The organism is Nonomuraea sp. NPDC049400, assembly GCF_044466425.1.
Classification (GTDB): Bacteria; Actinomycetota; Actinomycetes; order Streptosporangiales; family Streptosporangiaceae; genus Nonomuraea.
In genome coordinates, this window is record NZ_JBITMP010000012.1 from 168,683 (window position 1) to 281,003 (window position 112,321).

105 protein-coding genes, 1 tRNA gene and 1 pseudogene (1 of these 107 only partly in view) are annotated in these 112,321 nt (G+C 69.3%); 46 read left to right on the forward strand and 61 right to left on the reverse strand.

Annotated features, from left to right (window positions below):
- The 8 genes from cysD to ACIBVN_RS21010 all read right to left on the reverse strand — a co-directional run.
- A protein-coding gene (cysD, locus tag ACIBVN_RS20975) for a sulfate adenylyltransferase subunit CysD (protein ID WP_397138697.1) crosses the window boundary here: on the reverse strand, window positions 1–830 show its 5' portion. Its footprint begins 85 nt before the window's first position; the window shows 830 of its 915 coding nt (coding positions 1–830); the start codon lies at window positions 828–830; the stop codon falls past the left edge of the window.
- 19 nt (window positions 831–849) lie between these two features.
- On the reverse strand, window positions 850–1,614 hold the full coding sequence (locus ACIBVN_RS20980; RefSeq protein WP_397138699.1) for a 3'(2'),5'-bisphosphate nucleotidase CysQ: 765 nt from the start codon (window positions 1,612–1,614) through the stop codon (window positions 850–852).
- Complete coding sequence (locus ACIBVN_RS20985; protein WP_397138701.1) at window positions 1,614–3,053, reverse strand: sugar transferase; 1,440 nt, start codon at window positions 3,051–3,053, stop codon at window positions 1,614–1,616. Before ACIBVN_RS20985 ends, ACIBVN_RS20980 begins: the two co-directional genes overlap by 1 nt.
- A 264-nt stretch (window positions 3,054–3,317) precedes the next feature.
- A complete protein-coding gene (pth, locus tag ACIBVN_RS20990; protein WP_397138703.1) occupies window positions 3,318–3,902 on the reverse strand; it encodes an aminoacyl-tRNA hydrolase in 585 nt (194 codons plus the stop codon).
- Between the two features lie 64 nt (window positions 3,903–3,966).
- Complete coding sequence (locus ACIBVN_RS20995) at window positions 3,967–4,581, reverse strand: 50S ribosomal protein L25/general stress protein Ctc (RefSeq protein ID WP_397138705.1); 615 nt, start codon at window positions 4,579–4,581, stop codon at window positions 3,967–3,969.
- A gap of 166 nt (window positions 4,582–4,747) precedes the next feature.
- The gene (locus ACIBVN_RS21000; protein WP_397138707.1) at window positions 4,748–5,725 is read right to left on the reverse strand and encodes a ribose-phosphate diphosphokinase; all 978 of its coding nucleotides are present in this window, start codon (window positions 5,723–5,725) and stop codon (window positions 4,748–4,750) included.
- 64 nt (window positions 5,726–5,789) lie between these two features.
- On the reverse strand, window positions 5,790–7,241 hold the full coding sequence (glmU, locus tag ACIBVN_RS21005; RefSeq protein WP_397138709.1) for a bifunctional UDP-N-acetylglucosamine diphosphorylase/glucosamine-1-phosphate N-acetyltransferase GlmU: 1,452 nt from the start codon (window positions 7,239–7,241) through the stop codon (window positions 5,790–5,792).
- A gap of 125 nt (window positions 7,242–7,366) precedes the next feature.
- Window positions 7,367–7,438 (reverse strand) — tRNA-Gln (locus tag ACIBVN_RS21010).
- A gap of 301 nt (window positions 7,439–7,739) precedes the next feature.
- On the opposite strand from ACIBVN_RS21010, the gene ACIBVN_RS21015 reads away from it, so the two are divergent.
- The 4 genes from ACIBVN_RS21015 (at window position 7,740) to ACIBVN_RS21030 (ending at window position 12,819) form a co-directional block, all read left to right on the forward strand.
- Window positions 7,740–8,678 (forward strand): acyl-CoA desaturase, encoded by a 939-nt coding sequence (locus tag ACIBVN_RS21015; RefSeq protein WP_397138711.1) that lies wholly within the window; start codon window positions 7,740–7,742, stop codon window positions 8,676–8,678.
- Between the two features lie 43 nt (window positions 8,679–8,721).
- Window positions 8,722–9,630: a TetR family transcriptional regulator gene (locus ACIBVN_RS21020; RefSeq protein ID WP_397138920.1), complete on the forward strand. Its 909-nt coding sequence runs from the start codon at window positions 8,722–8,724 to the stop codon at window positions 9,628–9,630.
- A gap of 293 nt (window positions 9,631–9,923) precedes the next feature.
- Window positions 9,924–11,984 (forward strand): RNA degradosome polyphosphate kinase, encoded by a 2,061-nt coding sequence (locus ACIBVN_RS21025; protein ID WP_397138713.1) that lies wholly within the window; start codon window positions 9,924–9,926, stop codon window positions 11,982–11,984.
- On the forward strand, window positions 11,977–12,819 hold the full coding sequence (locus ACIBVN_RS21030; protein ID WP_397138715.1) for an NUDIX domain-containing protein: 843 nt from the start codon (window positions 11,977–11,979) through the stop codon (window positions 12,817–12,819). Before ACIBVN_RS21025 ends, ACIBVN_RS21030 begins: the two co-directional genes overlap by 8 nt.
- Here the strand turns inward: ACIBVN_RS21030 and ACIBVN_RS21035 are convergent, their stop codons facing one another.
- Genes ACIBVN_RS21035 through ACIBVN_RS21050 form a run of 4 tightly spaced genes read right to left on the reverse strand, consistent with a single transcriptional unit; the run spans window position 12,820 to window position 16,628 of the window.
- Window positions 12,820–13,995 (reverse strand): cytochrome P450, encoded by a 1,176-nt coding sequence (locus ACIBVN_RS21035; RefSeq protein ID WP_397138717.1) that lies wholly within the window; start codon window positions 13,993–13,995, stop codon window positions 12,820–12,822.
- Window positions 13,992–15,482, reverse strand: a complete 1,491-nt coding sequence (locus ACIBVN_RS21040) for a CHAD domain-containing protein (protein ID WP_397138719.1) — start codon at window positions 15,480–15,482, stop codon at window positions 13,992–13,994. Before ACIBVN_RS21040 ends, ACIBVN_RS21035 begins: the two co-directional genes overlap by 4 nt.
- A gap of 40 nt (window positions 15,483–15,522) precedes the next feature.
- Window positions 15,523–15,861 (reverse strand): glyoxalase, encoded by a 339-nt coding sequence (locus tag ACIBVN_RS21045; RefSeq protein WP_397138721.1) that lies wholly within the window; start codon window positions 15,859–15,861, stop codon window positions 15,523–15,525.
- Window positions 15,858–16,628, reverse strand: coding sequence for a trans-aconitate 2-methyltransferase (locus tag ACIBVN_RS21050; RefSeq protein WP_397138723.1), 771 nt, complete (start codon window positions 16,626–16,628; stop codon window positions 15,858–15,860). The genes ACIBVN_RS21045 and ACIBVN_RS21050 overlap by 4 nt, the downstream gene beginning before the upstream one ends.
- Before the next feature lie 57 nt (window positions 16,629–16,685).
- Here ACIBVN_RS21050 and ACIBVN_RS21055 point away from each other — a divergent pair, with 57 nt between their 5' ends.
- Window positions 16,686–17,189, forward strand: coding sequence for a MarR family winged helix-turn-helix transcriptional regulator (locus ACIBVN_RS21055; protein WP_397138725.1), 504 nt, complete (start codon window positions 16,686–16,688; stop codon window positions 17,187–17,189).
- Between the two features lie 16 nt (window positions 17,190–17,205).
- Here ACIBVN_RS21055 and ACIBVN_RS21060 read toward each other — a convergent pair whose 3' ends face one another.
- The 4 genes from ACIBVN_RS21060 to rsmA all read right to left on the reverse strand — a co-directional run bounded on the left by ACIBVN_RS21060 (window position 17,206) and on the right by rsmA (window position 22,330).
- Window positions 17,206–19,053, reverse strand: coding sequence for an ABC-F family ATP-binding cassette domain-containing protein (locus ACIBVN_RS21060; protein WP_397138727.1), 1,848 nt, complete (start codon window positions 19,051–19,053; stop codon window positions 17,206–17,208).
- Window positions 19,054–19,373: 320 nt separating this feature from the next.
- A complete protein-coding gene (locus ACIBVN_RS21065) occupies window positions 19,374–20,276 on the reverse strand; it encodes a 4-(cytidine 5'-diphospho)-2-C-methyl-D-erythritol kinase (RefSeq protein ID WP_397138729.1) in 903 nt (300 codons plus the stop codon).
- A 453-nt stretch (window positions 20,277–20,729) separates the two neighbouring features.
- The gene (locus tag ACIBVN_RS21070) at window positions 20,730–21,326 is read right to left on the reverse strand and encodes an NlpC/P60 family protein (protein WP_397138731.1); all 597 of its coding nucleotides are present in this window, start codon (window positions 21,324–21,326) and stop codon (window positions 20,730–20,732) included.
- A gap of 164 nt (window positions 21,327–21,490) precedes the next feature.
- On the reverse strand, window positions 21,491–22,330 hold the full coding sequence (gene rsmA / locus ACIBVN_RS21075) for a 16S rRNA (adenine(1518)-N(6)/adenine(1519)-N(6))-dimethyltransferase RsmA (RefSeq protein ID WP_397138922.1): 840 nt from the start codon (window positions 22,328–22,330) through the stop codon (window positions 21,491–21,493).
- A gap of 67 nt (window positions 22,331–22,397) precedes the next feature.
- On the opposite strand from rsmA, the gene ACIBVN_RS21080 reads away from it, so the two are divergent.
- Both ACIBVN_RS21080 and ACIBVN_RS21085 read left to right on the forward strand, forming a co-directional pair.
- The gene (locus ACIBVN_RS21080; RefSeq protein ID WP_397138733.1) at window positions 22,398–24,362 is read left to right on the forward strand and encodes a serine/threonine-protein kinase; all 1,965 of its coding nucleotides are present in this window, start codon (window positions 22,398–22,400) and stop codon (window positions 24,360–24,362) included.
- A complete protein-coding gene (locus tag ACIBVN_RS21085; RefSeq protein WP_397138735.1) occupies window positions 24,362–25,567 on the forward strand; it encodes a hypothetical protein in 1,206 nt (401 codons plus the stop codon). Before ACIBVN_RS21080 ends, ACIBVN_RS21085 begins: the two co-directional genes overlap by 1 nt.
- A gap of 52 nt (window positions 25,568–25,619) precedes the next feature.
- On the opposite strand, the gene ACIBVN_RS21090 is transcribed toward ACIBVN_RS21085, so the two are convergent.
- The 4 genes from ACIBVN_RS21090 to ACIBVN_RS21105 form a co-directional block, all read right to left on the reverse strand.
- Window positions 25,620–26,528 carry a ubiquitin-like domain-containing protein gene (locus ACIBVN_RS21090; protein WP_397138737.1) on the reverse strand — a complete coding sequence of 303 codons (909 nt, stop codon included), beginning with the start codon at window positions 26,526–26,528 and terminating at the stop codon, window positions 25,620–25,622.
- Between the two features lie 81 nt (window positions 26,529–26,609).
- Window positions 26,610–27,464 (reverse strand): TatD family hydrolase, encoded by an 855-nt coding sequence (locus ACIBVN_RS21095; RefSeq protein WP_397138739.1) that lies wholly within the window; start codon window positions 27,462–27,464, stop codon window positions 26,610–26,612.
- Between the two features lie 65 nt (window positions 27,465–27,529).
- The gene (metG, locus tag ACIBVN_RS21100; RefSeq protein WP_397138741.1) at window positions 27,530–29,311 is read right to left on the reverse strand and encodes a methionine--tRNA ligase; all 1,782 of its coding nucleotides are present in this window, start codon (window positions 29,309–29,311) and stop codon (window positions 27,530–27,532) included.
- Window positions 29,312–29,449: 138 nt separating this feature from the next.
- Window positions 29,450–30,670, reverse strand: a complete 1,221-nt coding sequence (locus ACIBVN_RS21105) for a glycosyltransferase family 2 protein (RefSeq protein WP_397138743.1) — start codon at window positions 30,668–30,670, stop codon at window positions 29,450–29,452.
- 99 nt (window positions 30,671–30,769) lie between these two features.
- Between ACIBVN_RS21105 and ACIBVN_RS21110 the strand changes: the two genes are divergently transcribed.
- Complete coding sequence (locus tag ACIBVN_RS21110; RefSeq protein ID WP_397138745.1) at window positions 30,770–32,317, forward strand: hypothetical protein; 1,548 nt, start codon at window positions 30,770–30,772, stop codon at window positions 32,315–32,317.
- On the opposite strand, the gene ACIBVN_RS21115 is transcribed toward ACIBVN_RS21110, so the two are convergent.
- Together ACIBVN_RS21115 and rsmI are read right to left on the reverse strand one after the other, a co-directional pair.
- Complete coding sequence (locus tag ACIBVN_RS21115) at window positions 32,253–33,797, reverse strand: dolichyl-phosphate-mannose--protein mannosyltransferase (RefSeq protein ID WP_397138747.1); 1,545 nt, start codon at window positions 33,795–33,797, stop codon at window positions 32,253–32,255. The two genes, ACIBVN_RS21110 and ACIBVN_RS21115, sit on opposite strands and share 65 nt — an antisense overlap.
- Before the next feature lie 52 nt (window positions 33,798–33,849).
- Window positions 33,850–34,719, reverse strand: coding sequence for a 16S rRNA (cytidine(1402)-2'-O)-methyltransferase (rsmI, locus tag ACIBVN_RS21120; protein ID WP_397138749.1), 870 nt, complete (start codon window positions 34,717–34,719; stop codon window positions 33,850–33,852).
- A 67-nt stretch (window positions 34,720–34,786) separates the two neighbouring features.
- Between rsmI and ACIBVN_RS21125 the strand changes: the two genes are divergently transcribed.
- Entirely contained in the window at window positions 34,787–36,418 is a 1,632-nt protein-coding gene (locus tag ACIBVN_RS21125) for a dolichyl-phosphate-mannose--protein mannosyltransferase (RefSeq protein ID WP_397138751.1), read from the forward strand.
- 113 nt (window positions 36,419–36,531) lie between these two features.
- Window positions 36,532–37,716, forward strand: a complete 1,185-nt coding sequence (locus ACIBVN_RS21130; protein ID WP_397138753.1) for a hypothetical protein — start codon at window positions 36,532–36,534, stop codon at window positions 37,714–37,716.
- Here ACIBVN_RS21130 and ACIBVN_RS21135 read toward each other — a convergent pair.
- Window positions 37,708–38,103: a MerR family transcriptional regulator gene (locus ACIBVN_RS21135; protein WP_397138755.1), complete on the reverse strand. Its 396-nt coding sequence runs from the start codon at window positions 38,101–38,103 to the stop codon at window positions 37,708–37,710. The two genes, ACIBVN_RS21130 and ACIBVN_RS21135, sit on opposite strands and share 9 nt — an antisense overlap.
- A gap of 49 nt (window positions 38,104–38,152) precedes the next feature.
- Here ACIBVN_RS21135 and ACIBVN_RS21140 point away from each other — a divergent pair, with 49 nt between their 5' ends.
- The 3 genes from ACIBVN_RS21140 to ACIBVN_RS21150 all read left to right on the forward strand — a co-directional run bounded on the left by ACIBVN_RS21140 (window position 38,153) and on the right by ACIBVN_RS21150 (window position 40,728).
- On the forward strand, window positions 38,153–38,944 hold the full coding sequence (locus ACIBVN_RS21140; protein ID WP_397138757.1) for an MBL fold metallo-hydrolase: 792 nt from the start codon (window positions 38,153–38,155) through the stop codon (window positions 38,942–38,944).
- A 436-nt stretch (window positions 38,945–39,380) separates the two neighbouring features.
- Entirely contained in the window at window positions 39,381–40,013 is a 633-nt protein-coding gene (locus ACIBVN_RS21145) for a class I SAM-dependent methyltransferase (RefSeq protein ID WP_397138759.1), read from the forward strand.
- A complete protein-coding gene (locus tag ACIBVN_RS21150) occupies window positions 39,976–40,728 on the forward strand; it encodes a PIG-L deacetylase family protein (protein WP_397138761.1) in 753 nt (250 codons plus the stop codon). The genes ACIBVN_RS21145 and ACIBVN_RS21150 overlap by 38 nt, the downstream gene beginning before the upstream one ends.
- A 9-nt stretch (window positions 40,729–40,737) precedes the next feature.
- Here ACIBVN_RS21150 and ACIBVN_RS21155 read toward each other — a convergent pair whose 3' ends face one another.
- Both ACIBVN_RS21155 and ACIBVN_RS21160 read right to left on the reverse strand, forming a co-directional pair.
- Complete coding sequence (locus ACIBVN_RS21155) at window positions 40,738–42,006, reverse strand: RNA polymerase sigma factor (protein ID WP_397138924.1); 1,269 nt, start codon at window positions 42,004–42,006, stop codon at window positions 40,738–40,740.
- Between the two features lie 8 nt (window positions 42,007–42,014).
- The gene (locus ACIBVN_RS21160) at window positions 42,015–42,422 is read right to left on the reverse strand and encodes a YciI family protein (protein WP_397138763.1); all 408 of its coding nucleotides are present in this window, start codon (window positions 42,420–42,422) and stop codon (window positions 42,015–42,017) included.
- 91 nt (window positions 42,423–42,513) lie between these two features.
- Here ACIBVN_RS21160 and ACIBVN_RS21165 point away from each other — a divergent pair, with 91 nt between their 5' ends.
- Window positions 42,514–43,293 carry an alpha/beta fold hydrolase gene (locus ACIBVN_RS21165; RefSeq protein WP_397138765.1) on the forward strand — a complete coding sequence of 260 codons (780 nt, stop codon included), beginning with the start codon at window positions 42,514–42,516 and terminating at the stop codon, window positions 43,291–43,293.
- On the opposite strand, the gene ACIBVN_RS21170 is transcribed toward ACIBVN_RS21165, so the two are convergent.
- Window positions 43,244–44,212, reverse strand: a complete 969-nt coding sequence (locus ACIBVN_RS21170; RefSeq protein ID WP_397138767.1) for a helix-turn-helix transcriptional regulator — start codon at window positions 44,210–44,212, stop codon at window positions 43,244–43,246. The genes ACIBVN_RS21165 and ACIBVN_RS21170 overlap by 50 nt on opposite strands.
- 63 nt (window positions 44,213–44,275) lie before the next feature.
- Between ACIBVN_RS21170 and ACIBVN_RS21175 the strand changes: the two genes are divergently transcribed.
- The 5 genes from ACIBVN_RS21175 to ACIBVN_RS21195 all read left to right on the forward strand — a co-directional run bounded on the left by ACIBVN_RS21175 (window position 44,276) and on the right by ACIBVN_RS21195 (window position 48,533).
- On the forward strand, window positions 44,276–44,749 hold the full coding sequence (locus ACIBVN_RS21175; RefSeq protein ID WP_397138769.1) for a VOC family protein: 474 nt from the start codon (window positions 44,276–44,278) through the stop codon (window positions 44,747–44,749).
- Between the two features lie 243 nt (window positions 44,750–44,992).
- Window positions 44,993–46,279 carry an MFS transporter gene (locus ACIBVN_RS21180; RefSeq protein WP_397138771.1) on the forward strand — a complete coding sequence of 429 codons (1,287 nt, stop codon included), beginning with the start codon at window positions 44,993–44,995 and terminating at the stop codon, window positions 46,277–46,279.
- A 5-nt stretch (window positions 46,280–46,284) separates the two neighbouring features.
- The gene (locus tag ACIBVN_RS21185) at window positions 46,285–47,085 is read left to right on the forward strand and encodes a maleylpyruvate isomerase family mycothiol-dependent enzyme (RefSeq protein WP_397138773.1); all 801 of its coding nucleotides are present in this window, start codon (window positions 46,285–46,287) and stop codon (window positions 47,083–47,085) included.
- Window positions 47,086–47,100: 15 nt separating this feature from the next.
- Window positions 47,101–47,883: a helix-turn-helix domain-containing protein gene (locus ACIBVN_RS21190; RefSeq protein ID WP_397138775.1), complete on the forward strand. Its 783-nt coding sequence runs from the start codon at window positions 47,101–47,103 to the stop codon at window positions 47,881–47,883.
- A gap of 38 nt (window positions 47,884–47,921) precedes the next feature.
- Window positions 47,922–48,533 carry a LysE family transporter gene (locus ACIBVN_RS21195; protein ID WP_397138777.1) on the forward strand — a complete coding sequence of 204 codons (612 nt, stop codon included), beginning with the start codon at window positions 47,922–47,924 and terminating at the stop codon, window positions 48,531–48,533.
- A gap of 247 nt (window positions 48,534–48,780) precedes the next feature.
- On the opposite strand, the gene pip is transcribed toward ACIBVN_RS21195, so the two are convergent.
- Both pip and ACIBVN_RS21205 read right to left on the reverse strand, forming a co-directional pair.
- On the reverse strand, window positions 48,781–49,740 hold the full coding sequence (gene pip, locus ACIBVN_RS21200; RefSeq protein ID WP_397138779.1) for a prolyl aminopeptidase: 960 nt from the start codon (window positions 49,738–49,740) through the stop codon (window positions 48,781–48,783).
- Between the two features lie 58 nt (window positions 49,741–49,798).
- Entirely contained in the window at window positions 49,799–50,542 is a 744-nt protein-coding gene (locus ACIBVN_RS21205; RefSeq protein ID WP_397138781.1) for a neutral zinc metallopeptidase, read from the reverse strand.
- A 138-nt stretch (window positions 50,543–50,680) separates the two neighbouring features.
- Between ACIBVN_RS21205 and ACIBVN_RS21210 the strand changes: the two genes are divergently transcribed.
- Window positions 50,681–51,154, forward strand: a complete 474-nt coding sequence (locus ACIBVN_RS21210) for a hypothetical protein (protein WP_397138783.1) — start codon at window positions 50,681–50,683, stop codon at window positions 51,152–51,154.
- Here the strand turns inward: ACIBVN_RS21210 and ACIBVN_RS21215 are convergent.
- The 3 genes from ACIBVN_RS21215 to ACIBVN_RS21225 form a co-directional block, all read right to left on the reverse strand.
- Window positions 51,139–52,107 (reverse strand): hypothetical protein, encoded by a 969-nt coding sequence (locus tag ACIBVN_RS21215; protein WP_397138785.1) that lies wholly within the window; start codon window positions 52,105–52,107, stop codon window positions 51,139–51,141. The two genes, ACIBVN_RS21210 and ACIBVN_RS21215, sit on opposite strands and share 16 nt — an antisense overlap.
- Window positions 52,104–53,336 carry a cytochrome P450 gene (locus ACIBVN_RS21220; RefSeq protein ID WP_397138787.1) on the reverse strand — a complete coding sequence of 411 codons (1,233 nt, stop codon included), beginning with the start codon at window positions 53,334–53,336 and terminating at the stop codon, window positions 52,104–52,106. The genes ACIBVN_RS21215 and ACIBVN_RS21220 overlap by 4 nt, the downstream gene beginning before the upstream one ends.
- Window positions 53,337–53,453: 117 nt before the next feature.
- Complete coding sequence (locus ACIBVN_RS21225) at window positions 53,454–54,293, reverse strand: NAD(P)H-binding protein (RefSeq protein WP_397138789.1); 840 nt, start codon at window positions 54,291–54,293, stop codon at window positions 53,454–53,456.
- Between the two features lie 95 nt (window positions 54,294–54,388).
- Here ACIBVN_RS21225 and ACIBVN_RS21230 point away from each other — a divergent pair, with 95 nt between their 5' ends.
- Window positions 54,389–54,865, forward strand: a complete 477-nt coding sequence (locus ACIBVN_RS21230) for a GNAT family N-acetyltransferase (RefSeq protein WP_397138791.1) — start codon at window positions 54,389–54,391, stop codon at window positions 54,863–54,865.
- A 316-nt stretch (window positions 54,866–55,181) separates the two neighbouring features.
- On the opposite strand, the gene ACIBVN_RS21235 is transcribed toward ACIBVN_RS21230, so the two are convergent.
- Both ACIBVN_RS21235 and ACIBVN_RS21240 read right to left on the reverse strand, forming a co-directional pair.
- Window positions 55,182–56,408, reverse strand: coding sequence for an RNA-guided endonuclease InsQ/TnpB family protein (locus ACIBVN_RS21235; RefSeq protein ID WP_397138793.1), 1,227 nt, complete (start codon window positions 56,406–56,408; stop codon window positions 55,182–55,184).
- A 313-nt stretch (window positions 56,409–56,721) separates the two neighbouring features.
- Window positions 56,722–57,252: a GlxA family transcriptional regulator gene (locus tag ACIBVN_RS21240; protein WP_397138926.1), complete on the reverse strand. Its 531-nt coding sequence runs from the start codon at window positions 57,250–57,252 to the stop codon at window positions 56,722–56,724.
- A 47-nt stretch (window positions 57,253–57,299) separates the two neighbouring features.
- Between ACIBVN_RS21240 and ACIBVN_RS21245 the strand changes: the two genes are divergently transcribed.
- A complete protein-coding gene (locus ACIBVN_RS21245) occupies window positions 57,300–57,476 on the forward strand; it encodes a hypothetical protein (RefSeq protein ID WP_397138795.1) in 177 nt (58 codons plus the stop codon).
- A gap of 35 nt (window positions 57,477–57,511) precedes the next feature.
- Here ACIBVN_RS21245 and ACIBVN_RS21250 read toward each other — a convergent pair whose 3' ends face one another.
- Entirely contained in the window at window positions 57,512–58,021 is a 510-nt protein-coding gene (locus ACIBVN_RS21250; protein ID WP_397138797.1) for an NUDIX hydrolase, read from the reverse strand.
- Between the two features lie 488 nt (window positions 58,022–58,509).
- Window positions 58,510–59,685, reverse strand: a complete 1,176-nt coding sequence (locus tag ACIBVN_RS21255) for an MFS transporter (protein ID WP_397138799.1) — start codon at window positions 59,683–59,685, stop codon at window positions 58,510–58,512.
- A gap of 134 nt (window positions 59,686–59,819) precedes the next feature.
- On the opposite strand from ACIBVN_RS21255, the gene ACIBVN_RS21260 reads away from it, so the two are divergent.
- Entirely contained in the window at window positions 59,820–60,500 is a 681-nt protein-coding gene (locus ACIBVN_RS21260) for a Pr6Pr family membrane protein (RefSeq protein WP_397138801.1), read from the forward strand.
- Window positions 60,501–60,516: 16 nt separating this feature from the next.
- Here ACIBVN_RS21260 and ACIBVN_RS21265 read toward each other — a convergent pair whose 3' ends face one another.
- From ACIBVN_RS21265 to ACIBVN_RS21295, 7 genes and pseudogenes are all read right to left on the reverse strand, one after another.
- Entirely contained in the window at window positions 60,517–61,701 is a 1,185-nt protein-coding gene (locus tag ACIBVN_RS21265) for a S8 family serine peptidase (RefSeq protein WP_397138803.1), read from the reverse strand.
- A complete protein-coding gene (locus tag ACIBVN_RS21270) occupies window positions 61,698–62,603 on the reverse strand; it encodes a hypothetical protein (RefSeq protein WP_397138805.1) in 906 nt (301 codons plus the stop codon). Before ACIBVN_RS21270 ends, ACIBVN_RS21265 begins: the two co-directional genes overlap by 4 nt.
- A 139-nt stretch (window positions 62,604–62,742) precedes the next feature.
- Window positions 62,743–63,219 carry an iron chaperone gene (locus ACIBVN_RS21275; protein WP_397138807.1) on the reverse strand — a complete coding sequence of 159 codons (477 nt, stop codon included), beginning with the start codon at window positions 63,217–63,219 and terminating at the stop codon, window positions 62,743–62,745.
- 54 nt (window positions 63,220–63,273) lie between these two features.
- Complete coding sequence (locus ACIBVN_RS21280) at window positions 63,274–63,897, reverse strand: glyoxalase (RefSeq protein WP_397138809.1); 624 nt, start codon at window positions 63,895–63,897, stop codon at window positions 63,274–63,276.
- Window positions 63,894–64,366: pseudogene (locus tag ACIBVN_RS21285) on the reverse strand (helix-turn-helix transcriptional regulator). The gene ACIBVN_RS21280 and the pseudogene ACIBVN_RS21285 overlap by 4 nt, the downstream one beginning before the upstream one ends.
- A gap of 29 nt (window positions 64,367–64,395) precedes the next feature.
- Complete coding sequence (locus ACIBVN_RS21290) at window positions 64,396–64,806, reverse strand: VOC family protein (RefSeq protein WP_397138811.1); 411 nt, start codon at window positions 64,804–64,806, stop codon at window positions 64,396–64,398.
- Between the two features lie 36 nt (window positions 64,807–64,842).
- Complete coding sequence (locus ACIBVN_RS21295) at window positions 64,843–65,988, reverse strand: serine hydrolase domain-containing protein (protein WP_397138813.1); 1,146 nt, start codon at window positions 65,986–65,988, stop codon at window positions 64,843–64,845.
- A gap of 109 nt (window positions 65,989–66,097) precedes the next feature.
- Between ACIBVN_RS21295 and ACIBVN_RS21300 the strand changes: the two genes are divergently transcribed.
- Both ACIBVN_RS21300 and ACIBVN_RS21305 read left to right on the forward strand, forming a co-directional pair.
- Window positions 66,098–67,240, forward strand: coding sequence for a DUF5937 family protein (locus ACIBVN_RS21300; RefSeq protein ID WP_397138815.1), 1,143 nt, complete (start codon window positions 66,098–66,100; stop codon window positions 67,238–67,240).
- 107 nt (window positions 67,241–67,347) lie between these two features.
- Entirely contained in the window at window positions 67,348–69,924 is a 2,577-nt protein-coding gene (locus ACIBVN_RS21305) for a hypothetical protein (RefSeq protein ID WP_397138817.1), read from the forward strand.
- Between the two features lie 187 nt (window positions 69,925–70,111).
- Here ACIBVN_RS21305 and ACIBVN_RS21310 read toward each other — a convergent pair whose 3' ends face one another.
- The 3 genes from ACIBVN_RS21310 to ACIBVN_RS21320 are packed head-to-tail and all read right to left on the reverse strand — an operon-like array spanning window position 70,112 to window position 73,713.
- Window positions 70,112–71,119, reverse strand: coding sequence for an ABC transporter permease (locus ACIBVN_RS21310; protein WP_397138819.1), 1,008 nt, complete (start codon window positions 71,117–71,119; stop codon window positions 70,112–70,114).
- A gap of 3 nt (window positions 71,120–71,122) precedes the next feature.
- Window positions 71,123–72,604 carry a sugar ABC transporter ATP-binding protein gene (locus tag ACIBVN_RS21315; RefSeq protein ID WP_397138821.1) on the reverse strand — a complete coding sequence of 494 codons (1,482 nt, stop codon included), beginning with the start codon at window positions 72,602–72,604 and terminating at the stop codon, window positions 71,123–71,125.
- Window positions 72,601–73,713, reverse strand: a complete 1,113-nt coding sequence (locus tag ACIBVN_RS21320) for a sugar ABC transporter substrate-binding protein (protein ID WP_397138823.1) — start codon at window positions 73,711–73,713, stop codon at window positions 72,601–72,603. The genes ACIBVN_RS21315 and ACIBVN_RS21320 overlap by 4 nt, the downstream gene beginning before the upstream one ends.
- Window positions 73,714–74,025: 312 nt before the next feature.
- On the opposite strand from ACIBVN_RS21320, the gene ACIBVN_RS21325 reads away from it, so the two are divergent.
- From ACIBVN_RS21325 to ACIBVN_RS21340, 4 genes are all read left to right on the forward strand, one after another.
- Window positions 74,026–74,955, forward strand: coding sequence for an alpha/beta hydrolase (locus ACIBVN_RS21325; protein WP_397138825.1), 930 nt, complete (start codon window positions 74,026–74,028; stop codon window positions 74,953–74,955).
- A 62-nt stretch (window positions 74,956–75,017) separates the two neighbouring features.
- Window positions 75,018–75,794: a DeoR/GlpR family DNA-binding transcription regulator gene (locus tag ACIBVN_RS21330; RefSeq protein ID WP_397138827.1), complete on the forward strand. Its 777-nt coding sequence runs from the start codon at window positions 75,018–75,020 to the stop codon at window positions 75,792–75,794.
- A gap of 55 nt (window positions 75,795–75,849) precedes the next feature.
- On the forward strand, window positions 75,850–77,583 hold the full coding sequence (locus ACIBVN_RS21335) for an ABC transporter ATP-binding protein (RefSeq protein ID WP_397138830.1): 1,734 nt from the start codon (window positions 75,850–75,852) through the stop codon (window positions 77,581–77,583).
- Window positions 77,580–79,337: an ABC transporter ATP-binding protein gene (locus ACIBVN_RS21340; RefSeq protein WP_397138832.1), complete on the forward strand. Its 1,758-nt coding sequence runs from the start codon at window positions 77,580–77,582 to the stop codon at window positions 79,335–79,337. Before ACIBVN_RS21335 ends, ACIBVN_RS21340 begins: the two co-directional genes overlap by 4 nt.
- Before the next feature lie 22 nt (window positions 79,338–79,359).
- On the opposite strand, the gene ACIBVN_RS21345 is transcribed toward ACIBVN_RS21340, so the two are convergent.
- From ACIBVN_RS21345 to ACIBVN_RS21360, 4 genes are all read right to left on the reverse strand, one after another.
- Window positions 79,360–81,552, reverse strand: coding sequence for a polyprenyl synthetase family protein (locus ACIBVN_RS21345; protein ID WP_397138834.1), 2,193 nt, complete (start codon window positions 81,550–81,552; stop codon window positions 79,360–79,362).
- 9 nt (window positions 81,553–81,561) lie between these two features.
- Window positions 81,562–82,449, reverse strand: a complete 888-nt coding sequence (locus ACIBVN_RS21350; protein WP_397138836.1) for a DUF6114 domain-containing protein — start codon at window positions 82,447–82,449, stop codon at window positions 81,562–81,564.
- Window positions 82,446–83,042, reverse strand: coding sequence for a DUF6230 family protein (locus ACIBVN_RS21355; RefSeq protein WP_397138838.1), 597 nt, complete (start codon window positions 83,040–83,042; stop codon window positions 82,446–82,448). Before ACIBVN_RS21355 ends, ACIBVN_RS21350 begins: the two co-directional genes overlap by 4 nt.
- A 158-nt stretch (window positions 83,043–83,200) precedes the next feature.
- Window positions 83,201–84,412: an MFS transporter gene (locus ACIBVN_RS21360; RefSeq protein ID WP_397138840.1), complete on the reverse strand. Its 1,212-nt coding sequence runs from the start codon at window positions 84,410–84,412 to the stop codon at window positions 83,201–83,203.
- 290 nt (window positions 84,413–84,702) lie between these two features.
- Here ACIBVN_RS21360 and ACIBVN_RS21365 point away from each other — a divergent pair, with 290 nt between their 5' ends.
- Window positions 84,703–85,797, forward strand: a complete 1,095-nt coding sequence (locus tag ACIBVN_RS21365; protein WP_397138842.1) for a DUF6348 family protein — start codon at window positions 84,703–84,705, stop codon at window positions 85,795–85,797.
- A gap of 40 nt (window positions 85,798–85,837) precedes the next feature.
- On the opposite strand, the gene ACIBVN_RS21370 is transcribed toward ACIBVN_RS21365, so the two are convergent.
- Window positions 85,838–86,410: a TetR/AcrR family transcriptional regulator gene (locus tag ACIBVN_RS21370; protein ID WP_397138844.1), complete on the reverse strand. Its 573-nt coding sequence runs from the start codon at window positions 86,408–86,410 to the stop codon at window positions 85,838–85,840.
- Between the two features lie 73 nt (window positions 86,411–86,483).
- Between ACIBVN_RS21370 and ACIBVN_RS21375 the strand changes: the two genes are divergently transcribed.
- Entirely contained in the window at window positions 86,484–87,056 is a 573-nt protein-coding gene (locus tag ACIBVN_RS21375; RefSeq protein WP_397138846.1) for a dihydrofolate reductase family protein, read from the forward strand.
- 10 nt (window positions 87,057–87,066) lie between these two features.
- A complete protein-coding gene (locus ACIBVN_RS21380) occupies window positions 87,067–87,225 on the forward strand; it encodes a hypothetical protein (RefSeq protein ID WP_397138848.1) in 159 nt (52 codons plus the stop codon).
- Window positions 87,226–87,516: 291 nt separating this feature from the next.
- Here ACIBVN_RS21380 and ACIBVN_RS21385 read toward each other — a convergent pair whose 3' ends face one another.
- Both ACIBVN_RS21385 and ACIBVN_RS21390 read right to left on the reverse strand, forming a co-directional pair.
- Complete coding sequence (locus ACIBVN_RS21385) at window positions 87,517–87,663, reverse strand: hypothetical protein (RefSeq protein WP_397138850.1); 147 nt, start codon at window positions 87,661–87,663, stop codon at window positions 87,517–87,519.
- Between the two features lie 94 nt (window positions 87,664–87,757).
- On the reverse strand, window positions 87,758–89,272 hold the full coding sequence (locus tag ACIBVN_RS21390; protein WP_397138852.1) for an MFS transporter: 1,515 nt from the start codon (window positions 89,270–89,272) through the stop codon (window positions 87,758–87,760).
- A 317-nt stretch (window positions 89,273–89,589) separates the two neighbouring features.
- On the opposite strand from ACIBVN_RS21390, the gene ACIBVN_RS21395 reads away from it, so the two are divergent.
- Window positions 89,590–89,946, forward strand: coding sequence for a response regulator (locus ACIBVN_RS21395; RefSeq protein WP_397138854.1), 357 nt, complete (start codon window positions 89,590–89,592; stop codon window positions 89,944–89,946).
- Here ACIBVN_RS21395 and ACIBVN_RS21400 read toward each other — a convergent pair.
- Complete coding sequence (locus ACIBVN_RS21400; RefSeq protein WP_397138856.1) at window positions 89,924–90,577, reverse strand: response regulator; 654 nt, start codon at window positions 90,575–90,577, stop codon at window positions 89,924–89,926. The two genes, ACIBVN_RS21395 and ACIBVN_RS21400, sit on opposite strands and share 23 nt — an antisense overlap.
- 45 nt (window positions 90,578–90,622) lie before the next feature.
- Between ACIBVN_RS21400 and ACIBVN_RS21405 the strand changes: the two genes are divergently transcribed.
- The 6 genes from ACIBVN_RS21405 to ACIBVN_RS21430 all read left to right on the forward strand — a co-directional run bounded on the left by ACIBVN_RS21405 (window position 90,623) and on the right by ACIBVN_RS21430 (window position 97,413).
- Window positions 90,623–92,053 (forward strand): CHASE3 domain-containing protein, encoded by a 1,431-nt coding sequence (locus ACIBVN_RS21405; protein ID WP_397138858.1) that lies wholly within the window; start codon window positions 90,623–90,625, stop codon window positions 92,051–92,053.
- 154 nt (window positions 92,054–92,207) lie between these two features.
- On the forward strand, window positions 92,208–93,173 hold the full coding sequence (locus ACIBVN_RS21410) for a PrsW family intramembrane metalloprotease (protein ID WP_397138860.1): 966 nt from the start codon (window positions 92,208–92,210) through the stop codon (window positions 93,171–93,173).
- 130 nt (window positions 93,174–93,303) lie between these two features.
- The gene (locus ACIBVN_RS21415) at window positions 93,304–93,636 is read left to right on the forward strand and encodes a hypothetical protein (protein WP_397138862.1); all 333 of its coding nucleotides are present in this window, start codon (window positions 93,304–93,306) and stop codon (window positions 93,634–93,636) included.
- Window positions 93,636–93,974 carry a hypothetical protein gene (locus ACIBVN_RS21420; RefSeq protein WP_397138864.1) on the forward strand — a complete coding sequence of 113 codons (339 nt, stop codon included), beginning with the start codon at window positions 93,636–93,638 and terminating at the stop codon, window positions 93,972–93,974. The genes ACIBVN_RS21415 and ACIBVN_RS21420 overlap by 1 nt, the downstream gene beginning before the upstream one ends.
- A gap of 58 nt (window positions 93,975–94,032) precedes the next feature.
- The gene (locus tag ACIBVN_RS21425) at window positions 94,033–94,191 is read left to right on the forward strand and encodes a hypothetical protein (protein ID WP_397138866.1); all 159 of its coding nucleotides are present in this window, start codon (window positions 94,033–94,035) and stop codon (window positions 94,189–94,191) included.
- A 360-nt stretch (window positions 94,192–94,551) separates the two neighbouring features.
- Entirely contained in the window at window positions 94,552–97,413 is a 2,862-nt protein-coding gene (locus ACIBVN_RS21430) for a BTAD domain-containing putative transcriptional regulator (protein ID WP_397138928.1), read from the forward strand.
- Window positions 97,414–97,489: 76 nt separating this feature from the next.
- On the opposite strand, the gene ACIBVN_RS21435 is transcribed toward ACIBVN_RS21430, so the two are convergent.
- From ACIBVN_RS21435 to ACIBVN_RS21455, 5 genes are all read right to left on the reverse strand, one after another.
- Window positions 97,490–98,794, reverse strand: coding sequence for an MFS transporter (locus ACIBVN_RS21435; protein ID WP_397138868.1), 1,305 nt, complete (start codon window positions 98,792–98,794; stop codon window positions 97,490–97,492).
- A complete protein-coding gene (locus tag ACIBVN_RS21440) occupies window positions 98,791–99,942 on the reverse strand; it encodes an FxsB family cyclophane-forming radical SAM/SPASM peptide maturase (protein WP_397138870.1) in 1,152 nt (383 codons plus the stop codon). Before ACIBVN_RS21440 ends, ACIBVN_RS21435 begins: the two co-directional genes overlap by 4 nt.
- 100 nt (window positions 99,943–100,042) lie before the next feature.
- Window positions 100,043–100,165 (reverse strand): hypothetical protein, encoded by a 123-nt coding sequence (locus ACIBVN_RS21445; protein ID WP_397138872.1) that lies wholly within the window; start codon window positions 100,163–100,165, stop codon window positions 100,043–100,045.
- 960 nt (window positions 100,166–101,125) lie between these two features.
- Entirely contained in the window at window positions 101,126–101,659 is a 534-nt protein-coding gene (locus ACIBVN_RS21450) for a hypothetical protein (protein ID WP_397138874.1), read from the reverse strand.
- A 437-nt stretch (window positions 101,660–102,096) separates the two neighbouring features.
- The gene (locus tag ACIBVN_RS21455; protein ID WP_397138876.1) at window positions 102,097–103,977 is read right to left on the reverse strand and encodes an alginate lyase family protein; all 1,881 of its coding nucleotides are present in this window, start codon (window positions 103,975–103,977) and stop codon (window positions 102,097–102,099) included.
- Between the two features lie 286 nt (window positions 103,978–104,263).
- Here ACIBVN_RS21455 and ACIBVN_RS21460 point away from each other — a divergent pair, with 286 nt between their 5' ends.
- From ACIBVN_RS21460 to ACIBVN_RS21470, 3 genes are all read left to right on the forward strand, one after another.
- Window positions 104,264–104,479 carry a hypothetical protein gene (locus tag ACIBVN_RS21460; RefSeq protein WP_397138878.1) on the forward strand — a complete coding sequence of 72 codons (216 nt, stop codon included), beginning with the start codon at window positions 104,264–104,266 and terminating at the stop codon, window positions 104,477–104,479.
- Window positions 104,480–104,533: 54 nt separating this feature from the next.
- Window positions 104,534–104,959, forward strand: coding sequence for a transposase (locus ACIBVN_RS21465; RefSeq protein WP_397138880.1), 426 nt, complete (start codon window positions 104,534–104,536; stop codon window positions 104,957–104,959).
- A 170-nt stretch (window positions 104,960–105,129) separates the two neighbouring features.
- On the forward strand, window positions 105,130–105,426 hold the full coding sequence (locus ACIBVN_RS21470) for a hypothetical protein (RefSeq protein ID WP_397138882.1): 297 nt from the start codon (window positions 105,130–105,132) through the stop codon (window positions 105,424–105,426).
- A 30-nt stretch (window positions 105,427–105,456) separates the two neighbouring features.
- On the opposite strand, the gene ACIBVN_RS21475 is transcribed toward ACIBVN_RS21470, so the two are convergent.
- Entirely contained in the window at window positions 105,457–106,143 is a 687-nt protein-coding gene (locus ACIBVN_RS21475) for a DUF4097 family beta strand repeat-containing protein (protein WP_397138884.1), read from the reverse strand.
- Window positions 106,144–106,247: 104 nt separating this feature from the next.
- Window positions 106,248–107,441: a lipase family protein gene (locus tag ACIBVN_RS21480; RefSeq protein WP_397138886.1), complete on the reverse strand. Its 1,194-nt coding sequence runs from the start codon at window positions 107,439–107,441 to the stop codon at window positions 106,248–106,250.
- A gap of 477 nt (window positions 107,442–107,918) precedes the next feature.
- On the opposite strand from ACIBVN_RS21480, the gene ACIBVN_RS21485 reads away from it, so the two are divergent.
- The 3 genes from ACIBVN_RS21485 (at window position 107,919) to ACIBVN_RS21495 (ending at window position 109,656) form a co-directional block, all read left to right on the forward strand.
- Entirely contained in the window at window positions 107,919–108,086 is a 168-nt protein-coding gene (locus ACIBVN_RS21485; RefSeq protein WP_397138888.1) for an NUDIX domain-containing protein, read from the forward strand.
- A 433-nt stretch (window positions 108,087–108,519) separates the two neighbouring features.
- Window positions 108,520–109,020, forward strand: a complete 501-nt coding sequence (locus ACIBVN_RS21490) for a hypothetical protein (RefSeq protein ID WP_397138890.1) — start codon at window positions 108,520–108,522, stop codon at window positions 109,018–109,020.
- A gap of 108 nt (window positions 109,021–109,128) precedes the next feature.
- Entirely contained in the window at window positions 109,129–109,656 is a 528-nt protein-coding gene (locus tag ACIBVN_RS21495; protein ID WP_397138892.1) for a GNAT family N-acetyltransferase, read from the forward strand.
- Between the two features lie 693 nt (window positions 109,657–110,349).
- Here the strand turns inward: ACIBVN_RS21495 and ACIBVN_RS21500 are convergent.
- Complete coding sequence (locus ACIBVN_RS21500) at window positions 110,350–111,174, reverse strand: dienelactone hydrolase family protein (RefSeq protein ID WP_397138894.1); 825 nt, start codon at window positions 111,172–111,174, stop codon at window positions 110,350–110,352.
- Window positions 111,175–111,300: 126 nt separating this feature from the next.
- On the opposite strand from ACIBVN_RS21500, the gene ACIBVN_RS21505 reads away from it, so the two are divergent.
- Window positions 111,301–112,269: a GlxA family transcriptional regulator gene (locus ACIBVN_RS21505; RefSeq protein WP_397138896.1), complete on the forward strand. Its 969-nt coding sequence runs from the start codon at window positions 111,301–111,303 to the stop codon at window positions 112,267–112,269.
- The last annotated feature ends 52 nt before the right edge of the window (window positions 112,270–112,321 follow it).

Here is a 112,321-nt window from a genome sequence, read left to right on the forward strand (position 1 = left end):
CGGGTGGCCGCGATCTCCTCGATGATCTCCTCGACCGTGGCGGCCGTGGACTGCACGGCGCCCGTGCAGGTCATGTCGCCCACCGTGCGGTAACGCACCACGGCCTCGAACAGCGGCTCGTCGTCGCCGCGCGACACGACGTCGGAGTCGGGCAGCAGCATGCCGTCGCGCTCGAACACCTTGCGGGTGTGGGCGAAGTAGATGGAGGGGATCTCGATGCCCTCACGCCTGATGTAGTCCCAGACGTCGAGCTCGGTCCAGTTGGACAGCGGGAAGACGCGGATGTGCTCGCCCTTGCGGATGCGCGAGTTGTAGAGGTTCCACAGCTCGGGGCGCTGGTTCTTCGGGTCCCACTGGCCGAAGTCGTCGCGGAAGGAGAAGACCCGCTCCTTGGCGCGGGCCTTCTCCTCGTCGCGGCGCGCGCCGCCGAAGACCGCGTCGAACTCGTGCTCCTCGATCGCGTCGAGCAGCGTGGTGGTCTGCAGGCGGTTACGCGAGGCGCGCCGCCCGGTCTCCTCCACCACGCGTCCGGCGTCGATCGACTCCTGCACGCTGGCCACGATCAGCCGCGCGCCCAGCTCGGCGGAGCGGCGGTCGCGGAAGTCGATGACCTCGTCGAAGTTGTGGCCCGTGTCCACATGCATGAGCGGAAAGGGGATCGGCGCCGGCCAGAACGCCTTCTCCGCGATGCGGAGCATGACGATCGAGTCCTTGCCCCCGGAGAAGAGCAGACAGGGACGCTCGAACTCGGCCGCCACTTCGCGCATGATGTGAATGGCCTCGGCCTCGAGCACGTCGAGCTGCGACGTCGTGTAGTCGCGCTGGAGCATGGGAGCTTCCTCCGGCGGTTTAGCGGTGCAGGTCCCGGATCCCGGCCAGCAGCGATGCCGCTAGCTCAGGTAGGGAAACCAGGATATCCGGTAGTGACGGGTCGGCTTGGTTGTAGGTCAGCTCTGAGCCGTCGATGCGGCTCGCGTGAGCCCCGGCGGCCAGGGCCACGGCGACAGGTGCGGCGGAATCCCACTCGTACTGACCCCCGGCGTGTACGTACGCCTCGACGTCGCCGGTGAGCACCGCCGAGATCTTCGCCCCGGCGGACCCGATGGGGACCAGGTCGGCGCCGACGAGGTAGGCCAGCTTCTGCACGAACTCAGGCGGCCGCGTACGGCTCACCGCGATACGGAACCGCCCCCCGTCATAGGAGGGCGGCTTGGGCGCGTCGGCAGTGGTCAACGTACGGCCTTGGGCGGGCAGCGCCACCGCGCCCGCGGTCAGCCTGCCGCCTTCCCACAGCGCCACGTGGACGGCCCAGTCGGACCTGCCCTCCTCCGAGAACTCCCGAGTGCCGTCGAGGGGATCGACGATCCAGACCCGGGACGCGCCGAGCCTGCGCGGGTCGAGCCGCTCCTCGCGCGTGGCCTCCTCCGACAGCACGCTGTCACTCGGCCGGAGCCTGGCCAGCGACTCCATGAGGAAGACGTGGGAGGACCGGTCGCCTTCGGCCCGCAGTGCGGACGGGTCGGCGAAGCCGGTGCGCTCGCGAACCCGCAGCAGCCGCTCGCCCGCCTCGGACGCCAGATCAGCGGCGAGTGCGTGGTCGTCGCGAATCGTCATCAATATGCTCCTTGCCCACGGGCGACGGCCGACCAGGTTTTCCACAGGATCTGGAGGTCGAGCGTGAGGGACCAGTTCTCCACGTAACGCAGGTCGAGACGTACGGATTCCTCCCAAGATAGGTCAGATCTACCACTGACCTGCCACAGTCCGGTCAGCCCGGGCCGCACGAGGAGCCGTCTGCGCACGTCATCACCGTAACGGGCCACCTCGTCGGGCAGTGGAGGACGGGGGCCGACAAGCGACATGTGACCGAGCACGACGTTGATGAGCTGAGGCAGCTCGTCGAGCGAGTGGCGGCGCATGAGCGTGCCCAACGGCGTGACCCGTGGATCGTTCCTGATCTTGAAGAGCACGCCCTCGCGGTCGCTGACCAGAGTGATCTTCTGCTGCTCCGAGCCGCGCCGCATGGTGCGGAACTTCAGGATCGTGAACAGCCTGCCGTCCCTGCCCACCCGGGTCTGCCTGAACAGCGCGGGCCCCGGACTCGTCATGCGTACGGCCACCGCCAGCCCCGCCAGCACGGGCGCGAGCAGCACCAGGAGCACGGCCGCGACGAGCCGGTCGAAGACGTTCTTGACCAGTTGCCTGGCTCCGGCCAGCTCGGGATGCTCCACGTGGAGCAGCGGGAGCCCGGCGACCGGTCTGATCATGGTGCGCGGACCGGCCACGTCCATCAGCGCGGGCGCCACCACCAGCTCGGTGTGGGTGCGCTCCAGCCGCCAGGCCAGCCGCCGCAGCGCGCGGCCGTCCATTTCGGGACAGGCCAGCACGGCCACGGTGTCGGCGGCGAGCTGCTCGACCACGATCGGCACGTCGCTGAGGTCGCCGGCGACGGGCACCCCGCCCACGCGGTCGCCCGGCGTGCCGCCGGGCAGGCAGGCGGCCACGACGTCCATGCCGTGGTGGCGCTCCTTCCGAAAGAGCCGCACCAGCTCCTCGATCGAGGCCGCGTGGCCGACCGCGACGACCTTGCGCATGCACTCCCCTGCCGCCCTGCGGCGGTGCAGGAAGCGGCGCAGGGCGTATCTGAGGGCCAGCGTGAGCAAGGTGACCAGCGGCAGCGCGAGCACGACGTAGCCCCGGGCGACGTCGGTCTTGGTGACATAGGAGCCGATGGCGGTGCCAGCGGTCAGGGCCACACCCGCCTGCACGACCCTCCGGAACTCCTCGGAGCCGACGCCGAGCATGCGCGGCTCGTAGGCCCGGTTGAGCGCCACCGCGCACCCCCACACCACCGGCAGGGCCAGGCTGACCAGCAGGTACGGCAGCACGTACGGCGTGAACCCGCCGAAGCGCACATAGAAGGCGATCCCGGCCCCCGCTCCCGCGCCGCAGAGGTCGGCCAGCACTGCGCGCAACCGGTAGGAGCGGACCCAGGACGGCGTGCGCGGGCCGACCCGCCAGGAGGCCCCATGGCCAGGTCTGACGACGGTCATGAGTCCCTCATCCCGCACACGTGCCTCCAGGTGACCGTTCGTCAACGACGCGGGCCCGACGGCCGGAAGACGGCAGCCCCGACATGGCGAACCACGCCTGATGCGGTTCCGATGACAGACCACGTAGCCGCACCCCGGCCAGGCCGGGTGCGTCGATCCCCGCAACGGTGTCACCGAGCGTAACATACCCGCCACGAAGAGGTATGTGATTCCTCTCGAGTCAGAGACCGTGGCCGCGGAGCGGGTGGAGAGCCGGTGCGGCGATCAGCGCGGAGGGCCAGAAATGTGCAGATCAGCCCGGTGGAAGTCGTTCTGGGTGGCCTCCAGGCCGCGGGTCATCAGCGACTCCACGACGTCGGCCGCCCGGTCCACGAGAAAGGGCAGGTCCTTGCGCTCCATGGTGGCGAAGTCCCTGAGCACGAAGGAGGCGGCGTCCATGCGCCCGGGCGGCCGTCCGATGCCGAAGCGGACGCGCAGGTAGTCGCGGGTGCCGAGGACCTTGGTGATCGACTTGAGCCCGTTGTGGCCGTTGTCGCCGCCGCCGAGCTTGGCCCTGAGGGCGCCGTACGGGACGTCGAGCTCGTCGTGGACGACGATCAGCCGGTCAGGGCCGATCTTGTAGAAGTCGGAGAGCGCCTTGACGGGCCCGCCGGAGAGGTTCATGTAGGTGAGGGGCTTGGCCAGGATGGCGGTGCTGGTCTCGCACACGTCGGCCCTGCTCTTGTGCGCCTTGAACCGCCCGCTTGCCCGGGCGGCGAGCTCGTCGAGCACCATGAAGCCCGCGTTGTGCCTGTTGCCCGCGTATTCGGGCCCGGGATTGCCCAGTCCGGCGATCAGCCAGCGATCCATTTGCACCCCTCACAGCGGAACGGGGCGGCTCGAATCCGGCCACCCCGTTCACGAATCGGACCCGTTACTCGGCGGCCGGGGCCTCTGCGGTCTCGCCCTCGGCGGCGGCCTCGGCGGCCTCCTCGGCCTCCTCCGGCGCCTCGACCGGCTTGGCGCTCACCTGGAGCACGACGGCCTCGGGGTCGGCGGCCAGCGTGGCGCCCTTCGGCAGCGCGAGCTGCGCGGCGGTGATGGCGGTGCCGACCTCCAGGCCCTCGACGTCCACCTCGACGCCGGTCGGGATGTGGGTGGCCTCGGCCTCGACGGCGATGGAGACGAGCTGCTGGTCGAGCAGGCCGTCGGAGTGGACGTCGCCGACCGTGGTGACCGGGATCTCGACGGTGACCTTCTCGCCGCGCTTGACCAGGAGCAGGTCGACGTGCTCGACGAAGCCCTTGATCGGGTCGCGCTGCACGCCCTTGGGCAGCGCCAGTTCGTCGACGCCCTCACCCTTGAGGTGGATCAGCACGTTGGGCGTGCGGAGCGCGAGCAGGACCTCGTGGCCGGGCAGGGTCAGGTGCTTGGGGTCGATGCCGTGCCCGTAGAGAACGGCGGGCACCTTGTCGGCGCGGCGGATCTTGCGAGCGGCGCCCTTGCCGAACGTGGTGCGCGGCTCGGCGGCGATACGTACTTCAGACACGACATCTCCTAGGGATGCTCTGGGGATCGGTGTGTCGGCGCTCTCCCTCACCCGCCCTAGCGGAAGGCGTTACGAGCGCAACCGTGCCAGTCTACAGCGCTGTCTGCCGAGCTCCGCTCGGAAGGCTGTGCTGGATGTCCTCGCTTCGCTGCGGATCCATCACAGCTTAAGACTCCCCCTCGAACAAGCTCGTGACGGAGCCGTCCTGGAAGATCTCGGTGATCGCGCGGGCGATGAGCGGCGCGATCGACAGGACCGTCAGCTTGTCGAACCTGTTGGCCTCCGCCAGCGGCAGCGTGTTGGTGACGATGACCTCGGAGATCCGGGAGTTCTTCAGCCGGTCCACGGCGGGGTCGGAGAAGACCGCGTGGGTCGCGGCGACGATCACGTTGGTGGCGCCCTGATCGTAGAGGGCGTCGGCGGCCTTGCAGATGGTGCCGGCAGTGTCGATCATGTCGTCGATCAGCACACAGGTGCGGCCGCGTACCTTTCCGACGACCTCGCTGACCTTCACCTGGTTGGCCACGTCGAGGTCGCGGCGCTTGTGGATGAACGCCAGCGGCGTGCCGAGCGTGTCGGCCCAGCGCTCCGACAGGCGCACGCGCCCGGTGTCGGGTGAGACGACGGTCGTGTTCTCCAGGTCGAGCTTGTTCTTGAGGTAGCTCTCCAGCACCGGCATGGCGAACAGGTGGTCGACCGGGCCGTCGAAGAAGCCCTGGATCTGCGAGGTGTGCAGGTCGATCGACATGAGCCGGTCGGCGCCCGCGGTCTTGAACAGGTCGGCCATCAGCCTGGCCGTGATCGGCTCGCGGCCGCGGCCCTTCTTGTCCTGACGGGCGTAGCCGAAGAACGGCATGACCACGGTGATGCGCTTGGCGGAGGCCCGCTTCAGCGCGTCGACCATGATGAGCTGTTCCATGATCCACTGGTTGATGGGGGCGGTGTGGCTCTGGATGACGAAGGCGTCACAGCCGCGTACGGACTCCAGATAACGGGCGTAGATCTCGCCGTTGGCGAAGTCGATCAGCTTGGTGGGGGTCAGGGAGACGCCGACGTGCTCGGCGACCTCCTCGGCCAGCTCAGGATAGGCCCGGCCGGAGAAGAGCATGAGGTTCTTCTCGCCCGGTTGTTTGATGCTGGTCACGAGCCCTCCTTCGTCGGTCTCATGACCGGGCTGCTGTGCTTGTTGATGACCTCGGCAAGCTCGGTCATTTCCCACTCTCCTGCTGCTCTTGCTCGGCCAGCGCCCGCTCGGCGGCCGCGGCCGACTTCGTGCCCGCGCGCCTGCGCAAGACCCATTTCTCGATGTTGCGCTGCCTCGCTCGGGCCACCCCGATGGCGCCAGGGGGCACATCGCTGTCGATGACGGAGCCGGCGGCCGTGTAGGCGCCGTCTCCGACGGTCACGGGAGCGACGATCATCGAGTCGCATCCCACGAACGCGCCGTCGCGCACGGTGGAGCGATGCTTGTTGACCCCGTCGTAGTTGACGAACACCACGGCGGCGCCGATGTTGACGTCGTCGCCGATCGTGGCGTCTCCCGCGTAGGACAGGTGCGGCACCTTGGAGCGCTCGCCGACCTTGGTGTTCTTCATCTCGACGAACGTGCCGGCCTTGGACTTGCGGCCGAGCACCGTGCCGGGGCGCAGGTAGGCGTAGGGGCCGACGTTGGCCTCCGGGCCGATCTCCGCGCTGTCACAGACGGCGTTGCGGACTGTCGCCCCCTCGCCGACGCGGGTGTCGGTCAGCGTGGTGGCGGGGCCGACCTCGGCACCGGTCTCGATGACGGTCTCACCGTGGAGCTGGGAGCCGGGGTGGATGACGGTGTCGGGCCCGATCCGCACGCCGACGTCGATCCAGGTGCTGCCGGGGTCGACGATCGTCACCCCGGCGCGCATGTGCTTTTCGAGCAGGCGCTGGTTGAGCACCTTACGGGCGAAGGCGAGCTGCACCCGGTCGTTGACGCCCTCGACCTCGACGAAGTCGCCGGCCACGCAGGCGCCGACCCGGTGGCCGTCGCCACGCAGGATGGCCAGGACGTCGGTGAGGTACTCCTCGCCCTGGGCGTTGTCGCTGGACACGCGCTTGACGGCGTCGGCGAGCAACGAGCCGTCGAAGGCGTAGATGCCGGAGTTCATCTCCTTGATGGCGCGCTGCTCCGGGCTGGCGTCCTTCTCCTCGACGATCTCCAGCACGGCGCCGCTCTCGTCGCGGATGATCCGCCCGTAGCCGGTCGGATCGGGCACATGGGCCGTCAGCACGGTGACCGCGTTGCCGTCGGTCTCGTGCCGTTCGAGCAACTCGGCGAGGGTCTGGGTGCGAAGAAGCGGCACGTCCCCGTACGTGACCAGCACCGTGCCGGAGATCTCGCCGACCTCCTCGAGCACGGTGCGGACCGCGTGGCCGGTGCCACGCTGCTCCCGCTGGACGACGGCGCGCGCGTCGGGACTGGTGGCGGCCAGGTGGCCGCCGACCCGCTCGAGCGCGTGGCCGATGACGACGATCAGCTGCTCGGGACCGAGGTCGCGGGCGGCTGCGAGCATGTGGTCGACCAGCGCACGGCCGCATAGCTCGTGCAGGACCTTGGGGGTCTGGCTCTTCATCCGGGTGCCCTCGCCGGCGGCGAGGACGATGACGGCTGCCGGGCGCGGCACACTCACGGACTGAGGCTCCCTGTGACTGGACGGATCAGGGTGTTTGGTACGGCTACCGCACCGCAACCCTCCCGACACCGTGAGGATACCTGGCCGCGCACCGAACGTTCGCGCCGGGGAGCAGGTCACAGCTCCCGGAAGAGGACTCGAACCCCTACAAAGTGGACCAAAACCACTTGTCCTGCCGATTAGACGATCCGGGATGGATCGGACACATGGTGTCCGACGCATCCCCTACGATACCGAGCCCGCACCCCGGCGCGCGCCCGTAATTACCGCCACGCGGGATGCGAGGGCGAAGTCTCCTGGTGACAGCGGCGCACGGCGCGTCAACCCATATAACAGACCGCCCTAAACGGAGCAAGGTACGAACCCCACCTACCTTGCACCCCAGAGAGTCACCTTCCCCACATTCACGGCTTAGGGCTTCCTTACTTACGCTGGCGTAGGTTACGGTGGCGTAGCCCGGACATACATCCTCATTCATGCCGTTGGAGGTCGTCCATGACCGTTATCGCCGAGCGCTCAGCGCCAGCCCCGAAGCCGGATTTCGAGCCCGAGCCGAAGTCCAAGGCAGAGCTGTTCACGTTCGGGCTCGTCGTCGGGCTGCCGCTGATCGCGATCGCGGGCGCGGTGCCGTTCGCATGGGGATGGGGTCTCGGCTGGACGGACATCGCCATCTCCTTCGTTTTCTACGTGGTCTCCGGGCTCGGCGTGACCGTCGGGCTGCACCGCTACTTCACCCACGGCTCGTTCAAGGCCAAGCGGCCACTGAAGATCGCGATGGGCATCGCGGGCAGCCTGTCGCTGGAGATGTCGGTGCTCGACTGGGTGGCCACGCACCGCAAGCACCACAAGTTCTCCGACAAGGAGGGCGACCCGCACTCGCCGTGGCGCTTCGGACCCGGCTTCAAGTCCATGTCCAAGGGCCTGCTCTACGCGCACATGGGCTGGTTGTTCGAGAGCGAGCGGACCAACAGGGAGAAGTACGCTCCCGACCTGTGCAAGGACCCGGACGTGCTCAAGCTGCACAAGTGGTTCGGCACGATCGCCGTCACCTCCATCGTGCTCCCCGGCGTGATCGGCGGGCTCGTCACCTGGTCCTGGCAGGGCGCGGTGACCGCGCTGTTCTGGGGCTCGATCGTCCGCATCGGGCTGCTGCACCACGTGACCTGGTCGATCAACTCGATCTGCCACGTGTTCGGCGAGGAGGACTTCCAGGTACGCGACAAGTCCCGCAACGTCTGGTGGCTGGCCATCCCGTCCTTCGGCGAGTCGTGGCACAACCTGCACCACTCCGACCCGACCTGCGCCCGGCACGGCGCGCTCAAGGGCCAGATCGACCTGAGCGCCGGGCTCATCCGGATCTTCGAGAGGCTCGGCTGGGTGTACGACGTCCGCTGGCCGACGCCCGAGCGGCTGGCGGCGAAGCGCATTGCCTGACGCCGATCAGCCGATGAACGGCCACGCATCCGTGGCCGTCATTATGGAAACCGTGACCGAACCCCGATCTCGCAGGCGTATGTCCGGCAGCGAGCGCAGAGAGCAGCTGATCAGCATCAGCCGCACCCTCTTCGCGGAGAAGGGGTTCGACGGGACCTCTATCGAGGAAATCGCAGCTACCGCACAGGTGTCGAAACCCGTGGTATACGAGCATTTCGGCGGTAAGGAAGGCGTCTACGCGGTCGTGGTCGACCGCGAGATGCAGAAGTTGCTCGGCATGATCACCGAGGCTCTGGCCGCCTCCCATTCACTGGTCAAGCTGGAGCGGGCCGCGCTGGCACTGCTCCAGTACATCGAGGAGAGCAGCGAGGGCTTCCGCATCCTCGTACGCGACTCGCACGCCGCCTCGGGCACCGGCACGTTCGCGAGCCTGATCAGCGAGATCGCCAGCCAGGTCGAGGACGTCCTGGCCGACGAGTTCGCGGCGCGCGGCTACGACCCCAAGCTCGCGCCCATGTACGCCCAGATGCTGGTCGGCATGGTGGCGCTGACCGGGCAGTGGTGGCTCGACGTGCGCAAACCCGGGCGTGAGGAGGTCGCCGCCCACCTGGTCAACCTGGCATGGAACGGCCTCACTGGGCTCAACCCCAACCCGTCGATCACCGCCATGACCCGCGAGCAGTCCGCCGCCGCGCCCAAGCCGCGCACCACCAGTGAGAAGGAGCTGCGCGAGCTGGAGAAGGCACGCGAGAAGGAGCTCAAGGAGGCCGAGAAGGCTCGTCAGAAAGAGCTGAAGGAGGCGGAGAAGGCGCGGGTGCGGGAGCTCAAGGAGCGGGAGCGGCTGCTCAAGGAGGCGGAGAAGGCGCGCGAGCGCGAGGAGAAGATCCGCCAGCGCGAGGCCCGCCTGGCCGAACGCGCCGCCCGCCTCGAACAGGTGGACCACCCGGAGTAACGGTCTCCGGGGTGAGGGCGGCGATCCGGCGCCGCCGCCCACCGCAGCGAGACGACACCACCGACCATGACTGAGGTCCTTTGAGGAAGGGGAGGAGCGCCTTTCCCTGAAGGACGTCAGCGCACATCGGCGGGACAGCCGGGCGCGGTGGGACAGAGCCGCGGGCCGGGCCGCGGGCTTGAACAGCGGGGATGGCTTGGGTGACGATTGTGTAGAGCGTGGCTGACCATCCGGGATGAGCCGTTGCGGCCCTGTTAACGTTCTGTTCAACCAATCGGGGCAATATAGGTCATATGTCCGCGGAACCGTTCCAACCCGCCAACGACCTTCCCCTCCCACAGGAGCGTTTTCTCAATCGCGAAGAGAGCTGGCTCCAGTTCAACGAGCGCGTACTCGAACTGGCCGAGGATCCGTCGATCCCGCTGCTGGAGCGGGTGCGTTTTCTGGCGATCTTCGCGAGCAACCTCGACGAGTTCTTCCGCGTACGGGTGGCGGGCCTGAAACGGCGCATGGCCACGGGCCTGCTGCTGCGTACCAAGAGCGGGTTGAAGCCGCGCGAGGAGCTGGCCAGGATCGGCACGATCGCGGACGAGCTGGCCAGGCGGCACGCGGCGACCTTCCACCAGCAGATCTGCCCGCAGCTCGCGGCTGAGGGCATCGAGATCGCCAGGTGGGACAATCTGGGGCGCGAGGAGCGCACGGAGCTGCGCAAGCTCTTCAGGGAGCGCATCCGGCCGGTGCTGACGCCGCTGGCCGTGGACCCCGCGCATCCGTTTCCCTATATTTCGGGGCTCAGCCTGAATCTTGCGGTTCTGGTGCGTAATCCGGCGACCGATCACACGGTCTTCGCGAGGGTCAAGGTTCCGTCGCAGCTGCCCCGATTCGTACCTGTCTCCCAAAACAGATTCGTCCCGCTCGAGGATGTCATCGCGGCGCATCTGGGACAGCTCTTCAAGGGCATGGAGGTCCTCCAGCACCACGTCTTCCGCGTCACCAGGAACGAGGATCTCGACGTGGACGAGGACGTCACCGAGAACCTCATGCAGGCCCTCGAGAAGGAGCTGCTCAAGCGGCGCTTCGGCCCGCCGGTGCGGCTGGAGGTCGAGGACACGATCACCCCGGAGGTGCTGGCGCCGCTGGTGGAGGAGCTGGAGCTGGCGCCACACGAGATCTACCGCGTGCAGGGCCCGCTCGACCTGTCGGGCCTGCACGCCATCGCCGACCTGGAGCGGGGCGAGCTGAGCTACCGGCCGTTCGTGCCCGCCGAGGTGATCAACGCCGAGGACGACCTCTTCTCGATCCTGCGCGAGCGGGACGTGCTCCTGCACCACCCGTACGACTCGTTCGCCACCAGCGTGCAGCGCTTCATCGAGGTGGCCGCGGCCGACCCCAAGGTGCTGGCGATCAAGCAGACCCTCTACCGCACCAGCGGCGAGTCCCCCATCGTGGACGCGCTGATCGACGCGGCCGAGGCAGGCAAGCAGGTCGTGGTGGTCGTGGAGATCAAGGCCCGCTTCGACGAGCACGCGAACATCTCCTGGGCCCGCAAGCTGGAGAAGGCCGGCTGCCACGTCGTCTACGGCGTGGTCGGGCTGAAGACCCACTGCAAGCTCGCGCTCGTGGTCCGCCAGGAGCCCTCGGGCGAGCTGCGCCGCTACTGCCACATCGGCACCGGCAACTACAACCCCAAGACCGCCAGGCAGTACGAGGACTTCGGCCTGCTCACGGCGGACCCGCTGGTCGGGGAGGATGTGACGGACCTGTTCATCCACCTGACCGGCTACTCCAACCACTCCGCCTACCGCCGGCTGCTGGTCGCGCCCCACTCCATGCGCAGCGGGCTGCTGGCCAGGATCGAGCGGGAGATCGCCCACGCGCAGGCGGGGCGGCCCGCGCGGATCAGGATCAAGACGAACTCGCTGGTGGACGAGCCGATCATCGACGCGCTCTACCGGGCGTCCAGGGCCGGTGTCCCGGTGGACCTGTGGGTGCGGGGCATCTGCAGCCTGCGCCCAGGAATTCCAGATTTGTCCGAAAATATCCGCGTAAGGTCGGTCTTGGGGCGCTTTCTTGAGCACTCCCGGGTGTACGAGTTCGGCCTGGGCCGCCGGCCCGAGCTGTGGATCGGCAGCGCCGACCTGATGCGCAGGAACCTCGATCGCCGCGTCGAAGCCCTGGTCAAGGTGACCTCGCCGCAGCACAAGGCCTATCTCATCGAGCTGATGGACCTGGCCATGGCCGACACCACGAACGCGTGGTGGCTGAACTCCGACGGCACGTGGGCCCGCCATCCGGGCGAGGACCCGCAGAGCCATCTCATCGGTACGCGCCGCTGGAGGACCGTTGATGACTGACCTGCTCCGCGCCGCCGGAGCCGTGGTCTGGAGGGGCGAGGAGAGCCGCCCGGAGGTTGCCGTCATCCACCGCCCGGACTACGACGACTGGACCTTCCCCAAGGGCAAGCTGAAGTCCGGTGAGCACGAGATCGCCGCCGCCCTGCGCGAGGTACGCGAGGAGACCGGCCTGACCGTGCGGCTCGGCCGCGCGCTGCCGCCCGTCCACTACCTCAGCACCGGCCGGCTCAAGCGGGTCGACTACTGGGTGGCGCGGGCGGCCGGCGACGACGGGTTCTCCCCCGGCGACGAGGTGGACGAGCTGCGCTGGTTGCCGGTGGAGGAGGCCAGGCGGCTGCTGACGTACGAATGGGACGTGGGGCTGCTGCGCGCGCTGCGGGCCGCGCCGCTCGAGACCGTGCCCCTCGTGCTCGTACGGCACGGCTCGGCCGGCGCCAGGAACGAGTGGCAGGGCGACGACGCGCTGCGCCCGCTCGACGCCGAGGGCTGGGCCCAAGCGGCGAACCTGGCCACCGCGCTGCCCGCCTACCGGCCCGAGCTGCTGATCAGCTCCCCCAGCGCCCGGTCCGTCCAGACCCTGGAGCCGTACGGCGCCGAGACCGGGGCGGAGATCAAGCTCGAGCCGCTGCTCAGCGAGGAGAGCTACGACCCGCAGAAGACGGCCGCCCTGGTCGGGGAGATCGCGGTGCCCGCGGCCGTGTGCAGCCACCGCAAGGTGCTCCCCGGCCTGGTCAAGGCGTTGAGCGGCAACGGCGTGCACCTGCGCAAGGGCGCGTTCGCCGTGCTGCACAGGGTGGGCGAGGACGTCGTCAGCGTCGAGCGTTACACGGCCTGATCACCAGGTCACCGGAAGCCGGGCGAAGCCGTCCGCGATCCTCCCCTCGCTGCGCGGCAGCTCCTCCATGGGCACAGCCAGCCGCAGGGCCGGGAAGCGCTGGAACAACCTGCTGAAGACGGCCTCCAGCTCGACCCTGGCCAGGCTGGCGCCGATGCAGAAGCGCGGGCCGTACCCGAAGCTCAGATGCGGGTCGGTTTGCGGACGGCGGATGTCGAACACATCCGGATCCGGATAGACCCGCTCGTCCCGGTTGGCCACCCCCGGCAGCAGCACGACCGCCTCGCCCTTGCGGATCGTGCGGCCGCCGATCTCGATGTCCTCGTGGGCGTACCTGGGCAGGCCGTGCAGGCTGGTCACCACCATGCGCAGGATCTCCTCGACCGCGCCAGGGGCAAGGGCCGGGTCGGCTATGAGCAGATCGCGCTGGCCGGGGTTGGCCAGCAGGAGCAGGACGCCGAAGTCGATGCGGTTGACCGTGGTCTCGTGCCCGGCGAACAGCAGCGCGCCGGCCAGTTCGGCGATCCGCCCGTCGTCATCCAGCTCGTTCGCCAGGTCCGACAGCACGTCCTCGCCCGGCTCGCGCCGCTTGCGCTCGATCAGGCCCGCCATGTACGCGCCCAGCTCCTCGCGAGCGGCCCGGCTGCGCTCCATGTCCAGCATGTCGCCCATGCGGGACGACACGCCGCCGAAGTACTCCCTGTCCTCGTACGGCACGCCCAGGAGCCGGCAGATGACCAGCACGGGCAGCGGGAACGACAGCTCGGCGTGCAGGTCCACCGGCGGCGTCAGCTTGGCCAGGTGGTCGAGCCGCTCATCGACCAGGGAACCGACGTGGTCCCTGAGCGCCTTCATCCTGCGCGCGGAGAAGGACGGCATGAACAGCTTGCGCATGCGGTCACGCTCGGCCTTCTCCGTGGCCACGTCGCCCTGGGGGCCGCCGAGCAGCGCCGAGCCCGACAGCCGCGCGGCCTTGTCCGGCTCCGGATGCGAGCGGCCGAGCCTCGGGTCGTTGAACAGGCTGCGCGCGTCCTCGTAGCCGCTGACCAGCCAGACCTCGTCGCCCATCCGGGTACGTACCTTCGCGATGCCCTCTTCGACCCGCAGGTCCCGATACGCCTCGGGGACGTCGAGCAGGCTGCCGCGTTCGAAGGGAATGGTGGGAAGGTTCCTCATAGAACCTTCTTAACCGCCTTGAGGGTCTTGGCCCAGACTCTGGGGAAATCGGCATGTGCCCGCTCGGCGGTGTTCCGCTCGATTCCGATGAGCAGCCCGTACGTGAACGTGTCCTCGCCTGCCTGGCGCGCGTTCTCGGCCTCCTTCGCCAGCGTCTCCTGCGCGACGACGCCGTCCTGGTGCGCACCCAGGACTTCCTGGATGTCCTCGGCGAGCTTGGCCAGCTTGCCCATGTTCGCACCGAGGGTGGGCTGGAGCGCTTCGGCGGTGTAACGAGCGCGTTTGGCGGCCTTGCGCACGTCGTGCATGGCTATTTCGCGACGTTCCGGGTCTTCGATGGCCTGAGCGGTGTCGTAGGCCTTCGTCACCCTCGCCCAGTTGGCCGCGGCAACGGCGGAGAGCTTGTCCTGGGCCGGTTTGGCCGCCGCCTTGCCAAGCTGCGGGGCCGATACGAGCTGGTCGAGTGCGTTGAGCAGGGTGTAGTAGCGGTCGCTGCTGAGCGTGTCCTTGATGCGGACGTACGCCTCTTGCTCGCGTTTGTACAGATCCGCGCCGAGCCGGGTCTGGATGGGCCCGGTGACCAGCTCGGGCTGCAGATCGGCCAGCTCCCTGCCGAACCTGGCCCTGATCACCTCGAGGTCGCGGGCCTCGCCGAGCACCGTGCCGAGCCAGCGCAGCTCGTCCTGGATCGGGCCGGTGTCGGTCACGATGCTCTTGAACGCCTTGAGCGCGCTGCGCAGCCTGCGTGCGGCCACGCGCATCTGGTGCACGGCGTCGTCCTCGGCCCTGCGTACCCGGGGATCCTGGGAGAGGAGGGCGGCTACCTGGCCGGCCAGGTAGGCGACGACGGTCTCACCCGCCGTGCCCGGTTCGGTGGGGGCCTTGGGGAGCGGGGTGGGTTCGAGCAGTTTGACGAGCTTGCTGGCGGACGCGGAGGGCGTCGCGCCGGCCTTCCTGAGACGCTTGCCGACCTTGGCGAGGAATGCCCGGCGATCCGCGGCGAGCAGCTCCGCCTCGACCTCGCGCCACCGCACGACCTTGGGCTCGTCCTGGAACACCGTGCCCTTGACGTGGTCGTCGGCGATCTCGACCAGTCCGGTGTCGCCGTCAAGCAGGACGGTGACGCTCCTGCGGGTGTCCAGCTCGGCGACCGGCTGGAGCTCCGCGCCGCGGGTGAAGGCGCGGACGAGTTCGGCCAGCTCGGGTGGCACGATCTTGGTGCTGCGGGTGAGCGGGTGCGTGATCTCCTGGCGCACGCCCTTGGCCTTGGGCAGCTTCAGATGCCAGCCGGGATCGGAGCCGCCTCGTCGCCGCCTGAGCGTGACGCCCCGGGTGGCCAGTCGAAGGTCAAGGGTGTCGTAGTAGAGGGCCACGAGCTGATAGCTCTTCGGGCCCACGACGTCGGCCAGACCGCTCAGATCCGGGATAGCGTAATCGGGAGGAACGTCGAACTTGTCCTCGATCTCGATGCCCACTACACCTCGCAAGAGTCCGATTTCGGAACATCATGCCACTTGGAGGTGAACATCACATGGCCTGCAGAAGCTCAATCCTGTTGCCCACGGGGTCCGAGACGTAGATCCGCCGATAGCCGGGGAACAGATCGTCGATTTCCACGCCGGAGGCGTAGGCGTCGAGGTCGTCCACCAGGAACGCGGGGTGGGCCTTTCGCGCGGGCCTGAAGTCGTCCTCGATGCCGAGGTGGACCTCCACCCCCTCGCCCCTGAACCACACGCCGCCGCGCTTGGCCAGCTCCGGCGGCTTGGGCACCTCCCGGAGCCCCAGCACGCCCTCATAGAAGCGCCTCAGCTCGGGCTCACTGCCCCTGGGCGCGGCGAGCTGGACATGATGAATCTGTCTGATCACTTCTGCACCACCACAAAGATTCTCCGGAACGGGAAGGGCGTGCCGTAGCTCCTGGCCGGATACGCCTCGGCGAGCGCCTTGCCGAGGTCCTGCCTGAACCGGCGCTGCTCGTCAGGGGCGAGCCGGTCGAAGACGGGACGCAGGGCGGTGCCGGAGACCCAGTCGAGCACCGGGCTCTCGCCCTGGAGCAGGTGCATGTAGGTCGTCTCCCACGCGTCCACCTGGGAGCCGCCGTGGTTGAGCAGGTCCAGGTACTCGATGGCGTCGTCGACCGGATGCGCCCTGACGACGTCGCTGAGCTTGTCGGACCAGACGCGGGAGGCGCACAACTCGCGGATCGCCACGTGGCTGGGCGCGTCGAAGTTGCCGGGCACCTGGAACGCCAGCCAGCCGCCCGATGCCAGTTCCTCGACCCAGTGCTCCAGCACGGCGCGGTGCTCGGGGACCCACTGCAGGACGGCGTTCGAGACGATCACGTCCATCGGCCGGTCGGGACGCCACGTGGCCACATCCGCCACCGCGAACCTGACACTCGACTGCAACTGGCGGGCCTTGGTGATCATCGCGGGCGAGGAGTCGAAACCTTCGACGGTCGCGCGGGGCCAGCGTCGAGCCAGCTCAACGGTGAGTTCTCCACTGCCGCAGCCCGCGTCCACGACATAATCGGGATCGACCGCCCCCACCCTGGAGACCAACTCGACGAACGGCCGCGACCGCTCGTCCGCGTAGACCGCGTAGGTCACCGGGTCCCAGATATCTCTTGACATGAAGATAATTGATATCGAGAGAGATATCTCGATGTCAAGACAGTACACTCTTGTGTCATGACGGAGGATGCTAGGGACGAGGTGGACCGCCTCGTCGCGGCTTGGCGCACGGAGCGTCCCGACCTCGACGTCGAGCCGCTCCAGGTGCTCTCTAGGGTGTCACGACTGGCCAAGCATCTCGACCGGGCCAGGCGGGCGGCGTTCGCCGAGCACGACTTGGAGCCGTGGGAGTTCGACGTGCTGACGGCGCTGCGGCGGGCCGGCAAGCCGTACGAGCTCAGCCCCGGGGCCCTGCTGCGGGCCACGCTCGTCACGTCCGGGACCATGACCAACCGCATCGACCGGCTCGCGGAGGCCGGCCTGGTGCGGCGCCGCCCGGATCCGGAGGACCGCCGCGGCGTGCTGGTGTCCCTCACGGACACCGGCCAGGCCCGGGTCGATGCCGCCTTCGCGGACCTGCTGCGGCGCGAGCGCGACCTGCTCTCCGGCCTGGGCGCCGACGATCAGCGGCTCCTTTCCTCCCTCCTCCGCACGCTCCTCGCCCCCTTCGACGCGTCTTGAGGCCCTCAGCCCTTCGTCAGTCACCCAGGCGGTCGGCGAGTTCGAGCCACTCGGCTTCGATCGTGTCCTTCTGGGTGGAGATCTCGCGTAGCTGGGCATCGAGGGAGCCGAGCTTGGCGTAGTCGCTGGCCGCTTCCGCCATGGCCGCGTGGAGGCGGGACTCCTGGTCGCTCAGCTTGTCTAGCTGGCGTTCCAGGCGGTTGAGCTCCTTGCGCAGCTCGCGTTCCTCCTTGGCCGACAGCCCGGCGCCAGGCTGGCCCGGCGCGGACGTGGCTCCGGAGTGGTCCGCACCACCGGATACCGCGCCGTCGACATCCGGTGCGGGAGGCGGTCCGGCAGGAGTGCTCAGGCGGGCGGTCACGGCCGTGCCGGCGGCGCGTCGTTCGAGGTATTCGTCCACCCCGCCGGGCAGCAGCGAGAGCTTGCCGTCACCCAGCAGCGCCACGCACCGATCGGTCACCCGCTCCAGGAAGTAGCGGTCGTGGCTCACCAGGATCAGCGTGCCGGGCCAGCCGTCCAGCAGGTCCTCAAGCTCGTTGAGGGTCTCGATGTCGAGGTCGTTGGTGGGCTCGTCGAGCAGCAGGACGTTCGGGTCGTCCATGAGCAGCCTGAGCAGCTGCAGCCGCCGGCGCTCGCCACCCGACAGGTCGCCGACGACCTTCCACTGCGCCTCGCCCCTGAACCCGAGGCGTTCAAGCAGCTGGGAGGCCGTCCACTCCCTCTTGCCGACCTGGAGGTACTTTCGTACTTCCTCGACCGACTCCAGCACCCGTCGCGTCGGGTCGACTTCGGCGAGCTCCTGGGACAGGTGCGCGAGGCGTACCGTCTTGCCCCTGATCACGCGCCCGGAGTCGGGCGTCACCGTGCCGGCGAGCAGGCGCAGCACGGACGACTTGCCGGAGCCGTTCACCCCGATCAGCCCGATCCGCTCTCCCGGGCCGAACTGCCACGTGAGATCCCCGAGCACCAGCGGCCCGTTGCCCGGCCCTCCGGCGTGCAGCGTGACGTCCTCGAGGTCGTAAACGGTCTTGCCGAGGCGGGCCGCGGCGAACCGCATCAGCTCGACGGTCTCGCGCGCCGGGGGCTCGTTCGCGATCAGCGCCTGGGCGGCCTCGATGCGGAACTTCGGCTTGGACGTACGGGCGGGCGGACCGCGCCGCAGCCAGGCGATCTCCTTGCGCATGAGGTTTTGCCGGCGTTCTTCCGCGGCCTGCGCGATCCGCGCCCGCTCGGCCTTGGCGAGCACGTAAGCGGCATATCCCCCCTCGTAGCGCTCGACCCGCCCGTCCACGACCTCCCACGTGCGGGTGGACACGGCGTCGAGAAACCACCGGTCGTGCGTCACGACCACCAGCGCGCTCTTCCTGCCCGCCAGATGGCCGGCGAGCCAGGCGATGGCCTCGATGTCGAGGTGGTTCGTGGGCTCGTCCAACATGATCAGGTCATGGTCGTCGATGAGCAGCTGCGCCAGCGCCGTACGCCTGCGCTCCCCACCCGACAGGTCGGCGGCCCTGGCGCCGAGGTCGAGGTCGCCGACCAGGTTGGCGAGGATCTCGCGTACCTGCTGGTCCCCCGCCCACTCGTGCTCGGCCAGCCCGCCGAGGACAATCTCCCCTACGGTGGCGCTCGGGTCCAGCGCGTCGTGCTGCGACAGGAATCCGACGCGCAGGCTCCGGTTATGCGTGACCCGTCCCTTGTCCGGCCGCACCGCTCCCGCGATCACGGACAGGAGGGTCGTCTTCCCGCCTCCGTTACGCCCGACGACGCCGATGCGCTCGCCTGCCTCGACGCCGAGGGATACGTCGGTGAGGAGCGGCTTGGGCCCATAGGCATGGGAGACCGACTCAAGATTGACCAGATTCATGACCTCCTCAGGGTATCGGCTCCCCATCCATCTCCCGCCCGCCGAAGTTGTCGGTAGTGCCGAACTCAGAGGTGCCGAAGTAGTCGGTATGCCGAACTCAGAGGTGCCGAGGTTGGCGGTATGCCGAACTCAGAGGTGCCGAGGTTGTCGGTCATACCGAACTCGGGGGTGCCGAGGTTGGCGCTGCGCCGAAGTCGGTGGTGCTGGGGGCGTCACCGCACGCATACGGTGAGCCCGCGCGTCACCTCCGCCTCGGCACCCCCCGGGCACGGCGAGTTGCGCACTCGGCGCCTTGGACCCGCCGTGGGCGGATGCCGTGGTCAGGCCAGCGTTGCACCCTGGACCGGGCCGTGGGCGGCTACGGCGGTGTGGGCGGCTCCCGTGCTGGTCAGGCTGAGGGCCAGGTCGCGGGCGTGGAGCGCGTCGATGGCCAGGAAGGCGCACGTCGGGCCCGACCCCGAGACGATCGCCCCCAATGCCCCGTGCTGGCGGCCCGCCTCCAGGGTGGGGCCGAGCTCCGGTCTCAGGCTGAGCGAGGCCGCCTGGAGGTCGTTGCTCAGGTGGGCGCCGAGGGAGTATGCGTCACCTGTGCCCAGCGCCTCCATCAGGGAGTCGTCCAGCTGGGGCCAGGGGACCTCGGCGCCTGAGGCCGCTCTGAGGCGGTCGCATTCGGCGTAGACGCTGGCCGTGGAGAGGCCGCCGTCCGCCAGTGCGAACACCCAGTGGAATGTGCCCCCAGTGGGCAGCTCGCTCAGCTGCTCACCCCGGCCGGTGCCGACCGCCGTGCCCCCGAGCAGGGAGAACGGCACGTCGCTGCCGAGATCGCCCGCGATCTCCATGAGGTCCTCGAACGGCAGCCCCAGCCCCCACAGCTCGTTGCAGGCCACCAGCGCCCCGGCGGCGTCGGCGCTGCCGCCCGCCATGCCGCCCGCCACAGGGATGTCCTTCTGGATGATCAGGTCGGCGCCGTAAGTGCGGCCCGCGTGTTTGGCGAGCGCTCGGGCGGCCCGGATCGCCAGGTTGCTGTCATCGGTCGGCACCTGGTCGGACCACTTGCCGTTCACCACCACGGTGATCGACTCGGACTCCTTCGCCACCACCTCGTCGAAGATCGATACCGCGTGGAAGACGTTCACCAGGTCGTGGTAGCCGTCTTCCCTGAGCGGGCCGACAGAAAGCTGTACGTTGACCTTCGCAGGCACACGTACGGTCACCGAACTCATCGATCTTGTGCCACTCTCATCACTTGCCGGGGTCAAGGACACTAGATGCTATCGGGGCCCGGAGCCCTGACATGCGGTTCTCGCAATATGACCTCCAGAACCACCGACTCTGCAACACGCAGAGTCAAGTTAATGCGCCTTTGCCCTGAACGTCATAGGCGACAAAGAGTGATCTGGGTTGCTGGGAATGCCCCCTGCCCTCCGAACGTGGGCGCGCCCCGGTGCAGACGCCCGCGGGCGGCCCATGACGACGTGATCGCAGGATGGCGACACATGATCGCAGTATGGCGACAGGTGATCGCAGGATTGCGACGCGGACCGAGAGCGCGTGATCGAACGACCGCACGGCGTGCACCCGCGCGACGAGGAACGAGCGCATGGCGTGCACGCATGCGGCGAGGAGCGAGCGCACCCTGCGCCGGTGTGCCGGCGGTGGCGAGGGCGGTGAGCGGCTCAGCCGGGGCGTGTCATGCCGCGGAAGACGGCACGGTAGTAGGGCGAGCCGAGGAAGTCGGTCGTCTTCACGACGTCGCCGGTCTTTGGGGCGTGGATCATCAGTCCACCCCCTAGATACAGCGCCACGTGGGTGGGGTCGCCTGTGCCGCCGCCGAAGAAGAGCAGGTCGCCTGTGCGGCGCGCGCTGAGCGGAACGCGGCGACCCTGGCGGAACTGTGCGCCCGTGTAGTGGCCGAGGGCCACGCCCGCCCGGGCCCAGGCGTACAGGGTCAGGCCGCTGCAGTCGAAGCCTCGCGTTCTCGCTCCCCTGCCTATGCCGAAGGTGGGGCCGCCCGCTGAGCCTCCGCCCCAGGAGAACGGCACGCCCAGCTGGGCGAGGGCCGCGGCGGCGGCGATCTCGCCGCGAGTGCGCCTGCTCTGCTTCGGGGGCGTCAGCGGCCGCCAAGGTTGTCGGATGCAGAGGTCGCCCGGGCCCGGTCCGGGGAGCGCTCGTGAGCATGGATCCGGCGGGAGGGAGGCTGCTCGAGCAGGGTGCGCGGACAGGGCGAGGGCTGCGACGAGCGCTCCGGCGATGGCCGCCCTTAGCTTGATCATTTTGGCCTCCTGTTGGGGATGGGAGGCCAGGATCACGTGCCGGAGCGGGGCGGTTTGAGGCCGAACGTGGTTCTGTGGATGGACGGAGGACAGGACCGCGAGGTTGTGGAGAACCGGTGGAAAGGCTCAGCTCAGGATCGAGCCGGCCCCTCCCGCCTCGACGGTCACGGCCTGGACTCGGCGATGCGGGCGAAGGCGTGGATGTCCAGTTGCTCGCCCCGGGCGGACGGGTCCACTCCGGCCGCGCGGAGCGCCTGCTCCGCCTGTGCCGCGCTGCCCGCCCACGAGGAAAGGGCCGCGCGCAGGGTCTTCCTCCGCTGCGCGAAGGCGGCGTCCACCACCGCGAACACCTCCTCGCGCGAGGCCGTCGTGGCGGGCGGCTCCCGTCGTGCCAACGAGACGAGGCCGGAATCGACGTTGGGGACGGGCCAGAAGACGGTACGGCCAACCGGGCCCGCCCGGCGAACGTCCGCATACCAGGCGGCCTTGACCGACGGCACCCCGTACACCTTCGAACCGGGGCCGGCGGCGAGGCGGTCGGCCACCTCCGACTGGACCATGACCAGGCCCTTGCGCAGCGACGGCAGGACCTCCAGGAGGTGGAGCACCACCGGGACGGCCACGTTGTAGGGGAGGTTGGCGACCAGGGCCGTGGGGGTGAAACCGGACAGGTCGTCGAGCGTGATCTTCATGGCGTCCGCGTTCACGACCGTGAGCCTCTCGGACGCCCCGCGCTCGGCGACGGTGATGGGGAGCTGGCGGGCGAGCACGGGGTCGATCTCGACGGCCACCACGTGCGCGGCCGACGGCAGGAGCGCGAGCGTGAGCGAGCCGAGACCCGGCCCGACCTCGATGACCACGTCGTTCTCCGACAGATCGGCCACGCGGACGATGCGCCGGACGGTCCCTGCGTCGATCACAAAGTTCTGGCCGAGCTTTTTTGTCGGACGAAGATCTAGCTTGTCCGCCAAAATACGTATTTCTGCTGGGCCCAACAGCCTCATCATCCAATCAGTCTCTCGCATCGAAGAACCATCGATGGCGCTTGGGGAGACCAAAGGAGAGGATGGCGTGGAACAGGAAGGGACGTCCCTCATGGAGCCAACGGGCGCCGCGCCGCTCCGCCCGACGGACTTGCGGGAAATCGGGCCGTACCGGCTGCTGGGCCGGCTCGGCGAGGGCGGTATGGGGACCGTCTTCCTCGCTCGTGCGCCGACGGGGCGATTTGTCGCGCTCAAGGTCGTCAAGGCGGAGTTCGCCAACCAGGAGGGGTTCGCGGCCAGGTTCCACGCGGAGGTCGAGAACGCCCGCCGGGTGGCGTCCTTCTGCACGGCCCAGGTGCTGGACAACGGCAACACCGGGGACGGGCGCCCGTACATGGTGACCGAGTACATCGCGGGCGCCCCCCTCTCCGATCAGATCGCGAAATACGGGGCGCTGGAGCCGGGGGCACTGCACGGCGTCGCGCTGGGCGTCGCAGCCGCGCTGGCGGCCATCCACGTCGCCGGGCTGGTGCACAGAGACCTGAAACCGGCGAACGTGATCCTCTCGCTGTCAGGACCCAGGGTGATCGACTTCGGCATCGCCAGGGCGCTCGACAGGGAGACCGGATTCACGCTTTCCGGCGAACTGTTAGGGAGTCCTGGATGGTGGGCTCCGGAGCAGGTACGCGGTGAGGTCGTCACCCCGGCGGCGGACATCTTCGCCTGGGGCTGCCTGGTGGCGTACGCGGGCAACGGGCGGCATCCGTTCGGGCGCGGCGACCCCATCACGCTGGCCACGCGCGTGCTGAACACCCCGCCCGAGCTGGGCGCGCTGCCCGCGCCCCTCAACGAGCTGGTACGGCGGGCCACCTCGATGGACCCGGCCCTGCGACCGACGGCACAGGATCTGCTGATCGCCCTGGTGGGAGGCAGCACGCCGGCACGGGCCGCCGATCCGCCCACCTTGGTCGCGACCGAGATGCTCAACGACTGGCGGCCACCGCAGAACGTCGTGGACGAGCCGGACATCACGGCCACGTTCACGACTCCCCCACCGAGTGACACCACCGGCAGGGCGCCCGCCGTTCCGGGCGCTCCGGCTGGACCGCCGGGCGCGTTCGGCGGGCAAGCCGGTACGGCAGGCACGCCGCCCCCTCAGCAGAGTCAGGCGTCGCTCGAGGAGCTGGCACGGAGAGAGGAGGAGGCGGCCAAGGAGGAGTTCGCGCGCTGGGAGGCGCAGGCTCGGCAGCAGGAGCAGGCCCAGTCGGAGGCTCTGGCGAGGAAGAAGGAGGAGGAGGCCCGGTCGCGCGGCCAGGAGGCGCAGCTGCGGCAGGCCAGCCTCCCCGGCGCCGAGAAGACCCGGCCGGGCCAGGGCCGCACGGTGGCTCTGCCAGGCCAGCGCCACACGACGGCACCGTCGGGCCAGGGCCACACGACGGCGCTGCCGGGCGAGAGTCGCGCGGCGGCGCTGCCAGGAGAGAGCAGCACGGCGGCCCTGCCGGGTGACGAGCCCGACACTCTCGGCGGTTCGAGGACAAAGGGCACGCGGTGGCTCATCGCCGCGGCGGCGGCCGTGCTGGCCATCGTCGTGACGACGGCCGTCCTGATCGTCACCTCCGGCCGCAACACGACCGTCACCACGACCCCCGGCACCCCCTCCCAGGCGGCCGCCACCGCGGCGCCCAACGACGTGGGCCGCCGCTTCGCGCTGGGCGCAAACTTCGACGACCCCATCGCGATCGTCGCGTCGGCGCCGGAGTGCGGGCTGAAGGAGTACGAGGGCAAGACCGCGACCCAGGGCCAGCTCTGCGTGATCCGCTGGACGATGATCAACCCGGGCGGCGAGCGCAGGCAGCTGATCCAGCCCGTCGTCACCATGATCGACGACCGGGGCGGCGAGCACGACCCGGCGGCCGTCACGCTGCCCCCGGCCATCCTGCCGGGCGGCCGGGTGGACAGCGCGTTCGTGTTCGACCTGGCCATGTACCGCAAACCCGTGAAGATGACGGCGACCATGCTCGAGAACGGCAAGCAGATCGAGGTCGGGCTGTGATGATGATCCGATCTGCGTTGATCGCACTCATGCTGGCCACCGGAGCACCCCTGACGTCCACGGACACGGCCACGGCCACGGCGGTGGCCTGCGCCGGAGCCGCCGACTTCGACGGCGACGGCGTGGACGACGTGGCCGTGGGCGACCCGTTCGCCGACGACCAGAAGGGCTCGGTGAACGTGCTCTCCGGCGACAAGGTCGTCCCCGTCACCGTCCCGAACCTGGCCAGAGGCGACGCCTTCGGCTGGTCCGTACGGCTGGCCAAGGTCAACGCCGACGCCTGCGCCGACCTGGTGATCGGCGCGCCGTACGCGGACGTGGACGGCGCCGAGGACGCCGGGGCGGCGTACGTCGTCTTCGGCGGCGGCGTCGCGCCGCCGCAGCGCCTGACCGCGTCCCAGCCGCAGCGGTTCGCGCACTTCGGCTGGTCGCTGGCCGCGCGCGGCGACCTGGTGGCGATCAGCGCGCCGTACGAGGACGAGGCCCAGCTGCTGGACGTGGGCGCCGTCTATGTACGCAAGGGCCCGGGCGGGTTGCGCAGGATCGGCCAGGAGTCCGACGACGTGCGGGGCAACAGCGAGGTCGGCGACCAGTTCGGCTGGTCCATGGCCTTCGGGGCGAGGAATGAGCTGGTCGTCGGCGTCCCGTACGAGAACAATGACGGCGCGGGCCGCCAGGTGGAGGCCGGCAAGGTCGACTCGGGCTCCGTCGTCTTCATCGAGGACGTGCTGGCGCCCAGGCTCTCGACGTTGAAGCTGGATTCGTCGACCGACGCCTCCGGAGACCGGTACGGCTACGCGGTGGCGTACGCCGAGGGCTACGGGTACGCGGTGAGTGCGCCGGGGCCCGGGTACGTGGAGCTGCTCGACACTGGCCGGAAGCGCACGAGAAGGCTGACGGAGGCGGGCAAGCAGGCTTTCGGGTTCTCGCTGGCCGCCTCGGGGGACGGCAGGCTGGCCATCGGCGCGCCCTACGGGGGCGGCGTCCGCGTGATCTCCTGGAAGAACACCGCCGAGGACAGGCGGCTGCCTGCCGGTGACGGGCTGTTCGGCTGGTCGGTGGCCTTCAGCGGCAACAAGCTCTTCGTGGGGCAGCCGGATGCGCGGCCGTACGGGAACGTCTCGGTGGCCGGGCGCAACGCCGACACCCTGCAGCCGGTCCAGCCCACCAAGGGCGCCGACTTCGGCGCGTCGGTGTCCGGCTGAAAGCCTGCAATGTCAGCCGAACTGCACTGTCGGCCGAGCAAAGCCTGCGCCGTCAGCCGAGCAGGCGGTCGCCGCAGGTCGGCCACTGGCTCTGCCATCGGTCGCCCATCTGCTGGTAGAGGACCTGTGCCCGGTACGTCTGCTCCTCCACCGGCCAGTCGCTGGGCAGCCCCATGCCGCCCACGGCCTGCCACACGGGCAGGCTGAACTGGTACATCCCGTAGTAGGGCCCGTCCGGGTTGTACGCCCGGGGGTCGCCGTTGGCCATGCACTGGGCCAGCGCCGGCCAGTCGAGTGCCATGACGTCCGGCCGGATCGGGATGGTGTGCGGTGGCGCGACCGTGATGACCGTTCCGTCCTTGGGGAAGCTGTCGAGCGGCGGCGTCACCAGGTAGTCGCGGCGCAGCGGGACCCGGTTCTGCCTGAGCACCTCGCGTACGGTCCTGGCAGTGGTGCGCGAGGTGATCCGGGTGGTGCCCGCGACCACGTACACCTTGCGCCGGGTGTAGAAGGTGAGCCGCATCCCCGAAAGCGGCACCGCGTCGTCCGGTGGCGCGGACACCCTGCCCGCCGCCGGGGTGAGGTCGAGCTCTGCCAGGGCGTCGCCGACGTTCGTGGCGGTGACCAGGCGCCTGCTGGTGCGGCCGTCCAGGGTCAGGGTGATGGGGCGCGCGTGGCGTACCTCGATGGTGGACCCGTCGGTGACGTCCTCCTGCGCGCCCGGGCGTACGACGTCGCCGTACCCCACCGAGACACCGGCCTCGGCGAGCACCTCCCGCACGGTCCCCGCGTACGCGCGGATCTCCATCGGCCGGCCGTCGACGATCACGACGACCTCTTTGACCAGGAACGACACCGCCACGAGTGCCCCGAGTGCCGCGGCGCCCGCCAGGCACACGACCGGCGTCCACGGTGAACGCCAGGGGATCGGCGGACGCGGCGCACGCCTTTTTCCTCGCACGAACCACCTCCGGTACGGTCAGGACCGCCCGAACGTTAGTGGCGCGTTACTCTCGGCATCCACGGGTTCACCAAAAGATGGTCACCACTCGCCGAAGACTGTGACTCCGTTGACGCTGATCGCCTCACACAACCGATCCGGATGGATCCCTTTGACCTCCGCCAGGCAGCGCAGGGTGAGCGGGATGAGGTAGGGGGCGTTGGGTTTGCCCCGGTGCGGCACCGGCGGCAGGTAGGGGGCGTCGGTCTCGACCAGCATGAGCTCCTGGGGCGCGGTGTGGGCGGCCTCGCGGAGGTATCCGGCGTTCTTGTACGTGACAGGACCGGAGAAGGACATGAAATATCCAGCTTCGGCGCACTTTTTCGCCATTTCGGCGTCGCCCGAGAAGCTGTGAAAGACGACCTTGTCCGGCGCGCCCTCGTCACTCAGCACCTTGAACACGTCGTCGTGCGCGTCGCGGTCGTGGATGACCAGGGCCTTGCCGGTGCGCTTGGCGATCTCGATGTGCGCGCGGAAGCTCGCGTGCTGGTCCTCCTTGCTCGCCCAGTCGCGGTAGTAGTCGAGCCCCGTCTCCCCCACCGCGCGCACGCCGGGCTGCCGCGCCAGCCGCTCGATCTCGGCCAGGACCTCCGGGGTGGCCTCGTGAGCCTCGTTCGGGTGGATGGCCACCCCGGCGTACACGCCCTCCTGCTCGGCCGCCACCTCGGCGTTCCACCTGGACGACTTCAGGTCGTAGCCGATCGTGACCAGCCGCGTCACGCCGACCGCCCTGGCGTCCTCGAGGATGCCGCGCACGCTGGCCTCCGCCGCCTGCGCGGCCTGCGCCACCGGGTCGCCGGACGACGCCTGCCTGTTGCCGACCATGATGTCGAGGTGGCAGTGGCTGTCGAACACAGGGGCGGAGAGCGGCTCAGGCGCGGCGGGAAGCTTGGTCACGGCATCCAAGGTAGCCGCCGCACCCGGTCACTCGCCCAGCCGGGCCAGTCGCGGCCGGTCCCGTCTCACTGGCCCAGCCGGGCCAGCTCCTCGTCCACGACCTTCGGGTCGAGCTTCTTGAACAGCGGCACGGGCGGCGCGAGCGGCGTGCCCGGCTTGATCGGCCGGTGCTCCCAGCGGGCCGCCCCGTTGTAGTCGCCGGTGATCACCGGGTATGCGGTGCCGCCGTCCTCGTCGACCTCGCGCATCTCCGGCATGCCCGACCACACGCCCTCGCCGCCGAGCATGGCGAAGACCTTGTTGGACGAGCCGGGCAGGAACGGCGTGAGCATCGTCTTGGCGTCGTCGACGACCTGGAGCGCGACGTGCAGGATCGACTTCTGCCGCTCCGGGTCCTCCTTGAGCTTCCACGGCTCCTGCTCGGCCAGGTATTTGTTGGCCTCGCGGACCACGTCGAACGCCTCGGTGATCGCGTTCTTGAAGCGCGACCTGCTCAGCTCCGCGCCCACCGGGGCGAACGCGTTGCGCGAGCGCTCCAGCAGCGCCCGGTCGGCGTCGGTCAGGTCGCCCGGCTCGGGCACGACCCCGAAGTTCTTCGCCGCCATCGAGATCGACCGGTTGACCAGATTGCCCCAGGCTGCCACCAACTCGCCGTTATTGCGGTTGACGAACTCCTGCCAGGTGAAGTCGGTGTCCTGATTTTCCGGGCCTGCCACCGCGATGTAGTAGCGCAGCGCGTCCGCGTCGTAACGCGCCAGGAAATCTCGTACGTAAATAACTACTTGCCGCGACGAGGAGAACTTCTTGCCCTCCATGGTCAGGAACTCGCTCGAGACCACCTCGGACGGCACGTTGAGCGCCCCGAGCGGGCCCGGCGAGCCGTCGCGGGCGCCCTGCCCGCTGTAGCCGAACAGCATCGCCGGCCAGATCTCGGCGTGGAAGACGATGTTGTCCTTGCCCATGAAGTAGTAGCCGCGGGCGTCAGGGTTTTGCCACCACTCGCGCCACGCGTCGGGGTCGCCCGAGCGCCTGGCCCACTCGATGGAGGCCGACAGGTAGCCGATCACCGCGTCGAACCAGACGTACAGCCGCTTGTTGGGCTGGTCGCGCCAGCCGTCGAGCGGGATCGGCACGCCCCAGTCGAGGTCGCGGCTGATCGCGCGCGGCTGCAGGTCGCCGAGCAGGTTGAGGGCGAACTTCAGCACGTTGGGCCGCCACTCGCCCTGCTTGGACTGCAGGTAGGTGCCGAGCACCCCGGCGAAGGCGGGCAGGTCGAGCATGAAGTGCTCGGTCTCGACGAACGTGGGCGTCTCGCCGTTGATGCGGCTCTTGGGGTTGATCAGCTGGATCGGGTCGAGCTGGTTGCCGCAGTTGTCGCACTGGTCGCCGCGCGCGCCGTCGTAGCCGCAGATGGGGCAGGTGCCCTCGATGTAGCGGTCGGGCAGCGTGCGACCGGTCGACGGCGAGATCGCCCCCATCGTGGTCCTGGGGAAGATATAGCCGTTGTCGTAGAGGCCCTTGAAGATGGCCTGGGTGACGGCGTAGTGGTTTTTCGTCGTGGTCCTGGTGAACAGGTCGTAGGAGAGCCCGAGCCCGGTGAGGTCCTCGGCGATGACGCGGTTGTAGCGGTCGGCCAGCTCCCTGGCGCTCACGCCCTCCTTGTCGGCCTGCACCTGGATGGGCGTGCCGTGCTCGTCGGTGCCTGACACCATCAGCACCTTGTTACCCGCCATCCGCTGGTAGCGGCTGAAGACGTCGGACGGCACGCCGAACCCGGAGACGTGCCCGATGTGGCGGGGGCCGTTAGCGTACGGCCACGCGACGGCGGTCAAGATGTGCTGGGACATAATCCTAAGCCTACGGGTCTCCCATCCCGCCTCGAACCCACTTCCCCCACACGGCACGCCGCTCTCCTGCGGGCCTGCGGCGCAACGAAAACGGCGCCCACTCGGTGGGCGCCGCAACGGTCGATGGGGGTAGGAGGATCAGCGCTTGGACTTCTCGAGGGAGACCGCTTCCGCGGCCTCCTCCGCGGCCTTGGCGGCGACGTCGATGGAGCTCTCCCGGGTGCGCCGGATGCCCAGGATGCTGACGAACAGCGAGGCGAAGATCGTCTGGAAGCTCATGATCAGCGCGGTGGCGGAGGGCACCACGATACGCAGCGACTCCCGCGGGTCCAGCTCACCGAAGCTGCGCACCTGCCAGTGCACCAGCGACATCACCAGGCCGACCAGACCGGCCAGCGCCAGCAGCCCACCGACCACGAGCCCCTTCTCCAGGCTCACGACGTCGATCAGCTTGCGGATGCGCGGCGACTCCGGCAGGAAGCCCTCCTCGGCCGCGTACACCTTCGTGAACACCGCGAACAGCGCCGCCTGGAAGCCGATCACCACCAGCGCCGACGACCCGACCAGGGTGTCGACGTCGAAGGCGAGCTCGCCGATCTCCACCGGCCCGAACGTCAGCGCCGTCCCGGCCACCAGGCCGAGGATCATCATCAGGACGCCGGGGTAGAAGAACAGCCACTTCGGGCTGTAGAGGAGCAGGAAACGCAGGTGGCGCCAGCCGTCGCGCCAGGAGCGCAGGTGCGGCGGGCGGGAGCGGCCGTCGGGCGAGAGCGTCGTGGGGACCTCGCGCACGTCGAGCCCCGACAGCGTGGAGCGCACCACCATCTCGGAGGCGAACTCCATGCCGCCCGTCTGCAGCTGCAGCCGCAGGATCGAGTCGCGCCGGAAGCCGCGCAGCCCGCAGTGGAAGTCGCCGATCTTCGAAGGGAAGAACAGCCGGCCGACGAACGACAGCACCGGGTTGCCGAGGTAGCGGTGCAGCGGAGGCATGGCGCCTGGTGCGATGCCGCCCTTGAAGCGGTTTCCCATCACCAGGTCGGCGCCGTCGCGTAGCTGCTCGACGAACGGCAGCAGCGAGGTGAAGTCATAGGAGTCGTCGGCATCGCCCATGATGACGTATTTGCCGCGCGCCGCCCTGATCCCGCCCATGAGGGCGTTGCCATAGCCCTTCTCGTCGACGTGGACCACGCGGGCACCGGCCTCGCGGGCGAGCTGTTGTGAGCCGTCCGTGCTGCCGTTGTCGGCGATCAGCACTTCGCCCTCGATGCCGTGCTCCGCCATGCACGCCAGTGCTTTGCGTACACAGACTTCCACGGTCTCCGCCTCGTTGAGGCAGGGCATGACCACCGTCAGTTCCACGTGTCTACCCTTCAGTTAAGGCTGTTCCAGTGAACCATCATGCCCTGTGCCCGAGCCTGTTCGGGTCAAGACCCAAAAACGACTGGCATTCTTTACAGCATGGTGAGCGTCGCGGAGATTACCCGTGTGGACCACTCCGCCCCTGGCCGGGCAGCTCGCGCGCTGTCCATGTTGCGCCGGCATCGAGTGTTCGCCGCGGCTTTCGGCGTGGGCGCCGTGCTGCGGCTCATCGCCATGCTCGGCTACGGCCCGGCCATGTGGTTCAACGACTCGTACGAGTACGTCTCGGTGGCGCTGCACCCGAGGCCGCACCCGATCAGGCCCGACGGCTACAGCTTCTGGCTGCTGCTGCTCAAGCCGTTCCACAGCTTCACGCTGGCCATCTTCACCCAGCACCTGATGGGCCTGGCCACGGCCTGCCTGATCTACGCGCTGCTGCGGATCAAGTTCAGGCTGCCGAAGTGGGGCGCCACGCTGGCGGCGGCTCCGGTGCTGTTCGACGCGTACCAGATCCAGCTCGAGCAGATGGTGATGTCCGACACCATGTTCACGCTGCTCGTGGTGGGTGTGATCACGCTGGTGCTGTGGAAGCGGCGGCTGTCGTGGCAGGCGGGGGCGGTGGTCGGCCTGCTGCTGGCGCTGACCTGGCTGACGCGCTCGATCGGCCTGCCGGTCCTGGCGCTGGTCGTGCTCTACCTGCTGGTCAAGCGGACCGGCTGGCGCCCGATCACCGCGGTCATCACCGCCGCCATGATCCCGGTGCTCGCCTACATGGGCTGGTTCGCCTCCGCGTACGGGAAGTTCGCGATGACCAACAGCGACGGCCTCATCCTCTACATGCGCACGGCCATCTTCGCCGACTGCAACAAGATGCACATCGACAAGTACAAGGAGGTCCAGCTCCTGCTGCTGTGCATCAACGACCCGGTCAGCCAGCGCAAGGACTACGCGCAGTGGTACCTGTGGGGTCAGGGCAACGGCGACGGCACGGGCACCGGCGAGGTGCTGCACCGGTGGGGCATCAACAAGAAGTTCAGCGAGATCACCAACGACGCGGCCAGCGCGTTCGCCACCCGGGCGATCCTGTCGCAGCCCGGCGACTACCTGAAGGTGGTCACCCGTGACTTCTTCCGCTCGTTCCACTGGTCGCGGCCGCGCTTCCCCGACGAGTCGACGTACAACATGTACCAGTTCAAGCCCTACTACGACATCGACGAGAACGGCCAGCCCAAGCGGCTGCCGAAGTGGTCGTCGTACGCGGGTGGCCGGACCGACACCGACGCGTTCAGCTACGAGCAGGGCCCGCCGGAGACGCGGATCGTGCACCCGTGGGCCGACATCATGAGCGCCTACCAGAAGGTGTTCTACCTGCGCGGCATCATGCTCGGCGGGATCCTGCTGATCGGCCTGTACGGCGTCGTGGTCAGGTGGCGCAAGTTCGGCGGCCCGGTGGTGCTGCCGTGGCTGGGCTCGGTCGGGCTGCTGCTCGCCCCGGCGGCGACGGCGGAGTTCGACTACCGGTACGTGCTTCCCGCGGTCCCCCTGGCCTGCGTCGCCGCGGCGATCACGCTGCGCAAGGGCGTCACCTGGCCGCGGTGGTCACCCAGGAGCGCATCAGCATCCGAGCCCACCACTCTGCGTGTGTGATCGTCTCGGCGGTCAGCACCGGATAGAGCCACCAGAAGTTGACCAGCACGATGAGCGCGAACGCCCCCACCGCCGCCGCCCCGGCCGCCCGCCGGGCGGCCGGGGCGTCCTGTCTGCCCAGCACCAGCCCCGCCACCAGCACGAGCGCCAGCACCATGAACGGCACGACGGGGATCATGTAGAACAGGTACATCGTCCGGTTGTCGGCGATGGCGTAGTAGAACCACGGCAGCCAGCCCACCGCGAACCCCAGCAGCGTCGCCCCCGCCCGCCAGTCGCGCGTGGCCACGTACCAGGCGATGAGGCCGATCAGCGCCAGGATGGCGGCGTACCACAGGGCCGGGGTGCCGACGCCGTGCACCGCCTGTGAGCACGCGCTGGCCCCGCACGCCGACGGCGGCACGTTCGCCGGGTAGTAGAAGGAGACCGGCCGGATCAGCAGCGGCCACGACCAGGGCTCCGACATGTACGGGTGGTATTCGTGCAGGTTGCTGTGGTAGCCGAGCACGTCCAGCTGGTACTGCAGCCACGACCGCACCGAGTCGAAGATGAAGAACGCCGGCCCGGACGAGGTGGCCTGGTCCCAGTTGCGCCCCCAGCCGCCCGCGGTGGCGAACCATCCGGTCCACGACACCGTGAACGTCACCGCGGGCACGATCGCCATCGCCCCGAACGCGCCCGGCAGGTCGTACGAGAAGGCGCCGCGGTAGGACCCGCGCACGCCCAGCGCCCGCCTGGCCCCCATGTCCCACATCAGGCTCATGATCGCGAACGCGATCAGGAAGAAGATCCCCGACCACTTCACCGCGCACGCGGCCCCCAGGCAGAAACCGGCGGCCAGCCGCCACGGCCTGAGCCCCAGCCGGGGCCCCAGCTCGGTGACCGGTCCGCTGTCGTACAGGCCGGCCAGCCGTTCTCGCGCCCAGTCGCGGTCGGCCACCAGGCAGGCGAACCCGGCCAGCACCCAGAACATCAGGAAGATGTCCAGCAGCGCCGTGCGCGACAGCACCAGGTGGAGCCCGTCGAGGGAGAGCAGCAGCCCGCCGAGGCACCCCAGCAGCGTCGAACGGGTCATCCTGCGCGCCACCCTGGCCATGATCAGGATGGACAACGTTCCGGCCAGGGCCGCGACGAAGCGCCAGCCGAACGGGTTCATCCCGAACAGCCACTCCCCCACGGCGATCATCCACTTGCCCAGCGGCGGATGCGCCACGAACGAGGCGCAGTCGTCCGGCTGCGGGCACTGCTTGAAGATGTCCAGGTTGCCGGCCATGAGGCGCCGGTCGGCGATCGGGTCCTTGGCGTCGCCGAGCATGGTCCGCTCGACGCCGTGCGTGAGCAGCGAGTACGCGTCCTTGGCGTAGAACGTCTCGTCGAAGACGACGGCGTTGGGCTCGCCGAGCCTGATGAAGCGCAGGAGGCCGCCGAAGAGCGCGACCAGGAGCGGCCCCGCCCACCCCAGCAGGGTGCTCCCCTGCATCGGCGGAACCAGTCGTTGCGCGGAAACCCCCCAGTTCCTCACCATGCGCACCCTATGGCGTATGGGATCTCCTGTGAACCAGGTCGTACAGCTCCCGTTTGGGGATCCCCGCCTCCTTGGCCACCTCTGCGACGGCGAGCTTGCGCTGCGTGCCCTCGGCGACCCTGCGGTCCACCTCGGCGACCAGCTCGTCGAGGTCCGGCTCGCCCGCACCCGGCACGTGCCCGGCGACCACGATCGTGATCTCGCCCTTGACGCCCTTGGCGGCCCACTCGGCCAGCTCGCCGAGCCCGCCCCGGCGCACCTCCTCGTACGTCTTGGTCAGCTCGCGGCACACGGCGGCCTCCCGGTCGGGGCCGAACGCCTCGGCCATGGCCTCCAGGGAGCTCGCCAGCCGGTGCGGCGCCTCGAAGAAGACCATCGTGCGCTCCTCGCCCGCCAGCGCGGACAGGCGGCGGGTCCGGTCGCCCGGCTTGCGCGGCGGGAAGCCCTCGAAGCAGAACCGGTCGCTGGCCAGCCCCGACACGGCCAGCGCGGTCGTGACCGCGCTCGGCCCCGGCAGCGCGGTCACCGTGATGCCCTCGTCGACCGCGAGGCGCGTCAGCCGGTAACCGGGGTCGGACACGCCCGGCATGCCCGCGTCCGTGATGACGACGACCGTGCGGCCCTCCTTGAGGGTCTCGATGAGCTCGCGGGCTCTGCCCGCCTCGTTCTGGTCGTAGTAGGACACCACCCGGCCGGTGATCTCCACGCCCAGCTCGGTCGCGAGCCTGCGCAGGCGCCTGGTGTCCTCGGCGGCCACCACGTCGGCGCTCTGGAGCACCTCCCGCAGCCGCGGCGAGACGTCGCCCGCCTGGCCGATGGGGGCTCCTGCCAGCACCAACTTGCCGTCTACAGTCACCTGACCATTGTGACAGGGCATCCCAATTACGCGCGTTTCTACGACGTTCCTGCAATTGCTATCGGCTTGAGGCCCGTACGATGTCCGAATGGCGGTGACCGATTCCCCGTACCAGGCCTACGAAAGTTCGGAGGTCGGCGAAAGCCTCCCTCAGACGCGGTCCGTACGCGATCGGGTCGTGCCTCCCATGCGCGGGAGCGTCCTTTGGGGATGGGTGGGCCCGTTGGTGGTCACCCTCTTCGGCGCCGTCCTGCGCTTCATGAACCTGAGCCATCCCAAGGCCGTGGTGTTCGACGAGACGTACTACATGAAGGACGCGTTCTCGCTGATCACCTGGGGCGTCGAGCGGACCACGATCAAGGACGCCGACAAGACGATCATGGCCGGCAAGACCGGCATCTGGCAGGCGTGCGCGCCCGAGCAGCTCGACAAGTGCGCCTCCTACGTCGTGCACCCGCCGCTGGGCAAGTGGATGATCGGCGTCGGCGAGTGGCTGTTCGGGCTCAACCCGTTCGGCTGGCGCTTCGCCGCGGCGCTGATCGGGTCGCTCTCGATCCTCATCCTGGCCAGGGTGGCCCGCAGGATGACGCGTTCGACGCTGCTCGGCTGCTTCGCGGGCCTGCTGCTGGCCCTCGACGGCCTGCACTACGTGCTGTCGCGCACGGCGCTGCTGGACATCTTCCTGATGTTCTGGGTGGTGGCCGCGTTCGCCTGCCTGGTGGCCGACCGCGACCAGGCCAGGGAGCGGCTCGTGACCTGGTACGAGACCTCGCCGGTGTCCCAGTACGGGCCGTCGCTGGGGATCAGGTGGTGGCGCATCGCGGCCGGGGTCTGCCTGGCCTTCGCGATGTCGGTCAAGTGGTCGGGGCTGGCGTTCGCGGTGGCGTTCGCGATCATGTCCGTGCTGTGGGACTTCGGCGCGCGCCGTGCCGTGGGGCTGCGGCATCCCTACGTGGGCGCGTTCAACAAGGACCTGCCGCAGGGGGTCCTGGCGTTCGCGGTGGTGCCCTTCGTGACGTACATGGCCACGTGGACGGGCTGGTTCGTCAACGCGACCGGCTACGGGCGCAACTGGGCCCAGGCGACCTCGTCGGGGCCGGGGTTCTTCATCTTCGACTCGTTGCGGTCGTGGATCAAGTACCAGTGGCAGGTCTACACGTTCCACAGCGGGCTGGAGTCCTCCCACCCGTACATGTCCGAGCCCTGGCAGTGGCCGCTGCTGCTGCGTCCCGTCGCCTTCTACTACGAGGGCAGGCAGAACACCTGCGGCGTCAAGGACTGCTCCGAGGCGGTGCTGGGCGTGGGCACGCCGGTGATCTGGTTCGGGGCGGTGGCCGCGCTGGTGACCCTGATCGGCTGGTACGTCTCCTCGCGCGACTGGCGGGCGGGAGCCGTGCTGCTGTCGTACGCGATGGGGCTGGTGCCCTGGATCTACTTCGCGATCGCCGACAACCGTACGATGTTCCTGTTCTACGCCATCCCGATGGTGCCGTTCATGGTGCTGGCCATCACGTTGTGCGCCGGGCTGCTGATAGGGACGTCGAAACCGACGGCCACGGGTGTGACGCCGACACGGCGTACCATCGGGGCCGCCGCCGTCGGCGCCTTCGCGCTGATCGCACTGATCAACTTCTGGTGGTTGCACCCAATTCTGTCCGCCGAGCTCATTCCGTACACCGAATGGAAGGCCCGCATGTTGTTTGAAAAACGGTGGATATGACCGACTTACCGTCCGCTCATTAGTGCTTTCTTAGGGTAGTCGCCGTGCAAGACCCAATACGCACCGGATTCGGTCATCGTCAGGCCAGGGGTAGATACGGCAAACTTCGGGGCATGAGTGCACCGGATGTCGCCGCCCTCCTCGCGGAGTTGGAGCGATCACAGCCGGAGCTGGCCGAGGAGGCCAGGACCGCCGTCGAATGGCTGACGGGCGGGGAGCCGTTGGAGACGGTGACCCAGCTCGACGTCTGCGAGTTCCTCTGGTACACGTTGCCGCTCAAGGTGGGCGGCGACCACGAGCGCCTGGCACGTTCGCTCGGGCGGCTGCTCCAGCTCGGTGGTTTGGAGCGTTACGCCGCCATGTGCGTGTCACCCACGACCGTCCACATCCTGAGCACGTACGCCCGAGAGGGCGAGGACGCGGGCACCAGCGCCTACCAGCAGGCGCTCGACGCCACGGGCGTGCTCCCGCCCGACGTGCCCGAGCTGCAGTGGAGCATGATCATGGGGCCCGAGGAGCTGGGCGCGCACCTCGCCTGCTCCGCCGCCCTGGAGCTGGCGATCGTCTCCGGCGAGAGCGTCGAGCGCACCGCGCTGACCCGCCGCTGGCTCACCGAGCCCCGTGCCGACCTGGGCGGCGACAGCTGGCTCAACCGGGTGCACGGCGAGCGGCTCAACCGCTGGGTGCTGGGGCGCGGTCCGGCCAGGCGGGAGCTGGCCCAGCCGTTCGAGGTCCGCCTGCACGCGCCCGTGACCCCGCAGCCCCTGCCCGCCCTGCACCGCCTGCTCGCGCTGGCCGCCTCGGGGGAGAGCCTGCCGCTGCGGCTGGCGCCCTCGCCAGAGGCGCTCAGGCTGCGCGAGCTGGCCGAACGCGAGCTGGGCGCGATCAGCCGCGACGGCGCGCGGCTGGCCATCACCGACTACGGCAGGCGGCTGCTCAAGTCACCCGCGGCCATGTGGTCGGCGGTGACCAGGCTGCTGCTGGCCCGGGGCGAGCAGGAGTTCGAGGTGTCGGCGCGCGAGGCCGCGCTGATGCTGCTCGCCGACGGCACGCTGATGTCGCCCGCCAAGCTGCGCGAACGGGTGGCGGAGGTGGTCGGCGGCGAGGGCTGGCATCCCACCACGAGCATGAAGGACGTGGCCGCGCCGGTGGCCGACCTGATCTCGCAGCTCACCGCTCTGGAGCTGGCGTTCAGCGACGATCTGGCGGTACGGATGGACCGCTCCGGGCAGCTCGCGGCCCTGGCGGCGCTTCGCGCCCACGCCCTGCGGCCGAGGAAGTACGTCAGCTCAGGCTGACACCCGGCGCACCGCCTGCTTGAACTCGGGACACTCGATGAGCGGGTCGTGGTCGCAGGTCACCGCGTGGCGCAGGCTGTCACGCAGCCGGGTGAGCTGTGCGACCCGCTCGGAGACCTCGCGCTCCTTGGCGGCCATGCGCTCGCGCAGCCTCGCGTCGGACGGCTTGGCCCGCAGGAACTCGGCGATCTCCGCCAGCGTGAACCCCGCGTCGCGGGCGCACGTGATCAGCGCCAGGCGCTGCAGCGTCTCCGGGCGGTACGCGCGGCGCAGGCCGTTGCGCCCCTCGGCCTGGATGAGCCCCTTGCGCTCGTAGAACCGCAGCGCCGACGCGGCCAGCCCGCTCTGCCTGGCCACCTCGCCTATGTCGATCAACGTGTCGTCCACGACCTGGCTCCTTGACTTGAACCGCACTTCAAGTAGCAGCCTAGCCCGCATGCGAATTCACCATTTGAACCTCGGCTCCATGCGCGAGATCGAATCCCTCGACGGCCGGTCGGCGGCACGCGCGGTGTGCCACGCGCTGCTGATCGAGACGCCCGCCTCCGGGCTCGTCCTGGTCGAGGCCGGGCTGGGGCTCGACGACGTGGCCAGGCCCGGCGAGCTGCTGGAGCGTGAGTGGACGGAGCTCGTCCAGCCGCTGCTCTCCCCCGACGAGACGGCCGTGCGGCAGGTCGCCGCGCTCGGGCACGACCCGCGCGACGTGCGGCACATCGTGCTGACCCACCTGGACGTCGACCACAGCGGTGGCCTGCCCGACTTCCCCGACGCCCAGGTGCACGTCATGGAGGCGGAGCTGGAGGACGCCATCGGCCAGGCCCCGAACCGCCGCTACCGCCCTGGCCACTGGGCGCACTCGCCGAAATGGGTGACCTATCCGGGCACAGGCACGCGGTGGCTCGGCGTGGAGGGCGTGCGGCCGCTGACGGGGCTGCCGGAGGACCTCCTGCTCGTGCCGCTCGACGGGCACACGCGCGGGCACGCGGGGGTGGCGGTCAACGACGGAGACCGCTGGCTGCTGCACGCCGGGGACGCCTACTTCTACCACGGCGAGCTGAACCGCCGGCCCCAGCCACACCCGCTGATGGACGTTGTGCAGGTCAGCGCCCAGGTCGATCCGGAGCGCCGGGTCTCGAGCCAGGACCGCCTGCGCTCGCTCGCACACGACCACGGGGTCGCCGTCTTCTCCGCCCACGACCCCTGGGAGCTCGCCGATCACCTGGGGTAAAACACTGAGCGCCCGCCCTCCGAGGAGGACGGGCGCTCAACGCGTGAGCACCGGTGTGCAGGTCGCCTCTCGGCGAAAGGCACAACGCGGCTCCAGCCGAACGGTAGTCCGCGAAGGCAATAAGTGAGGCCCGGGGACACTGGACACACCGGCCACGATCTATGTAACCACACCCGCCCGCCGAACATTCCCCGGCGCGACGCGAATTCAGCCAGATCGGGTGGGGCCCACGACGGCGACGTCCCGGGGGCGAGGAAGAGGGCGCCGCCCTTCACCGCGCAGGCAGGAAGGGATCCACCAGCTGGGCCGGGGTGAACGGGGACGGCCCCCGACCGGCGGGCGCCTTCGGAGGCGGCGGCAAGTCCCCCGCCACCGGTGTCCGCACCTTCGGAGGCGGCGCATTGTTTGACTTCCCCCAGGCGGATACGTGGATGGCATGGGAATCACGTCCTGGGTCAGGGGCGGACCCGTCAAATCGCCCTTCGCCCTGCCCACCGGCCTGCTCGGCCACCTGGCAGGCCTGTTCATGCTGTGGACCAACCGCCAGGCCGAGCTCCTGCCCTGCCTCGGCATAAAGCCCGGCGAGCACGTGCTGGAGGTCGGCTACGGCCCGGGCGGCCTGGTGAAGCTGCTCGGCAGGACGGGCGCCGCGCGGGTGTGCGGCGTGGACCCGTCGCCCGAGATGCGCTCGCAGGCCGCGCGCCGGGCGAAGGGGGCCGACCTGCGGCTGGGGACCGCGGAGGACACCGGGTTCGCCGGGGACAGCTTCGACTGCGTGGTCGCGGTGAACAACGTGGCGCTCTGGCCCGACCTGGAGGCCGGCCTGCGGGAGCTGCGCCGGGTGACCCGCCCCGGCGGCCGGGTGGTCCTCGGTTGGCACGGCGGCACGTCTCCTTCCATGATCGCCCGCCATCTGCTTCTGTCGGAGGCCGAGCTGGACCGGATCCGGCGCGCGCTGGAAGAGACGTTCGACGAGGTCGATCGGACAGAGCTGAAGAGCCTGACGGTGTTCCGGGCTAGGGTGATCGCCCATGGCGACAGTCCTGGCGTTCCACGCGCATCCGGATGACGAGGTGTTCCTGACCGGCGGCACGCTGGCCCGCGCCGCCGCCGAGGGCCATCGCGCGATCATCGTGGTCGCGACGGACGGCGTCATGAAGTCCGTGGCCGAAGGCGGCACGACCCGCATGGAGGAGCTGCGGGCCGGCGCCGCCGAGCTGGGCGTGGCCCGCGTCGTGCACCTGGGCTACGCCGACAGCGGCCACGGCAAGGAGCTCTACCCGGACCCGCCGGACCGGGCGCGTTTCGTACGCGCCGGCACCGAGGAGGCCGCGGCCAGGCTCGCCGAGATCCTCCGCGAGGAGAACGTGGACCTCCTGCTCAGCTACGACCCCAACGGCGGCTACGGCCACCGCGACCACGTCAAGGTGCACGAGGTGGGCAGGCGGGCCGCCGAGCTGGCCGGAGTGCCTAGGGTGCTGGAGGCGACCATCCCGCGCGACGTCGTCGTCCGGCTGGTACGCCTGGTGCGCCTGCTGCGGATCCCGTTCCGCTTCGACGACCGGGCGCTGGCGAAGGCCTACAGCCCGAGCGCGGCCATCACCCACCGGATCGACGTGCGCCGCTACGCCAGGCAGAAGCAGCGGGCGCTGGCCGCCCACCGCTCCGAGGTGGCAGGGAACGGCCGGATGGCCCACGTCATGAGGATCCTCGTACGGCTCCCTGCGCCCGTGTTCGGTCTGCTGCTCGGCCGCGAATGGTACGTCGAGTCGAAGCCGGGGTGACGGGGCCGGCTAGGCCATTGGCTGCGGCGGATCCGGATCGGCGGGGACGTCAGGTTCGGCTGAGAGCCGCGCGGCCTTGGCGTGCAGGTAGCGCTGCTGCGGGAAGCTGGTCGTGCGCCTGGCGGCCTCCTCGTAGGAGTCGCGGGCGGCCGCGTGGTCGCCGGCCATCTCCAGCAGGTGCCCGCGCACCGCGTGCAGCCGGTGGTCGCCCATGAGGGGCTCCTGGAGCCGTTCCAGCAGGTGGAGCCCGGCGAGGGGGCCGCGCGCCATGGCCACAGCGACGGCGTGGTTGAGCGCCACCATGGGGTTGCCCGAGATGCGCATCAGCAGCTCGTACAGGGCCACGATCTGGGGCCAGTCGGTCTCCTCCGCGCTCGGCGCCTCGTCGTGCACCGCCGCGATGGCCGCCTGGAGCTGGTAGGGGCCGGGCGAGCCCCGCTGGAGCGCGTCGGTGACGAGTTCGATGCCCTCTTTGACGGAGTCGGCGTGCCACAGGCCGCGGTCCTGCTCGGCCATCGGGATCAGCGCGCCGTCCGGGCCCGTACGCGCCGGTCGCCGCGCGTCGGTGAGCAGCATGAGCGCGAGCAGCCCCGCCACCTCGGGATCGTCGGGGAGCAGCCGGTGCACCACGCGGGCCAGCCTGATCGCCTCCGCCGCCAGCTCAGCGCGCTGCAGGTCGGGCCCCGACGTGCTGGCGTACCCCTCGTTGAAGATCAGGTACAGCACGTGCAGCACCGCCCCGAGCCGTTCCGCGCGCTCCTCGGCCCTGGGCAGGCTGAAGGGCAGCCCGCTGTCCTTGACGCGCTGCTTGGCCCGGGTGATGCGGCGCGTCATGGTGCCCTCGGGCACCAGGAACGCGCGGGCGATCTCGGCGGTGGTCAGGCCGCCGACCGCGCGCAGGGTGAGCGCGATCTGCGAGGCCGGCGACAGCGACGGGTGGCAGCACATGAACAGCAGGATGAGCGTGTCGTCCGCGCCGGAGACCGGCTGGTCGGCGGCCGGGGCCAGCCATTGCTCCGGCAGCGTCCAGGCCGCCACGGCGTCCTCGCGGCGCCGGCGCGCCTGCTCGGCCCGGAGCAGGTCGGTCAACCGGCGCGAGGCCACGGTGATCAGCCAGGCCCGCGGATTGTCCGGTACGCCCTCCTCCGGCCACTGCAGGGCGGCCGCCAGCAGCGCTTCCTGGGTGGCGTCCTCGGCCGTGGCGAAATGCCCGTAACGCCGGACAACCGCGCCGAGGACCTGCGGCGCCAGCTCGCGCAGCAGGTCCTCGGCCTCGATGCCGTCGATCAGAACCCCAGGTCCGCGCTGGAGTCCACGATGGGCCGGACGTCGGCATAGACGGTGTCGGCGGGATCGCCGGGGTACGGGCACTGCCCCAGACGGGCGGCGATCGCGGTGGCCCGGTCGAAGCTCTCGCACTCCACGATCCAGTAGCCGGCCAGCACCTCCTGCGTCTCGGCGTACGGCCCGTCGGTCACGAACGCCTCGCCGCCGCGCGAGCCGAGCCTGCGGGTGTGCACGGGAGCGGCGAGTCCGCGCGTCTCCACCAGCTCGCCCGACTCCTCCAGCTCCTTGTTGAACGCCTCCATGAACTGGTGCATGGCTGCCACGGCCTCCCCGGACCAGCCGGACCGGCCGGTGTCCTTGCCGGCCATGGCGTCGTAGTCCTGCTGGGACCCGTACGAAAGGATCATGTACTTCATGGTGATCGCGTCCTCTCTCGTGTGCTCTCACCGGGTACGTCGGAGCCATGGCCGTTCACCGGACACCTCTACGATGCCAAACATGCCTTTTGCGACAGCCGTGGACGGCGTCAAGCTGTCCTACCAGGTCCGCGGCGGCGGGCTACCCCTCGTGCTCCTGCAGGGACAGGCCAACAACCACCACTGGTGGGATCCCGTGCGCGCCGACTTCGAGGACTCCTTCCGCACCATCACCTTCGACTACCGCGGCACGGGCGACAGCGACAAGCCAGACGAGCCGTATGCCACGCGCGGCTTCGCCGCCGACGTGCTCGCGGTGCTCGACGAGCTGGGCGTGGAGCGGGCGCACGTGTACGGGACGTCGATGGGCGGCCGGGTGGCCCAGTGGCTGGCGGCCGACCATCCCTCGCGGGTCGGGTCGCTGGTGCTCGGCTGCAGCTCGCCGGGCGGCGCCCACGGGATCGAGCGGGACAACGACGTACGCAGGTCGCTGGCCCAGCGGGACCGGGCAGCCGCCGAGCGCGCGCTGCTGGAGCTCATGTACACGCCTGCCTGGCTGGCCACCCATCCCGGCCCGCACCAAACGGTCGGCGACCCCGACATGCCCGCGTACGCCCGCCGCCGCCACCTGGCGGCCAGCGGCGGCCACGACAGCTGGGACGCGCTGCCCTCCATCGCCGCGCCCACGCTGGTCGTGCACGGCACCGACGACGTGTTCAACCCGGCGGCCAACGCCCCGCTGCTGGCCGGGCGCATTCCGGGGGCGGAGCTGCGGATGATCGAGGGGGCGCGGCACGCGTACTTCGAGGAGTTCAGAGAGGTCGCGAGCCCTCTGGTGCTGGAGTTCCTGCTGCGCGGGTGAGGCGGGCGGCCAGCGCGTGCAGGTGCGCGGCGAGCTCGGGCGGCTCGTGCACCTCGAACTCGCAGCCCAGCCCCAGCAGGTGGAAGGCGAGCCAGTCCAGGGTGTCGCCGTGCATGTGCAGCCGGCAGCGCTCCCCGTCGGCCGGGGTGACCTCGCCCAGCGCCCTGACCGCCTCCGTGGGCCGGGTGTGCAGCGTGACGACGGCCTCGTACGTGGGGGCGAGCGAGTAGAGCTGCTCGGTGACGTACGCGGCGGCGTCCCCGGCGGGCGGCTCGCGCGGCGTGCTCCTCGCGCCCGTCGCCCGCAGCTCGGCGATGCGGTCGATGCGGAAGATCCGCCAGTCGTCGCGGTCGCGGTCGTGCCCGAGCAGATACCAGCGCCGCCCGGTCGCGACGAGGCGGTGCGGGTCGACCAGCCGCTCGCTGCTCGTGCCGTCGTTCTTCCGGTACCCGAACCGCACCTGCTCACGGTTCGCCACGGCCGCCGCCAGCGTGGTGAGCTGCCCGGGATCGACCGGCTGCCCGTACTCCGCGGGCAGCGGGACGGTGGCGCCGCCCAGTGACCTGACCCGGTAGCGCAGGCGGGACGGCAGCACCTGCTCCAGCTTGGCCAGTGCGCGCACCGACGCCTCCTCGATGCCCTGGACGGGGTGCCTGGCAGCGGTGGACAGGCCGACCGCGATGGCCACCGCCTCCTCGTCGTCCAGCAGCAGCGGCGGCATGGCCGCGCCCGCGACCAGCCGGTATCCGCCGGCGGCGCCCATGCTGGCCTCGACCGGGTAGCCGAGGTCGCGCAGGCGCTCGACGTCGCGCCGCACCGTACGGCGGCTGACCCCCAGTCGCTCGGCCAGCTCACTGCCCGGCCACTCGCGCGGGCTCTGAAGCAGCGACAGCAGCGCCAGCAGGCGGGACTCGGTCATGGATCCCAGCGTATGTGGGCATGTGGGACAGGATCTGACCTACATGCGAAATAGCCTCCAGGCATGACCATTCCAGAGGGCTACACCACCGTCACACCGTGGATCATCGGCCACGACACCGCAGGGCTCATCGACTACCTCAAGACCGCGTTCGACGCCGTCGAGCTGGCCAGGGTGACCGACGACGAGGGACGCATCGGGCACGCGGAGGTGCGGATCGGGGACGCGGTGGTGATGATGTTCGACGCGCCACCCCACTGGCCGTCCACCCCGGCCTTCCTGCGCCTGTACGTCCCCGACGCCGACGCCGCCCACCGCCGCGCCGTCGAGGTGGGTGGGGCGTCGGTGACCGAGGTCACGCACCTGTTCTGGGGCGACCGGGTGGGACGGGTACGCGACCCGTTCGGCAACCTGTGGTGGATCCAGTCCCGCGTCGAGGAGGTCTCGCCGGAGGAGATGGAGCGCCGCATGAGCGACCCCGTGTTCACGAAGGCGATGGAGTACGTCCAGAGCGCGGATTTCTTCCCTGACCGGTGATACGCCTCGCGCGACGAAATGAATTGGACAGCGATCGTACGGGCTTGCTACGTTCGCGGCTATGTCCAGCCCCGAGGCGTCAAGACGCTAGCCACCGGTCATCCGGTGGCTGTCTCGCGTTGACGCCGGGCTCTCCGCGAGCCGTGCGGATCATCGTGATGCGGCCGGTTCCCCAGGGGGCAGGACCTTCAGTCGGCCTGCCCGCTTCCTTGTCGATCCTCGATGCGGTCGCGGAGTTCTTTCATGCCTTTCGCTGTTTACCTGCTCGGACTGGCGGTTTTCGCCCAAGGGACGTCCGAGTTCATGCTGTCCGGGCTGATCCCGGGCATCGCGCGGGACCTGCAGGTGTCCATCCCCGCCGCGGGGCTGCTCACCTCGGCGTTCGCCGTCGGGATGGTGGTGGGGGCGCCGCTCATGGCGGTGCTCAGCCTGCGCTGGTCCCGGCGGTTCGCGCTGCTGGCCTTCCTGGTCGCGTTCCTGGTCGTGCACGTGGTGGGCGCGGTCACCACCAGCTACGCCGTGCTGCTCGGCACGCGGGTGATCGCGGCGCTGGCCAACGCCGGGTTCCTGGCGGTGGCCATGGCGACCGCCGTCGCGCTCGCGCCCCCTGATGCCAAGGGGCGCGCCACCTCCGTCCTCCTCGGCGGCGTCACGATCGCCTGCGTCGCGGGCGTGCCGGGCGGCGCGCTGCTGGGCGAGGTGTGGGGGTGGCGCTCGGCGTTCTGGGCGGTGGCCGTCGCGCTGGTCCCGGCCATCTTCGCCGTGCTCCGGTCCGTGCCGTCCGGCACCCCCGGCTCGGCCGATGCGCGGGTGCTCCGGTCCGTGCCGTCCGGCACCCCCCGCTCGGCCGGTCCGCGGGTGCTCCCGTCCGTGCCCTCCGGCGCCCCTGGTCCGGCCGGTCCGCGTGCCCGCGGGGAGCTGCGGGCGCTGCGCCGGCCGCGGCTGCTGGTCCTCCTTGTGCTGGCCGGTCTGGTGAACGGCGGCACCTTCTGCACGTTCACGTACCTCGCGCCCCTCCTCACCGGGGACACCGGGATCGGGTCCTCCTGGATGCCCCTGATGCTGGCCCTGTTCGGGCTGGGCTCGTTCGCCGGGGTGACCGTCAGCGGGCGGGTGGCCGACCGGCGGCCGGTCCGGCTGCTGGTGATCTGCGGGCCGGCGCTGGCCGCCGGCTGGGCCGTCTTCGCGTTGACGGCGGGGGCGCCGGTGCCCGCGGTCGTGCTCGTCTTCGTCCAGGGGACGCTCTCGTTCGCCGTGGGGTCCACGCTGATCTCGCAGGTGCTGTACGCGGCCATCGGCGCGCCCACCCTGGCCGCCGGGTTCGCCACGGCCGCGCTCAACGTGGGCGCGACGCTCGGGCCGTGGCTGGGCGGCGTGACCATCGGGGCCGGGCTCGGGCTGCGGTCGCCTCTGTGGGTGAGCGCCCTGCTGGTGGCCGCCGCCCTGGCCACCGCCGCCGTCGCCCACGCCGTCGGGCGTCCGTCATCCGCGAAGCCGGTGGAGCAGGACCATCCGGCTGAGGCACAGTGAGTGTCATGGAACCCGCTACACGCTTCCGCCGGGAGATCCGGGCATTCCTGGACGCCGCCCGGCAGGCGGCCGGGACCGGAGCCGCGCCGGCCGTGCCGTCCTGTCCCGGCTGGTCGGTCGCCGATCTGGTGATCCACCTGGGCTCCGTGCACCGGGGCGTGTTCAGCATCATCAAGGACCGGCGCGACGGGCCGCCGGACGCCTCCGACCTCTCCTTCGCCGGGCTGCCGCCGGACCTCACGGGGTGGCCCGACCCGCAGCACGCGCCCAACCTCGGGCCGATCCCGGACGGGGTGCTCGACTGGTTCGAGGAGGGGGCGGCCCGGCTGGAGGGGCTCTTCAACGAGCGCGAGGCGGGCGATCCCGCGTGGACGTGGTCGAAGGAGCAGACCGTCGGGTTCTGGGTGCGGGTGCAGACCATCGAGGCCGCCGTGCACCGCTGGGACGCCGAGAACGCCGTCGGCGTCCCGCGCCCGATCCACGAGGACGTGGCGGCCGACGCGGTCACGCAGACGTTCGAGGTCATGGTGCCCGCGCGGCGGGAGTGGACGCGGGCGCCCGCCGGAGCGGGCGAGCGGTTCCGCTTCCGGCGCACGGACGGCGAGGGCGACTGGGCGGTCCACTTCGACGGCCCGGACGTGCGGCTCTCCTTCGAGGCGGACGGCGGCCCATTCGACGTCGAGCTGGCCGGGAGCGCGTCGGACCTGATGCTGTTCCTCTGGCATCGCATCCCGGCCGACGGTCTCGACGTGCGCGGCGACAAGAGCAGGCTCGACCGATACTTTGCCCTTGTGCCTCCCGTATGACCTAATCTGACCGTTATGCAGGTCAGGGACTTGAACGGCACGCAACTGGCGGTGATCAGGCCGGCGGCCGGCGGGTTCCCCCGGCACAGCCACGACGAGTACGTCATCAGCGTCAACCTGTGCGGGCGCGAGCGCGTACGGCTGGACCGCTCGTCGTTCGAGGTGGACCTGGACGAGGTGACCGTCTACAACCCCGACCAGGTCCAGTCCTGCACCACGCGGACACCGGACGAGACGGCCTTCGCCTGCGTGAGCTGGTACGTCCCGCCCACCGCGCTGGCCTCGCTGACCGGGGACGCCCCGGTGGACTTCGAGCGCCCGGTCGTCCGCGCCGCACACCTGCGTTCCGAGCTGCTCCGGGCGGCGCGCGACCTGCCCGGGAGCGATCCCGGGCTGGTGGAGGAGCGGCTGACGCTCCTGCTCCTGAACCTCCTGGACCTCGCGGCCGGTCGGCGCCGCCAGGCGCGTCGCCGGACCCTCGCCGACGCGCGGATCGCCGCCGTGCTGGACCGGCTGCGCGGCGACCTGACCGCCGCACCGCGCCTGGCCGACCTCGCCGCCGAGGCCGGGATGTCCCGCGAGCACCTCGTACGGTCGTTCGCCAGGGCCACCGGTTGCCCGCCCTACGCCTGGCACCTGCAGGCCCGGCTCGCCGAAGGGCGGCGGAGGCTGCGGCGGGGCGAACCGGTCGCGGGCGTGGCGCACGACCTGGGGTTCGCCGACCAGGCCCACTTCCATCGGCACTTCACCGCCGCGTACGCCATCACCCCGGGCCGCTTCCGGGCCGTCAACATCTGACAAGACCACGGGTATCTCCGGCCACCAGAGTGAGCGCCATGTCCGAGGTCTTCATGCTGGCCCTGTGGGTGGGGCTGCTGTTCAACGCAGCGCCGGGTGCGGTGTTCAGCGAGTCGTTGCGGCGGGGTGTGCGGGGCGGGTTCGGCCCGGCGTTCGCGGTGCAGGTCGGGTCGCTGGCAGGCGACGCCGTGTGGGCGCTGCTCGGACTGGCCGGGGTCGGCGCACTGTTCACCCTGCCGGCCCTGCGCGTGCCGCTGACGATCGCCGGCTGCCTCCTCCTCGCCTGGCTCGGGCTGACGGGGCTGCGTGACGCGGTCTCCCCGCGTCCCGCCGCTCCCGGCGGCGTTTCGGGGCGAAGCGGCGTCGCGGTCGGGGCCGCCATGTCGCTCGGCAACCCGTGGAACGTCGTCTACTGGTCTGGCGCGGCCGGCGCCGTCAGCTCCGTGCTGGGCGAGGACGCGGGCTTCGCGAGCCTGGCCGCCTTCTTCACCGGCTTCATGACCTCCTCGCTGGCCTGGTGCTTCATCTGCGCCGGGCTCATCTCGCTCCTGCGCAGGGCCCTGCCGCCACTCGCCGTACGCCTCCTGGAGGCGGGGTGCGGGGCGGCGCTGCTGGTGTTCGCGGCCCTGCTCGCCGCCCGTCTGCTGTGAGCTGCGGGCGAGGAGCCGCCGCGCCCGCAGGTACCGCCAGGTGAAGATTGTCTGACACGACCGATAATTCGGTGGTGTCCCGATGCCTGCAGAAGCTACCGTTACTGCAGGTCAGCGGCTGGGCAAGCGCGCTGTCCCCCGCGGACCCGCGGCTCAACCGTACGGAATCGACCGACGGCGAGGCGATGGTCACCACTGGCGCCGTCCTAACGCCCCAGACGATCGCGAGCCGCGGGTCCCTTGCCTCTCAGCGGCCGGCGAAGCCGTCGAGGGCCGCGAAGATCTCGTTCTTGAACGTCTCGCTCCCGGTGTGCCCGGAGTCGTCCACGACGACCAGCTTGGCGTCCGGCCAGGCCTTGGCCAGCTCCCACGCCGTCTCGAGCGGACAGCCCATGTCGAGGCGGCCGTGGATCAGCACGCCGGGGATCCCGGCCAGTCTCCCGGCCTCGCGCAGCAGCACGCCTTCCTCCAGCCACGCGGCGTTGGAGAAGTAGTGGGCGCAGATGCGGACGAACGCGTGCAGGGCCTCGGTCGGGCGGTTGCTGTAGGCGTTCTTCTTTCCGTTGGGCTCCGCGGAGATCACCGCGTCCTCCCAGGCCATCCAGTCGTGGGCCGCCTTCGCGCGGACCTCCGGGCCGGGGTCGGCCATGAGCCGCGAGTACGCCGCCAGCAGCGCGAAGGTGTCGCCGTCGCGGTCGGCCTCGGGCACCCCCTGCCTGAACCGCTCCCACTCCTCCGGGAAGAACCGGCCGGCGCCGCGGTAGAGCCAGTCGATCTCGGAGCGGCGCGTGGCCATGACCGCCAGGATGACCATCTCCGACACCCGCTCCGGATGGGCCTCCGCGTAGGCCAGCATCAGCGTCGCACCCCACGAACCGCCGTACAGCAGCCACTTGTCGATGCCGAGGTGCTCGCGCAACTGCTCCATGTCGGCGATCAGGTGCTGGGTGGTGTTGGTGCTGAGGTCGGTGGCGGGGTCGGCGGCGTGCGGCAGGCTGCGGCCGCAGTTTCGCTGATCGAACAGGACGATCCGGTAGCGCTCCGGGTCGAACGTCTTGCGCACCGAAGTCGAGCACCCCGCCCCGGGCCCGCCGTGGACGATGAGCGCGGGCTTCCCCTCCGGGTTGCCGCAGACCTCCCAGTAGACGAGGTTGCCGTCGCCGGTGTCGAGCATGCCGTGGTCGTAGGGCTCGATGGGGGGATACATAGAGACGATCTTATCGAGACGGCCGCGGTGGTCCGGCGGACCATCGCGGCCGCTGTACTTACGCCACCTTGGACGAGGGGGCCGTCCAGGTGTTGCACGATCCGGGGTCGCCGGTGGCGAAACCGCGCTTGGCCCAGGCGCGTACGGTGGCCGTCTTGCCGTACTCGCGGCTCCCGCCGCTCATCAGGCTCACATAGTAATTCCAGTCCTCCGTGGTCCGCCCCTCCATCGGCCAGACGCTCTTCAGGAAGGCGCCGGCGAGGCAATCCTTCTGGAGCCGGTAGCGGCGTTCCTGCTCGTAATATTCGGCGTCGTTGCGGTACCGCACGGCGTCATAGGCGCCCTCGATGCCGGTCAAACTCTGAACGTGATAGCCGTACATATAGGCGGTCAGCTGGAACAGCCAGAGGTCCTCGGGATCGGCGAGCCAGCTTTTGCCGATCTGGAAGAACAGTGTGCGGTTCTTCACGCAATACCACGCCTGCGAGTTGTCTTTGTCCGGCTTGAAGCCGCAGGTCTTGGGGATTTTGGCGACGTGCCGCACCTTGATCTTGGAGTAGGGCAGGCCGGCGCCGGTGAGGTGCTGTTCCCAGGTGGTTTCCAGGCAGGCGATGACCGCGTCGACGTAGGCGCGGGCCAGCTTGCGGTCGCCCGTCTTGACCTTCGGCTCCGCGCAGGTCGTCGTGGGCAGCGGCCCCGCTTCGTAAAGCGGGTTGGCGATGAGCTTGGGGTGCTTGACGGGGTAGGCGGCGGCCGTACCGGATAAAGGCACCATGAGGGCGGCCGTCAGCGCCGCGGTCATGAGAAGTTTCACGAGGCGTGAGAATAGGACCTTGCGCTGACGAGGGCCAGTTCCGGAAGAAAAGTAATTCAACCGCCACCTAGCGTGCGGCCGGCCCGCCGGTAGTCTCGTCGTGAGAACGCCGGAAAGGACTCCGACATGGACGGCAGGCATCCCGCACTCGCCCGGCTCGACCGCCTCGTCGGCCGGTGGACGGTGCAGCCGAAGGTGGACGGCCTAGGCAGCGCGTGGACCGAGTTCGCCTGGCAGGACGACGGCCTGTTCCTCCGCCAGTTCACCGACGCCGAGCCGCCGCCGTCCACCGCCCCGCAGGCGTGGCGGGACCACGCGCCGTTCCCCACCGTCTCCCTGATCGGGCTCGACGACGCCACCGAGGAGTTCACCATGTTGTACGCCGACGCGCGCGGCGTGCACCGGGTCTACCGGATGACGCTGGCGGACGGCGAGTGGCGGATCTGGCGGCACGCGCCGGGCTTCAACCAGCGTTTCCACGGCACGTTCAGCGCCGACGGCGACACCGTGAACGCGCGGTGGGAGACGTCGGAGGACGGCCAGACCTGGGACCTCGACTTCGAGATCACGTACGTGCGGGCGGTTCAGGCAAGCAGGTAGTCGAGCAGGCGGAGGTGCTCGTCCAAGTCCGGGTCGGGGCTGGCGGTCCAGGCGCCCGCCAGGTCGGGCCGGTGGTGGGCGACGTGCAGGCAGAACGCGGCTATCTGGTCACGGGCGTTCTGCTGGGGAGTGACTGGTTCGTCCAGGGCCTGGCGGGCCGCCCAGCTCAGATCGATCCTCTCGCGCAGCCAGTTCGGCGCCAGCCGTTCGCGTTCGGCGACATCCGCCACGGACGCGCCCGCCAGGAGCGCGATCCGCTCGGCCAGCTCGGACTCGCCGCGAGCCGCCGCCATGCGCTCGAACCGGGTCCACTCCCTGCCCATCGACCCGAGGCGCTCGCCCCATCGCTCGAGCACGACGTGCCGCACGGCCCGGGCCGCCTCCCTGAGGTGGTACGTCGCCGCGTCCAGTCGCAGCGCCGCCCGCTCCTGATGCGCCCGGTCACGGGCGTCGGCCGCACTCTGCCGCCACCACCCGATCCTGGCCTCGACCACGGCGGAGTGGAAGCGCATCTCGGTCAGCCAGCCCACGAAGCGGCTCGTGAGCCGGTCCTCCGGGTCGGCCGCGCGGCCCTGGAATGCCTTGTCCATGCCGTGGAACCAGCGCAGGTCTCGCGTCAGCCGCTCCACGGCCCAGTCCGCGTCCATGGACACGGCCTCTTGTGCTTCCTTCACCGTGAACGCGAGCCAGCCGACGTCAAGGTTCTGCGCCCTGCCGCTGGCGGCCCACCAGTCCACGAGCTGCGCCTGCTCGCGCTCGACATGCCCGGCTGTCGCCTCCGGATCGCCGTCGTACACGGGAAGGAGATCGATGTCCGACATCGGCCAGGGACCACCCCGCCCGACGCTGCCTCCGACGATCAACCCATGCACGCCCGGAACGGCGGCCAGCCTGCGTGTGGCCTCCTCCAGACGATCCAACAGCAACTCCCGCCAGCGGCCCGAGATCGTCATCCCCCGATCTTGGCGGGTCCCAGTGCCACGGGCAATGCGACGGGTCCCTCGGTGATGAGCGACGAGGAGTAGACGATCTCGTCCTCCGCGACCGCCAGCCGCAGCCCGGGGAACCTGCCGAACAGCGAGCTCAGCGCGATGCGGGCCTCAAGCCGGGCCAGCGGCGCACCCAGGCAGAAGTGCGGCCCGCGACCGAACGCGAAATGCGTCTCCTGGCCGCGCGAGATGTCGAACCGCGCCGCGTCCCCGCCGAACTTGGCCGGATCCGTCCCCGCGCCCGCCACCCCGACCAGGACCGGGACCCCGGCCGGGATCGTCACCCCACCGAGCCGCACGTCCGCCACCGGATAGCGGAACATGATGCTGACCACCGAGCTCCGGGTGCGCAACGACTGCTCGACCACCTGGTCCCAGGCGTCGTCCCGAAGGGCGAGGGCGAGTTGCCCGGGGTGGGTGCACAGGGCGAGGACCGCGTTGGCGATCAGGTGCAGGGTGCTCTCGTGGCCGGCGATCAGCACCAGCCACAGGATCCACAACATCTCCTCGTCCGACAGCCGGTCGCCGTCGTCCTCCTGCGCCCGGATGAGCCCGGTGGTGAGGTCGTCCCCCGGTTCGCCGCGTTTGCGCTGGATGAACGCGCTGAGATAGCCGAGGATGCCGTCCCCGGCGGCGACGGCCTCCGCCGGGGTGGCGGTGTGCGAGAGGATCACGTTGCTCCACTCGCGGAGCTGCTGCCGTTCCTGCTCGGGCACGCCGAACAGCTCGCAGATCACGTTGACCGGCAGCGGCTCGGTGAAATAGCGGACCAGGTCCACCACGTCCCCCTCGGCCGCCAGCCGGTCGAGCAGCTCGTCCGTCATCTCCTTGATCCGGGAGGCGAGGGCCCGGACGTGTCCTGGGGTGAAGGCGCGGTTGATGAGGCCGCGTAGCCGCCGGTGATCCGCGCCGTCCTTGGTCAGCAGGTGGTCGCCCCCGATGAGCTGGCGCAGGGGCCAGTCAGGGGGGATGGTGCCGTCGTTCAGTGCGGTGAAGTTCCGCGGGTTCTTGCTGTAGAGCGTGCCGTCGTTGGCGAGGACCTCGTTCACCATGTCGTACGAGGTCACGATCCAGGCGTCGACCTTGCCTGGAAGCTCGATGGGCACCACCGGCCCGTTCTCGTCGCGGTATCGGCGGATCGTCTCGGATGTCCGCTCGCCGGGGACCGGGATCTGCAGGGGAGGGATGGCCATTGAAGACCTCCGATGCATGAGTTTCTTTCTCAACTGTCCGCGATGCGTCGCTTTCCAGCCAAGACAGGTCAGGTGTCACCCGAAGCCGTCAATCCCTGGCCACCACGCCACCCCGTGTCATCGGAAGTCGTCGACGTGATCGGCGGCCCATTGGCGGAACGTACGCGCCGGCGTCCCGGTGATCTCCTCCACCGCGGAGGTGATCAACCCAGCGTGCGGCCGCTGCTCCGCGCTGGCCAGCAGGGCTTCCACCAGGGCAGGCGGCATCCCGTCCGCGAGCATCTGCTCGCGTGCGGTCTCCACGGGCACCTCCTCGAAGCGCAGCGGGCGCCCGACGGCCTCCCCGATCGCGCGTACCTGCTGGGCCCTGCTCACCACCTCCGGCCCGGTCAGCACGTACGTCGCCCCCACGTGCCCGTCATCGGCCAGCACGCGCGCCGCCACGGCTGCGACATCGCGCGGGTCGACCACGGCGGTGGCCGCGATGTCCGGCCCCCGTACGACGCCGGTGCCGCGGATCTGCGCGGCCCACCCGCGGGTGTTGGAGGCGATGGTGTCCGCCCGCAGGAAGGTCCATTCCAGACCCGACTTCTTGATCAGGCTCTCCATGTCGGCATGGAGCTGGTTGATCGGATCGGTCTGCCGCCCGGCCTCGTCGTTCACTCCTGACGACGAGAGGTAGACGACCCGGCGGGCATGGCCCCGGATCACGTCCAGGACTGCGGGGGCGCCTTCGGTGGTGAGAAAGGGCCAGACCAGGAACACCGTCTCGACGTCCGCCAGGGCCTGGGCCAGCGTGTCCGGCCTGGACAGGTCCCCTTCCGCCGCCTCCACCCCCGCGTCAAGCCGGCGAGCTGTCCTCACAAGCGCGCGCACGGGGCCGCCGACGGACACAAGCTGGGTCAATACCTCCCGGCCGACGTTACCCGTCGCACCAGTCACAAGAATCCTGTTCATGCCCCATGTCAGCCTCGGGTGCCGGCGGCGATATTCCCTGCGAACGCGGGGGGCGGTCGCTTGGGCGCAGAACGACCGCTGCGATACTCCAGCGCATGAGCACGACCGAGCGGCCAGGCACCCCGACGCGGTGGACGCTGCGCGCCGCCGAGCCGGGAGACGTCGAGATGATCGCGGAGTTGCGGGCCACGGTGCTACGTGCCGACCTGCGGCGGCTTGGCCGTTTCGACGAGCACCGGGTCCGGCAGCGCCTGAGGGATTCCTTCTCCGCCGAATACACGTCGATCATCGCGGCCGACGGCGATTTCGCGGGTTGCGTGACGTTGCGGCCCGGCGAGGACGGACGGTGGCTGGAGCACTTCTACATCGCCCCGAAACTCCAGGGCCAAGGCCTCGGCTCGGCCGTCCTGCGGGCCCTGCTGGACCGGACCGACGCCGAGGACGTGGCCGTCCGCCTGAACGTCCTGCAAGGCAGCGCCGCACGGCGCCTGTACGAACGCCACGGGTTCGTCGTGGAAACTGAGGACCCGGTCGACGTCTTCATGGTGCGGCAGCCGGCTTTCACGTCGTGAACATCGGCGGATGCGCCGATCGAGCTCCCACAACGCCGTCCTGTCGTCGTCGTGGCGCAGCGACTCATACGTGCCTTCGTACCGCAGCCACCGGACGACCCGATGCTCCCGGGAAAGCACTATCTCGGCCTCGCCCGGCCCGAAGACCGCATGCCGTACGACTTCAGCTTCCCCTCGCCCTCGCCGCCCAGCACTACCTACTGGGACAAGATCGCCCATGACGGCGGGCGTCGACCACGTCCATCTGATTGACTGCTCCCCCGCCTCAGAACCCCTTTGCGCCGCAACGGGGTCCTGAAGGCGGGGGATTCCTGGCTCACGCTGCCTGACGGTCCTGCGGACTGTCGGGTCTTACGCGATCGGCACCAGCCGGGTTCAGACCAGCCCGGACCAGCATCACATGGGCGGAGTTCTTGTCCCGGGGCCGGGATGTTCCGCACGCGGTGCAGGTGTAGGTACGTTCGGAAAGAGGTAGTGCGTGCTTGGTTCTCGCTCCGCACGGTGCGCATTCGGTGGTGGTGTGCGCCGGGTGCACGAGCCGGACGTCCCGGCCGTGTTTGCGGCCCATCTCGATGAGGGCGCGCTTGGTGGCGCCGATGGCCGCGTCGGCGGCCTTGCGCGCCATGGTCGACTTGGCCAGGAACGTGGGTTTGAAGTCTTCCACCGCGAGCGTGTCATGGTCGCGCACGACGCGTTTGGCCCACTTGCGGCCGGTGTCTTCCCGCTGGCGGGCGACCTTCTTGTACTGCTTGGCGCGCAGCTTCTTCGCCTTGCGGTAGCCCTTGGAGCCGGGCTGCCCTTTGGCGGGCTTGCGGCGGGCCATCATCTTGTCGTACCGGCCCAGCCTGGCCTGGGCCTTCTTGCCGTACTCGGGGTGCGGCAGGTCATGGTCGTCGCTGGTGGTGGTCGCAGTCTCTGTCACGCCCCAGTCGATGCCGATCACCCGTCCCGTCTCCGGCAGCGGCTGCACCCGGGCGGGTACGACGAACGAGCAGTACCAGTGGCCCAGGCTGTCGCGGTACACCCGCACCGACGACGGCTCGCCGGGCAGGTCGCGCGACCACACCACGCTCAGCACAATCCCGCCCGCCAACTGCAGGCGACCGTCCTTGATACCGAACCCGCGCCGGGTGTAGTTCAGGCTCGGGTCGGCCAGGTCCTTCTTCTTCAAGCGCGGCATCCCGGCCCGCTGCCGCATCGGCAGACGTTCGGCGATGTCCTTCAACGCCTTGGCACGGGACCTGCCGAAATCCCGGATGATCTGCTGCTGAGGAACGCTGGAGCCCGCACGCAGCCACGGCGTGATCCGGCGGGCCTCGGTCAGCATCTTGTCGAGCTGGGCCGGGCCGCACGTCCGCCTGTCGCCCGGGTGGGCCCGGTTGTGCAGGTACACCTGCTTGGATTTGGCGACGCACTCGTTCCAGATCCACCGGCACCGGTCCCACTCGGCCAGCAGGGCGGCGCGGGCGCTGGACGACACCCGAAGCCGGTAGGTGTACCGGGCATGCCCGGCATCCTCGGCTACCCGCGGTGGCATCGTCATGATCGGCCAATCTATCGGGGAGGTACGACAAAATTGAGCGTTCATCGCGAGGTTGAAGCCCGATCGCCTTGGCGGCGATCCGGCTGTCCCTGTCTCGCTTCGCAGGAAGTCCCGATTCCTCCCGCCCCGAAGCTAAAGGACCGGGCTTCCTCCGGAGGTTTCGGTGACCGGGGCGGCGCGATCGTCGCGGACCTCGTCAGCCAGTGGCTCACCTCACGCCTCGACGACGCCGTTCGCGATCGGACAGCCCGGCTCGCCCCACCGGACTGAGGCGCGGTGACGTCCCGGGGGTCTGCGGTCACAGCGCCAGACGTCAGGGAGCGAAGGCTCGACGGTAGGCGGTGGGAGTGGTGGCGAAGGCTCGGTGGAAGTGCGCTCGCAGATTGGTGGCGGTGCCCAGCCCGGTACGCCGGGCGACTTCGTCGACGGTGATGTCGCCGTCCTCCAGCAGGGTGCAGGCGACGCGCAGACGCTGCTGGATCAACCAGGCTCGCGGACTCATGCCGAACCTGGTCTGGAAGTTGCGGTGCAGGGTGCGGGTGGACTGCATGCCCCTGCGGGCGAGATCGGTGACGGTGAGGGGCAGGTGCAGGTTGGCGCTCGCCCACGCGGTGACGTCGGCCAGCTCCGCGTCTTCGACGGACTCGCCGGACGGGATGAACTGCGCCTGACCGCCGGCCCGGTGCAGTGGTGTGACCATGTGACGGGCCCTCTGGACGGCCGCGGACTGACCGTGGTCACGGCCGACCATGTAGGGGCACAGGTCCAGACCGGCGGCCAGTCCCGCGCTGGTCAGCACCTGTCCCTCGTCGATGTACAGGGCATTCGCGTCGACGGCGACCACCAACCACGCGCGCGTACGACGAGATTCGGTCCTACGGTGTGGATGTCGTGGAGGAACGTGTCGTCGACGCCGGTGACCGCATCACTGCCGGCGCCCTCAGTGCCGGGCTGGATCTGGGCCTGTGGATCACTGAACGAGAGTTGGGTACGGCAACCGCCGACCGCGTTGCCACCGCCATCGGATACACGCGCACGGCCCGGGTCTTTCACTCACGAGGACGGTGACGAACCGCGGCAAGACGTACGAACGCGCATAGGACCTACGCGTACAGGGCTCGCGGTTCAGCCGGCAGACGTTCTCCCGCGGCCAGCAGATCGGCCAGCAGCCTCGGGAGCCCGAGAGGTCGCAGCGTCTCCGTGGCCTCGGCTGCGACAAGCTCCGCCAGGGACCACCATCGATGCTCGATGATCCCCTGCCGCTCCCCCGGCTCCAGGTGAGCGCGGCTGATGACCTCCGTGCCCCGAAACCGCGCCAGAAAGTGGCGCTCATGCACGTGCACCGGCTCGCCGCCCCACTGGACGTCCCCGTCGAGAGTCCACACACACGGCCCCCACTCGACGTCCGTCAGTCCGGTCTCCTCCAGCAGCTCCCGGCGGGCGGCTTGGCGGAAGTCCTCGCCTTCCTCCAAGCCCCCGCCAGGCGTCACCCAGAACAGCTCCCGGACGGGAGAGCCGGGGACGACGATGGCGCCGTCGTACCTGTGCTGGATCATCAGGATCCGCTCGTCCTGGTCCAGCAGCACGATCCGTGCGCCTCGTCGAATCCGCACCACTCTGACTCCGCCCGCCTTGATAGGGAAAACTCCCCATTTCATAGCGCAAATCATGAAAGTTTCACAGGCAGTCGAGCGAGCGGTTGATCGTTGGCCAGCGGCGATGCCGTCCGGCCCGATGGGTGGGCACAGCTCGCATTGACGCGGGGAAAGCGCTTTCCTACTGTGGCCGAGGTTTCATCGCCAGTGCCGTCGTACCGACACCATTGGAGAAGGATGATGCGCCTTAAAGCCGTTCTCGCGTGCGCCGGCCTGTCAGCCGGTGCGTTCGTCACCCTGTCACCACCCGCCGCGCATGCCGCGGCGACGCGGTATGAGGCGGAGAGCTCACCCGCTGTGTGCAGCGGAACCATTGACAGCAACTGGTCCGGATACTCGGGCAGTGGGTTCTGCAACGGCACCAACGCCGCCGGCGCCCAACCGGCACCCGGCCCGGCGGCATGGTCCGCACCGTACGGACGTCAGGACAGCGGCGGCTCGCGGGCTCAGCGGGGTTTGGCGAGCGACCACAGGGATGCCGCCATGAGGAGGGCCGTCAGCCCGCCACAGATCATCACGGTGGAGACCGAGAAGGCGTCGACCACGCGGCCGCCGAGGAACGCCCCGAGGGCGAAAGTCGCCTGGAACGAGGAGGTGAAGACGACCGTGGCGGCTTCGGGCGCGTGGGGTGCGGCGGTGATGAACGATGCCTGCGAGCAGACGGGCACGGCGCCGTAGGCGAGCCCCCAGACGATGAGCAGCACCACGGCGCCGGCGGTCGTCCCGCCGGCCGAGGGCAGCAGCAGGGTGGTGGCCGCGATCAGGCCGCCGCAGGTCACGAAGGCGCCTCGCAGGCGGGTGGCGGTGGCCTTGCCGGCCAGGAAGTTGCCGGCGATTCCGGCGATCCCGTACATCAGCAGGACGGCGCTGACGGCGGCGGGATGCAGGCCGGTGACGTCCTGGAGGAAAGGCGTGACGTAGGTGTAGGTGCCGAAGTGGGCCAGGACGATGAGAAAGGTGGCCAGCAGGGCGATCTTGCCGCCTCGGCTGCGCAGCAGATCGAGCAGGACGCGAGGGCTGGTGACCTGGTGGGCGGGCAGCCGCGGCAGCAGCATCAGCAGGGCCAGCAGGACCAGGAGAGCCAGCGCGGCCAGGACCAGGAAGGCGGTTCGCCAGCCGGTGAGCTGGCCGATGAAGGTCCCGGCCGGCACGCCGAGCACGGAGCCGAGCGGCACGGCGGAGAAGATCACCGCGGTGGCCGCGCCGACGGCCCGCGGCGGTACCAGGCGGCCGGCCAGCCCGGCCCCGATCGACCAGAAGCCGCCGATCGTGAGGCCGACGAGCACCCTGGAGGCCAGCATCACCCAGTAGGAGGTCGCCACGGCCGCCAGCACGTCGGCCACGGCGAGCACGGCCATGAGGACGCACAGCATCACGCGGCGGTCCAGGCGCGCGGTGGTCAGCGTGACGGCGGGCGCGGCGACCGCGGCGACGATGCCGGGCAGTGCCATGGTCAGCCCCGTGGTGCCGTCGGAGATGCCGAAGTCGGTTCCGATGGCGGTCAGCAGGCCGATGGGCAGGATCTCGCTGGTGACGATGGCGAAGATGCCCAGCATGAGCGAGATGACCGCGAGCCAGCTGATCAGTGGCGAACGTGATGAAGTGAGCGTGGTCGTTGACATGGTTCCCGTTCGGGCGAGAGCGCGTGATCTTTGGGAACCAGCCAAGCAGTGACGGGGCGACAGGCACCGGCAGGTTTCGGACCGTACCGTCGCTGGGACACCGGGCTCAGGCGCCCTGTGCGAGCATGATCCCCATGATCTGGGTGACGGCGTACCGCTTGATGCTGATCCTGGCCGCGGTGGTCGGCCTGGTCTACACGTGGCTGGCCCTGGCCGACCCGCTGAACCCGCTCGTGCTCTTCACCGTGCAGAGCAATCTGCTGCTCACGGCGTTCTACTCCTGGCAGGTGGCCGGCAGATGGCGCCTTCCCACCGAGCTCAAGGGGGCGGTGACGCTCTACATCGTGATCACTGGGCTGGTCTGGCACTTTCTGCGCATGCGCGGAGCCAACCCCTTCGAGCACCTCTCCCTTCACGGTCGCGGTCTGGGCAACTTCCTCCTCCACTACGTGACGCCCGTCATGGCGGTGATCGACTGGCTGTGCTTCGACCGGGTCGCTCCTCGGCCGAAATGGGCGGCCGCTCTCCGATGGTTGGTCTATCCGCTGGCCTATCTGGTCTTCGCCCTGGTCAGAGGCGCCCTGCTCCCTCCAGATGCGTGGAAGCGGTATCCCTATCCGTTTCTGGACGTGGACAAGTTCGGGTACGGCGGGGTGGCGCTCATGGCGCTGGCGCTGGCCGTCGGCTTCTTACTGCTCGGCTATGGGTTGATCGCCCTGCACCGCCTGGTCAACCGCGCCGGTCGTGCGCCTGCGGTCTCCACACCTTCACCCCCCGCCGACACCGCGGACCCTGCCGCTCCGGTGACGCGTTGAGATCCCGGGCAGGATCTCATGCGCGTGGCCGGCGCATCAGCAGCGCCGCGCCCAGCAGGAAGAACAGCCCCACTCCTGCGGCTGTGCCGCCCACGGCCACGTAGGACATGTCGATCGGCGGGTTGGTGGTCGGCGGGGCGACCGGTCCGCCCCCGAAGTACTCCTTCCCCTTGTACGGGGCCGCCGCGATCTTGGCGTCCTTGGCGGCGCCCGCCGCCTGCACCGCCTCCGCCGCGTCGATCAGCCCGAAGCCGAGGAACACGGTGTAGCCGGCCGGCGGCTTCTTGGCGGTCCGCACCAGGATGTCGCGTACCTGCCGGGGTGTCAGGTCGGGGTTGCGGGACAACATCAGTGCCGCGGTGCCCGCGGCGAGCGCGCAGGCGGGCGAGGTGCCGTCCCCGGTCCGGTAGCCGCCGCGGTTGTCGGCGGCGTAGATGTCCACGCCGGGTGCGGCGATCGTGTTGTACGTGTGCACCTGCGAGAAGTCCGCCCGCCGGCCGTTGGGCGCCATCGCCGCCACCCCGATCACTCCCGGGTACGCGGCCGGGTAGGAAACGACGTTGTTCGCGTCGACCTCCAGCGGATCGGTGGATCCGCCGTTGCCCGCGCTGGCCAGCAGGATGGCGCCCTTGCCGAGGGCGTAGTCGACGGCCGCGGCCGTGTCCTCACCGTAGTCGCTGCCGAGGCCCCACTCGTCGGTGCCGAGGGACATGGAGATCACCCGGGCGCCCTTGTCGACGGCGTACCGGATGCCCTTGGCCAGCGCGGTGGCTGCCTTGATGGTCTCCTTGTCGGCGGCGACGCGGCCGGACTTGGCGGCGGCCTCCGCGCGCTTGCGTGCCGGATCCTCCCGGTCCCAGATCACCCGAACCGAGAGCACCCGCGCCTGGGGGGCGACCCGCAGCACGCTGGAGGCCATGGCGGTGCCGTGCGCGCCCCAGTACGACTGCCCTGGCCGGGCTCCCCCGCCGATGAAGTCGGGGCCGTTCGTCACCCGTCCCCGGAACTCCGGATGGTTCTTCACGACCCCGGTGTCCAGGACCGCGACGGTGACTCCCTTGCCCTGTCCGAGCCGTTGCGCGGCGGGCACCTTCATGGCCCCCAGTTCCCAGCCCTGCGGCGTCCCGGCCAGGGCCGGGACGCCGGTGGTCGCGAACAGGCCGGCAACCAGTACGGCGGCGCAGGTCAGCCTGCGGATCATGCCCCCACCTTCCGGCTCTCGGCGTACAGCCGGGTGGCGAGGCTCTCCGCGAGCCCTCGGGCGGTGTACGCCCACGCCTCACGGTCCTCCTCCTGGTGGTAGGCCCTCTTGCCCCACGGTTCGGGCAGCCGTCCGGGCCTGCGGCCGTCCGCCGGCCCCGCGGTGACCGCCACGAAGATGGGCGCTTCCCCGACGAGGTCGCCGCCGCTCCCGGTGCGCGCGGAGTCATTCCACTGGGTGCCGGGCGCGGCGAGAGCGCGCACCGCGTGGTCCGGCTTCTCCTGCGCCTCACGGACGATGTCCGCCAGATCGAGGCCGGCCTTGGAGTCGCGGAAGGCGACCAGGGCCACGGTGGCGGCCGTCCCTCCGGTGTCGTCCACGTACGTGGCACGCATGGCCGCGACACAGCCCCGTTCGGCGGCGATCTTGGCCAGTTCGCCGGAGAGCGCCGCCCGGCAGGAGGTGTCGGAAGAGATGGCGGCCCTGGTCCAGCCGCGCTCGTCGTTCGGCGAGGAGTGTCCCTTGTCGGGGTGCTCCCGGCCGAGCTGCGGCGGCAACAGCTTCTCGGCGGGCACGTTGCGCCACAGTTCCCTGGAGTAGGCCGGGTTGTGGATGATCTGCTGGCTGTTGGAGTAGGCGTGCGCGATGAGCGCGCCACCGCCGAGCACGGCCAGCAGGCCGAAGCCCGCGACGACGAGCCCCACGGCGACCCGCCAGGCGCTGCGTCGGGGCCGCGTCGGGCCTGCCGGTGGCTGTGCGTGCTGGTACTGGTACTGGTGCTGGTGGAACCCGGCCTGCGGGTCCGGCACGGGCATCTGCCCTGGTGCGTACGGGTGGGGATGCCCGGAGGGCGGCTGAGGGGGATGGAACCCCGGCCCGGAGCCGGACGGGGGGTGCATCATCGTCTCTCCTGTCGTGCGAGCCGGCCGATCAGGGAACGGAGCACGGTTCCGTTTGAACCCCTCTGATCGATTTGCGCGTTCTGACCCTATCGGTCTGCCGCGCGGAACCGGGCCCACACCCGACGCTGTGGCCTACGTCTCAGCCCGCGGCCTTCTTGACGAGCGCGGCGATCCTTTCCTCGTCGGCGGCGGTCAAGCGCGTCAGAGCGAAGGCGGTCGGCCACATGGCGCCCTCGTCGAGGTTCGCCGGGTCGTTGAAGCCGAGCGTGGCGTACCTCGCCTTGAACTTCTGCGCGCTCTGGAAGAAACAGACGACCTTGCCGTCCCTGGCATACGCCGGCATCCCGTACCAGAGCTTCGGCGAGAGGGCCGGCGCACTGGCTTTGACGATCTCGTGGATCCGCTCGGCGAGGGCGCGGTCCTCCTCCTCCATCTCGGCGATCTTCGCAAGCACTTCGCTCTCCGCGTCCGGCTTGGCGGCACGCGCGCCGCGCCGCGTGGACGCCTTCAACTCCCGGGCGCGCTCCTTCATAGCGGCCCGTTCCTCTTCCGTGAATCCGTCGTACTTCTCGTCGGCTGCGCCGGTGGCCTTCGCGGACGTCTGCGTGCTCTTCATGACAAATTTCCTCTTTTACAATGCTTGATCAGGACAATCTCGGGCGATGGCGACTCAGTGCGTGGCCGCCAGCGACACAGCCTCCCACGCGAACCCGTCCGGGTCGGTGAAGGAGCCGGCATCGCTGCCGAGCATGAGCCGGTGCGAACCGGTGCCGTCCATGGGGACGCCGACATCCTTGGCAAGGGCACGGCGCCCGTACAGCGCCAGCTTGACCGGACTCGACGCGGAGGCGAACTCGACGTACTTGCGGCCGAAGCTCTTCGCCACGACGAGGCCGCGGTCGACGTAGAACCGCTTGCTCGCGGCCACGTCCGTGGCTCCCAGCAGGAGCACCATCTCGTCGAACTGCTGGGTGGCCGGCCCGGTGTCCTTCTTCTGCGACGTCGCGACCTTCCAGATCGTCCCGTCCGGGGCCTGTACGACGCCGCCGTAGCCCCAGAACGACTTGGCGGCAGGCTTCAGCGGCGTGGCGCCGGCGTCGAGGGCGGCGCCGACGAAGGCGTCGACGGTGGCCGGCTGGGACACCGTGAGCGACAGCGCGAAGCCGCGGAAGCCGGTCGCCGGCGCATCCGAGGCCCGCAGGCGCACGTGAGCGCTCAGACCGAAGGCGGTGTAGAAGCGGTCGGCGGCCGCGATGTCGGCCACCTCGAGGGTGAGGGACTGGATCGAAGTCATGGCCGTAACGCTAGTTGCGGCTGTTCGGCCGGCGCTTCTCGATTCCTGACCGGTCTCGTCACCCGCTCGCCACGCACGACGGCAGCCGCGCCGCCGCGCCCGCCGCGCGGCGCTGGTAGGCGCTGGGCGGCATGCCGACCAGCTCGGTGAAGCGGGTGCTGAACGCGCTCAGCGACGAGCAGCCGACCGCGGAGCACACCTCGGTGACGCTGAGGTCGCCACGACGCAGCAGCGCCATCGCGCGCTCGATGCGGCGTGTCATCAGATAGGCGTACGGCACCTCGCCGTAGGCGAGCCGGAACTGCCGGCTGAGGTGCCCGGCCGACATGTTCATGGTGCGGGCGAGGGCCTCGACGTCCAGCGGCAGCGCGTACTCCCGGTCGATCCGATCGCGGACGCGGCGAAGTCGCGCGAGATCGTTCAGGCGCTGGGCCGCGGCGAGTGCGCGCCCCCATGCGGGATGACACATGGGAGAACTCCTTTCGGTTGCCGGACGGCTCAGCGAAGCTCTTGGATGCGGACCAGGTTGCCCGCGGGATCGCGGAAGGCGCAGTCGCGGACGCCGTACGGCTGCTCCGTCGGCTCCTGGACGACCTCGGCGCCGCCGGCCTGCACCCGCTCGAAGGTGCCGTCGAGGTCGCGGGTGGCGAGCAGGATCCAGCCGTAGGTGCCCTTGGCCATCATCTCGGCGATGGTGCGGCGCTCGTCCTCGGTGATGCCGGGGTCGGCCGCCGGCGGCGCCAGAAGGATGGACGTGCCGGGCTGGTCGACCGGGCCGACCGTGATCCAGCGCATCTTGCCGTGACCGACGTCGCTGCGTACCTCGAAGCCGAGAGTGTCGCGGTAGAAGGCCAGGGCGGCGTCCGGGTCGTCATGCGGGAGGGAGCTCGTATGAATGGTGATGTCCATGGCCGTCACGTTATCTGGAGTTCCCTCCTCCAGGACCTAACCCGTCACCAGGGACTGGGACTTTCTGAGCGGCTCGAAAAGGGCGAAGTCCTGGTTGGTGAGGATGACGACGGTGTAGCCCTTGGCGGGGTACATGTCGATCTCCCCCCAGTAGCCCATGGTGCCGCCGTTGTGGCCGACGACGCGCACGCCGTTCAGCGTCCGGTCGCTGAAGCCGTAGGCGTACTTGCTGTCTTTACCGCGATCCTGCACCTTGCCCGCCAAGATGGTCTCCGTGAGCTTGGCGTCGAGGAGCCTGTGTCCCAGGAGCGCCTGGGAGAACCTGAACATGTCACCCACGGTGGAGATGGCTCCGCCTGCCGGCGTCGACCCGCTGGGCTGGTCGCCGACGTCACGCAACTCGCCCTCCGGTGCGGCGCCGCCGTCCGGCCTCGGTATGCCTATCCACCTTCCGCTCGCGTCGAACAGCGCATAGGGATGAGCCATGTGCGCGACCTTGGCAGGCGTGTACGCGCGGAAGAAGGTGTCGTTCATGCGCGCGGGCTTGAGGATGTGCCTGCGTACGTAGGACGCGTAGTCCTGCTTGCTGACGCGCTCGACGATCGCCCCCAGGACGATGAATCCGGCGCTGCTGTACTCCATCCGCGCGCCCGGCTCGAACTTCAGCGGCTGCTTGACGATCTCCTTCATCAGGTCGTCGATGTCGACCAGTCGTTTCCCGCCCTCCTGGAACGGCGCCTCGCCCATGCCGGAGGTATGTGTGAGCAGCTGATGAACGGTGACCTTGGCGGCGATCTCGCGTGGGAAACCCTCGACGTACTTGCCGATCGTGTCCTGGAAGGACAGTTCGCCCTTCTGGACGAGCTGAGCCACGGCGACACTGGTGATCATCTTGTTCATCGAGCCGATGCTGAACCTGGTCTCGGACGTGTTGGCCACTTTCTTGGCCGCGTCGGCCATGCCGTAACCCTTTTTCAGTATCGGCCGACCGTCCTTGGCCACCAGCACCGCCCCGGAGAACTTCCCGGCCGCGGCCAGCTCTTTCAGATATTCATGAAAGGCGCGCCAGTCGTCCCGCGCGGGGACAGCGACCGAGATATCCGCCTGCGCGACCGGGTGCCCGCCGGCGACCAACGCCACCAGAAGCGCCCCGCCGACAAAAGCCCTACGGCTGACAGTCATTCACATATTCCTTTCTGAGCCGCGTTTCACGGGGGACTGTATGCCACCGTCACGGCCGCCCCCCAACTGATTGACGAACGAGTTGATCGGATCCTGATGGAGTGTCACGATGAACATGCGCGTACGCCTGAGCTCGGCTGATCCCGGCGTGGTGGCCTTCGGCTGCTCACCGGCTCACGAGGCACTGCGCAGCCTGCATGTGCTGGGCGCGGTCAAGCAGCATCCGCTGCACATTTCCTGGGCGCTGAAAGCACGCGAGCGCATGGACGCCTTCCTCAAGGAGGAGGCCGATCAATTCGCTTTCTGGTGCCACGGCCGCCCGTTGGGTTTTCCGCAGATCTGGCGTACTGGCGAGGTGTCGTCGTGGCCGGAGCAATTGGCCGCGTTACGCGACGCGCCCGCCGCGCATTACGCCGAACAGCTGCTCGCCGGAACCCTGCAGACGAACGGGCGCGCTTTTCACGTCCGGCTGGAGGATTTCCACGCCGACCCTGCTTTGCCGGAACGGGCGATGAACGCCGTCCAGGCACGGCATCCTGCCTCGCTGCCTGTTCTGCGGGAGCTCATGGCCGATCCCGAGCGATCTCGCAACCGCTTCGCCGAGTTCCTGTCCGCGTATTGGGACGCCTGTCTCGCCCCGGAGTGGCCGTCGCTGGAGAGGTATCTGCTCGCCGACATCGCCCGCCGCAGCCGAGCCGGGTACCAGCGTGGCCTGGCGCCCATGCTGGATGGGCTCGAGCACCGGCTGCGCGTCGTGCAGGACGGGGACGAGGTGCTGATCGCGTCGGCGCGGTCCCGCGCCGACGCCGACGAGCTGGAGCTCACCCTCACCGAGCAGGACCAGCTCCTGCTCGTGCCTTCCCACTTCGCCTGGCCCCTGGTCGCCGTCGCCGGCCGGCGAGAGCGCCAGGCGGGCCGCGACCGGCAGACCGTACAGATCACCTATGCGCTGGACGCGATGCAGCGCAAGGCGCATCCGCCGGTCCCCTCGGAGGACCTGCTCAAGCTGCTCCGCGCCGCCGCCCACCCCACCCGGCTGCGGATACTCCAGCTCCTGGCCGGGCACCCGCGGTCCACCCGCGAGCTCGCCGGTCTGATCGGCCTCACCGAGGCGGCCATCTCCAAGCACCTGAAACTCCTGGCCGAGGCGGGCTGGGTGGAGCCCGAGCGGCACAGCTACTACGTCTACTACAGGCTGGTCCGCGGCACGCACGGCAGGCTCGCGAACGCTCTGGAGGGGCTGCTCAGCTGATTTCAGAAACCCCGGTGGCGAACGGGACATCGCTTGACCCCGGCTCGGAGCCCTCAGCATGATTGCCGAGGTGATCAACGGGGATCTCGACAATCAAAGGGCTGGTCATGGGAATTCAGGAAGGCGGCGGGGGCAAGCCGTCCGGGTTGAGGCTGGCCCCGTTGATCCTGCTCGTCACCACGGTGTTCGCCGGGCTCGGCTTATGCGCGTTCTCCCTGGGCGATGCGGGGGTGCGCCACGCCGTGGAGACCGCTCCGCCGCGGGCCGTCGGCGTCACGGTCGCCGTGGCGATCAACGCAGGGAACTTCGCCACGTATGACCGGGTCGTGCGGAAGCAGACCGCTCTGGCGTTCGGCGGCGTGCCCAGCGAGGTGACCACCTTGCTCCGCTCAGACGGCTACGCGATGCCGGGCCAGGAGAAGGTACGGTTACGGCCGCCGGAGCGGCTCAGGTTCGACAGTTTCGACGGGTTCCAACGGCATGCCCGGCTGATCTCAGGCTCCTGGCCGCGGTCGCGTACCGAGCCGGTCGAGGCGGCGATCTCACAGGCTGCCGCCTCGTCAAGCGGTCTCGAGACCGGGAAGACGTTCACCACGATCGGCCGCATCGACGCCGAACCGGTGCAGGTCAAGATCACCGGGGTGTTCGTGCCGGACGACCCGCTCAGCCCGCGCTGGGCCGGCGACCTGATGTTCGGCCGTGGCGTCGAGCGGGACGGCTACACGACCTACGGCCCGCTCATGGTGGATCAGGCCACCTTCCTCGACCACTTCGCCACGACGGTCAACGCCACCTGGACCGTCGTGCCGGACCTGCGCGGCATGTCGGTCGGGCAGTTGCGCGAGGCGGTCGCCCGGCTGGCGGACCTGCGGGAGCGGTTCAGGGCGAACGGCTGCCCCGACTGCACGCCTCTCAGCGCCCTGCCCGGCACGCTGGCGCGGCTGGAGGCCGCCTCGTCGGCGACCCGCTGGACGGTGCTCGGCCTGGCGGCGGTCCTGGCTCTGGCGCTGCTGCTCCTGCCCCGGCCCAGGGGAACGGGGTGGTGGCCGGGCACGGCGGCGGTGGTCGCGGGCTGCGCGGTCGCGGCGCCTTTCACGGCCCGCCTGCTGTTCTCCCTGGCCGACGCGGTGCCGTGGTGGCCGGCCTCGGGACTACGGCCGCCGACGGCCTTTGACGCGGGGTCGCTCCTGGCGGCGATCTCGATGGCGCTGCTCGCGGCCGTGTTTCTGCTGGTCGAGGTATCGAAGCCGGGCGTCCGGGTGCTCTCTGTGGCGAGCGCCGCCGCGGTGGCCGTGGTCGCGGTCTGCGGCGCCACGACCTGGCGTACGTCGCAGGCGGATCAGGCCGGCCACCAGGCCGGCGCGGACCTGCGGCTGACCGGCCCTCCGGCAGGAGGCAAGCCGGACGTCCTCGGCCGCGGCACCGCCTTCGCCGCCCTGCCCGGCGTCACCGCCGCCGTGCCCGGTCACCGCGACCGCATCGAGGTCGACCTCCGGTACAGCACCCTGCTCGGCATCGACGCCACCCGCCTCGCCGAGGTGATCCGCCTGCGACCCGACCTGTCGGACCGGACGGTTGCGCAAATGGCGGCCGCGATGGCCGCCGGCCGGCCGGAGATCGGCGCCATGCCGCTTCCCGGCGCCCCTCGTACGCTCACCGTCGAGGTGGAGGCGCCCGCCGACCCTCCGCGGCTGCGCGTGGTGGTCTCCGACGCACTCGGGGTCTGGCACGACCTGCCCGTCGCACCGCTGCGCCAGGGCGCCACGAAGGTGGACGTGGACCTCGCCGTCCTGGCCGGCCAGGACGGGAAGATCTCCTACCCGCTTTCCGTCCGTGGTTTCCTGGGGGACTCGATCGACGACTCCCCCCATGTGGTCACCGTGACCGCGCTGCGCGCCGACGGCCGGGAGGTGGCCCTGCCGGCGGGTCAGCGCTGGTCGGAAGGCGTGGAGGGCGGCACGGGGCTGTTCTCGCTCAAGGTGCGGGCCGCCGCGGCCGTCGTGCGGCCCGTACCTGTGGGCGCCGCCGCTGACCGGCCGCTGCCCATCGTGCTCACGCCCGAGCTGGCCGCCTCCGCGAAGCTCACCACGGGCCGGACCGGCTCCATCGCGCTGGGCCGTCAGCGGGTCCAGGTCCAGCTCGTCGGGGTCGTCAAGCGCATGCCCGGCATCCCGCTCGACCAGGCCGGCGCCCTCGTCGACCTGCCGTCCTTGCAGGCGTGGAACCTGGCCGCGGCACGTCCGCCGCTGCCCGCCGCCGACTGGTGGCTCGCCACCGGCGACAGGGACCGGGTCCGCACAGCAGTGGCCAGATCCGGCTGGGACGTCACGGTGATCGACCCGCTGGATCTGGTGGCTCCGCCGCCTGGCCTGCTGCCCGAAGCGCTCGGTCTGGGACTGGTGACCGCGCTCGGCCTCCTGCTCGGCTCCGCCGCCACGGCCCGCCGGCGGTCCTTGTGGCACGCCGCCGGCGGCACGGTGCTCGGGCTGGGGTTGGGGCTGGGGCTCTGCTACGCCGCCGTGCCCTGGCTCGTACGCGCCTGGCAGGGCGGGACCGCCACGCCGAACGTCGCGCTGGAGCTGCCATGGCCCGCGGTCGTCGCGCTGCCGGTGCTGTACGCGGCCGTCACCGCCGTCGCGCACCTGATCCGCGGACGGACGGATCCGCCGCCGCCGGCGCCTTAAGGACGATCGCCTGACGAGGCTTACTGCACCGCCCGCCACGGCTCCGATCCTTCGGCGCGGATCATGCGCCGAAGATGGTCGAGAAAGACGAGGGTCGCCGGATGCGTGGGAGTGCGTGGTCCGGGTGATGGACGTGGCCGTCCTCCGACCGGAGGACGGCCGGACACCACCCGCGCCCGGCGGCCGGTCAGACCGAGCGGCCCTGCTCGGCGCGACTGACGCGGAGCGCGTCGACGGCGATGGCAATCAGGATCATCGCGCCGCCGATCATCTGGATGTAATAGGCGGACACGTTGACGAGCTGCAGCCCGACCTGGATGACGCTGATCAGCAACGCCCCGCCCAGCATTCCCGAGACGCGCGCCCGGCCGCCGGTGAGCGAGACGCCGCCGATGACCGGGGCGGCCACCGCGTACAGCAGGAGGCTGTTGCCGACGGTGACGTTGACGCCGCCCAGATAGGTCGAGGAGAGGAAGCCGGCGACGCCGCCGAGTGTTCCGGCGGCCAGGAAGGCGCTGAGCCGGACCCTGCGGACCGCGATCCCGGCGACGGTCGACGCCGCGAGGCTGCCGCCGGTCGCGTACAGGTTGCGGCCCCACTGTGTGCTCCGCAGGAGGACCGCGACCACCGCGAAGGCCAGCAGCAGCGCGACCGGCATGAGTGGCCAGTCGCCGATGGTCGCGCTGCCGAGGTAGCCGTAGGTCTCGTCGTTGATGACCAGGGTCCGCGCCTTGGTCAGCGCGAGCACCGCGCCCTGCAGGAACAGGCCCATGGCCAGCGTGGTGATGAGCGAGTTCATTCGCAGCAGGGCCACGAAGACGCCGTTGACGAGTCCGATCAGCGCACCGGTGGCGATGACGCAGACGATCGCCAGGATTCCCGGGACGTGCAGGTGCTGCATGAGCAGCGCGCCGACCATGCCGCTGAAGGCGAGGTTGCCGGTGACTGACAGGTCGATCTCGCCGATCAGCAGCGCGAAGGACACCGCCAGCACGAGCAGGCCGAGCGGCGTCGCCTGGATGAGGATGTTCTGCAGGTTCGCCGTGGTCAGGAAGAACGCGTTGAACAGCCCGGTGACCAGACTGAAGACGATGATCAGCGCCCAGACGATGTTGTCGAGGCCGAACTTGAGCAGGCTGAAATCAGCGTGCCGTGGCACGCGTATCGTCTTCTCGGCGTCCGCTGTCTGGGTCATCGGTCACTCTCCAATGTGTTGTGCGGTCGCGACAGCGGACACGGTCAAGTCGTCGCCGGTGAGCTCCCCGGTGATCGAACCGCCGGCGAACAGGACGGCGCGGTCAACCAGACGCGCCGTCTCGTCGGGGTCATACGCCCGCAGGATCACGGCCACACCGTTCTCCGTCGCCTGGTCGACGAGCCGGTGGATCTCCTCCTTGGCGGCGACGTCGACGCCCACGGTCGGCTCGTCCAGGACGAGCACCTTCGGGTCGCGCGTCAGCAGGCGGCCGAGCAGCACCTTCTGCTGGTTGCCGCCGCTGAGCTGGCGGATCTCCTGCCGCGGTCCCGTCATCGCCACCGACATCGCCTGCCGGATCCGCTCGGACCGCACGGCCATCCGGCCGGTGTCCAGGAACCGGTACTGGCGGCGGGGCCAGTTGCCGAGATGGATGTTGTCGGCGATGGACATCTGGGCTGCGACGCCCTCGCCGATCCGGTCGTGGGTGAGGTAGCCGATGCCCGCGTCGAGGCTGGTCCGCGGCCGGCTCAGGTCGACGGCGCGTCCGCCCATCCGTACCTCGCCGCCGGTGGCGGGCGTGAGCCCGGCGAGCACCCGCAGCAGTTCCTGGGCACCCGACCCGGGCAGGCCCACCAGGCCGACGATCTCGCCGGCGCGTACGGTGAGATCGATCGGCCCGCAGTCTCCGTACCGCAGGCCCCGGATGCTGAGCAGTTCGTCGCCGTCCAGACGGCGACGGCGGCGGAACTCGGTGACGTCCTCGCCGCTGATCAGCGTGGACAGCCGTGCGGCGGTGAGACTCTCCATGGTGCCGCCCGCGACCACCCGGCCGTCCCGCAGGACCGTGTACTCGGTGCAGAGCTGGCGCACCTCGTCGTTGTGGTGGGAGATGTACACGAAGGTGCGGCCCTGGTCGGCGAGACTCCGCACCCACCGCATGAGGTCACGGCGTTCCTTGAGGGTCAGCCCCGTGGTGGGCTCGTCGAGGATGACCAGCCGGCCGTTGCCGGTCAGTGCCTTCACGATGCTGAGCCGGCGTCGCTCGCTGAGCGACAGGTCACCGGCGAGGCGGCGGGGCGGGATGCGCAGCTCGTGCTCGTCCAGGATCTCGCCCGCGCGGTCGAGGGCGGTACGCCAGTCGACCAGCCCTCGCCGCCACGGCAGCGCGCCAAGCAGCAGGTTTTCTGCCACGCTCAGGTCGGCGAGCACCTCGGAGTGCTGGTCGAGCAGCCGGATCCCGTGCCGCTGCTGCGCGGCGGCGGACTCGTGCGTGACGTCCCGGCCGTCGAACGTGAGCGTACCGTGGTCGGGCCGGATCACCCCTGCGATGACTCCCGCCAGGGTGGACTTGCCCGCGCCGTTCTTGCCGAGCAGGCCGTGGATCGCCCCGCGGTTGATGGTCACGGTGACGTCGTCGAGCGCGCGCGAGGCGCCGTAGACCTTGGTGATTCCACCTGCGACCAGCAGTGGCGTGGAGATCACGACTGGGTCTCCTTGAGCTTCCACTGGTCGGTGACGATGTTCGCCCAGTGGCGGGGGTCGCGGGAGTTCTCCTTGGTGACGAAGTACGGCGGGATCGTCATCATCGGGCCGGAGGGGCTCTTGGCGATCGTCGCCTTCTCCCAGAAGTAGTTCTTGTTCTGGTACGGGCCCAGCGGCACGGCCTCGCCCTTGACCGCGTACTTCTCCAGCAGTTCCATGCAGATCTGCACGTATGCGATCGGATCCTGGGAGATGTCCGCGTCGAGCTGCCCGTCGCGGATCCACTCGTGCGCGGTCGGCGAGCCGTCGATGCTGGTCAGGACGATGTGCTTGGGGTCGCCGACGGGGAACAGCCGGCTCTGCGACTGCATCGCCTTGTGCGCGTCCGGCAGGAAGATGTCGGTGGGCACGTGGATGGCGTCGAGTGCCGGATATTCGCGCAAGGTGGTGTTCACCACGGAGAGCGCCTGCGCGTGGTCGTTGTTCTGCGGGCGGGAGACGATTTGGATCTGGGGGTACTTGGACTTCAGTGTCTCTTCGAACCCCTCCTTGCGGTCACGGAGCGCGACGGCGGTCAGGCTGCCGTAGGCGTTGAGCACCGTGCCCTTCGCCGAGCCGTTCCTCGCGATGAGCAGTTCGGCGGTCTTCTCCGCGGCCATGACGCCGGCCTGGCGGTTGTCGAACGTCACCGAGATGTCGACGTCGCCACCTGTCAGCGGCGTGTCCACCATGCCGATGGGGATCTTCTTGGTCTTCGCCGTCCGGGTGAGCGGGACGAGGACCTCGGAGTCCAGTGCGTCCGATATGAGGTATCGAGGCTTCTGCAAGAAGAGGCTGTTCCAGTCGTTGACCTGGGCCGAGGAGTCGCCGTTGGCGTTCTTGCCGACGAAGTCGAGTCCGAGCCTGGTCGCCTCGCGCTTCACCGTTTCCTGGAGGACCACGAAGAAGAAGAACGACAGGTAACCGGTCTCCCAGGCGACGGTCTTGCTTGAGGCGGACTCACTCGTCGACGAGCACGCGCCGAGCAACGGGGCGGCCGCGAGTCCGGTGAAACCCAGTGCTCCGGTCTTGAGTAGGTGTCGGCGGGAGACGGCGGGGGTGAGGGACATGGCGAAGCCTCCTGCAGATAGTTCACAGGTTTTGATGTTAAAAACTCATCCCTGGAGTTAGATTGTTAACACAGAAGACCTTCCCGTGAGAAGATCCCGCAATGAGATCGTGCTCATCAGAGGGGGAAGACACCCGCTCCGACACCCTCCGCGAGCATCAAAGACCCCGTCTGAGCAGCAGATTTTCAATCAGGTACGAGGTCGGCCGCACCTCGGAGGCGAGCCGGAGCGTGTGTGAGCGCGATCTTGATGAGTTAACAGTGAACATGTTAATTTCTGCCTCACCGTTGCCCCCACGGACGGAGACGCGTGATGGCACTTGCTCCCGACACCAGACGGCTCATCGATCGGCTCGGCAAGGGGACGCCCTTCCCGGAGCTCGGCCCCGCGAAGGCCCGCACGGAGTACCGCGCCAGGATCCGCGAACTCGCCGGACCCGGCCCCGCCCAGGTCTGCCCCGCCGAGGACACCGAGCTGGCCGGGGTGCCGGTACGCGTCTACCGCCCGCTCGGCGTGACCGGCCCGACGGCACCCGGCGTCGTGTTCCTGCACGGGGGCGGTTGGGTCATCGGCGACCTCGACACCCACGACCTGCATGCCCGGGCCCTCGCCGTGGCCGCGAACGCCGTCGTCGTCTCGGTCGGCTACCGGCGCGCCCCCGAACACCCCTATCCGGTCCCGCTCGACGACTGCTGGGCGGTCACGGAGCACGTCGCGCAGCACGCCACCACCCTGGGCATCGACCCCGCGCAGCTGGCCGTCGCGGGTGACAGCGCCGGCGGGAATCTCGCCGCGGCCGTTGCGTTGCGCGCCCGCGACGCCGCGGTGCCGTTGCGCGCGCAGCTGCTCGTCTATCCGGTCACCGATCCGACCATGAGCACCACGTCGTACACGACGTACGCCGACGACCACTACCTCACCGCCGACGCGATGCGCTGGTTCATCGACGCGTACCTGCCCGACCTGGCCACCAGGACGCTGCCGCTCGCCGCGCCGCTGCACGCGCCGGACCTCGCCGGTCTCCCTCCGGCCATCGTGGTGACGGCCGAGTTCGACCCGCTGCGCGACGAGGGCGCCGCCTACGCCGACCGGCTGCGCGCGGCGGGCGTGCCGACGACGGAGATCAGCGTACCGACCGTCCACGGCTTTCTCGAGTTCGTGCACGAGATTCCGGCCGCGCTGCGGGCGAGGGACAATATTCTCCGCGAGTTCGCCGCCCTCATCCGAGCAGATCGGGGGTGAGCGTTAACAACGAGGACGAACCTGCGTTCGGCCGTAACTGACCCAGCGTGGAGGAACACGGCATGACCAGCCGTAACGGCCGGCAGTGGAGGCAGCACGCGATCGGCGAGTTCATCCTGACGCAGGGCTCGGGGACGGCGGCCGATCTCGCCGAACGGTTCAAGGTCAGCCTGATGACGATCCACCGGGACCTGGACGAGCTCGAGCGGCAAGGGCTGGTCCGCAGGTTCCGCGGCGGGGTCACGGCGCAGCGCTCGGGCGTCTTCGAGAGCAGCATCGCGTACCGCAGGAAGTCCATGCAGGCCGAGAAGAACGCCATCGCGGAGAAGGCGGTGGAACTGGTCGAGCCGGGGATGTCGATAATGCTCGACGACTCGACGACGGCCCTGGCACTCGCCGGACGCCTCGAGAAGATCACTCCGCTGACCGTGGTCACGAACTTCCTGGACGGGCTCAACCTGCTGTCGACCGTGCGCGGGATCCGGCTGGTCGCGCTGGGCGGTGACTACGACGCGCTGCACAATTCGTTTCTCGGCGTCTCGTGTGTCAACGACATCGCGGACATACGTGTCGACCTCTGTTTCGTGTCCACATCCGCGGTCTCCGGCGGCCGCGCCTACCACCAGGAGCCGCACATCGTGCTCATCAAGCGCGCGATGCTGCAGAGTGCGGAACGCAACGTCCTCCTGGTCGATCACAGCAAGCTCGGCCGCATCGCGCTGCACAAGGTGGCTCTGCTGACCGACTTCGAACGGGTGATCACGGACGACGGCGCACCGCCCGACGCCCTGGCCGACCTCGACCACCACAAGGTCGCATATGACGTGGCCGTCCGCTGACGCGCGATCGCAATGAGATCACGGAAGGAGCGCGTTGACCCGTAGGGTGCGGTTTGTGCCTTCATCCCCCAAGCGCCGGCTCCTGGGTTTTCTCGTGCTGGCCGGCTGGCCGTGGCTGGCGGCGCTTTCCCTCCTCGAACTGTTCCTCTTGGTGGAACCCACCGCGGTGGCCCTGGTGACCGGTGAGTTAGTGGGCCTCCTGGCACAGAGCGCGGCTCGGCAGGATGCCGCCGCGAGCGGCATCGGGACGATGCTCGTGCTGCTCGGCGCGCTGCTGGTCACCGGTAACGTGCTCCGCTCGATGAGCCGGCCGCTGGCCGAGCGGGTGGGGCGGCGGATCGACGCCGCCGTCCGAGAAGAGCTGACCTCCCGCGTGCTGGCGCTGCCGACCCTGGACCGGGTGGAGGACGTCGCCGTCCAGGACGAGCTGACCACCATGCGTTCGCCGCTGCTGACCTGGACCGACGAGGGCATCGGCGCGGCGGCGGTGGGCCGGTTCCGGGCCGGGCTGACCATGGCGGGGCTGGTGACGGCGATGCTGGTGCTCTCCTCCGTGGTGTGGTGGTGGGGTCCGGCGACGGCCGTGGCAGCGCTGCTGCTGGGCCGTTACCGAGCCGGCATGTGGCGGGAGTTCTTCAGGGTGGTGTCGGGCACCATGCCGGCCGCGATGCGCGGACGCGCGTGGTCCGCGATGATGTCGGACAACCGGGACGCCAAGGAGGTGCGGATCTTCGGGCTGACCGACTGGCTGGAGAAACACTCACAGGAGAACATCGCCGACGCCCTGCGGCGGGTCATCGACTCAAGGGTGGCCCTGCTCCGGCGCGAGATGTCGGTCTTCCTCGGGTGGGCCGCGACCGCGTCAGTGGTGTACGTGGCGGTGGCCACCTCCGGTGAGGTGTCGGTCGGCCGGATCGCCGCGACGATCGGCGCGGTCTCCGCCATGTTCGTCATCTCCATGTCGAGCCAGGGCGAGGACATGGACGAGGTCGCGATGCCCGCCGTGGACGCGGTCACCCGGATTCGCGCGCTCGCCCCCGGCCTGGAGCCGCCGCCCGGACCGGCCGGCGCCGGAGAGATCACCCTTCGGGACGTGGAGTTCGGGTACGGGGAGGTCCGCGTACTGGATGGCGTGACGCTGACCCTCCGGCCCGGCGAGGTGATCGCGGTCGTCGGCGTGAACGGGGCGGGGAAGACGACCCTCGCCAAGCTCCTCACCGGCCAGTACCGCCCGCGCAGCGGCACCGTGGTCACCGAGCCCGCGGCGTACGCGGTCTACCAGGACTTCAACCGGTACGAGCTGAGCGCGTACGAGAACATCAGGATCGCCGCGCCGGATGCGACGCGGGAGCAGGTCGAGGCGGCAGCCTCGGCGGTGGACGCGACCAGGCTGATCGAGAAGCTGACCAAGGGCTGGGAGACGGTGCTCTCCCCCAAGTACGCCGACGGCGGCGACCTGTCCGGTGGCCAGTGGCAGAAGATAGCGCTTGCCCGGGCGGCGCTGGCGGCCGCCTGCGGAGCGCGGCTGCTCGTGCTGGACGAGCCGACCGCCAACCTGGACATCGAGGCCGAGCTGGCGGCCTTCGACCGCATCCGCCAGGTGCGCGGCCAGGCGACCGTCGTCCTGATCTCGCACCGGTTCTCCACCGTGCGGAAGGCGGACCGGATCGTCGTGCTGTCCGGCGGGCGGATCACCGAGGACGGGACCCACGACGAGCTGCTCGCCGCCGGCGGGGAGTACGCGCGGATGTTCCGTCTCCAGGCCCAGCAGTTCAAGGAGAGCGCATGAGGTTCGCCGAGATCCGTACTGTGCTGACCGAGTGCCTGCGTCATGCGCCGGGACGCACCTGGCTGCTGTTCGTCCTGACCCCGCTGGGCGCGATCACCCCCGGGCTGACCGCCCTCGGCCTGCAATGGATCGTGGACGGTGTGCTCGCCGGGTCCAGGCCGTTGCTCATCGGCGGGGCGCTCTGCGCGGCGACGGCGGGCGCCTTCGTCCTGGCCGGCGGCCGCGTCATCCAGGTCCAGGCCGGCCTGCTGGGCAGCGAGGTCGGCACCGTACTGGACCGGCGGATCATCCGGTGGTGCGCGACCCTGCCGACCACCGCGCACCTGGAGGACACCGACTCGCTCCGCCGGATCGAGCAGATCCGGGGGCTCGGCCAGCGAACCGTCACCACCGGACTGGCCGCCCTGAGCGTGGTGCAGAGCGGGCTCTGGCTGGTCATCACCACGGTCCTGCTGGCCAGGGTCCATCCCGTGCTGCTGGCGCTGCCGCTGTTCGCGGTGCCGCCGATCCTGCTCACCCGGACCACTTCGCGCAGGACCGAGGCGGCCAGGGCGGAGACCGCCGAGCGCAACCGGGCCGAACAGCACCTCTTCACGATGATCACCGAGGCGAACTCGGCCAAGGAGCTCCGGCTCGGCACCTCCGGCGCCCATGCCGCCGCGATCGCGCGCCGCCTGCGCGAGGAGCGGACCGCGATCCTCTGGCGGGCCACGCTCGCCACCGGTGGCCTCACCCTGATCGGCTCGCTCATCTTCGTGGCGGCCTTCCTCGGGGCGCTGTTCCTCACCGTCCAGCTGGCCCTGTCCGGCGCGGCCAGTCCGGGCGCGCTGCTGCTGGTGGCCACCCTCGGCGGCCAGATCAGGGGCCAGCTCGACCTGCTCACCCATGCGCTCACCCTCGCCGGGCGCGGCCTCACCATGGCCGGCCACTACCTGTGGCTGCGCGACCTGTACGCGGCGAGCACCAGCGGCACGCTCTCCCCGCCCGACCGGCTCCGCGACGGCATCACCCTCTCCGGCGTGGACTTCTCGTACGGCGGCCCGCCCGTGCTGCGCGGCATCGACCTGCGTCTCCCGTCCGGAGCCACGGTGGCGCTGGTCGGCGACCACGGCAGCGGGAAGACGACGCTGGTCAAGCTGCTGTGCGGCTTCCACCAGCCGACCGGCGGAACCATCACCGTGGACGGGACACCCCTCCCCCAGCTGGATCCCGCGGCCTGGCGGGAACGCGTGACCTCGGCCTTCCAGGACTTCAGCCGGTTCCCGTTCCTGGCCCGCGAGGCCGTCGGCGTGGGCGACCTGCCCAGGATGCACGAGATCGCGGAAGCCGCCGAGAAGGGCGGCGCCGCCCAGGTCTTCACCCGCCTGCCGAAGGGCGAGGAGACCCGCCTCGGCAAGGCCCTCGGCGACGGCGTCGAGCTCTCCGGCGGCCAATGGCAGAAGATCGCCCTGTCGCGGGCCTTCATGCGATCCACACCGCTCCTGGCCGTGCTCGACGAGCCGACAGCCGCGCTGGACGCCGCCAGCGAGTACGAGGTCTACCAGCGGTACGCGGAGGCAGCCCAGGAGTGGCAGCACGCCACCGGCGGTATCACCCTGCTGGTCTCGCACCGATTCGCCACCATCCGGATGGCCGACCTGATCGTCGTGCTCGACGGCGGGCGAATCACCGAGTGCGGCACGCACGCCGAGCTCATCGCCCTCGCCGGCCGCTACGCCCACTTGTACGACCTCCAGGCATCCGCCTACCAGTGAAGGCGCTTGGAGGACGGCGGCATCACTCGCGTTCCCGGCGGGCCATGTACGCGCCCAGGGCGCGAACCATGATCGATTCATGGGTCACCGGTAGCAGGCCCTCCAGCGACTCCCACGCCCGGGCGACGTACCCGTTCGCCTCCCGTTCGCAGGCCTGGACCGCCCCGCAGTCCTCCAGTGTCCGGGCGATCTCCGCGACGGCCGCGGGGGACGCGTCGCCGTCGCGTACCGTGTGCCAGATGCGCCGGATGTCCGCCGCGGGGAGCAGGGCGACCGCGTGGGCAAGCGGCATCGTGACCTTGCCCGCACGCAGGTCCTCGGCCACGTGTTTGGTCGGCCGATGACCGCCGCCGGACCGCGGCGCGGTGACGCCGCGCAGGTCGGCCACGTCGTCGGTGATCTGGTACGCCAGCCCGATGGCCTCGAAGTAGTCGGCCATGGCCAGGAGCTGGCCGGGAGTGGCACCAGCGAACAGGCCGCAGATCTGCGCCATGCCGCGCGGGACGCTGGCGGTCTTGAGGCGGTGGACGGTGCGGATGCGGCGCAGCAGCGGCTCGGCCTCGCCGGTGGCGACGGCTTCGTCCATCGCGGCCCGGTGCCCGGCGATGTCGAGTGCCTGGCCCGCGTGCGCGGCGTGCATGACCTGCAGGAAGACCTCGTGTACGCGCAGGCGCAGCGACTCGTCGTCGGGCACGGTACGGCGCAGCAATTGGTCGTAGACGAAGTAGGCGGCGGTGCCGGCGTTGATGGCGGTCGCCTCCCCGAACACCATGTGGACGGCCGCGCGGCCGCGACGAACGGGCGAGCGGTCCTGGACGTCGTCGACCACCAGGCAGGCGGTGTGCATGATCTCGAACGCGCCCGCCAGGGACCGGTATTTCCTGGTGTCGGCGCGGAGCATCCCCAGGGCCGCGATGGCGGCGTAGGTGCGCCAGCTCTTGCCGGCGCCCTCCACCGCGTAGCGGATGGGACGGACGAGTGTGTCGTGGAGGTCTGTGAGGTTCACGCCCTCCAGGAGCTCGGGGCGAGCTTCCACTCCCGCCAGACCGGCCAGCATGGACGCCTCCGGCGATTCGGGGTAGATCTCGTCGATCGAGGCGTTGGCGAGGTCGCGGGCCCGCAGGACGAAACGTTCGATGTCGGCGATCCGGTTCGCGGGCCACACTTCGAGGCAGCCCTGTCCGGACACGGGCCGCCCGGCCATGGTCCCTTCGACGCTGACGTACGCCTCCAGGATCCCCGAGCCGAGCGGCAGCGACCGGATCTCCTGCTCAGGGAACCACGTGCGAACGCGGAGACTCAGCTGGTGCGAGGCGATGTCCACGTCCCAGACGGTGTTGTAGGTGTTGAGCGTGGACAGCGACGTCCAGGCCGCCGAGCCGCGCAGGACGGCGGGCACGCTGAGGCGTTCGCCGTCCGGAGAGCTCAGCACACCGTGCACTCCGGCGGGCACGCTCGTGCCCTTGACGGCGTCGACGATCACCGCGCGCAGCACCGACACATCCCACCCGTTGTCGAGGCGCAGGCCGACCCATTCCCAGGCGGGTTCGACGTCGCTTCGCCAGTGGTCGCCGGAGCCGTGCCGGTACCAGGCCTGGCCGCGTACGGCGGACTCCCGTTCGCCGCTGACGGATCCCGTCACCGTCAGACGGGTCAGGCAGTAGGCGCGCAGGTCCCCGTCCACCTGCGCGATCACGGGTTTGTCCGGGGTCAGGCGCAGGTGGAAGCCGCTCCGGTCACCGTCGGCTTCGAGCAGGTAGGTGCCGTCGCGCTCCTTGCGGAGGCGGGCGACGCCGCCGAAGTCCAGGTCCAGCCCGTCCTGCCCGATGCGGACCGGATGGGGCAGCCGCCGATCGGGCAGGGGCAGGTCGCCCCGCGACAGCGCCTCCGTGAACGCCCGCTTGATCCGCGGGTCCGTGACCTCGTCGGCATGCAGCAGCACCTGTGCCAGCTCGCCTGCCCCCTCGTCCAGCCAGGATTCGCCCACGTGAGACGTTGTACGGGGATCGCTGCGGTACCAGAGCACGACATGGGACTCGAGCGGCGTGCCGTCAGGCCGCCGGATCTGGTGACGGACGAAGAAGACGGTCAGCCCGAACTCGCCACCGTCGTCACGCAGATGGATGGTGAAAACCCACCACTGCGTGCCGGGCCGGGGTTGCGGCAGGTCGTCGATGCCGCTTTCCGCCGGGTTTTCGCGCCTTGCCGGGTGCATCTGGAACTCCTAGGGATGTGCTGAGATGTCGGGCGCGACGAGCCGGGCCGTTCCCGCCCGGACGATGGGCTCGCCGACCACGACCTGCGTGAGAGTGATCCGCGGCAACGTGGGCAGCGTCCGCAGCGCCAGCGTGACGAGGGTGGGATGGTCCGCGCTGAGCTGCACCGGCGCCAGGCCCGCCGGGCGGCCGTAGAGGGTGCGCATGTACACCACGACATGGGGGCCGAGCGTCAGCCGAGCGGCCCGTAACGCGACTCCGCCGCCCGTCTGCCTGGGGGCGTCGAGCACGGCGCGGTCCACGGTGAACCGGAGCATGTCCCGGCTGCCCGACCTTGTCCGCAGCCTGGTCACGCCGTCGAACCGGGCGCCGGTCAGCGTCATCCTGTCCGCCGTCAGCACGACCGGCTCGCGCACGGTCACAGCGCCGGCACTTGGCGGGACGAGCGGCACCGCGAGCAGCACCGGAACCACGGCAAGCGCTCGCCTGGCCGGGGGCGGTTCGCGGCTCGCGGCAACGGGCCTCCAGGCGGTGCCGAGCGCGCCGCCGACCAGGCCGAGGAGCAGGCCCAGCCCGAACCCGCCGAGGTTGGAGTAGACGAACGACGCCAGCGCCAGCAGCGTGGCCACCAGACCGTAGAAGACACGGTGCGCGGGTTGCGCCCAGAGCAGGACGCCGAGCAGGGCCAGCACCAACCCGAGCAGGTATGTTGCCCCGGCCGAGCCCGCGCGAACGACCACCGGCAGGCTGCTGGTCGCCCAGGGGACGGCGATCAGCTCGACGCCCGCCAGCAGGACCAGAGCCCCGCCCCAGAACGGCCGCGCCCGCCGCCACCGCCCGAAACCACCCCAGAGCCGCGCCCACCGCGCCGGGCCGCCCGCTCGTCCTTGTTTCAAAAACATTCCCGCCTGCCACGCTCGACGTCCACCGTGAGGCCGGGCAGATCGAAGGTCGCCGTGGCGGTCCCCCAGGTGACCTGTCTGAATCCACGGATGACGACCTTGTCGGCCCGCTGCCCGTACGTGCCGGGCGTACCCGAAGCGCCCGGCACGGTGGAGACGGCCCCGGCGTCGACGCCGCCCTCGAACCCGGCGAAAGTGGTGTCGCCGCTGACGTGGGTCGCGTCGGCCAGCATGTCGGTGGCGACGGCGGGCTTGCCTCCGTGTCCCGCGCGCAGCTTGAGCGTGACGGTCCCGACCGGTGTGTCCATCAGCATGCTCTGGCACATGTCGTAGACCAGCCCCGACTTGGCCTGCACGGTCATGACGGGCACGCGGGAGCCGGTCCCGGTGGTGAGCGTGCGCCCGTACTGCGCGAACCCGTTGACCTTGAACGTCTTCGCGGAGATCTTGTACGACCTCCCGGAGACGACCATCGTCGCCCCCACGGCCCCGTGGGACATGGCGGCCGCCAGCAGGCCGGCGACGGCGATCGCCGGGCCCAGCACGAGCATGAACCGCTTCCAGCAGATACGCCCTGAGGTGAGCACGATCCTCCCGGCAGGCCCAGACGGTGACGTACAGCTAATGGTGTGCAACCAAGAGTAGTCAAATTTTGGCCAAGGCACGACGTGACCCAGAGTCCTGCGCCAGGAGGCTTGACCTACGCTTGCACGATCTTGGTCGATGACCCGAACCTTGCGCAGAGCTACGACGCCGGCCGCCGAGCACCAAGCGACAGGACGAGCGAGCAGACGAGGAGGACGAGCCCGGCCGCAGGGGCCTGCGCGAGGGCGGCCGAGGCGCCCCACGCGTCGGCGGCGCGCCCGGCGAGGGACGCAGCCAGCGCCGAACCGGCCGCGCTGGCGGAGTTGTTCCAGGTGAAGGCCTGGGTGAGGACGGCTGGGTGGACGACCTTCTCCGTGAGCACGTTCAGCAGGACGAGCGTTGGCGGTACCGCCGCCTCCGTGACCACCACAGCAGCGCCGAGCCAGATGGCGGACGGCGCGAGGGGAAGCAGCAGTGCCGCGACCGTCAGACAGGCGGTGGCGATGACGAGCTGGCGGCGTGGTGAGGCGGGGTGCCGTCGCAGCCCGTAGAGCCAGCCGGAGAGCAGCCCGCTGAGGCTGGCGGCGGCGATGATCGGCGCGGCCGCGCCAGGAGTCCCGTGGCTGATGGCGAAGGAACTCACCGAGACCCCCATGGTTCCGAAGTACAGCCCGACGGCCAGGTTGAGCAGGGCGAGAAGGAGGAAGGCCGGCTGCAGCAGGGTCCGTCCGGCGCGGGCGCGTTCGGTGTGCTCGCGGGCGGGCGGGGGCACTGTGCGGCCCTGAGCGGCCAGCGTCCCTCCCCCGCCGAGGATGAGGGCCGCGGCGATGAGGATGGCCAGGGCCGCGTCGCCGACCGCGCCGAGCGAGGTGACCAGGACCGGCCCGAGGAGGAAGGCGGTGGCATTGGCCAGAGATTCCAGAGAGAAGGCGGTGGGCAGTTCGTCGGCCCGATCGCCGCGCAGCAGGTGGGCCCAGCGGGCTGCGGACAGGGCGCCGAGCTGGGGGACGGCCGCTCCGGCGCAGGTCGCGGCGATGATCGCGGCGGTGGGGGTGGTGGATGCGAGGACGCCGGCGATGGCGGCGCCGTGGGCGAGCAGGGAGAACGGCAGGACGCGGGTCTGGCCGAACTGGTCGACCAACCGGGCCAGCCAAGGGCCGATCAGGGCCTCGGCGAGGGCGAATCCGGCGGTGGCCAGGCCGGCGGTGCCATAGGAGCCGGTACGGGCGTGCAGCAACCAGACCAGGCCGAGGCCGGTCATGGCGACGCCGACGCGACCGACAGCGGCGGCGAAGAAGAAGGCGGCAGCGCCGGGGCTGCGCAGCAGGGGACGGTAGCCGGTAGCGGCGCGGGGCATGAGGGTGTCCTTCATCGCCGCCGAGCGTGGCGAGCCATCCGGGGGTCGCCGGCGCCTGAGTGATACAGAAAGGTGCGGCCCCTGGCCCGCCGGGGGGACGTCCAGGACTGCGGTGGGACGGGACACGCGCCCTCACCGCCGCCCCCGGCACCGGGCGGAGGAAAACGTCAGATGCCCAGGCCAAGGCGGGTCCGGGCGACTGGGGCAACCCTAGCAGGACGGCAAGAGGCTTCAACAAGAGCGTTACGAACGATGGCAGCGGTCGGCTTGTCCGATCGGAGGACCGCCGTGGATAGGGTTGCGCCATGATCGAATCCACGGGGTTTGATGCCGCTGTCGAGGTGGGGATCGCCGCGTTCTGTGCGGGTGAGGAGCCCCCGCGTGACGAGGAGGTGTGGGAGCGGCTGACCGGAGCCGGCGTCGAGCCGTGGCTAGCCGAGCGGTTGTTGATCTTCCTGCCGATGGCGTACACGCGGCGGTTGCTGCCGGACGTCTCGTACCCGGACGGGCTGGTGACCCCGGGCGGGCGGGTGAGTCTCTCGGCCGAACCGGTGTTCATGGCAGCGTTGGACCGCGCGCAGCGGGGCGACCGTGGCGAGGTCGGGCGGATCGCGGTGCGCAGCGGCGAGTTCAATGCGATCAACAACGCGCTGCACGCCGGGTCGAAGCTGTCGGACCTGATGCTCAGCGAGACCACGCTGGTCGAGGACCTGGAACCGGTTGAGCAAGGCGACGGTGGCGTACCCTCGCCGCGAGCCGTGCTCGAGGGTTTCCTTCGCGGGCACGGCATACCGCTCGACGGCGAGACGAAGGTCGGCGCGGAGCTGTTCGTCCACCCCGCCCCAGCCGGCGTGGTGATGGCTCAGGTGGACTTCGCCGTGTCGCACCCGGCGCTGGCCAGGCCATGGCTGGTGGAGAGCTTCGCCGGGTACGGCACCACCTGGCGCGACGCGATCGGCGAGGCGGTGAGCAAGTTCATGCTCGGCGCGCTGCACCCGATCGTCGACGGCCTCCTGCTCCCCGGCGCCGCCCCCGACCAGGTCGAGCGGAAGCGGTACGACCACCCGAGCGGCGCGTTCGAACTGGTGCTGGGCCCCCAGATCAACCTGTTCGCCGACCGGTCGGTGCCATCTGCCGGGCCTTTGCTCGACCGGCTGCTGGAGACACTGCGCGCCGAGCCGCTCACCCGAAAGGTGCACGGGCTACACCTGTTCACCGCATACCACGACGGCCGGCTGCAGACCAACGAGATGCTGCTGGACAACGAGCCGTGGCCCGGCGGCGAGGCGGTGGTCGCGGACAGCCAGGCACCGCTGCCCGACGGGAGGGTCGCGGTGCGGATCTTCGGCCTGCTCGTGCCTGTCGACAACAGGGGCGTCCGGAGATCGCTTCCCGCATGAGGGATGATCGTTTCCCAGAACCGCCGGGTGGCCTTACACGTCAGGCGTTCAGCGATCGTCGCACGGCGGCGTCCACCAGCTCGTGGATCTCCTGCTCGGTGAAGATGTCGGGCAGTGTCAGCCGCTCCACGATGAGCCAGTTCAGTGTGAGGTAGAGGAGCACCACCGAGGTCGAGTCGCCGGGCAGGCCCGACGTGGCGTGGTAGCCGATGTTGGCGTCGATGTCCTCGCGGATGCGCTTGGTCAGCACGGCGCGCAGCTCGGGGCGCCGGGTGGACTCCAGCCGGAGCTCGAGCAGGGCCAGGTAGCCGGAGTTGAAGGCGGAGACCCGGTCCACCAGTTCGTGCATGAGCTCGGCATAGCGGATCTCGTCCTGCACGCCCTCCCGATTACGGGCGATCGTGGCCTCATCGGGCAGCAACCGCTCATAGATGCGTCCGCCGACCTGGGTGAACAGGTCGTCGCGGTTGGCGAAGTAGTTGGAGGCCGTGCCGGGGGGCACAGCCGCCTCGGCGTCGACGGCCCGGAAGGTCAGCCCTCGCGCTCCTTCCCTGGCCAGCACCTCGATGGCCGCGTCGATCAGTGCCTGCCGCCGCTCGGGATTTCTCCGCACCTTGACACCACTCCACTTGTAGTACTACGGTCTAACCACTCCACACAGAGTACTACACCGGGAGTTGACCGACATGCGGAAGCTCGTCTACTACATCGCCGCCTCACTCGACGGCTACATCGCAGGCCCCAACGCCGAATTCGACTTCTACCCCCTGTCAGACCAGATGGCCGCCTGGATCAACGCCCGCTACCCCGAGACGCTCCCCACCCACATCCGCAAACTCGCCGGTCTCGACAACGCCCCCAACAAAGTCTTCGACACCCTGGTGATGGGCCGCGGCACTTACGAACCGGCCCTGGACGTCCCCACCACCAGCCCCTACGCCCACCTACGCCAGTACGTCATCTCCAACACCCTCACCATCGACGACCCGACAGTGCACGTGCACTCCGGCGACCCGATCAAGCTCATCCAGCAACTGAAGGCCGAAGACACCGGCATGGACATCTACCTCTGCGGCGGCGGCAAACTCGCCGCCTCCCTGCTCCCCGAGATCGACGAAATCATCCTCAAGAGCTACCCCGTCGTAGCCGGCACGGGCATCCCCATGTTCTCCGGACACTTCCGCCCCACCCTGTTCACCCCCACCCGCCGGGAATCCTTCGACAACGGCGCCCAGGTCACCTGGCTCACCAGGGCCTGAAGGAGACAGCATGCATATCAAACTCCCCACCTCGATCACCCAGACCAAGACCGACCACCACGCCCGCTCACCGCACCACCCCGCACACCCGGCACGCGACCTCAAACCCACAAGCCGAACAAACCTCTCCCGCCGCCCGACCGCCGCCCCCCGCCGCAGCGGTTACTGACGGAGTGCAGACCCTGGCCCGGGGTGGGGGAGGCCCCTTGGCGGCTGACGGCGCTCTATGGCGCCTTGGCGGTGGCGGCGAGCCTGTGGGCGGTGGGCCGCCGCGGGTCTGTCGCCCGGTCCCGCGTCGTCACCTTCGCACTGGGGGCCGGGCCGGCGCAGGCGATGGTGACCGCCGTGGCGGTCGGCGTGCTGACCGGTGACACCTTCAGAGCGGTGCCGGGCGCGGGCTGCCCTGAACACACGCCCGAGCTGCCCGCGGCGAGTGAGTGGGCAACCCGGGTCCAGTGGCTCAGGTCAGGTCGGCGGCGTGGTCGGCTACCCAGCGTGACATCGTGCGGCCTGGGCGGCCGAGGACGCGTTCGGTGTCGGGGGAGACCGTAGGTGGTTCCTCGGCGTATTCGGCCTGGTAGCCCAGGATGTACTCGGCGACGTCCATGGGGATCCCCGCCGTGATGTAGGCCGCTCGGGCCTGGCCGTACGTCAGGGGCTCGAAGCGCAGCGGTCTGCCCAGCTTCTCCGCGGTTCACGTACTACGAGCCCTCGCGCGGGAGGAAGGCCGTCGTGGCACCCATCGCACCCGGCACGGCCGTGCTGGGGACCGCGGACAGCGGGCGGGCGATCTCCTCCAGCGGTCGGCGTTCGGCGCGGACCCCGAGCAGGATCTCGACGACACCGCCGACGACCATGACCGCGCCGCCGATGAGGTATCCGGCGAACAGCCGGGACGGGTCGGCGCCGGTGCCGATGAGGTGGCCGTACAGCACGGGGCCGATCGCGCCGAAGCACTGCGCGATGGCGAAGAACACCGCGATCGCCTGGGCACGCACCTCGAGTGGGAAGATCTCGCTCACCGACAGGTAGGCGGAGCTGGCGCCGGCGGACGCGAAGAAGAAGATCACGCACCAGGCGACGGTCTGGGTGGCCGCGGTCAGGACGCCCTGGTCGAACAGGACAGCGGTGATCGCCAGGAGCACGCCGGACACGATGTAGGTACCGGCGATCATCTGCTTACGGCCGACGGTGTCGAACAGCCGGCCGATGGTGAGGGGGCCGAGCAGGTTCCCCGCCGCGAACCCGATCAGGTAGATCGGCGCGTCAGTCGCGCGTACGCCGTAGAAATGGGTCAGCACCAGCGCGTACGTGAAGAAGATCGCGTTGTACAGAAACGACTGAGTGATCATCAAGGTGGCGCCGAGCACCGACCGCCGCCAGTGATCGACGAACAGCACCCGCAGCAGGGCGCGATAGCCGGCCCGCTCCGGCCTGACCTCGATCGCACGGCTGTCGTCCACGGGCCGCAAGACGCCGGGCGAGCCGTACTGCGCCTCGATGGCGGCCATGGCGCGCTCCGCCTCGGCCGCGCGGCCGTGCATGAGCAGCCAGCGAGGGCTTTCTGGCAGGTTGCGCCGCACGTACACCACGAAGACGGCCAGCACGGGGCCGAGCAGGAACGCCGGCCGCCAGCCGATCTCCGGGGAGAACACGTTCAGCAGGACCAGCGTGCCCAGGGTGCCGAGGATGGCGCCGGCCCAGTACGTCCCGTTGACGCCGATGTCGATCCGACCCCGGTAGCGCGCCGGGATCATCTCGTCGATCGCCGAGTTGATCGCGGCGTATTCGCCGCCGATGCCCATGCCCGCGATGAAGCGGGTGGCGAACAGGTAGACGATCCAGCCGGTGCCGTGACCGAACGTGAATGCGGTCAGGCCGCTGCCGACCAGGTACACCAGCAAGGTCACGGTGAAGAGGTTGCGGCGGCCCAACCGGTCCGACAGCCGGCCGAAGACCAGGGCGCCGACCACCTCGCCGACGAGGTACACGGTCGCGATGGCCCCGACGGCGGTCGCCGACAGGTCAAGGGTGTCCGGCTGGCTCAGCACACCGGTCACCGAACTGGCAATAGTGATCTCCAGGCCGTCGAGCACCCATGCCACGCCGAGCGCCACAACGAGCCGAGTGTGAAAGGGCGTCCATGCCAGTCGGTCCAGTCTCGCCGGAATCAGGCTGCGGATCACCCCGGGCGAAGTGCCGGCCGTCGCTCCCATGGTGCGGCTCCTTCCGGATCGCGGCGACCGCCTTCCCGGTCGCCTACACCGCCAATCCCAGCAAGCGGAGGGAAGGAAGTCGTCGAAGTCAGCGCCCAATCGCGCTACCGGCCAGCGGTAATCCCGCGCTTGCAGCTGGCGTGACCATGCGTGCCTGCCGGCCCTTGTTCCCAGGTCCGGCCACCGCTGCCTGATCCGCCGCACAACACCTCCGAGATCGCCGTACGGGTGCCGCGCGGCTCATCCCGGTGGCGCCGGCGAAGAGCTTCCAGCTAGCGGGAATGTCCGACGCCTGACGCGGGTGGCAGCCTGGGGTCGTGGAATTGCGCTGCCTGATCGTCGATGACAGCCGGCGGTTCATGGATGCCGCGCGCCGGCTGCTGGAGCTGCAGGACGTCCGAGTCGTCGGCGTGGCCACGACCGGCGCCGAGGCCGAGTCCCTGGCCTCGGCACTGCGGCCGGACGTGGCGCTGGTCGACGTGGGGCTGGGTGAGGAGAGCGGCTTCGACGTGGCGGTCCGGCTGGACGACGTTCCGGTCATCATGATTTCCACCCGGGACGCGGCCGACCTGGGCCAGCTGGTCGAGGAGAGCCCGGCGATCGGGTTCCTGGCCAAGTCGGGGCTGTCCGGGCCGGCCATCCGGCAGTTGCTCAGCGAGCCTCGAGGAACGTGAGAACGGCCAGCACCCGGCGGTGGTCGTCATCGGTCTCGGTCAGCCCGAGCTTGTTGAGAATGCTGCGCACGTGCTTCTCGACTGTGCCCTCGGTCACCCACAGCCGCCGGGCGATGCCCGCGTTGGAGCGGCCCTCGGCCATCAGCGACAGCACCTCGCGTTCTCTGGCGCTGAGCACGTCGAGGGGATCGTTGCGGCGTCGGGCCGACACCAGCTCCTGAACGAGCGCCGGATCCACGACCGAGCCGCCCTTGGCGATCCGCCGCGCCGTGTCGACGAACTCCTCCACGTCGGTCACCCGGCTCTTGAGCAGGTAACCGATCCCACCGCCGCTGGCCAGCAGCTGCATGGCGTGCTCGGCGTCGGCGTGCGCCGACAGCACCAGGATGCCGATCTCGGGATGTTCCTCGCGGATCTGCGCGGCCGCCTGCAGCCCCTCGACGGTGTTGGTCGGCGGCATCCGGATGTCCACGATGGCGAGCTGCGGCTGCGTCTCGCGTACCAGCGCCAGCAACTGCCCGGCATCGCCGGCCTGGCCGATCACTTCCAGACCGGAACGCTCCAGGAGGCTGGCGAGCCCCTCGCGCAGCAGAACGTCGTCGTCAGCGAGAACCACCTGCGTACCGGGCATATAGGCATTATCCCGACCTCATCGTCGTGTCGGTACACTCCGGGAATGTTCCTTGGCCGGTCACGCCGACCAGCGGGCGACGTCAGCCGCGGTCTGACCGTACGCGCGGTGGCGGCCGGAGCCGTGCTCGCACTGATCGTGGGCGGGGCCTTCGCGGTGCTGCTGGCCTCGATCGCCAACCTGCGCGACGTCCGGCTTCGCGAGCAGCGCTCCGCATCGGTCCTGACGATGGCCAACCGGCTGGAACGTCTGATCATCGACATGGAGGCGGGCCAGCGCGGCTTCGCCCTCACCGATCAGGAGGCGTTCCTCCAGCCCTGGCGCGAGGCCATCGCGGCATTTCCCGGCCAGGCGAGCGCGCTGGAGCGGCTCGTGGCGGACACCCCCGCCCAGCGTGCGCGGGCCCGGACGATCACCGCGGCCGGCACTTCCTACATCAACGACTACTCCGTCCCCCTGGTGGAGGCCATACGCCGCGACCCGGCCAGGGCGCGGACGGCGGAAATCTCCGAGGGCAAGCGCCGCGTGGACGCGATGCGCGCGGACTTCGACGCGCTGGTGGCCGCCGCGTTGTCGATGGCCAGGTCCGAGCAGCAGCGCTCCGATGCCGCGGCACATCGCGCGAGCGCCGTGGGAGTGTCGAGCCTGATCGCGTCGGTCGCCCTGATCGGCGCCTACTCCGGCTACCTCACCCGCGCGGTGGTGGTTCCGGTACGGCGGGTGGCCGGAGCGACCCGGCGGCTGGCGGACGGCGATCTCCAGGCACGCGTGTCCGAGCGCGGCGCCGGCGAGGTAGGCGTGCTGGAACGCGGCTTCAACACGATGGCGGTCACCCTCGCCCGGCAGCAGGAGGAGCTGGCCGCCTCCCGCTCGCGTATCGTCACCTCCGCCGACCAGGCCCGCCGCCGCATCGAACGCGACCTGCACGACGGCATTCAGCAGCGGCTGGTCTCGCTCGTACTGGAAGTGCGGGCCACCCAGGCAGGGCTGCCGCCCGACCGGCACGAGCTCGCCGAGCCGCTCGACCGGCTGGCCGAGGGGCTCGGCGAGGCGGTGGACGAACTGCGCGAGATCTCCAGAGGCATCCATCCGGCGATCCTGAGCGAGGCGGGATTGGGCCCGGCGTTGAAAACCCTGGCCCGCCGCAGCGCCGTACCGGTGGAGCTGGAGTTGGATGTACCCGGCCGGCTGCCCGAGCCCGTGGAGGTGGCCGCCTACTACGTGGTCTCCGAATCGCTCACGAACACGGCCAAGCATGCCCACGCCACGACCGTGACCGTGCGGGCGTACCTGGCCGACGGGATGCTGCGGCTGCAGGTCAGCGATGACGGCGTGGGCGGCGCCTCGACGGGCGCGGGCTCCGGGCTGCTCGGGCTCGCCGACCGCGTCGAGGCGCTCTCCGGCACGATCGCGCTGGTCAGCCCGCCTGGCGAGGGCACCACGCTCAGCGCCGAACTCCCGGTCGACGGCGGCTGACCCGACGCCGGGACTCCAGCCAGGCTGCCGGTCGGTCGTGGCTGACCCCACGCCGGGATTCCAGCCAGCAGGTAGCCGGGATGGCCGCTGGCCAGGACGACAGTGACGGTCGGCAGCGCACATCCTGGGGGAAGTCCCCCGGAAGGAGCCTGCTGTGCAGCCATTGTCGATGGTCCCTGCCGACGTCGTACCCAACGTCTCGATCAGACAGCCGCGTTCCGGCCCGAGCTGGATCCGGATCTTCCTCGGCGGGTCGGTGCTCTGGGTGGCGACCGTGGTCGTCACGTTCGTCACCGGCAACACGAATCTGATCCCCACCATCATCCTGGTCGGCAGCTTCCTGGTTCCAGTCACGTTCGTCGCCTTCGCCTTCCGGCACGGCGACGCCGTGATCACCGCCCAGCGCGTCTTCGCCGCGTTCGTGTACGGCGGCGTGCTCGGCGTTCTGGGCGCCTCAGTCCTGGAGTCGGCGTTCCTGGCCCACGCGTCGGGCTGGACCTACCCGGCGATCGGCATGATCGAGGAGGGTGTCAAGCTGGCCGCGTTGTGGCTGGTCGCCCGGCGCCTGCCCTTCTACACCGCGCGCGACGGCATGGTGCTCGGCGCGGCCGTGGGCTTCGGCTTCGCCGCGCTCGAGAGCGCCGGATACGCCTTCAACGCGCTGTTCACCTCCCACGGCTTGTCACTGCTCGACCTGGTCGAGACCGAGGCCTTGCGCGCGGTGCTCGCTCCCGTCGGGCACGGGCTGTGGACCGCGCTGCTGGGCGGCGTCCTGTTCGCGACCGCCGCACGCAACCGGAGCGGACGGCCCCAGCCGCGGGCGGCGCTGCTCGGCTGGTACATCGTGGTGGTCCTGCTGCACGCCCTCTGGGACGCCTCGCAGGTCATCGCGGTGTGGCTGACGCTGCTCCTGACCGGCACGCGGGACCAGTGGACGTCGATCGTCCAGCTGGGCGAGCTGCCCGGCGTCACCCAGGCGCAGGTACACGTGTTCACCATGCTGAACTGGGGGCTGCTCGCCATGGACGGGCTGATCGGGCTGGCCCTGCTCCTGCTGCGATGGATCCCCCTCCAGCGGGGGCGGGCGACTGCGCCGGTCCTGCCGCCGATGAACGTGTGATGACCGCCCGCATCTCGGGAGCGGCTCCGGAAGCCGCGCTCGACGTGGCACAGGAACCGCACCAGCCATCACGACCGGAACGCCGGCCCGAGGTCTCCGACGGCGGGCGGTCAGGCCTGGCCGGACGAGGATGCTCCTCCTGCTGGTGCTCGGCAGTAAGGCGGCGCTGCGGGAGCTGGCCGATTCCCTGCGCGAGGAGGAGGCCGCCCATGGGATACGTGTCACCACGGTCAATTCTGCGGCGACGGCGACCGACCTGCTGGGGGAGGTCAGGAGCGCCTTCGGGCGCCCGTATGATCCCGAGCTGTGCATCCGTACAGTCCCCTCTGTGCAGGTCGCCGTTCCGGCTAATGTCGTTGAGGAGATCGGCAACTACGGCGCCCATTCGGCCGGGGCGGGATCGGCCCCAGCCCGCACGCCCGGCCCGGCCGCACGCCGGGTACTGGGACGATGCGGAGCTTGATGACGGATCTTTATGTACGACGGCGAACGGCGTGGGCCATCCTGAAGGCTGCGCTGCTCACCGTCCATGCACTGTTGTCGGGAGTTGTGGGCTTCCTGGTCGTGGTCGGCTTCACTTCTACGTTCATCTCAGATGGGAGCAACAACAACGGCGCCGGGATGCTGCTGGGCTGCTTGACCGCCTTCGTGTGCGTGGCCCAGTTCCTGCCATTGCTCCTGGCCGTCGCCGTCCGCCGGATCAGCTCGTGGTGGGCGGCCGCCCACGCCGTGCTCTTCACGGCCTCGCTCGTCCTCATCGCCTGCGCCGCCATGTTCGAGACGGGCTCGGCGGACAGATAGCAGCCGCCAGGGCAGTGTGGCTAGATCGTCCGGCCCGACCAACTCGTATCGGCCCAAGATGCCGGCCAGCGTCTTGGTCTGGTGCGCCACGCTGGCGGAGCACTGCTGGGCTCGGGATGTCGCCGGATTGAGTCCTCGGACGTTGCAGAGCCTGGTCAAGCCGGTTGTCGAGCTGCGTGAGGTCTACGGAGCCCTGCCGAACTCCACCCCGATCTGATCCGGCCGTAGGGGGGACGGGTTTTCGAAACTCTACGCCGACATCGGCCGACGTGGCGTTCGTCAATCCCGGCCGTGGACGAGGCGCGGCGGACCGGCTGATTCCACCGCCGAGAGATCGGCCGCCTCCCACGGCACGCCGGCGCCGGTCGGAGCTTGCGATCGCCATGGCCCGATATATATGGCGCCATATGCCACTGATCGCGTTCAGTTGAGTGCAATCTGTGATCTTTATCACCTCCGTCCCTCTCGACCCCGAGCGGTCCGATGATCGAAAATCGACGGCGACCCCACCTACCGTGCTCACAGGCGGGATGAGACTTTGGGCGAAGCGACTTTCAAGGTCCTGGGGCCGGTACAAGTGCGCTGGTCGGAGAGACGGGAAGCCCGCTTGAGCGGGAAGCAGCGCGCAGTGTTGACGAGCCTGCTTCTTCATGCCAACACCGTGGTTCCCAGGCAACGGTTGGTCGCGGCCTTGTGGGAGACTCCACCCACCTCGGCCGTCTCAAATCTGCAAACCTACATCGCCCAGTTACGTCAAGCGCTGCCGCCCGGTACGCGCCTTCTTACCAGGGGAACGGGATACCTTTTCGAGGCGCTCCCGGAGGAGGTGGATCTGCTTGCCTTCGAGCAAGCGGTCCAGTCGGCGAGGGCCGAGCACGAGCAGGGCAACGCCTGGGGCGCCGTACACCAGTATGAGACGGCGCTGTCGCTATGGCGGGGCGGGCTGGCTGAAGGCACCGAACTCGTGGGCCCGGTGCTCGCCCGCGCAGCCCAAGTAGAAGAGCAGCGCACAGCCGTACGGCTGGACTGGTCCGAGGCGAAGCTCGGCCTGGGCCAACCCGCCGAGGTGATACCTGAACTGCGTGCCGTCGTGGCGGAGCAGCCGCTACGTGAACGCGCGTGGCATCTGCTCATGCTCGCTCTTTCACAAACTGGACAACGCGACGCGGCGCTTGAGGCCTTCGGGCACGCCCGCGCGGCCCTCATCGACGATCTGGGTATCGAGCCCAGCAGGAAGCTTCAGCAACTCCAAGCCGACATCTTGGCCGACACCGTCACCGTCGGCAAGATGGAAACGTGGCGTCGGATATGCCAGCTTCCCGCAGACATAGCCGACATCGTGGACAGACCCGAGGAACTCCACCGGGTGACCACGGCATTGCGTCGGAACACCGACCGGACAACACCAGCAATCGCGGTGCTCCTCGGGCCTTCCGGGATAGGGAAGAGCACCCTGGCCGTTCACGCCGCGCATCAGCTTCGCGAGGACTTTCCGGACGGCCAGCTCTACCTGAACCTCAAATCGGGCGGCACGGCACGCGAGCCTGCCGCTCTCCTCGCTGAAGCGCTTCGCTCACTGCAGTGCCTTGGATCGGACATCCCCGACTCGACCGAAAGCAGAGCAGCGCTGTACCGCTCATTGCTGGCCGATCGGGCCGTGCTCGTCGTGCTCGACGACGCTGAGCATGAGAAGCAGGTGCGTTGCCTGCTGCCCGGAACACCGCGTAGCGCGGTACTGGTTACCAGTCGCAGTCCGCTCCCCACACTGGCGGGCGCCACCCGCATTGCGGTCGACCTGCCGTCCGAAGCCGTGGGACAGATGATGCTGGCGCAGATCGCCGGAGAGGATCGGGTTCGGTCCGAACCCGATGCGGCCCGGGCCATCGTGCTGGCCTGCGGGCGGCTTCCGTTGGCCATCAGGGTGGCGGGGGCCAGGCTCGCGACGAGACCGACCTGGCCCTTGCAGGAGCTCGCCACACGATTGACGGGCGGGCAGCCCCTGGACGAACTGGTCCTCGGCGAGTTGGACATCCGCCGGACTTTCGCCGCGAGCCACCAGCTGTTGCCGGATCTGGCTGGACGGGCTTTCCGGCTGTTGGGGTTGGCAGGGATCGACGATTTCGCGGAATGGGTCGTGGCCGCATTGCTGGGTGTGTCTCCACGTGAGACGGACACGACTCTGGAAACGCTCGTGGCAGCCGGCCTGCTGAGGATGGGCGAAATCGATCAGAGCGGTCAGCCGCGTTACCGCATGCACGATCTTCTGCGGAAATTCGCCCACGAACGTGCGGAGGCCGATGATTCGCCGGAACAACGGGATGTGGCGATACGGCGGTTCGTGGACGAGTCGCTGGCGAGAGTGCGCGTCGCCGGGTTGGCGTATCCGCCACCGGTGGTCCCGATGGCGGCACCTGGGACTTCCGACGGACGGTCTCATGGAGGAGCCGCATGGTTGTCGGCGGAGCGTGAGACGCTGTTGACCGCGGTTGGACTCGCCCATGCCGATGCCGCAGCAGAGCTGGTCCTTCGCCTCACTCCGTTCCTCGTCATCACCGGTTTTCGGGTGGAGGCCACGCGTCTCCTGCAACAAGCGGCCCAGCGAACGACTGATCGCGACAGAGCAATTCTCGCGCAACTGGCGCAGGCCGACATCGAGTTGGACCTCGGGCGGTTGGAGACGGCGCGCGACATGTTCCGGACTGTGTTCGACCACTTCCGTTCGAGCGATGACGCTCATTCGGCCGCCTACGCACTCACCGGACTGGTCGCCTGCGACCTCTTGGAGACAGAGCCTGAAAGCTGGAGGCAGATTGGAGTCAAGGAAGTCTTTTCCCGATTTGAGTCGGCAGACGGAATCGGCGACCTGCTGGATGGCCTGTTCGCCGTGTGCGCAGCTCACCAGCAGGATCACCAGGAAGTCATTCGCCTTTTCCGGCAGGCCCTGTTGCTCATCAAGGAGCAACAGTACGGCGACCCGATCGCACGGTTCCTGCGTGCCCTGCTCACCGGGATCATCTGCTTCCGCAGTGACGATGCGCAAGGGGCCATCAAGTGTTACCAGGAGGGCCTCGACATCAGCCACGATCTTGGATGGGGGCCGGGCGAACGCTACACGTTGCGTCGGCTGAGCGAGGCTTACCGCGCCGCCGGGCGGCCCGGAGACGCGGTGAACTCGCTTTACAGACTGTCGCTTCTGTCCGCGCAGACCGGTGATACGTACAACGAGGCGTTGTCCGCCTACTTCCTCGGCGAGGTCAGCCTTGAACACGGGCAGTCGCAGGCTGCGGCCGACTATTTCATACGCTGCCACGACCTCATGGACAGACACGGAAATCCGGTGTGGCGTGCCCGTGCCCGGCAAATGATCGACACAGTCCGAGCTGAGTCTGGATCTGCCCGAGTCCAACCCGCCGCGGATGCCACGAACCAGGCGCCCTGAGAACCGGATCGGCGCGGCCGGAACGCGCCGCAGTGGACCTTCTTGATCGTGACGGGCTGCCGGCCGCGACGAGACGTCATCTGACCTGCGAAGGCACGCGTGCCAGCGTGGCGAACACGGCGATGGCCGCCATCGCGACCGCGGCAACGAGCAGCACGGGTTGCGGCCCCCACAGCTCCACCAGGTACCCTCCGGCCAAAGCACCGAGCGGGCTCACCCCCAACGCCAGCATCGCCGGAACGCTCGTGACCCGCCCCATCAGGTCCTTCGGCGTGTTGGAGATCACGTACGTCATGGTCGCGACGTCGAGGACTCCGGCGATCAAGCCGACGCATCCCCATCCCACCGCCAGCACGGGCGGTGCCGTGGCGAACGCGACGACGGCGATTGCACCCAGCCAGAGCCAGCAGGCCAGCCTGAGCACTGTCACCGGGCCGACATGCTGAAGCACCCGTGGGGCGACCGTTGAGCCCACGACGCCGCCCAGACCGGTGGCTCCGAGAATCAGCCCGACTGCCGCAGGCGAAGCCCCCGCCGATGTGGCCAGCACGATGAGCAGGATGCCGAGCATCTGCCAGAGTACGTTCGTGGTGGTGAAGACGGCGACCGCCAACCGGAGAAAGGCATCGCGCCAGATCCATCGCGCGCCCTGGGCCATGTCGTGCACGGCGCCCCGCACACCGCGCCCGCGGTCGTCGCTCGCGTCTTCGACGCCCACATGTTCGGCGACTGCCGTGCCGTCCAGGCGGCCGTGCGCATCGGGAAGACCGTGCGCGTCGGGAAGACCGTGCGCGACCACCTCGGCCTCCGCCGCCCGGCGCACAGGCATGCGAGTCCAGAGGATGGTCACCGCCGCGGCCGATTGGGCGATCAGCCCCGCCACGAAGGGGAAGGCATTGCCGATGCCGAGGAGGAAGCCGCCCACAGGCTGACCGGCCAGTGTGGCCGCCGCCAGCGCCCCCTCGTTCCTCGACACCGCCCATGTCGTGTGTTCCTTGGGGACGACCTCGGCGATCGCCGGCCCGAGTGCGCGCTGGTGCAGGACAGTCAGCGTTCCTTCGACCACCACCGTCGCCCACAACACCGGCATCCACGGACCGTCGGCGGCGATCGTGACGGCGAGCAGCCCGATCGCCACTGCCCTGCCGACCTGGGAGATGACCAACAGCCGCCGCCGATCGTGCCTGTCCACCAGAACGCCGAAGGGAAGCGTGAAGAGCAGGTGCGGTGCCATCGACGCGAACCGCACCCACCCCGCAAGCACCGGCGAGCCGGTCAGCAGCAGGGCGAGGAGCGGGTAGGCGGCCGCGCTCGCCCTCGCGGCCACGGTGGCCAGGCTCGATCCCGCGAACAGCAGCCAGAAGTCGCGCCGCCAGCTCACACGTCGGCCCTGACGCGTCCGACAATGTGAGTGATCAACTTCATCAGGTCGGGGCAGTAGACCGATGGGTTGAGGAAACCGGACCCTTCGCGGTAACGGTGTGGATAGAGGCCGCCGCCGCAGGTGTCGCGCAGCGAGCAAGCCCTGCACTTCTCGCTCAAAGCCTCGATCCCTATCTGCCGAGCCGCGACCGAGGGATGCTCCAGCGCACGGTCGAAGGGTCCGTCGCGCACGGTGAGCCCGGTTGCGGGTGCGCCGTCGAAAGCGGCCTTGAGCGAGTCGACCTGCTCGATGGAGCCGTCGGTCTCGATGACCACGAGTCGTGCGGGCTGCAGGCCGACGGCCTCCGTCATGCTCTGTCCGCCCAGCGCCATGCGGATGACGCTCTCGAACAGCCGAACCCGTGTCTGCCTGCTCGGCGCGGTGTACCACCGCTCGAAGATCTCCAGGAGCCAGTCCGCGTACGGCGTGTGATCCTCGTCGGTCGTACGCTTCGGGGGTGGGCTGGACCAGGTGCCGTGCGGCAGCAGGAAGTCGATGGCGGGCGGTCGCCACCTGAGCAGTTCCTCGTAGGTGCCGATCGGGTCATTGTCGACGTTGATCGTGCACAGCAGTCCACGGAACTGCGCCCGATACGGTCCGGAGGCGAGGAGAGCCAGCCCGCGGGCCACAGCCTGGTAGGAACCGCGCCCTCCCGCGTAGCGCCGGTGCTGGTCGTTGTCCTGCTCGGCCCCGTCCAGGCTGACGCTGACGCCGATACGACGTTCGGCGGCAGTCCGCAAGAAGTCCTCGTCGATCAGGGTGCCGTTGGTCTGCATGCTCACCGCGACCTGTACATCGGGCTCCAGCACGCCGCGCAGGTCGGCGACGAACCCGTCGATCCACGAGGTTCCAGCGAGCAACGGCTCCCCTCCATGGAGCACCGCGTTCACGGAGGGGAGCCGGTGAACTCGGGCGTGCTCGGCGATGCGGTCGATCGTCGCCTTCATGGTCGCCGAATCCATCACCTTGTCGCGGGAAGACCAGCTCTGGTCGGCCATCTCGTACATGTAGCAGTAGTCGCACGCAAGATTGCACCTGCTGTGAATCTTGATCACGAACTGCGTGAACGGCAGCGGCCGCCATCCCGCCCTTTGCAGGGCGTCCATGTCGAGAAGGTCCGGCCACTCGGAGGTCTTCCTTCGCCCGGAGAACGAAACCGACGACTTCAACGCACGCCCCTTTCAGTCCACTGGCCTGCTCGGTTTCTTAGAGGGCGCTGTTGAACAAGTCGGCCGAGGCGGAGTCCTGCATGTCGGCGATGACGGCCTCGAGGACGGTCAGTTCGGTCTCCATGACCACGTTTTCCTTTCGCTTGGTACGGCGAACCACACGGCTAACGTTGACATCCCGCGCCACAGAATCACTTCGGCCTCACCACAGTCCCCGCCATCGCGCCGGTCTTCACCGTGCACCCTCCCGTCGACCCGGCGCAGATCCAGAGGCGGGCCCTGGGCGCACTGCGGAGCAGGCTGGGACCCCACCGCTGGATTCGAGTGCCGCGATGGTGAGGTGTGGCGTGGTGGCGCCCGGCGCGATGGACGGGATCCGAGGCCTTCACACAGAGCTGCGGGTAGCCCCCGCCAAGACGATGTGCGAACGGCTGCCGGAACAAGGCATGGACGCGAATCCCGGTGGTGACGGTCACGTGGGCGGGGATGCGTTGGCGGACAGGACTGTCGGCAGGACCTCCGGGACCTCAGAGGCTCGCGTCACTCTTTGCGGAGCGTTCATGTCGAGAAGGTCCGGCCATCCGGCGGTCTTCCTTTGCCGGCGGAACGAGGCCGACGGCTTCAACGCACGCCGGCCTGCTCAGCTTCTCAGAGGGAGCTGAGGAACAAGTCGGCCGAGACGGAGTCCTGCATGTCGGCGATGACGGCCTCGAGGACGGTGAGTTCGGTTCCCATGACCACCTTTTCCTTTCGCTTGGTACGGCGAACCACACGGTCAACCTTGACATCCCGTGCCACAGAATCACTTCAGCCTCACCACAGTCCCCGCCAAACGCCCTCGCTCATCCAGCCGGTCCCGCAGGCAGGGCTATCGGCAGGGCTTCCTGGACCCCAGAGGCTCGCGTGATCGGGTGCACTGATCCCGGTCTGGGCAGGGGCAGCACCCGGACCCGGTGCAGGGAACGGATGCCGCAGCTTCATCTGGTGGGATCTCGTCAACTTCGGTCCAGCCGTTTCAAGAACGGCCCCTGGCGGGGTGTTCACGAGTGTGCCTGGCCTGCGATAAGGCTGGCCTGCCAAGATCGCTTGCCAACGCGACGATGCTCGCTTCCCGGACGGCTCATACGGTGAATGACGGCGGTGCCGAGCCCTCTCTCCCACGAGGGAGCATGATCCCCGCGGGAGAGGTCTGTAACAGGTGACGTGGCAGGGCCGGCGGGCGCGTAGGCCGTTCGGAAGCCCTGCCAGCACCGGATCTCAGAGGCCGATCTTGCCCACGCCAGCGCCGGCAGTGACCGTCGACTTCACCGAGCAGTTGCACTCCCGGAGTGTAGGAGTACGGGATCGTGGCCACGCTGCTCGCGTTGCGCGACAGGCCGTCCGAGGCGCGGGTGAAGTTGTTGTGGTCGATCCAGATGTGGTGCGAGCCGTCCTGAACGTTGATGGCGTCGTCGCGGGAATTCTGGATGGTCAGGTTGCGGATGATGATATTGCTGACGCCGTTCATGGTCAGCCCGCCACCGTTGAGACCTGAGCCGGATCCGACCGTCGAGCCACCGGCGCCACCGGTCGTACCGCCGTTCATGCCGGCAAATCCGACGGGGCTGGACTCGGCGGCGAGGGCCGGTTCCGCGCTTACCAGGACGCTGACCACCGCGGTGATGCCCCATCTCCACCCGCCCTTCGCACCACGCCGTCTACCCCGGTCACGGTCAGGGCCGCCCCGTCATGGCGGGCGCCGTGCACCCGCTCCCGTAATGCTCGCAGGTCAAGGTGCGCCTGCAGGAGCTGGCGTGCAGCTCACGCCCCTGCTCGACGATCGTGTCCTCCAGCTGGTCATGCGTCAGCGACGCGGCGGCCGCAGCGGTGAGCTGTCCGATCAGACAGTTGCTGACGTCTTCGCCTCCGCAAAGACGTCAGCAGTGACGTCTGTGTCGTACGGTGCCTACACAGGGCTCTTCTTTCGTTCAGGGACGATTGGGTTGGCACCTTCGAACCTGACGACGGAAGAGCCCCGCCACAATCACCTGCCCGGTGACGAGGCGGCCCGGCCGATGCCAGGGTCCTTGTCACGCCCCGTCTGTCATTCGCTCACGTGACTGTGGCGGGCTGGGCGGACAGGAGGGTCTGTACCCAGCCGCCGACGTCGACGGTGTCCCGGCCGGTCAGGTCGTCGCCTCGGCCGTCGTAGGGGTTGACGTCGCGGTAGTGGTGCATGGAGTTTTCGCGGTGGTGGCCGAAATAGACACCCCCGCCAGGCGACAGCAGGTGGTCGAAATTCTGCCAGGTGGAGTCGCGTAGCTGGTAGCGCTTCCAGGAGCCGGCACCGCTGATGTTGTAGGAGATGAGCTGCCCTCCGGCCGTGGTGCCGAGGATCCAGTCCTCTCCGGTGGCGGTGAGGGTTTTGAGGGTGAAGCCGCTGCCGATGGCGATGTTGCCGGTGATGTCGGCAAGGGCAGGTTTGGCGGCGGTGATGGTGTAGCGGTGGAGGGTTCCGTTCTCAATGCCGAACAGGTGACTGGTGCCGTCGTAGGCAAGCAGGTCGTGGGTGTAGCCGCTGCCCAGCAGGAAGGGCGGCTTGAAGGTGAGGCTGTCACGGTTGCTCTGCACGTCGACGCGATACAGCTTGCCGTTGGCGTCGGTGAGCAGGATGGTGTTGGAGTTGAGTGTGGCCATGGCCTTGGGCGTGAAGCCGAGGGTGGCTGTGGACACGACCGCGCCGTGGGTGCGCTTTCCGGTGGCGGCGTCGATGGTGGTATAGGTCAGCTGCCCGTTCGGCAGCACCCCGTACACCGACGTGACGCCCTTTGGCCCGCCGAAGTGCGGGTTCTGCGCGTGGGTGAGGGTCTCCCAGGCCAGGAAGTGGGACACTCCGTCGGGGCGGCTCTTCTCGACCCACTGCTTGGCATAAGGAACATCGTCGTACCCGAGACGGTGGTGCAGCGCGTTGAAGCCGACCTCGAAGTGCTTCCCGAGGTCCTTGGTGACCTTTCCGCCGCACAGCCACGAGGGCACCGTCCCGCCCAACTGGAGGCGAGCGTGGAGGTCCATGGCGCGACGCAGCCGGTGCTTGGCCACGGCGTACAGGTCCACACCTTGGTGGCCGGCCGTCTCGGCGACGTGGGAGATGGCCGCGAGGCCCCATCCGGTGTGCCAGAAGTCCCGGCAGGTCTCCTGGGTCAGCCCGTCCACGAACGTGGTCTGCCCGTGCCAGTAGTCGATGATCTTCGCTTTGGTGTCGTACTGGCTGTTCGGCGGCGCCTTGGGGTACGAGCCGTCCGTCTTGAGGTAGATGTAGGCGGGCAGCCTGCCGCGCCAGGTCGCGATCGCCCGGTCGAAGGAGGCCCGGTCGTCGAGGTGCACGGCGATGCCGATGGCGGCATCGGTCATGATCAGTTCCCAGTTGCCGTTGTTGTTGGGCCTTCCGGCGATCAGGGTCGGGAGGTACACGGTGCGCAGCTTGCCGGCGAGCCGGCCGGCCTGGGTCCACCCGGTGTAGGTGTGCTTGATGAGTTCGGCGGCGCGGGAGAAGTTGGCGCCCGCCCACCCGGTCTGCAGCGGCGCGTTCTCCCCGGTGTGTTTGGTGATCACGGCTGACCAGGCGTCCATGATCTGGATCGCCTTCTTGGCGTAGCGGGAGTCCTTGGTGAGGTACCACTGGAGGGCGTGCGTGTAGGCCGCCATGGCGTCCTCGCGTTCGTCCGAGCAGCCGATGTCGGGGTTCGACGACGGGCCGCAATTCACCTCGGCGCGAGGGTGGGCCGTATAGGACAGCTTGGCAAAGCGATGGCTTTGCAGGGCGTTCCAGGCAGACTTCCACGGCTCGTTGCCGAGGTTGGCCCTGACGAAGTCGAGCTGAGCACGGCTGACCAGGACGCCAGGATGCTTGAACGCGGCCGCCTGCGCAGGCTGCGGCACAGATAAGGCCGCGGCCACGAGCATGGCGGCGGCAAGAGGACGGACGAGACGCACGGGCTTCCTTCCAAGATTCGGACGCCCATTCCGCCAGCCGTCGGTTCAGCTGTCAAGGCGTTCGGGCTGTGGAGGGGTGCCCGCTATACCGAGCACATACCGCACCCTGGCGATCTGGGGTACCTGGCCACGTTCCGGCAGAAACCGCACCACCTCACCTCGGCCTGGCAGGATGCCTACAGCCGATCCGCGCCCATACCGTGCAGAGACCCGCCCGGCCGCGGCGAGGGCGCGTCCGGCAGGCGCGACGTGGGTCAACGGCTGCCTCAAGGGTCATCACCTCGACTTGGTCGACCCCAAGAACCGGCTCGCCCATGGCCGCGTCGCGCAGGCCACCCTGGTCGCACTCATGGTCTGCGTCGCCAATCTGCACATGCTGGCTTCGTGGCGGCAGACCACCGACCGACGGCCCGTCGCGCACACCGCGGCGACTCTCGCCTCTGGCCAGAGCAGTTCCCCACTGCCGCCCGCGCGCAGCAGGCCACCGCCAGCCAGCCGCTGACTCCGATCCCGGTCAACTTGCCGTTTACCTTGTGGAGTTATTTGGCTTCATGGCGTGAATCCGGCACGCGGGTACGGCTGCCTCTTTTTTCCGGGAGGCCTGCCGCTGCATCTGACCTTCGCAACCAAGGGCGAACTGGCCATCGACCTGCTCGGCGAGGCCTACGCCGACGACGTACGCCTGGACTTCGTGGCCGGTGACGAGGTCTACGGCGCCTGCACCAAGCTGCGGACCTTCCTGGAAGAACACGGCCAGGCCTACGTCTTGCGTATCCGTGCCACCTTCACCCTCGCCCTCGGCGGCGGCACCCTGCCTGACCTGCGAACAAGCCGTGGCCAAGCATCTGAGGCAGAAACGCCGGTGGGTCATCCGCTCGGCCGGGACTGGCTCCAAGGGCGAGCGCACCTACGCCTGGGCCTGGATCGCCACTGCCAGCCCCGCCCACTATTTGCTGGTGCGCAAGCACTGCAAGAGTGGTGAACTGGCCTTTCACTACTGCTTCGTGCCCGCCGGTCAGCCAGCCACCCTGGCCCGCCTGATCACCCCGGCCGGGCTGCGATGGCCGGTGGAGGAGAGCTTCCAGGCCGGCAAGGACCTGTTCGGCCTGGACGAGTCCCAGGTCCGCCTCCACCAGGCGCTGATGCGGCACCTTGTGCTGGTCATGGCCCGCCTTGGCCGTCTGCGCGGCCACCGCCGCCGCGACCCGGCACCGCACCGATACCCAGGCCACGCGCCCCACCCGTCCCGACGAAGCACCGCCCGCCGACCCTGGCCTGATCCCGCTGACGATCGCAGAGGTCAAGCGCCTGTTCAACGCCATCACTGGCCACGCACCGACCCTGGAACTCGTTGCTCACTGGTCAGCCTGGCGACGCCGCCATCAAGCACGCGCCCGCTGGTTCCATCGCCGCGCCCGCCTGGCCACCGCATACACCCAGCTGAGCTAACGAATGGCAGCTGTCGCTAGGAGGGGCCAATCAGGGTGTCCTGACCTCCAGGTCCCCGGAGTCGCTGGACAGCGCGATCGTGCGCTGGGCCGAAGGGAGGCTCGCGGCCTTGATGTTCTTGTGGCCGGAGTCCGTCGTGGCCACGATGTTGTACGACCCTGATGGCACACGGATCACGGTCTTGCCCGAATCCGTGGTGGTGGTGACCTGGTCGGGGGGTCCGGCGAAGGCCAGGTTCATATCGCCCGAGCCGGTCTTCGTGGCGACCTTTCCGCCTGCCAGCTCGGTGGCCTTGATTGCCCCAGAGTCAGTGGTGGCTTCCAACTCGCCCGACAGGTTCTTCAGCGTGAGGTTCCCCGAGGCGGAACTCACCTTGATGCGGAGTCCCTTGGGCGCCTCGATCTGGTAATGCACGTCGCAAGACGCGCCCAAGGCGCCCCACCCCCAGGTGGTAGGACAGGCGAACGTCAGCTCTAGCGTGTCGCCTTGTACCTTGTGGCTGGTCTTCGGCTTGTCCCTGAGCCAGCTGAGCCGCTCCGTTACGTGGATGCTCCCACGATGGGACTCGACCACTTCGACGGTCCCGGCGTTGTCGGCTTCGACGTGCAACGCCGCTACCTTGTCGGTGATGTTGTACGACACGGTGTCCTCATCCAGCGGGTCGCTGGTGCCGCAGCCGGTCAATACCGCCACGAGCACGATAGAGCACGCGATCATCGTTTTTGCCTTCATTTTCATGGCGCAATTCCAAGTTGTCCGGATGTATCGGCCTCGATTGATCCCTGGAGTTGTTCCTGAGGACATCGCCGAGACCGGACGGATCAAGCCGAGTTGCCCGTGAAGCCGGCGACCACCAGCGGCAGCGCCTTACGGACGGTCTGGTTATGATCCACGTTGCCCGCGTCGGTGAGGGTCTGCGTGGCGCCGTGGGAACGCAGTTGACGCTGGCAGTACAGCGCGTTGTCGTAGGCGACGTCCGTGTCGCCCTTGGCGTGATGCAGGCGGACCGGAACGTCCGGCTTCCAGTTGCAGGTGGAGTCGAGCGCGGTCAGCAGTTCCTTCAGCTTGCCGGTCGGCTTGCGCACCCTGTCCAGGAACTGTGCGGTGAACAACTTCTCGGACGTCGGCGGCAACGCTTGGGCGATCTCCGCGGCCTGGTGGTTTCCGTCGAAGAGCTTCTCCACCTGCTCGTCGTACGGGGCGCGGAAAGCCTCACTCGGCGTGCGGTAGACGTCGGTATAGCGGTCCGCCGAGATCACGAAGTAGGCCAGGTAGAGCGAGGCCATCCGGATCTTGTCGTCCGCCGCGGCAGCCTCGAAAGAACTCAGGTCGAACGGGCCGGCGATCGGAGCGAGGCCGCCCAGCCGGAAGTACGGGTCCTGACCCTGCTGTAGGAAGCGCCCCACCATCATGGTCGCGGGACCGCCCTGTGAGAAGCCGCTGACCAGCACGCGCGAGTCGAGCCGACGCTCGTGGCCCCTGGTGAAGGCGCGGGTCGCGCGCAGGGCGTCCACCGGGGCGGACACCGTGGTCCGCGGGTCTCCGTAGGTGTGGTGGCCGGGCCCCATGCCCAGGCCGAGATAGTCAGGGGCGGACACCGCATGCCCGGCCCCCGCGAACAGCAGCGCCGCGGCGCGGTCGGTGGATTTCTCGTTCACCGAGGCCACATCACCCCGGTAGACGGTGGTGCCGTGCAACCAGGAGACGACCCGCAGGTTGCGCCGGGTGTTGCCAGGCAGGGCGACCAACTGGCTGGCGGTGGTGGACCGGCCCTTGGTGTCCACGGTGCGATAGACCACGCGATAGGCGCTGACCCCGTATTTCACCTGCGCCGCATCGATGCCGGCCGCTTTGAGCCGCTCGGCGATCTGGCCCTTGTCCAGCTTCTCCACGAGAGTCGAGGACACCACAGCGCCGCGTGCCACGGTTTGTGCTACTGAGGCTTCGGAGGGGAACGTGGTGGCAAGGCAGCCCAGGGCGAGCCCGGCGGTCACTATGGCGCGAGAAAAGGTCATGCCGAAACCCTAGATACAGCCACAAAGAGCGGCATTGCTGGCGGCACCCTGGTTCTTGGTAGTGCCAGCCTTACCCCTGCGCCGCCGTGGAGCGTGAACGGCGTCTTCGTCCCGCCTGGACCCACCTGCTGGCATCAAGCACGCGCCCCCTGGTTCCACCAACGCACCCGCCTGGCCACCGCATATATCCAGCCCACAAAGCGAATGGCGGCTGCCGTACTAGGGAGGATGTCGCGAAAACGAGCGTTCCAGAGCGTGGTATGTCACCGGTATGGCCCACATCCAGGCCGTAACCGTCCACGCCATCACCATTGAGAGCACGGGCTGGCCTGGGGCGCAAGAGGGGTTGAGGAGATCGCTTCCCGAAGAAAGAATGATCGCTTCCCGCACGTGCCGCGCGGGCCTCGCCCGAAGGCGATCTAGTTGCACCCCGGCCTCCAACCGCAAGGCAGTCGTGCGGAAGATAGGGCGGGCGGCTTGGTCTCGCGGCCCAGCGCACGAGTCGTCCTCGTCGACGGCATCAATCGACTCCTGCTGTTCTCCAGCCACGATGAACACGACGGCACCGTTCGCTGGTACACCCCTGGCGGCGGTCTCCGACGTGGTGAGAGCCATCGGCGCGGTTCAATACGACGGTGTCGGTAGCAGAATCCGAGCACGTGACACCCTGGTCGATCTGGCGGTGCCGGCTGACCGCTGCTTCTGACAGTGACACGTTTCCTCAATCTGTCATCGTCAAAATGCTCCGCGACGATCCCAAGGGATTTCGGATCGATCCGCGTCAGATCGCTACGGAGAGGGCCGCGCTGGAGTTCCTCGAAGAATTGGCGTTCGGCTCGGCTCCATGGCTGATCGCCAGTGAACTCGACGTCAACATGTTGGTGATGGAAGACCTGCCGTCGAACCAGCCACTGGCGGAGCTGATTGAGCAAGTCGGTGCCGAGTGGTCGGTGGCTGGCAGGAGAGCGTTCGCTCGTACGATCGGCGAGCTTCACGCGGTTTCTGCCGGCCGCGCGGACATGTTCTACGGCAGACAGGCACGATATTGCACCGCCGCCCCGGGACCGACCGTCTTCCCGTGCTCGGACATCGTTGGAGCGAGACCTCGCACCGCTTGGAAGAACTCGGCATGGCACCCAACGGGCGCGCAGCCGCCGAACTGGCCATGTTGCACGAGGTCCTGGCCGGAGACGACCCAGAGCATCGCAAGCTTCTGGTACTCACGAACGGTGATCCGGAACCGAACAACTTCCTCGTCGAACACGATCACGGATGGCTCATCGACTTCGAGTTCGCCGGCTATCGGCACGCATTGACCAATCTCGCATGGGTGAATGTGCCCGGCCCCATGTGGCTCACGGTCGCCGACCCGCACGCCGAGACTCTCGAAACCGACTATCGCAAGACTGCCGCGAACGTCCTGCCTGGGCTGGCAGACGATCGGGTGTTCGGCCAGGGCATGGCCGCTGCCGGTTTCGCGTCGGCGTTCCGAGCCCTGAACCGATTTCCGGTCTTGGACGAGCGGCCGCAGGCCATCGCAGCCGTCCACAGCTGGTCTCAATCCTGGAGTGTGAGGTGAGCAGTCCCGTGTCCTTCTCGTCGATGGTGTGCGGGCTCGTCGATGGTGTGCGGGCGGGTTGAACTCCGGCGGTGGCGAGGCAGACCCGGTTTGACCAGAATGTGACTCATGAACGATGTGCGCACGCTGGATGGTTCAGGGCCTGTTGAGGTTGCGATCGGGGATGAGGGCGATCTCCCCGGAATTGTCGACCTCCTCAACGACGTGGCGGCGAATTCGATCGCGTCTTTCGACACCCGGCCGATCAAGGTGGATGAGCGGCGCGCCTGGTTTGAACGGTTCTCCTCCGCTGGCCCTTACCGACTGGTCGTGGCTCGACGAGACGGTCAGGTGGTGGGCTATGCCTGCAGTCAGCGTTACCGGGATCACGATGCCTTCCGGGAGACGGTTGAGCTCAGCGTCGCGATCGATGCCAGTTGCCGGGGCTTGGGGGTGGGAACGTCGCTGTATCGGGCGCTGTTTGAAAGCATTGCCGATGAGCCGATCCATGTGGCGGTCGTAGGCATCGCCATGCCCAACGATGCATCGGTCGCGTTGCATCGGAAGTTCGGCTTCACAGAGGTCGGGACGTTCCACGAGTACGCCGCCAAGAACGGTCAGTACATCAGTTCGCTGTGGATGGAGCGTCTCCTTTAACGGCCACCCGCAGCGGCGTGCGCATGCGGTGACCGTGCAAAGGCTCGAGGGTGGGTGGATCGGACGTACTCCGCGACCAGTGGCGCCACACCCACCAGCCCCCAGACGAGCTCGACACACCCGCCGACGTCCTCGAGATCCCAGCAGAGCACATCACCGCACGCCCCTCACGGGCCGGAACCGGCCGCCACCGGCCCCATAACCCGCAGTTCAGATCACCTTGTCGCAGCACCCAGCCCGGAGTCGGAGTCGGCATGCCCAGCGACGCGAACTCCGACCTCCACCAGCGCCCTGACACCACCCGGGCCTTCCGGGACACCGCTCCGCAGCTCCCAAACCAGGACGAACCCGATTCGGAAACGCCTGAAACGACAAAATCCCGCCTGATCTCGATGATCAGACGGGATCCGTCAACTTCAGTCCAGCCGTCTCGTGAACGGCCCCTTGTGGGGCGTTCACGAGTAGGGCTGGCCTGGGACGGAAGAGAGGTTCGGAAGATCGCTTCCCGCAAAAGCAGTGATCGTTTCCCGCATCACGCCGTCGAGCCCTGAACCGCCTGAAAGACGCCTGGCTGTGTCCCGCTCCCAACCACAACACGGCCGTGCGGAGGATGTGGCGGCGTGGCGACCTGGTCACGCCCAAGAGCGCACATGCCCCGCGCATATGCCCCGGCCTCACTCAAGCAATGAGCGATCACCTTGGCACCCCGGATGCCGTCTCAGAATGTCCGAACGGGCTCAAGCGGTCGGTCAGGAAGGCGACGATCTCGTCCCTGGCCTTCAGCGTGGGATGTCCTTCCTCATCGACGAGGTGGGCGGTGACAACGCTGTGGGGGGTCCCGACCACGTCGGCGAAGAACGGTGGCGGGCTGGTGTTCGCGGAACTGCCCGAAAGAACACGACCGTCGAAGGCGTCGCCGAGGAGTGCCTGGTAGGCGGCAAAGCGCTGGCCGGTGCACCAGCGGTCGTCGTCGAAGCGGTAGGCGAGAACCTTCAGCCCGTCGCGCGTGATGCGGTCTCGGACCGCGTGTGCGTCCTCGTCGCTGATCTCGAGTCCGGCAGGGTCGTCCAGTGGCAGCGACGGGTGGTTGACCACCGGCGCGATGACAGCTGGCTCAAGCGCCATGGTGAGAGCGAAGTTGCCGGTGAAGCACAGTCCGATCGCGCCGACTCCCGGACCGCCGCATTCGGCATGGGCTTGGCGCGCGAGCCCACGTAGCCATGCCGTGACGGGGCTGGTCCCGCCCCCGGCGAACGCACGGAACTCGGCACTGACACACGCGCGGCGGACGACCTCCGTACCACCCTCGACCGTGGGGTAGGCACCGTCGATCCCGAAGAGTGAGGGGACATAGACGGTGAAGCCCGCATCCCGCAGCCACCGCGCCAGTCGAAGGACGTCAGGACTGATGCCGGGCATCTCCGGCATCAACACGACGGCCGGCCCGGAACCCGCGGTGTACACCGTCTTCTCCACCCCCTCCACGTCCACGAGTCGGCGGGAGAAGTCCGTGATCATGTCGTCAAGTCGTCCGCTGGCAGCGCTCATGGTGACAGCGTGGACCAATGCCCCCGCACACGGTGAGAGGCCAGATCGCCATGCATGGGGGTAATCTCGCCGTAGGCCGGCGGTGAGGAGGCGAGCGTGAGCACGCTGCGGGTTGGCGTCCTGGCCTATCCAGGCTGCTTCGCGTCCGAGGTGTTCGGCGTACCCGATCTCCTGACGATGGCCACGCACGTTGCCGGACCGGACGGCTCCGGATACGAGGTGTCGATCGTTTCGCCTCGTCGTCGGGTCGCCGCATCGGGTGGTGCGGCATTGGACGTCTCTCCGCTGCGCGAGGTAGATGTCCTTGTCGTGCCAGGGTTCGAGCTCCTGCCGAGCCTGGATGTGGACGCGAAGCTCGCACCCCTCGCCGCTGAAATTGCGGCGATCCGCTCACACGCGGCTGGGGGCACTGCCGTCGTCTCGATCTGTGTCGGTGCGTTTCTGCTCGCCGAGGCTGGACTCCTCAACCGACGCCGGGCCACGACAGCCTGGCTCCTCGCGGACGAACTGGCTCGACGCTGTCCGGACGCTGACGTCCGACCCGAGTGTCTGGTCGTCACCGACACGGGGGTGACGACGACGGCGGCCTTCAGTGCCATGTACGACTTCGCGCTGGATCTGATCCGCCAACACAGCGGTGCCGGCGTGGCACGGACAACCGCGCGGGTGGCGCTCGTCGACGATGCGCGATCGTCCCAGACTCCATACGTGGACGCGCGACTTCTTCCGCAGCCCGGAAACGAGTTCTCCCACAAGGTCATGCGATGGCTCGACCAGAACCTTGCCGCGCGATACGACCTCGCCGCGTTGTCGGACACGTTCAAAGTCAGCACTCGGACGCTGCTGCGGCGCTTCGCGCACGAGACCGGCCAGAGCCCGCTGGAGTACCTGCAGTCATCGCGTGTCCGTCGCGCCCGCCACCTCCTTGAGACCACGAACCGAACCGTCGCCGGCATCTCCGCCGCAGTCGGGTACAGGGATCCCAGCACGTTCGCTGCCCTCTTCGCCAAACACACCGGACGACGCCCAGGGGACTACCGCGCGGCCTTTCGTCGTGTTGACTGATCATCCGACCCCGAAGTCCTAGTTCCGCCAGGACATGGCCTACCTCAGCCCC

Excerpts from the sequence above, each read along its gene's own strand:
- ACIBVN_RS20980 (WP_397138699.1), bottom strand. The coding sequence starts at position 1,614 with ATGACGATTCGCGACGACCACGCACTCGCCGCTGATCTGGCGTCCGAG.
- ACIBVN_RS20985 (WP_397138701.1), bottom strand. The coding sequence starts at position 3,053 with ATGACCGTCGTCAGACCTGGCCATGGGGCCTCCTGGCGGGTCGGCCCG.
- pth (WP_397138703.1), bottom strand. The coding sequence starts at position 3,902 with ATGGATCGCTGGCTGATCGCCGGACTGGGCAATCCCGGGCCCGAATAC.
- ACIBVN_RS21015 (WP_397138711.1), top strand. The coding sequence starts at position 7,740 with ATGACCGTTATCGCCGAGCGCTCAGCGCCAGCCCCGAAGCCGGATTTC.
- ACIBVN_RS21020 (WP_397138920.1), top strand. The coding sequence starts at position 8,722 with ATGGAAACCGTGACCGAACCCCGATCTCGCAGGCGTATGTCCGGCAGC.
- ACIBVN_RS21025 (WP_397138713.1), top strand. The coding sequence starts at position 9,924 with ATGTCCGCGGAACCGTTCCAACCCGCCAACGACCTTCCCCTCCCACAG.
- ACIBVN_RS21030 (WP_397138715.1), top strand. The coding sequence starts at position 11,977 with ATGACTGACCTGCTCCGCGCCGCCGGAGCCGTGGTCTGGAGGGGCGAG.
- ACIBVN_RS21035 (WP_397138717.1), bottom strand. The coding sequence starts at position 13,995 with ATGAGGAACCTTCCCACCATTCCCTTCGAACGCGGCAGCCTGCTCGAC.
- ACIBVN_RS21050 (WP_397138723.1), bottom strand. The coding sequence starts at position 16,628 with ATGTCAAGAGATATCTGGGACCCGGTGACCTACGCGGTCTACGCGGAC.
- ACIBVN_RS21055 (WP_397138725.1), top strand. The coding sequence starts at position 16,686 with ATGACGGAGGATGCTAGGGACGAGGTGGACCGCCTCGTCGCGGCTTGG.
- ACIBVN_RS21060 (WP_397138727.1), bottom strand. The coding sequence starts at position 19,053 with ATGAATCTGGTCAATCTTGAGTCGGTCTCCCATGCCTATGGGCCCAAG.
- ACIBVN_RS21065 (WP_397138729.1), bottom strand. The coding sequence starts at position 20,276 with ATGAGTTCGGTGACCGTACGTGTGCCTGCGAAGGTCAACGTACAGCTT.
- ACIBVN_RS21070 (WP_397138731.1), bottom strand. The coding sequence starts at position 21,326 with ATGATCAAGCTAAGGGCGGCCATCGCCGGAGCGCTCGTCGCAGCCCTC.
- rsmA (WP_397138922.1), bottom strand. The coding sequence starts at position 22,330 with ATGAGGCTGTTGGGCCCAGCAGAAATACGTATTTTGGCGGACAAGCTA.
- ACIBVN_RS21085 (WP_397138735.1), top strand. The coding sequence starts at position 24,362 with ATGATGATCCGATCTGCGTTGATCGCACTCATGCTGGCCACCGGAGCA.
- metG (WP_397138741.1), bottom strand. The coding sequence starts at position 29,311 with ATGTCCCAGCACATCTTGACCGCCGTCGCGTGGCCGTACGCTAACGGC.
- ACIBVN_RS21110 (WP_397138745.1), top strand. The coding sequence starts at position 30,770 with ATGGTGAGCGTCGCGGAGATTACCCGTGTGGACCACTCCGCCCCTGGC.
- ACIBVN_RS21115 (WP_397138747.1), bottom strand. The coding sequence starts at position 33,797 with ATGCAGGGGAGCACCCTGCTGGGGTGGGCGGGGCCGCTCCTGGTCGCG.
- rsmI (WP_397138749.1), bottom strand. The coding sequence starts at position 34,719 with ATGCCCTGTCACAATGGTCAGGTGACTGTAGACGGCAAGTTGGTGCTG.
- ACIBVN_RS21125 (WP_397138751.1), top strand. The coding sequence starts at position 34,787 with ATGGCGGTGACCGATTCCCCGTACCAGGCCTACGAAAGTTCGGAGGTC.
- ACIBVN_RS21130 (WP_397138753.1), top strand. The coding sequence starts at position 36,532 with ATGAGTGCACCGGATGTCGCCGCCCTCCTCGCGGAGTTGGAGCGATCA.
- ACIBVN_RS21140 (WP_397138757.1), top strand. The coding sequence starts at position 38,153 with ATGCGAATTCACCATTTGAACCTCGGCTCCATGCGCGAGATCGAATCC.
- ACIBVN_RS21145 (WP_397138759.1), top strand. The coding sequence starts at position 39,381 with ATGGGAATCACGTCCTGGGTCAGGGGCGGACCCGTCAAATCGCCCTTC.
- ACIBVN_RS21150 (WP_397138761.1), top strand. The coding sequence starts at position 39,976 with ATGGCGACAGTCCTGGCGTTCCACGCGCATCCGGATGACGAGGTGTTC.
- ACIBVN_RS21160 (WP_397138763.1), bottom strand. The coding sequence starts at position 42,422 with ATGATCCTTTCGTACGGGTCCCAGCAGGACTACGACGCCATGGCCGGC.
- ACIBVN_RS21165 (WP_397138765.1), top strand. The coding sequence starts at position 42,514 with ATGCCTTTTGCGACAGCCGTGGACGGCGTCAAGCTGTCCTACCAGGTC.
- ACIBVN_RS21170 (WP_397138767.1), bottom strand. The coding sequence starts at position 44,212 with ATGACCGAGTCCCGCCTGCTGGCGCTGCTGTCGCTGCTTCAGAGCCCG.
- ACIBVN_RS21175 (WP_397138769.1), top strand. The coding sequence starts at position 44,276 with ATGACCATTCCAGAGGGCTACACCACCGTCACACCGTGGATCATCGGC.
- ACIBVN_RS21180 (WP_397138771.1), top strand. The coding sequence starts at position 44,993 with ATGCCTTTCGCTGTTTACCTGCTCGGACTGGCGGTTTTCGCCCAAGGG.
- ACIBVN_RS21185 (WP_397138773.1), top strand. The coding sequence starts at position 46,285 with ATGGAACCCGCTACACGCTTCCGCCGGGAGATCCGGGCATTCCTGGAC.
- ACIBVN_RS21190 (WP_397138775.1), top strand. The coding sequence starts at position 47,101 with ATGCAGGTCAGGGACTTGAACGGCACGCAACTGGCGGTGATCAGGCCG.
- ACIBVN_RS21195 (WP_397138777.1), top strand. The coding sequence starts at position 47,922 with ATGTCCGAGGTCTTCATGCTGGCCCTGTGGGTGGGGCTGCTGTTCAAC.
- pip (WP_397138779.1), bottom strand. The coding sequence starts at position 49,740 with ATGTATCCCCCCATCGAGCCCTACGACCACGGCATGCTCGACACCGGC.
- ACIBVN_RS21205 (WP_397138781.1), bottom strand. The coding sequence starts at position 50,542 with ATGACCGCGGCGCTGACGGCCGCCCTCATGGTGCCTTTATCCGGTACG.
- ACIBVN_RS21210 (WP_397138783.1), top strand. The coding sequence starts at position 50,681 with ATGGACGGCAGGCATCCCGCACTCGCCCGGCTCGACCGCCTCGTCGGC.
- ACIBVN_RS21215 (WP_397138785.1), bottom strand. The coding sequence starts at position 52,107 with ATGACGATCTCGGGCCGCTGGCGGGAGTTGCTGTTGGATCGTCTGGAG.
- ACIBVN_RS21220 (WP_397138787.1), bottom strand. The coding sequence starts at position 53,336 with ATGGCCATCCCTCCCCTGCAGATCCCGGTCCCCGGCGAGCGGACATCC.
- ACIBVN_RS21225 (WP_397138789.1), bottom strand. The coding sequence starts at position 54,293 with ATGAACAGGATTCTTGTGACTGGTGCGACGGGTAACGTCGGCCGGGAG.
- ACIBVN_RS21230 (WP_397138791.1), top strand. The coding sequence starts at position 54,389 with ATGAGCACGACCGAGCGGCCAGGCACCCCGACGCGGTGGACGCTGCGC.
- ACIBVN_RS21235 (WP_397138793.1), bottom strand. The coding sequence starts at position 56,408 with ATGACGATGCCACCGCGGGTAGCCGAGGATGCCGGGCATGCCCGGTAC.
- ACIBVN_RS21255 (WP_397138799.1), bottom strand. The coding sequence starts at position 59,685 with ATGTCAACGACCACGCTCACTTCATCACGTTCGCCACTGATCAGCTGG.
- ACIBVN_RS21260 (WP_397138801.1), top strand. The coding sequence starts at position 59,820 with ATGATCTGGGTGACGGCGTACCGCTTGATGCTGATCCTGGCCGCGGTG.
- ACIBVN_RS21265 (WP_397138803.1), bottom strand. The coding sequence starts at position 61,701 with ATGATCCGCAGGCTGACCTGCGCCGCCGTACTGGTTGCCGGCCTGTTC.
- ACIBVN_RS21270 (WP_397138805.1), bottom strand. The coding sequence starts at position 62,603 with ATGATGCACCCCCCGTCCGGCTCCGGGCCGGGGTTCCATCCCCCTCAG.
- ACIBVN_RS21275 (WP_397138807.1), bottom strand. The coding sequence starts at position 63,219 with ATGAAGAGCACGCAGACGTCCGCGAAGGCCACCGGCGCAGCCGACGAG.
- ACIBVN_RS21280 (WP_397138809.1), bottom strand. The coding sequence starts at position 63,897 with ATGACTTCGATCCAGTCCCTCACCCTCGAGGTGGCCGACATCGCGGCC.
- ACIBVN_RS21290 (WP_397138811.1), bottom strand. The coding sequence starts at position 64,806 with ATGGACATCACCATTCATACGAGCTCCCTCCCGCATGACGACCCGGAC.
- ACIBVN_RS21295 (WP_397138813.1), bottom strand. The coding sequence starts at position 65,988 with ATGACTGTCAGCCGTAGGGCTTTTGTCGGCGGGGCGCTTCTGGTGGCG.
- ACIBVN_RS21300 (WP_397138815.1), top strand. The coding sequence starts at position 66,098 with ATGAACATGCGCGTACGCCTGAGCTCGGCTGATCCCGGCGTGGTGGCC.
- ACIBVN_RS21305 (WP_397138817.1), top strand. The coding sequence starts at position 67,348 with ATGGGAATTCAGGAAGGCGGCGGGGGCAAGCCGTCCGGGTTGAGGCTG.
- ACIBVN_RS21310 (WP_397138819.1), bottom strand. The coding sequence starts at position 71,119 with ATGACCCAGACAGCGGACGCCGAGAAGACGATACGCGTGCCACGGCAC.
- ACIBVN_RS21320 (WP_397138823.1), bottom strand. The coding sequence starts at position 73,713 with ATGTCCCTCACCCCCGCCGTCTCCCGCCGACACCTACTCAAGACCGGA.
- ACIBVN_RS21325 (WP_397138825.1), top strand. The coding sequence starts at position 74,026 with ATGGCACTTGCTCCCGACACCAGACGGCTCATCGATCGGCTCGGCAAG.
- ACIBVN_RS21330 (WP_397138827.1), top strand. The coding sequence starts at position 75,018 with ATGACCAGCCGTAACGGCCGGCAGTGGAGGCAGCACGCGATCGGCGAG.
- ACIBVN_RS21340 (WP_397138832.1), top strand. The coding sequence starts at position 77,580 with ATGAGGTTCGCCGAGATCCGTACTGTGCTGACCGAGTGCCTGCGTCAT.
- ACIBVN_RS21345 (WP_397138834.1), bottom strand. The coding sequence starts at position 81,552 with ATGCACCCGGCAAGGCGCGAAAACCCGGCGGAAAGCGGCATCGACGAC.
- ACIBVN_RS21360 (WP_397138840.1), bottom strand. The coding sequence starts at position 84,412 with ATGAAGGACACCCTCATGCCCCGCGCCGCTACCGGCTACCGTCCCCTG.
- ACIBVN_RS21365 (WP_397138842.1), top strand. The coding sequence starts at position 84,703 with ATGATCGAATCCACGGGGTTTGATGCCGCTGTCGAGGTGGGGATCGCC.
- ACIBVN_RS21375 (WP_397138846.1), top strand. The coding sequence starts at position 86,484 with ATGCGGAAGCTCGTCTACTACATCGCCGCCTCACTCGACGGCTACATC.
- ACIBVN_RS21380 (WP_397138848.1), top strand. The coding sequence starts at position 87,067 with ATGCATATCAAACTCCCCACCTCGATCACCCAGACCAAGACCGACCAC.
- ACIBVN_RS21385 (WP_397138850.1), bottom strand. The coding sequence starts at position 87,663 with ATGGACGTCGCCGAGTACATCCTGGGCTACCAGGCCGAATACGCCGAG.
- ACIBVN_RS21390 (WP_397138852.1), bottom strand. The coding sequence starts at position 89,272 with ATGGGAGCGACGGCCGGCACTTCGCCCGGGGTGATCCGCAGCCTGATT.
- ACIBVN_RS21400 (WP_397138856.1), bottom strand. The coding sequence starts at position 90,577 with ATGCCCGGTACGCAGGTGGTTCTCGCTGACGACGACGTTCTGCTGCGC.
- ACIBVN_RS21405 (WP_397138858.1), top strand. The coding sequence starts at position 90,623 with ATGTTCCTTGGCCGGTCACGCCGACCAGCGGGCGACGTCAGCCGCGGT.
- ACIBVN_RS21415 (WP_397138862.1), top strand. The coding sequence starts at position 93,304 with ATGCTCCTCCTGCTGGTGCTCGGCAGTAAGGCGGCGCTGCGGGAGCTG.
- ACIBVN_RS21420 (WP_397138864.1), top strand. The coding sequence starts at position 93,636 with ATGACGGATCTTTATGTACGACGGCGAACGGCGTGGGCCATCCTGAAG.
- ACIBVN_RS21425 (WP_397138866.1), top strand. The coding sequence starts at position 94,033 with ATGCCGGCCAGCGTCTTGGTCTGGTGCGCCACGCTGGCGGAGCACTGC.
- ACIBVN_RS21440 (WP_397138870.1), bottom strand. The coding sequence starts at position 99,942 with ATGGACGCCCTGCAAAGGGCGGGATGGCGGCCGCTGCCGTTCACGCAG.
- ACIBVN_RS21475 (WP_397138884.1), bottom strand. The coding sequence starts at position 106,143 with ATGATCGCGTGCTCTATCGTGCTCGTGGCGGTATTGACCGGCTGCGGC.
- ACIBVN_RS21480 (WP_397138886.1), bottom strand. The coding sequence starts at position 107,441 with ATGACCTTTTCTCGCGCCATAGTGACCGCCGGGCTCGCCCTGGGCTGC.
- ACIBVN_RS21495 (WP_397138892.1), top strand. The coding sequence starts at position 109,129 with ATGAACGATGTGCGCACGCTGGATGGTTCAGGGCCTGTTGAGGTTGCG.
- ACIBVN_RS21500 (WP_397138894.1), bottom strand. The coding sequence starts at position 111,174 with ATGATCACGGACTTCTCCCGCCGACTCGTGGACGTGGAGGGGGTGGAG.